This window comes from Parabacteroides bouchesdurhonensis (genome assembly GCF_900186615.1).
Taxonomy (GTDB): Bacteria; Bacteroidota; Bacteroidia; order Bacteroidales; family Tannerellaceae; genus Parabacteroides; species Parabacteroides bouchesdurhonensis.
In genome coordinates, this window is the sequence record NZ_LT896588.1 from 196,425 (window position 1) to 280,726 (window position 84,302).

Consider the following 84,302-nt stretch of genomic DNA (forward strand, 5'->3'; position numbering starts at 1 on the left):
CGGCATACGATATAAACTACCTTATAAGGAAATTAAACTTATCTATATTCTTTAACGCAATACCAGTTCCTCTCGCTACAGCATGCAACGGATCATCAGCCACATGGAACTCAATCCCCATCTTATCACGAAGACGTTTATCTATACCACGCAACAAAGCACCGCCGCCAGCCAGATACACGCCATTTTTCACAATGTCGGCATACAATTCCGGAGGAGTCTGTTCCAGCGCGCTCAGCACGGCTGCTTCAATCTTTGAGATCGACTTATCCAGACAGTGGGCTATCTCCTGATAAGATACAGGCACCTTCATAGGGAGCGCCGTCATCTGGTTAGGGCCACAAACTTCAAAATCATCCGGCGCATCGTCTAAAATGCTTAAAGCCGAACCTACATTTATTTTGATACGTTCAGCCATACGTTCACTGATACGGATATTATGTTGGCGACGCATATATTCAACAATATCATTCGTAAGGTCGTCTCCTGCCATTTTGATTGACTTGTTGGATACAATACCACCCAGCGATATAACGGCAATTTCAGTAGTACCGCCGCCTATATCAACAATCATATTGCCCTCGGGAGCCAAAACATCCATACCTACACCTATAGCAGCAGCCATAGGCTCGAACAGCATATATACTTCACGTCCACCCGCATGTTCGGCAGAGTCACGTACGGCACGGATTTCAACCTCCGTACTTCCGGACGGAATACCAATCACCATACGAAGCGATGGAGTAAACCAGCGTTTACGTCCGCTAGCCATCTTTATCAGTCCGCGCAACATTTGTTCGGCAGCATAAAAGTCTGCAATAACACCTTCACGGAGAGGACGGGTTGTACGAATATTCGGATTCGTTTTTTCATACATCTCACGAGCCTGTCTACCTACCGCCAGTACCTTCTCCGAACGAGCGTCGAGGGCGATAACCGAAGGTTCATCTACAACCATCTTGTCATTACAGGTAATGATGGTATTTGCAGTACCCAGGTCTATTGCTAATTCTTGTGTAAAAGAGAATAATCCCATTTTTAATAACGTGTCAATTTACAATACGTCAATTTGCCAATAAAAGAGCCATCCCAGGCACATCTGCATACCGGCGTATTGAATAATTATTAATGTTTAAAGTGACGAACCCCTGTCTTCACCATAGATAAACCATGCTGATCGCAGTATTCTACAGAGAGTTTATCGTTAATAGAACCACCCGGCTGTATTACAGCTGTAATACCGGCCTGATCTGCGATCTCTACACAATCGGGGAACGGAAAGAAAGCATCGGATGCCATAACAGCCCCGCTTAAATCGAAGTTAAACGATTTAGCTTTCTCTATAGCTTGTTTCAAAGAATCCACACGTGAAGTCTGGCCAATACCGCTTGCACAAAGTTGCTTGTTCTTAACCAACGTAATAGCATTAGACTTGCTATTCTTTACAATCTTATTAGCAAACAGCAAATCCTCTATTTCGGATGTCGCAGGTTTCTTTGCTGTCATTGCTTCAAGATCGGATTCTTTTTGAATGCTTAAATCTTTTTCCTGCATCAAAACGCCATTCAACAATGAACGGAACTGCACCGGACAAGTTTTGCATTCTTTACGTATCAGGATAATACGGTTTTTCTTTTGCTTCAAAACTTCCAAAGCATCCGCATCATAAGCCGGAGCTATGATTACTTCAAAGAATATCTTATTGATTTCTTCGGCAGCTTCTTTATTTATTGTCGTATTTGTAATCAAGATTCCTCCAAATGCAGAAACCGGGTCACCGGCCAAAGCATCCTTCCAGGCTTCTACTACATTTCCACGGGAAGCAATACCACAAGCATTATTATGCTTTAAGATGGCAAATGTCAATTCGTCAAACTCGTCTATCAAATTGACGGCAGCATCTATATCCAACAAATTGTTGTATGAAATTTCCTTACCGTGCAATTGTTCAAACATGTCATTAAATTTACCAAAGAACTTGGCAGCCTGGTGAGGATTTTCGCCGTAACGCAAGTGCATAGGCGAATCTACTCCGGCACGGAAGTAAGAGCCTTCGCGGGCATCGAAGTAATTAAAGATAGCAGAATCATAACCGGAAGAAACGGCAAATGCTTCTTTAGCGAACCATTTACGGTCATCTATCGTTGTTTCCGCTCCTTTTTCATTCAGTAAATTCATCAATGGTTGGTATTGAGCTTTAGAAGCGACAATAACCACATCCTTGAAGTTTTTTGCGGCAGCGCGTATCAATGAGATACCGCCTATATCTATCTTTTCAATAATAGCCTGTTCTTCTGCACCGGAAGCGACCGTTTCTTCAAACGGATAAAGGTCTACAATAACCAAATCTATTTCCGGTATTTCATATTCGGCAATCTGATTCTTATCGCCGTCATTATCTCTGCGAGTAAGGATTCCACCAAACACTTTCGGGTGAAGCGTCTTTACACGTCCGCCCAAAATAGAAGGATACCCTGTTAAATCTTCAACAGCATCACAAGGAATACCCAATGATTCAATAAAAGCCTGTGTTCCTCCTGTTGATACAAAGCTCACGCCTTCATTATGGAGTTTCTTTAATATTTCATCCAGTCCCTCTTTATGATACACCGAGACCAAAGCACGTTTAATTCGTTTCGTTGCAGCCATCTTTGTTTCGTTTACTTTAATGTTTTAGAGCACAAAAGTAGACATTTATTCTGATATATATAAGTCTATTTATAAGAAAAAGATATTGGATATTATCAAAAACAACAGAAAGTAGCATCCTGTCGCTACAATTAACAACGAGCCCCTTCAATAAAAGCCTTTAATTGACTAAAACTCAGATAAAACAACACATGTGCGTATCTATTCCAAGCACCCGTAAATTAAGTCAAACCTCCCTATCTGTTATTTCTTTCCTCAGGACTATTTAGGCACGAGATCCCGTCATTTTATTCTTTTGACCTGGCTCGAAATTAATTTTGACCTAGGTCGTAATTGATTTTGACCAGGCTAAAAATTGATTTTGTCCTGGCTCAAAAGAATAAAATGACGGGAACTTTTTGTTAGATTATGCTGTATTAAACTATAAATTGCGGGATGTCTTTATTTAAATCATTCCTTTTGGCAAAGAAAAGATTAAGCAATATTTTTCGTATCTTTGCAAGTTCTATCGCAATTTAATAGGTATATAAGATATGATTACAGTAAACAATCTGGACGTACAGTTTGGAAAACGCATCTTGTTTCAGGATGTCAATATGAAATTTACACCGGGCAACTGCTACGGTATAATCGGGGCAAATGGAGCCGGAAAGTCTACTTTCCTGCGCGTTATCAGCAAACAGCTAGACCCTACGCGCGGCAGTGTTTCACTCGGACCGGGCGAACGTTTGTCCGTTTTAAGCCAGGACCACTTTGCTTTTGATGAATATACGGTAATGGACACCGTACTGATGGGACACACTACGCTGTGGGAAGTAATGAGTGAAAAGAACGCTCTATATGAAAAACCGGATTTCAGTGATGCCGACGGCATACGCGTATCGGAACTGGAAGAAAAGTTTGCCGAAATGGAAGGATGGAATGCCGAAAGTGATGCGGCCAGCTTGTTGAGTGGTTTAGGAATCAGCGAAGAATTCCATTATAATATGATGAAGGATTTAAGCGGTAAGCAAAAAGTTCGTGTTTTGCTGGCACGCGCGCTATTCGGACAGCCCGATAACCTGCTGCTGGATGAGCCTACCAACGACCTGGACCTTGAAACCGTATCCTGGTTGGAGAACTATTTATCCAACTTTGAACATACGGTATTGGTTGTAAGCCACGACCGTCACTTCCTCGATTCCGTATGTACACACACTGTAGATATAGACTTCGGCAAGCTACAGATGTTTGCCGGCAACTATAGTTTCTGGTACGAATCAAGTCAATTGGCACTTCGTCAGCAACAAAACCAAAACAAGAAAGCGGAAGAAAAGAAGAAAGAACTGGAAGAATTTATCCGCCGGTTCAGTGCCAATGTAGCCAAGTCTAAACAGACAACAAGCCGTAAGAAGATGTTGGAAAAACTGAATATCGAAGAAATCAAACCGTCTTCACGCCGCTATCCGGGTATTCTTTTCACCCCGAACCGTGAACCCGGCAATCAGATATTGGAAGTAAAAGGACTGACAAAGAAGATAGATGGCAAAGTATTATTCCAGGACTTGAATTTCAATGTAGAGAAAGAAGACAAGATCGTCTTTATCAGTCATGACCCGCGTGCTATGACCGCCTTGTTCCAAATCATCAACGGAGAAGAAAAAGCCGACGCCGGTACTTATCAATGGGGACAAACCATTACAACAACATATCTTCCTCTGGATAATGCTGTGTACTTCAATACGGATTATAATCTGATCGAATGGTTAAGCCAGTTCTCTCCGGACACAAACGAGGTGTTCCTGAAAGGGTTTCTCGGACGTATGTTATTTTCAGGAGAAGAACTGCTGAAAAAGGTCAATGTATTATCGGGAGGTGAAAAAATGCGTTGCATGATTTCGCGTATGATGCTAACAGATGCAAACTGTTTGATACTGGATACGCCTACCAATCATTTGGATTTGGAATCTATCCAAGCATTCAATAATACATTACAGACATTTAAGGGAAATGTTTTATTCTCCAGCCATGACCATGAATTTATACAGACTGTGGCAAACCGTATCATTGAATTAACTCCTAACGGTATTATCGACAGAATGATGGAGTATGATGATTATATTACAGATCCTGCGATTGCCGAGCTGAGAGAAAAACTATATAAATGAAACAGAGAGTATTATTTATCGTAGCCATATTTATTGCATGGCTTCCGGTATTTATGATACAAAAGCCATTATTCATGGCTTATCATCATCAGTTAGCAAGCAGTTGCTTGCTAACTGATTACCTGCAGGTAATACTTCACGGGTTAAAACTGGACTGTACCATATCCGGATACCTCACAGCAATACCGCTACTTCTTACACTAGGCTCTATATGGCTTCCGGGAATATGGCTACGGAAATTACTATCCGGTTACTTCTTCATAATGGCAATTCTTATAGCCGCTATTTTCTCTATAGACGTTGCTTTATATGGTTTCTGGGGATTCCGGTTAGACGCCACTGTTTTATTTTATCTCCAATCGCCTAAAGATGCGATGGCTAGCGTACCTGTCGGGCTATTTATCCTGCAATTTATTTTCTTCCTTGTCTATACATATATTATATACCGGTTTTTCAGAAAATGTATCCTTGCATGGACTCCGGAGACGATGGTACGTAAAAGGATAACCGGAACTGTCATATTCCTGTTGATGGGCGGTATTCTCTTTATCCCGATACGGGGAGGTGTTACTACTTCCACGGCAAACGTGGGAATGGTATATTTCAGCCGGAATCAGTTTCTGAATCATTCGGCTATCAACCCATGCTTTAGTTTGCTGGCGTCTTTATCCAAACAACAAGACTTTGCCACGCAGTTTGATTTTTTCCCCGAAGACCGCAGGGCTGAATTAATGAAGTCCCTCTATCCTTCGCAAGGTGTAGTACAAACCTCCGATTCTACTTGTACGGAAAAGACTAAATTACTGACAACAAACCGTCCGAATATTCTTATTATCCTGATGGAGAGTTTCTCAGCGAACGTTGTAGGAACTGTCGGCGGAGAGAAAGACGTCACTACCAACATCGACAGATTGAGCAAAGAGGGTATCTTATTTACTAATATGTATGCCAACTCTTTCCGCACTGATCGTGGAATAGTTTCGGTATTAAATGGCTATCTGGCACAGCCTACCACATCTATCATGAAGTATCCGGCAAAGAGCCAGACGCTCCCTTCTATAGCCAAAAGCCTCAATAAAGAAAATTACACAGCAGATATGCTATACGGAGGAGATATAAACTTCACCAATATGCAGAGTTATTTTTTCAGTTCAGGATATAACAAAATCACGGCAGACCGCGATTTTCCGTTATCCAGCCGACTAAGTAAATGGGGAACAAACGATGATATTACATTCAGCTGGCTATATGACAATATAAAAGGAAGGGACACCGAAAAGCCTTGGTTGACAACGTTCCTCACCTTGAGCAGTCACGAGCCTTTTGAAGTACCTTTCCATCATTTGGATCATCCATATCTCAACTCGGTGGCTTTTACGGATAGCTGCCTTGGCAGTTTCATTGACAAGATGAAACAATTACCTGCCTGGAAGAACACGCTGGTTGTATTGGTTGCCGACCATGGATTCCGTTATCCGGAAGACTTAAAAGACTTTGAACCTCGTCGTTTCCATATACCAATGCTTTGGTTAGGAGGTGCAATAAAAGAGCCTATGGTTATAGATAAATATGCCAATCAAACAGACTTTGCAGCAACATTGCTTAGTCAATTGGATTTACCGCACGAAGAATTTACATTCAGCAAAGATTTATTCAATCCCGATTATCCGGCTTACGCGTTCTATACATTTACCAATGGTTTTGGGTTTATAGATAACACCGGATATTCTGTTTATGATAATGAAAGCAACAAAGTACTAATGGAATCGTCCGCCGACAGCAATAGCGAAACCCGGCTAAATAAAGGGAAAGCTTTATTGCAAACGCTTTACGATGACTTAGGAAGCAGATAACAAAAAAGCCGGCTCATACGAACCGGCTTTTTCTCTTCTATAATCTGATTTCTTTACACAATCCGGGTCTTTTACTTTGCATAGCTTACAGCACGTGTTTCACGTATTACTGTAATCTTAACTTGTCCTGGATATGTCATTTCATCTTGAATCTTCTTTGCTATTTCCGTAGACAGATTTTCTGTATCCTTATCGTCTATCTTATCTGCTCCTACAATTACACGAAGCTCTCTACCTGCCTGAATGGCATAGGTCTTAACAACTCCCGGATATGACAAAGCCAATTGTTCCAAGTCATTCAAACGCTTGATATACGCTTCCACGATCTCACGGCGAGCACCCGGACGGGCTCCTGAAATAGCATCACAAACCTGAACAATCGGAGCCAAAAGTGTTTGCATTTCCACTTCATCGTGGTGAGCACCAACGGCATTGCAGATATCTGGCTTTTCCTTATACTTTTCGCATAACTTCATACCCAATATTGCGTGTGGCAATTCCGGTTCATCATCGGGCACTTTGCCTATATCGTGTAACAAACCTGCACGTTTCGCTTTCTTAGGATTCAACCCTAACTCAGAAGCCATCACTGCGCATAAGTTAGCTGTTTCACGAGCATGCTGCAACAAGTTCTGACCATAAGAAGAACGATATTTCATTTTACCGATCATACGGATCAATTCGGGATGCAAACCATGTACACCTAAATCAATTACGGTACGTTTACCGGTTTCAACAACTTCGTCTTCCACTTGTTTTTTCACCTTCGTTACGACTTCTTCTATACGAGCCGGATGGATACGTCCGTCTTGTACCAACTGATGCAAAGCCAAACGGGCAATCTCACGACGAACCGGATCAAATCCTGAAAGGACAATGGCTTCCGGCGTATCATCAACTATAATTTCAATACCGGTAGCAGCTTCCAACGCACGAATATTACGACCTTCACGACCAATAATACGTCCTTTAATTTCATCAGATTCGATATGGAATACAGTAATGGAGTTTTCTATTGCCGTTTCTGTTGCTACTCGTTGGATGGATTGAATAACGATCTTCTTGGCTTCCTTATTCGCTGTCATCTTGGCTTCTTCCACGATTTCATTGATATAGGAAGTAGCCTCCGATTTTGCTTCATCTTTTAAAGACTCAATCAAGCGTTCTTTAGCTTCATCGGCAGATAATCCGGAAAGAGCTTCCAGATGCTCGACTTCTTTCTGGTGAAGTTTCTCCAAGTCTTGTTTTTTCTTCTCTACAATTTCCAGTTGGGAAGCCAGGTTTTCCTTTACTACCTCTACTTCGGAGTTCTTACGTTGAAGTTCTTCCTGACGTTGGTTTATTGTCAGTTCTTTTTGTTTCAACTTGGTTTCTATCGATTGGATTTTAGCGTTCCGTTGAGAAACCTGCTTTTCCAGATCGGCCTTTAAGTGCAAGAACTTTTCCTTTACTTCCAACAATTTATTCTTCTTGATTACCTCGGCCTCCTTTTCAGCCTCATGAAGTATAGAATCATACCTCGACTTCAAAAGGAAACGCATACTTAACCACGTTAGCAATCCTCCTACCAGGAAGGTTACTATTGATATGATTATATACTCTCCCATTTAACTAATAAATTTTGATTCATATTTATATATATAAAAAAAGCACTACAAATACACGGCATTACCGTGTAAAGCAGTGCGGAAAACAATTCTTTACAATATGATATACAATTTATTCTTCCTTCAGATACTCTTCCAGTTCATCTGTAAGTTGCTGTATCTTTTCCGTAAAAGGACTTGTATCATTTTTATCTTTCAACTGTAAATTCTGGAGAGCCAGATGTACAGCTGCCATGGCTAACAAATCTTTCATATCCCTTCCAAAGCGCGATTGATAAAGAGCTACCACTTCACGAACCCTAAGTTCGGCCTTCCGATATATTTCTTCATCTCTACGTTCTATGGTAAGCGGATAACTCTTACCTGCTATATTTAAATGTATACCTAATGGGTCATTCATCGCGTCTATTCATTTAATAGTGCAATGCATTTGTCTACTTCCCGCACTAATCTCGATAACCGCAAACGTGCGCCTTTCGCTTCTTCTTCATTTATGGAAACTACACGTGCCGTAAGCATGTTATCACATTTGGCATTTAGTTCGTCAATCTTCTTTTTTGCTTGCTGCAGGTCAACATCTTTTGTATCCAATGCTGTTGTAAGTTCGTCAATTTTATGCTTCTGTTTCTCACACAATGCTATCAAATCACGAACTCTAACTTCAAATACAGCTAACAATCTTTTATGATCTTCGGTCATTTCACACCAAATTCTAGACAAAAGTAAACTATAGAATTGAATTAAACAACAGTCAATACAATTATTTTAACAGAAAACGTACAAACACACAAAAGGCCGTCCAATTAAAATCGAACAGCCCCTCTTAGATCTTTAATTTATCTCGCTATTATACTAACGAAACAAAAACTTCACCTTCAATTTCATCAAAGGCTAATTTGCCTTCTTTAGCTAACCAACCAAAAGCTGCGTAGATATCCTTCTCAGCTTTGATCTTTGTTGCTTTCTTTACTGCCTTAACACTCATTTTGCCTTCCTCGTTCAAGACATTCCATACTAGGCCGGCGTTTGTACCAATCAATTCAATCATTTCTTTTGATTTCTTTTTTGTTATCGGGGGCAAATGTATAGATTAATCGATTAAAACAAAAAGAAAAAGATGTTTTTTAGCATAGAAATAGCCAATTTTATGCTTTATAAACATAATTAACATGCCTATAACACTATTTTTGTTCTATCAAATGAAGAAACAAGCTCTACATCTATGTTTTCAGCTGAAACATATCTCTTTAATAAATCAACAGCATAAGAACCGGCCTCCAGCAAACCCTCTTTTCCCGAATATCCATTTATAATCATTAACAGACATCTTGTATCTATTCCTATCTTAGTACGTTCTTCATCACTGGTAGGAGTTCCGATACCACCTATTTCATCACGGTAAACAGGAAGCCCTGCTATATTCAATTCTCCACGTCCTATTCCATGATATAATTCACCTTCGTATCCTACTCCCAAAGTCAGATTACCCTGAATTTTATCTGCATCAAAACCGCCGATAGAATAGCCACTCTTAATAGACACCAGATTAATTAAATCAACCAATGTGTCTACTTTATACAAGCCTAAGCCGCGTAAAATACGTCTACGCAAGGCTTCTGAAGAAGGACGGTAACGATTCGGATCTTTCCCTAATCGTTTATATGCTTGACGGGTAGCTTTAACAGGTTGCCACTTATTAATATCTTCCAATTTACAGGTAGAAACTATAAGTTCTTCCATGCTATTTATTTCTTCCCATAACGAAGGATCAGACTCTGTATTTTTCACATGACATGCAATGACCAACACCTGTAAATCAGGACAGACAGAAGAGACTTCCTTTGAAATTGAAACGTGAATCATATACTATTTTCATTATACCATTTGTCTTTTATCATTATACCGGACAGTATCCGTCCGCTTTTAATACCTAGGCGACGAGCCGAGAAGAACTCATCGCAATACATATATGTACAAATACCGGAGATTTCAATTTGTGATACCGGCACACCGGATTTTACCAATTGTAGACGATTCTCTTCCCATAAATCAATATGCGCTTTTCCTGTTTCAGGATTTCGGAATGAAATGTGTTCCATATCCGCTCCAGACACCCGAAAAGCGTCGACCACTTCATCTCCAACTTCAAAAGCGTCTCCCGATATTGAAGGAGCAATACCGGCAAACAAGTATGAAGGATCACAACCATACTTATCCACCATAACAGAAAGTGTCTTCGCCACAATTTGCTGAACTGTTCCACGCCAACCTGCATGTACAGCTGCCACCACTTTCTTATCCGCCGCGTAAAGAAGTACAGGAACACAGTCGGCCGTAGATACAGCAACACAAAGTCCAGCTACATTCGTAATTAAAGCATCCGTACCATATATATAAGCTTTCCGGCCCTCATCAGACAGTGATAAAAAAGAATGGTCCAACTCTGCTATTTCACATCCGTGTACCTGATAGGGAGCATATATACATTCGGAAGAAATTCCAATTCCTTTCGAAAGGATTTTTCGATTCTCTCGAACGGAATCAATATCGTCCCCGGAATATTCACCCGGATTCATAGAAGCATAATTACCTTTGCTTACTCCTCCATGACGAGTTGTTATAAAATGAGAAGTGTTGCAGAATCCGCTTAATCCGGAAAACTGCAACACTTTCAATTTATCACTTTTCAGTATCCTCATTTTCGTCCCAATCATATTCCTCATATTCTTCATCCGGATCATCGTCATCTTCCGGGATAACAAAATCGTCATCATCGTCATCCAAAGGTATTGTACTCACATCTATATTTTTATGTACAATACGTTCCACTTCATGGAAATTCTCTTTATTCAGTTCTTTCCACAGAATATCTTTCAGTTCAGTAATACCCATACCCGTGACAGAAGAGATAAAGACAGACGGAACACCTTCGGGCAGTTCTGCAGAAAGAGCTTCCATCAATTCGTCATCCAACATATCACTTTTTGTAATAGCTAATACACGACGCTTATCCAATAACTCTGGATTATATTGAACCAGTTCATTATGAAGAATATCGTATTCCTTCTTTATATCATCGCTATCAGCAGGAATCATGAACAAAAGCAAAGAATTACGTTCAATATGACGAAGGAAACGAAGTCCGAGCCCTTTCCCCTCACTGGCTCCTTCTATAATTCCGGGAATATCAGCCATCACAAACGAACGGTTATCACGATAACTAACAATTCCCAAATTCGGCTCCAATGTTGTAAACGGATAATTGGCAATCTTTGGCTTAGCTGCAGATACAACAGATAATAAGGTGGATTTACCTGCATTCGGGAAACCGACTAATCCGACATCAGCCAATAACTTCAATTGAAGTATAACCATACGTTCCTGGGCTGGTTCTCCGGGTTGTGCATACCGGGGAGCTTGATTAGTCGCAGTCTTAAAATGACAGTTACCTTGTCCGCCGCGTCCACCCTTCAAAAGCATCACTTCTTGTCCGTCTTCTGTTACATCACAGATAAACTCTCCGGTTTCAGCATCATACACAACCGTTCCACATGGGACTTCGATTGTACGGTCTTCCCCATCTTTACCATAACTACGTTTAGCACCGCCGCTTTCGCCATTCGTTGCCATAATATGACGTTCATATTTCAGGTGGAGGAGAGTCCAATAATTCCGGTTACCACGGAGATACACATGGCCACCTCTCCCTCCATCACCTCCGTCGGGACCTCCTTTAGGAATATATTTTTCACGACGAAAATGAGAAGATCCCCTCCCGCCTTTTCCTGAGCGGCAATAGATCTTTACATAATCTACAAAGTTCGATTCAGCCATAGAATATAATTATTTAATGTGCCAATACGTCAATTAATGTATCATTATTGGATATTGGCACATCTATTAATTTACAAATTATTAACCGCATCTTTAATGCGTCCGAAGATTTCTTCGATTGTACCCATGCCTTGGATGGCAACATGCTTTCCTTCACCTATATAATAATCAGCTAAAGGAGCTGTTTGTTTATGATAAACATCCAATCTTGACTTGATAGTCTCCAAATTATCGTCTGAACGACCTGAGACTTTACCACGTTCCAAAAGACGTTTAATTAATTCCTCTTCATCAACCTGCAAGTTCAACAGAATAGACACATCCGTTCCTCGTTTGTTCAACATCTCTTTTAATGCTTTCGCTTGTGGAATAGTACGAGGGAAACCGTCAAAAATAACACCTTTTGAGGCCTTCTTGCTATCTAGTACTTTCGCAAGCATGTCAACGATCAATTCATCAGGAACTAATTGTCCTTTTTCGATATAACCCTTGGCAATCTTACCCAATTCTGTTTCATTCTTCATTTCCGAACGCAACACATCACCGGTTGAAATATGATCCAAACCATATTCCTTAATAATCATTTCGCTCTGTGTTCCCTTCCCAGAACCGGGAGCACCAAAAATAACAATGTTCAACATAATCTTGTTCCTTTAAATATATAATTTCTAATACTTTTAATATATCACCTTATATATATCACGAAAAGCACGGCCGGCTTCATCATAATCCAAACCGTGCCCCACTATAAAATCATTAGGAATCTGCAGACCTACATAATCAGGCTTCAAGTCGCACTTCAACGCGGCCGGCTTAAAAAGCATCGTAGCCAGTTTCACACTGGAAGCACCTTGTTCACGTAGTTTATTCATAACGAACTGCATAGTATAGCCTGTGTCGATAATATCTTCCAGAAGAATTAACGGACGATCCTTAATATCCACACGTATCGGCATAATTTCATTTACCATTCCAGTGGTAGAAGTTCCGCGATAGGAAGAATAACGGGCAAAAGTAAGTTCATACGGACCATCTAGAAAACTCATAAGCTCCGATACAAACATGAATGCACCATTCAATATACCGACAAACAGAGGATCTGTGCCTTTTACATCAGCCTCTATTTGATTTGCCATCCGACGAATAGCATCCCTTATATCATTCTCAGGGATAAATAATTCAAATTCTTTGTCTTTTAGACGAATCTTCTTCATATTATCAATTTGAATTTACGAGGGAACAAAGTTATAACTTTTTCGGGGATGCACAAAAAAGAGTAGCAACATAGGAAAGTTTATTATACTTTTGTAAGCATAATAATTACCTGAGATTACATAATAATTATGATTAAAATTTTTACAACCGACAAAGTAAAGGAGCTCGATCAGTATACCATTTTAAATGAACCTGTCAGTTCTATTGATTTGGTAGAACGTGCCGCAACGGTATTTCTTCATGTATTTTGCCGTCGGTATTCCAAACAAACACGTATTATTATATTTGCAGGCCAAGGCAACAATGGAGCTGATGCCCTAGCCATCGCCCGCCTGCTAACAGATGAATCGTACAAAGTAGAGACCTTTCTATTCAATCCTACCGGAGTATTATCTCCTGATTGTGAGATTAACAGACAACGTCTGCGAAACATGGAGCATATTGAATTCACCGAAGTGGTAGCAGATTTTGACCCTCCTACTCTAAACGAACGGGACATTGTAATTGATGGTTTATTCGGTTCCGGCCTGAACCGTCCGCTTACAGGAGGTTTCGCCATGATGGTAAACTACATCAACCAGTCTGATGCAACAATAGTATCCATAGATATACCTTCCGGATTATTTGGCGAAGATAATCGTAAAAACAATCCGGATGCAATCATTAAAGCAGATTTCACGTTCACGTTCGGTTTTCCTAAATTAGCCTTCTTCTTTCCGGAAAACGCTCAATACGTTGGAGAATGGAAAGTTCTGGATATTGGCCTTCATCCGGAAATTATAGAAGAAACGCCCGCTCCATTCATGCAGATAACAGAAGACGACATTGCACAAGTATTTACGCCACGAGAACGTTTTGCCCACAAAGGGAATTACGGACACGCTCTTCTTATAGCCGGAAGCAAAGGCAAAATGGGAGCGGCATTACTGTCCGCCAAAGCTTGTTTACGTAGCGGAGCCGGATTACTGACAGCACATATTCCTCAACGTGGAGAAAATATTTTCCAAACAGCATTTCCGGAAGCAATGTTAAGCTTTGACCCCAATGCAGACCACTTCTCTACCGTACCGGAAACCAGTACATATTCAGCTATTGGAATAGGTCCGGGATTAGGTCAGCACATGGAATCGGGAGCAGCTTTAGAACGTCTATTACAAGCGACTGAAAAGCCGATGGTCTTAGACGCAGATGCCATAAACCTGCTTGCATCCAACAACACATTATTGGAACGAATCCCAGCCCGTAGCATCCTTACTCCGCATCCTAAAGAATTTGACAGGCTAGCGGGAGAAAGCAGTTGTACATATGAACGTTTGCAAAAAGCAAAAGCCTATGCAGCGGAACACAAACTATGTATCATATTAAAAGGAGCTTATACGGCAACTTGTACACCGGAAGGAAACATATACTTCAACAACTGTGGTAATCCGGGTATGGCAACAGCCGGAAGTGGAGACGTGTTAACAGGCGTTATCCTTGGTTTGTTAGCACAAGGATATGAACCTGAAACAGCTGCTGTTGCCGGAGTATTCTTACACGGCACTGCCGGTGACCTGGCTGCAGCTTATCGTTCTGAAGAAAGCATGATAGCCGGAGATATTACCGAGATGTTGGGTAAGGCTTTTAAACAATTAAAATAACACATAATAAATAATTTATGTTACGTCCAAAAGAGGTCGTTAGTAGATGGGTAGATGCCTTCAATAATGCCGATGTGCAATCATTAATCGCACTATACCATGACGACGCTATAAATCATCAGGTTGCAAACTCGCCGGTTACAGGTATTAAGGCAATCGAAGAAATGTTTACAAAAGAGTTCGCTGTAGCCGAAATGGTCACTATTGTTGAAAATATATTTGAGGATGGACAATGGGCTATTTTGGAATGGAGAGATCCGTTAGGACTACGGGGATGCGGTTTTTTCCATGTAGTGAATGGCAAAATATTATACCAAAGAGGATATTGGGACAAACTTTCTTTTCTAAAACAACATAATCTGCCACTCGAATAGAACAAGGCTAAAGAAATCAAATATTCATTTTAGTTTTTATCCAACATCATCCCGGTGATTTGTACAAATCATCGGGATGTTTTTATAAAATGATCGAGATGTTTTGTAAAAAGCGTCATTATAATAAGCAAGAACCTCTTTTGCACTTGTTCACACCGAAAATATTTCCTAGTTTTGTGCAATCATTCATCCACTTAATTTGGTGTAGAACATGAAGAATCTTATCATTATAGCAAGTTTACTACTGACCGCTCCGATTATGGCACAGACAAAAGTAGTAAAGAAAAATGCTGTCAAGGCTAATAATTTCGGTATTACTTATTCGCTTCCTAAGACCTCTTTAGTTATAGATGCAGAAGTAACCAAAGTAACCTGTAAATCAGGCCATTATTACAAATATGCTGAAAAATATCTGGGAGTAAAAGACGCTGTCACAGAAGATAAAGTGTATTACGAATTGGGTAAAATCAGTCTAATTAACAAAGGACTGCCTGATGCTGATAACACTTACGTTGTAGAATTCAAACCGGGAACCGTAGCTCCATACGCTTATCTGACGGAAGAAGGCTTACTTTGTTCCATCAATGCGGAATACACGCCGGAAGAATCGGAACTAGAGGTAATAAAGAAAAAGAAACCAGTCTCCGACAAAGTAGAAGACGCTTCTGTCTTCTCGGAAGAACTTCTAATGGCCGGATCTACAGCAAAACAAGCCGAAGTGGCCGCCAAACAAATCTATCGCATCCGCGAAAGCCGTATGAATATCCTAACGGGCGAAGCAGACAATCTTCCACCGGATGGAGAAGCCATGAAGCTGGTTATTCAGCAATTGGAAGCACAAGAAAAAGCGCTAACCAACCTGTTCACAGGCATACTGACTAAAGAAACAGAACATTACGAAGTAAACATTATCCCCAATGATGACTTAGAGAAAGAGGTTCTCTTCCGTTTTTCCAATCAATTAGGTATTGTAGATGCCGACGATCTGGGAGGTGTACCTGTATATATGAACTTAAAGGCTATCGAACGTGCTCCTGCACTGGACCCTAAGGAAGCGGAAAAGAAAGAAAAAGCATTAAAAGGTATCGTTTATAATATACCGGGTAAAGCAAGTATCGAAATTCTTATGAACAATAAATCATTATATAAAGGAGAAGCGCAAATCGCACAGTTCGGAAGCCGCGAAGGCTTGGCGCCTGTGATGTTTGAAGACAAAAAAGCTCCTGTTAAGGTATTCTTCTATCCGGAAACCGGTGCCATTAAACAGATCATTCAATAATTTATAAACCTAATAGTATCTAAAACACATGTTACAAGGACAACCTAAAGGATTATTTGCCCTGGCATTAGCTAATACCGGCGAACGCTTCGGCTACTACACCATGCTTGCGATCTTTACACTGTTTTTGCAAGCTAAATTTGGCTATACGGCAGCTGAGACGTCAACTATCTTCGCCAGCTTCCTGGCATTCGTCTACTTTACCCCGCTGATCGGAGGTATGCTAGCCGATAAATTCGGTTACGGAAAGATGGTTACCAGCGGTATTATCGTTATGTTTTTCGGTTATTTGCTGCTTGCTATCCCAACCAGTGCCGAAGCAGGAAAAGTAATGATGTTTGGTTCATTAGCACTGATTGCCTGCGGAACAGGCCTCTTTAAAGGAAACCTGCAAGTAATGGTAGGAAATCTTTACGATGCCCCCGAATACAAAAGCAAACGCGATCAGGCTTTCAGTCTTTTCTATATGGCGATCAATATCGGAGCAATGTATGCCCCGACAGCAGCAACCAAGATGACAGACTGGATGCTTGCCAAATATAACTTCTTCTATGAGTCACAGATTCCGTCTTTGGCACATCAATTCCTGAATAATACAATTTCGGCGGAGAACAAAGATGTACTTGCCGGACTTCAGGCAGCACAACACTACACAGGAGATATGGCTTCTTTCTGTAACGCATATATCGAAAGATTATCCGAAGCATATAACTACGGATTCGGCGTTGCCTGCATCTCATTGATTATCTCTATGGCTATTTATATGGCCTTCCGCTCTACGTTCAAACGTGCAGACGTAAACACAAAGCAAGCTCAGGCAGCCGCAACCTCCGATACACATCAGGAAGAATTATCGCCTGCTGAAACAAAACAACGCATAATTGCTCTGTTGTTAGTATTTGCCGTAGTATTGTTCTTCTGGATGGCTTTCCATCAGAACGGTTTAACAATGACATTCTTCGCACGCGACTATACAGCTAATCAGGCTACCGGTTTGGATCGTCTGGGATTCGATGTATTAAACCTTACCTTCCTGGTTGTAGCTATTTATGGTGCATTCTCCATTTTCCAGTCAAAAAAGAAACTTATCTCTATCATCGTAACGGTAGTTGCATTAGTAGCTTTAGGCATCAATTATATGTCTATGCCCGAAACAATGACAATCCTGCCTCAACAATTCCAACAATTCAATCCGTTCTTCGTTGTTGCCTTAACGCCGGTATCGTTGGCGATCTTCGGCTATCTGGCCAATAAAAAGAAAGAACCTTCCGCTCCGCGTAAGATCGGTACAGGTATGTTGATTGCCGCTTGCGGTTTCTTAATTCTGGCAATCGGTTCTATGGGCTTGCCTACGCCGGACGCTTTAGCCGCCGACAGCAAATTACAGGTATTGGTTTCTCCTAACTGGTTGATCTCAACTTATCTGGTTCTTACATTTGCTGAATTACTGCTATCTCCGATGGGTATTTCATTCGTATCTAAAGTAGCGCCACCTAAATACAAAGGAGCTATGATGGGCGGATGGTTCGTTGCAACAGCCATAGGAAACTATATGGTAGCCATTATCGGTTATTTGTGGGGTGGCATGCAATTGTGGATGGTATGGAGCGTATTGATCGTTCTGTGCTTACTGTCCGCATTGTTCATGTTCTCTATCATGAAGAAACTGGAGAAAGTAGCTAAATAAAGACCAGCATGAATCTGTCGACTGTCCACTATCAACAACCAACGTCTCTCCGCTTCAAAAGGTGGAGCAGGAAAAGATATGCGGCATTCGTCAGCATACAGCGGGCAGTTACGATAGGACAGTTATCGGCTAATGTATCGGAACGGTTCCAAACGAAGCAAACCTCTTTGCATTCGGGTGCTAACCTTTCCGAAAACAGTTGCAGGGAAGAAGAAGTAAGCATTGGTAGCCTAAACGAATCAGTCACAGACGAAATTCCGGGACTTTCATTGGCTACTATAAACAGCTTGCTGTCAATAGAAATACAGTCTGCCTATACAGCGTCAGATTCATGCAATAATAAAGAAAACATTCATAATTCCGAAGAAGCGGAAGGTAGCCGGCATAACACCGGTTTCCTTCCGCTTTTTTATGCTTATAAACGAACAAACATATGACAATCGAATCATTAAAGCAACAAGTACTGGACGGTCACTTAGTAAACGAGCCGGAAGCGCTTTTCCTTGCCGCAGCCGACAAAGAGGCGTTATACGAAGCCGCCCATCAAATCACCCGTCACTTTATGGGTAACAAGTTCGACACTTGTTCCATTATCAATGCCAAGAGCGGGAATTGCAGCGAAGACTGTAAATGGTGCGCCCAGTCCGGACACTACAAAACCCAAGTAACCCTTTACCCCTTGCTTCCGGCCGAAGAATGTATCCGCCATGCCGTTTACAACCGCCGGCAGGGAATCAAACGCTTTGCCCTCGTTACCAGCGGCAAACGGGTCAGCGACAAAGAGATGGAAAAGATCACCGATACCATACGCCGTATCAAGCGGCAAAGCGATATCAAGTGCTGCGCGTCAATGGGACTTCTCACCCGTGAACAATTGCAAAAGTTATACGACAGTGGCGTAGAGAACTACCATTGTAACATAGAGACAGCCCCCTCCTATTTCCACCGGCTATGTACCACGCATACAACAGACCAAAAGATGGAAACGATACGCACCGCACGTGAAATAGGATTCCGTATCTGCTCCGGTGGCATCATCGGTATGGGCGAGACAATAGAACAACGCATCGAAATGGCTCTCTTCCTGCAAAAGGAAGGCATCCTTTCTATCCCGCTTAATATGCTCCAACCAATACCCGGCACGCCATTAGGGGAAACGTCCGGGTTGAGCGAAGAAGAGTTTCTTACCACCATTGCCCTTTTCCGCTTCATCAATCCGAACGCCTACCTCCGTTTCTCCGGAGGACGGGCGCTATTAAGTGAAGCCACTCAGCGAAAAGCGCTTCGTATCGGCATCAACTCTGCCATCATAGGCGATTTACTTACTACCATCGGGAGCAAGGTGGAAGAAGACAAAGTACTCTTCACTTCCGAAGGCTATTCATTAACAGATAATACAGACTGGGCACAATGACAACAGAAGAACTACTCCGTTACGACCGCGACCATGTTTGGCATCCCTATACCTCTACAATAGATCCAATCCCCGTCTATCCCGTTGCAAAAGCGGAAGGCGTCACTATCACGCTTGTCGACGGCAGGCAGCTGATAGACGGCATGTCATCCTGGTGGGCAGCCGTACATGGTTACAACCACCCCGTATTAAATGCCGCTGCCGAAGCACAGCTACAGAAGATGAGCCACATCATGTTCGGCGGCTTTACCCACGAACCGGCTGTTGAGCTGGCCTCCAAACTACTGCCGCTGCTGCCGCCTTCGATGGATAAGCTGTTCTTTGCCGACAGCGGATCGGTAGCCGTAGAAGTAGCCATGAAGATGGCTATCCAATACTGGCAATCGCAGGGGAAGACAGCAAAGCACAAATTCGCCACTATCCGTAGCGGTTACCATGGCGACACGTGGCACGCCATGTCGGTATGCGACCCCGTTACCGGCATGCACGGTCTCTTTGCCGGTAGCCTGCCTGCGCAATACTTCCTTCCGCAGCCCTCCGTCCGTTTCGGCGAAGAGTGGGACGAAGAAGCTATGTATCCACTGAAAGACCTGTTGGAGAAGCACGCCGGCGAAATGGCTGCCCTCATCCTCGAACCTGTCGTGCAAGGTGCAGGAGGCATGTACTTCTACTCGCCCACCTTTCTGGTGCGTGCCCGGGAATTGTGTAATATATATAATGTATTACTGATCTTCGACGAGATAGCCACCGGATTTGGCCGTACCGGTAAACTCTTCGCCTGGGAACATGCCGGTGTGGAACCGGATATTATGTGCATTGGCAAAGCGCTGACCGGAGGTTACCTCACCCTCTCCGCTACCGCAACAACGCAACCCATAGCCGACACGATTTGTTCGGGCGAAGCAGAATGCTTTATGCATGGCCCTACCTTTATGGCTAATCCGCTGGCCTGCGCTATTGCCTCCGCGTCTGTAGACCTGTTGTTGCAGAGCGGCTGGCAAGAACGGGTTAAAGCAATAGAGACGCTGTTGCGTGAAGAACTTGCCCCTGCCGCCCGGTTGCCCGGAGTGCTCGAGGTCCGGGTATTGGGGGCTATTGGTGTAATAGAGATGAAAGAGCCGGTTAACATGGCTGTCCTCCAAAAGCGTTTTGTGGAAGAGGGCGTCTGGATTCGTCCCTTCGGACGGTTGGTGTATATCATGCCGCCTTTCATCATTCATCCCGATGAATTGAGGAGGCTCACCACTGGAGTGATCAAAGTTCTACTACTTTTCTCTTGACAGAAAAGTAGCCAAAAGGTCAAGATCGTTCTACTACTTTTGGCTTGACCCAAAAGTAGCCAAAAAGTCAAGGCTGCTGCCTGCTCGCTGCTCCGGGCCTTTCGTTCGCTGAACCGTCCGAACTCGCTGCGCTCAAACAGCGGACGCTTCGGACGCTCTCTGCAGGCACTACGCTTGACGCTCACCGGCAGAGGCCGTCCTGGAGAAAGCTCCGCTTTCTATGGGGATGGCCGATACCGCCTCCTTTATGCTGACTTTTCCTCTGTCTTGGCGGGATTGGCTTGGCAACGCGAGGATGGGTTTCAAGAGGTGTCATTGCGGGCTTGACCCGCAACCTCATACTAATTACAGGAATGCTGCTTAGGATGAGATGGCGGATCAAGTCCGCCAGGACAGGGAGAAGAGGCCGGCTGGCTTTGCGGGCTGGGCTCATACAACAAGGCAAGCTGCAGGAGGACTTTAACACACCCCCTACCCCCTCTCAAGAGAGGAGATTAGTTACCATCGGTCACCCTTTCGAGGATTATCAACGGAATCTCTTTTCCGGATTTAGCAATGGGAGTACCTTTTCAGGGGTTTAGTGTCCGAAGTATCTTTTTGGGGGATTAGCAGCAAGAGTATCTTTTCCCCTCTAGAGAGGGGGAAGGGGGTGTGTTAAAGCCAACTTGCAACTGGCCTTTCCGGAGGAAAAGCTGTCAGTATCGGCCATCCTAAAAGGGAGCAACGCTCCCTCGATAGCGGCCTCAGCGGGCGGGCGTTAAACGGAGGTAAAAGATGCAGCGATAAGAGCGGCGGCTGTCTGAGCGTAGCGAGTTCCGCCGCTCAAGCGAAGTCTCTTGCCGGAGTAGCCCGGACGGTGCAGCCTTGATCTTTTGGTTACTTTTCCATCAAGGGAAAAGTGACATTAATCAGCAATTGCATGCAATTGCAAAACAAATAGTAGATTACGACAAACAATATAAATTACAATGAAAGATTACAATAAACTATTAAACGACTTGAAGGCAAGCGGCGGCCTCCGCCACTTGCCAGAAGTAGCACACCAAAGCATCTACATTGAGAAAGGCGGGCAAACAATGCTCAACCTTTCATCAAACGACTACCTTGGATTAGCCGCCCGCCTCGACCTCCGCAACAACTTCCTCGACCGGTTAAGGGAATCGGGACTGCCGCTATCGTCCACCTCCTCACGTCTGCTGACGGGCAACTACAGTATCTACACCGAACTAGAGCAGGATATGGCAGACCGCTTCGGACGTGAAGCCTGCCTCCTGTTCAACAGCGGTTACCACGCCAACACAGGCATTCTTCCCGCTCTGGCGGACAAGCGCACGCTGATACTGGCCGACAAACTGGTTCACGCCAGCATCATAGACGGCATACTGCTGAGCAACGCTCCCTTCCGGCGCTTCCGCCACAACGACTACGGGCAACTGGAACAGCTATTGGGCAAAGAGGCGGCGGACTACGAGCAGGTAATCATCGCCACCGAAAGCATCTTTAGCATGGATGGCGACGTGGGCGACCTCCGTCGTCTTGTCTCCCTCAAAAAGCAATACCCCAACGTAATGCTTTATGTAGACGAAGCCCATGCCATCGGAGTACGCGGCAACAACGGACTGGGCATTGCCGAAGAACAAGGCTGCATCAAAGAGATAGACCTGCTGGTAGGAACTTTCGGCAAAGCCTTTGCCTCAATGGGCGCCTATCTGCTATGCAGCGATACAATACGCCAATACCTGATAAACACCATGCGCCCGCTGATATTCAGCACCGCCCTGCCGCCTGCGCAGATAGCCTGGACGAAATACCTGTTCGACCTGCTACCCTCCTTCGACAAGGAGCGCGAACAACTGCGCACAACAAGTCGCCTGCTGCGCGAACAGCTGCAAGGGCATGGCGGAGAAATCAGCGACAGCCACATCGTGCCCTACATCATTGGAGAGAACGATGCCTGCATCGCCAAGGCCGAAGAACTACAGCGCAAAGGCTTCTACTGCCTGCCCGTACGTCCGCCCACCGTGCCCCAAGGCACATCACGCATCCGCTTCTCGCTAACGGCGGCAGTGGACGCGGAGGCGATAAACAACCTGTCATCCCTATTAAACAAGTAAACAAGATGAAGATTAAGAAGATCGTAAACAATAGAAACCCGAAGCTGCTGCTCTGCTTTGCCGGCTGGTCGGCTGCGCCCGAAGCCTTCGCCCACCTGGAAGCGGAAGACGACCAGGACGTATGGGTCTGCTACGACTACCGCGACCTGTCGTTCGGCGAAGACCCGGGCGGCTACAAGCAGATAGACCTCGTGGCCTGGTCGCTCGGCGTATGGGTAGCGGCACAGGCGGTAGCCGGCATCCCTCTGCACTCCGCCACAGCCGTGAACGGCACGGAGCTTCCGGTGGACGACACCTTCGGCATTCCGTCCGACATCTTCCTCGGTACGCTCCGGAATGTAACCGATGATGGCATGTCGCGCTTCAACCGGCGGATGTGCGGCAGTCGCGAACTGTTGGAGATGTACCGGCAGTTCCCCGCACGTCCTGTCAACAAATTGCAAGAGGAACTGCAAAGCCTCTACGCCGGCATCACCCAAAGCCGCAGCCCGGAGATGCACTGGACGAAAGCCATCATCTCCACCCGCGATAAGATATTCCCCGTCAATAACCAGCGAAGCTACTGGCAAGGCCGCTGCCCCGCCGGCGAAACAGACGCTCCGCATTATCCGTTTTACCTATGGAAACGATGGAAAGAGATAACCGGTTGATAGAACCGCCACGCATCCGGCAACGCTTTGCCCGCGCCCTGCCCAGTTACGACAATCATGCCATAGCACAACAGCAGATTACGGCAGAAGCCGCCGCGATGCTGCAACGCACCCCGCGGCCTTTCGCCCGCTGCTTGGAAATAGGCTGTGGCAGCGGAGGCTTCACCCGCCTGCTGCAACAGATGCTGCCCGAAGCGGACTGGACGCTGAACGACCTGTGCCCGGAATCGCTCTCCGCCGCCGCTCTGCACTGCCCTCACTCCGCCCACCTCGTAACCGGCGATGCCGAAAGCGCAGAGCTGGGCACAGGTTACGACTTGATAGCCTCCACCTCCGCCTTTCAGTGGTTTCGCCATCCGCAGGGTTTCGCCCGGAAGCTGGCCACGATGCAACCTCCGGGCGGCACGTTGCTATTCACCACCTTCCTGCCCGGCAACTTGCAGGAAGTAAAAGAGATAACCGGAAGAGGCCTCACCTACCCTTCTGCCGGGCAATGGAAAGAATGGCTGGCACACAGTTACCGGATAGAGGTATGCCGCGAAGAAACGATCCGCCTCCTCTTTGGCAATCCGCTCGAAGTGCTTCGTCACCTTAAATACACCGGAGTAACCGCCACCGGCACCGGACAATGGACACGGGGCATGCAGGCCGATTTCATCGACCGTTATAACAAACAGTTTTCAACGGGCGACAACCAGGTAACACTGACCTACCGCCCGCTCTACATACAAGCTATAAGGCGGTAAAAGACGTCTCCGTTTTCGGTAACGCCTTTACCGTGTACACGGTAATGCTCTTACCGTTATAAGGGTAAAAGCTTTACCGAAATCAGCAGAATGTATGCCGTTATAATTCCAGACCCTTTAGAGTTATAACTCCAGACACTCTGCAAGCGTAACTCCAGACACTCTGCAAGCATAACTCCAGACACTCTGGAATTATAACTCTAAAGAATATCCATCAAATTAAAAGATAAACGTATGAAAGGAACCGTATTATTCGTATCAGGCATAGACACCAACGTAGGCAAAACCTATGCCACCGGAATCATAGCCCGCCGGATGGCGGCAGAAGGCAAAAGCGTGATCACCCAGAAGATGACCCAGACGGGAAACGTGGATGTATCCGAAGACATCGAGATGCACCGCCGCCTGCAAGGCATCCCCTTTACCGACGAAGACAAGTCCGGGCTGACCTGCCCCTACATCTTTACCTATCCCTGCTCTCCGCACATGGCCGCCGCGAAAGACGGCCGCGAGATAGACCTCCGGGTCATTACGGAAGCAACCCGCCGGCTGCAGGAGAAGTACGACTACGTGCTGCTTGAAGGCGCCGGCGGACTGATGGTGCCCTGCACTGCCGATTCGCTCACCATAGAATACGTGCGCGACATGGGCTACCCGCTCATCCTCGTCACCTCCGGTAAGCTGGGCAGCATCAACCATACCCTGCTCAGCCTCTACGCCTGCAAACAATACGGGATAAAAGTGCATACCGTAGTGTACAACCTCTATCCCCGTACGGATGAGCTGATAGAGCAAAACACATTGGAGTATCTCCGCCGCTACGTGGCCCGCGAACACCCCGAAACGGAGATCAGGCTGCTGGAAGTTCAGGATTAAATATCCTGCGCTTCCCTTTACAGATGCAAGTGCAGGCCGATGGAGACGGGATATAATTCCGGCCCTTTATTATGCTTAAATGCGCTGACAGGTGAATACCGGGCATAGATTCCGATCCAGTCCAGGCCGGCTTGAAGCATAATGTCCATAGATACCGGACGGAGGTTCATACCGCCGTCCATCTTCTCTTTACGCGTCTTGCCACGGTCGTCTGTATAAACAACTTTGGATGACGACATGGTTTTGACCACTCCTACCACACCGGCGGAGAAGAAATACGACGTCTTATGGTGGCGACGCTTCTGCCACTCCAACAAAAGGGGAATGGTAAGGCTGGTAGTATTCAGCTTGCTGGCCTTATACGTAATGCCTTCGGGGGCGGGCTGCAAGACGGTTACCCCGTCCACTTCCTTGAAATAGTTGTTTGTATCCAACCTGTAACGATTCCAACGCATACCGGCACCGGTTACCACTGCCCAGTTGTAACGTGAGAACGGGAAACTCCACTCCATAAAGTTCAGGTTATATTCCAAAGACTTTCCTCCCCGCAACGATACGCCGTCTACGTCATTGACATGCAGGCTTCCGTCGGCAAAGTTACAGAAGCCCATGCCAAACCCTGCCCAGTGAGCCGAGAAGTCCTTATCCCATGTAGGCACAGGTATATTGAGCGACCGGATGTGTTTGCGACGTTCGTAATTCTGGCCGTCGCGGTAATGGCCTTCAAAAACCATGTCGCTATCGATAGAGTCGCCTTCTTCCGTCAACTCATAGACTTTTACTTTCATGCGGTCGCCATTGTCTTTCACTTCAATCCGTTTGTTTTCTACCACGATAACCGTATCGGTGGCAGCAGGCTGTACGCCTGTAGTTGCTACGGCCGCCAAGGGGAAACAGGTAGCCAGGAATAACAGTACGTTTTTCATATCTGTATCTATTTTATACGTTTACAAATCCTTTTTAGTAAAGAGAAGAGTGATAAGGTCGTCGCTGTCCAGGTCGCCCTCTATATAGACCAGAGTAACTACTCCTTTCTTGTTGACTTTGAAAAGGACAAAGCGGTTGATGTCTTCATCTTTGCCCGGCAGCTGGTAATAAGCGGACACTACCCCACCGTCGTCGGTAACTTCCTTAATCTTGCGAGCCCCTTTCTGATCGGCTTCCAGACAGCTCCTGACAAAGGCCAGCGCCTCATTGTCCTGCTTGATGGTAATGCTCTTGTAACGGGTCATCCCGTATGTCTCGAGCATTTCGTTGGAAAGCTCCACCATCGTCACATTCTTTTTCTTTCCGTACCGGACAAATACGTCTTGTATCTTTAAGTCTTTCTGCATCCCGGCAGCAGAAAGACTATCCGGTTGCAGGCTGAATGCTGTTATTAGCAGCAGCACGAATACATATTTAATCTGTTTCATAAGACAGTGTGTTTTATTCTTCATCATCGCTGAACAAAGAGCCCAGTTCTTTTAATTGATTATCTACTATCTCCTGCGTATCGGGTTCGCTATCCGTTTCCGGAAAGTACTCGTCGGCAGGAGTCGCTACTTCTTGCAAGGCCTCAATAGCCAAAGTACGCACTTTGTGGATATCGGTATAGCAACGTCCGTTTATCACCACATAGTTGTCCGAGCAGAAACAAGGATCAAGCGGGTGAAGCAGCTGCCCTATTCCCAATGCCAGCAGAACACAAGCCGCTATTCCGGATACCAGATATAAAACAGTGCGCCGGGCAATCGAACGATGGACAGGCTTGGCCGGTTTTCCGGCTTGCTTGTCGATCTCTTCCCGAAAGTAAGCAAAGAGAGGCTTATAAACGGACAGGTGTTCGGGCACATCGTCCGAAGCAAAGAAGGCGCGTAGCTGAGATTCCTCAGCCGAGGTTGTCTCGCCTTCAAAATATTTATTCAGTAATTCGTCGATATTCATATTCGTTGTCCGTTTAATTGTAAGTATTGTTCGCGTATCTTTTTTCGTGCCCTGGATAGATTAACACGGATGGCTTCAGGTTGTGTGCCTGTTATTTCGGCAATCTCCGCTACTTCATACCCTTCTACGTCTTTCATCCGGATAATTGTCTGCTGCAACGAAGGCAACCGGTCTATCAAGCGGCGTACACAAGCAACGGCGTCTTGTTGTTCCAGTCGTTCAGCAGGGTTCATAGTTCCGGAATCGAGCGACAGGTTATCCAGTTCCGGCCCTTGCGGCTTCCGCTTCCTTAGCTTATCCAGCGTAAGGTTGCGTACAATCATCATAGCCAGTGCTTCCACGCTATCGTATTCGTCTAGCTTACCGCGGATATTCCATAACTTGAGGAATGCTTCTTGCACAACATCCTCAGCATCGGAAGTGTCTTCCGCCAGCTTCCGCGAAAAGTTAAACATCTTCTCCCGAAGCGGTAGCACGGTTATTTTGAATGTCTCTAATTCCATTTCTATTAATAAGACGACAAAGGAAGGAAAACATAACACGGGTTTGGTTATTTTCCTGTAATATTTTCAGGGAAGGCAGGATACAGGTTAACGTCCGCCTATAGACAATAACTGACCTACAGGCGGATACAGAAAACGGCTACAGCTTATTTTTCCAGATCAAAGCCCAGCATCATACCATCGTATTGCTCAGCAAGTTTATTGATCGTTTGTAAGGTTGCATTGCTTGAAACAGCAGATATGGTAGAGAGGAATTTTAAAAGCTTATCGGCGTCGAAAAGCAAGGTTAGCTGATTACCGGACAATACAACATGAGCCGTCAACGTAGTAATCTTCATTTTCTTGGCTTTGCCTAACGAATAATGTAAAGAAAGTGTTTTGGCATCGGCATCAAACGAATAAGTTCCATTCAGCGAACCTTTCTTTAACGTATTGGTGAATGTTGAATCAGGGTTCAGCGCGTAGTTAAACACGCCTTCTACAATACCAACTTTGGCGCAATATTCTTTCATCTTCTTCTCGGCCTCTGTTGAAGCAAGGCTTGCGGCAACGTTCTTCAATGCGTTATCTCCCTCCAACTGAATTGCAGGATTAACGTAAGTCCACGTACCTTGCAGGTTTTCAACCGTCAACGCTTTTCCTCCGGTAACAGCGGTCACAGCATCTTTTACTGCCGATGATTTCAGAATATCCTTCAACGACTGGGCACTTGCTATCTGAGGCATCAACAAAACGGCAGACAAAGCCGTTACAATCATCCAAACCTTTTTCATTTCGTTAAAAATTTAATGTGTTATATTAGCATTCCGCAAAGATAAGAATATTATCGCTACATTTGTGCCGTTCCTTCCTCAAGGCAAGTTTCAGAACAGGTAAAGTAAAACACGAGAAGATGAAGATCAGAAACCGCGTAACCGCAACCAGCGATATGGACGGTCTGCCTTTAAACAAGCGTTATTGGGCTATCCTTGCTACAGCTCTGGGAGTATCCATGTCCGTTATAGACGGAACAATCGCCAATGTGGCTCTGCCCAGCATAGCGAATGATTTAAGTATATCACCTACTACATCTATCTGGATTGTAAATGCTTATCAATTAGCATTGGTTATATCATTACTATCCTTTTCTTCCCTGGGAGATATTTATGGTTACCGGCGTATATTTATCACAGGGGTCGGAATATTCACGGTTACCTCTTTAGGTTGCGCCCTGTCCGATTCGTTCTGGACACTAACGATAGCACGAGCCTTACAAGGTGTAGGAGCTGCTGCCATAACGAGTGTAAACACAGCCATCTTACGCATTATCTATCCGCGTAAGTTCCTGGGACGGGGAATGGGTATAAATGCTTTAGTTGTAGCTGTGTCCATAGCATCCGGGCCATCGTTGGCTGCCGCAATCCTCTCCATAGGTTCGTGGAACTGGTTATTTGCCATCAACGTACCGATAGGTATTTGTACTTTCATAGTAGCATCGATGTTTCTCCCTGCAAATCCGGTAAAAACAATCAAACGGAAGTTCGACATGATAAGCGCGTTGGCCAATGCGCTTAGTTTCGGACTGTTGATTATAGCTTTGGAAGGAGTTGCGCACAAACAAAATCCTACATTTATAATAATAGAAACCATCGCGTTACTGCTGATAGGTTATTTCTTTGTACGACGTCAGTTAACTCAGGAATATCCGCTCCTACCGGTAGATTTAATGAAAATACCCATCTTCTCTCTTTCCATAGGCAGTTCTATTTGTTCTTTTACAGGACAGATGCTGGCTATGATTTCCCTGCCCTTCTTTATACAGAACACATTAGGGAAAAGCGAAGTAGAAACTGGGTTATTACTTACCCCATGGCCTTTGGCAACCATGTTCATGGCACCGGTAGCCGGCAGGTTGGTAGAACGCATACATGCCGGACTGCTGGGAAGTATAGGAATGGTCCTATTCGCAACCGGACTGTTCCTTTTGGCTATCTTACCGGATAACCCAGCCAATGGAGATATTGTATGGAGAATGATGCTTTGCGGAGCAGGTTTTGGTATTTTCCAGACACCAAACAATAGCACAATCATTTCTTCCGCACCAACCAACCGCAGTGGAGGCGCCAGTGGCATGTTGGGCACGGCACGTCTGGTTGGCCAAACTCTGGGAGCCACCTTAGTTGCCATGATCTTCGGATTGGTACACGACAACAGCACACACTTCTGTCTTCTTCTTGCCGGTGGATTTGCCATTACAGCAGGTATAATAAGCAGTCTGAGACTTTCACAACCGAGGCCTCTTAAGGAATTTAAGTAAAAAAACGACGAATAATGATTCGTACAATATCAGACTCCTAACACGATGTTAGCATCAATATTCAATTTTCGGCTCATTTCTCTGGCGACTTTCAAAGTAGGTTCGCACTTACCCGAAAGATACTCGCTTACCCGTGAAGGACTCACATTCAATAATTCTGAAAGTTTAGTTTGAGTAAGGCTCATTTCATACATCCGAAGTTTAAGAACATCTACCAATGAAGGTGATTCTACAGGAAAATGCTCTTCCTCATAATCGGCCACTAAATCTGAAATCAAATCAAGTTCAAGATAATTCTTATCATCTGCCGGAGTATCATTGCCAACAACCTTCAATAATTCTTCAATTCTTGCGCAAGCTGCTTTGTATTGTTTTTCAGTCTTTATCTTTGCCATATCAATTTACAGTTTGTAAGTGTGTCTCACTAATCCAATATCTTAAACTGAGGAACAATCTATTCTATCATATTCTTTATGTGTACCTATAAAGCGAATAAAAACTTTCTTCGTAGCAAATAAAACGATTGCAACCAATCAACAGAAAAGGGATATGTTTTTACAAACATATCCCTCACCTATAACTATAATTAATCAACTACATAATTAAAGTTTGTTGTCTGAACCAAGTACATTGATAATTTTATGCTTGTACAGTTTTTCCATGTTATCACGAGCCGGGCCCAGATATTTACGTGGGTCGAATTCAGCAGGTTTCTCAGCGAAAGTCTTGCGGATTGCAGCAGTCATAGCCAAACGAGAGTCTGAGTCGATGTTGATCTTGCAAACAGCAGACTTAGCAGCCTTGCGCAATTCTTCTTCAGGAATACCGATAGCAGCCTTCAAAGCACCACCGTATTTGTTGATAGTTTCAACTTCTTCTTCAGGAACAGAAGAAGATCCGTGAAGTACGATAGGGAAGCCCGGAAGTTTTTCCATTACAGCATCCAATACTTCAAATGCCAATGGAGGAGGAACCATCTTACCAGTCTTAGGATCGATATGGCACTGTTCCGGAGTGAATTTATAAGCACCGTGAGAAGTACCGATTGAGATAGCCAAAGAGTCGCAACCTGTGCGAGTAGCGAAATCAATTACTTCTTCAGGGTCTGTATATGTGTGATGGTCAGAAGAAACTTCATCTTCAACACCGGCCAATACACCCAGTTCACCTTCAACTGTTACATCAAACTGATGAGCATAGTCTACCACTTTCTTAGTCAAAGCTACATTTTCTTCATATGGCAAATGAGAACCGTCGATCATTACAGAAGAGAAACCAGAGTCAATACAGCTTTTGCAAGTTTCAAACGTATCACCGTGATCCAAGTGAAGAACGATCTGAGGATTCGGACAACCTAATTCCTTAGCATATTCTACAGCTCCCTGAGCCATGTAACGCAACAAAGTAGCGTTTGCATACTGACGGGCACCTTTAGATACCTGCAGGATAACCGGAGATTTAGTTTCTACAGCAGCTTTAATAATAGCCTGCATCTGTTCCATGTTATTGAAGTTAAAAGCAGGAATAGCATATCCGCCTTTAATAGCCTTTGCAAACATTTCTCGAGTGTTTACAAGACCCAGATCTTTGTAATTTACCATTGTGTATTTGTTATTACGTTAATGATTAAAAATTTCCCACAAAGATAATAACTAAGTTCTAACATTATGCTCTCGAACATATAAAATAACACAATTTCAACCTCTGGAGAAAAAATAACTCAAATTTCTTTGTTTGTTTGACACTTATCCATACCTTTGCAACCCAAATTACCGGTTACCAAACAAGTAAAAGAATATAAATTAAAATAGAAATAAAGCAATGAAAAAAGGTATTCATCCTGAAAACTATCGTCCTGTTGTATTCAAGGACATGTCTAACGACGATGTATTTATTACGCGTTCAACTATCAGCGCAAAGGAAACGATCGAAATTGACGGTGTAGAATATCCATTGGTAAAAGTGGAAATCTCTAATACTTCTCACCCATTTTATACTGGTAAGTCTAAATTGGTTGATACAGCCGGACGTGTTGATAAGTTCATGAGCCGTTACGGTAACCGCAAGAAATAAGGAATACGACCTATTCTAAATTTATAGAAAAAGGTGTTGATTAAAATCAGCACCTTTTTTTGTTGTCTAATATTATTTCCTATTTTTGTGAAGAATTGAATTTATAATACCATGACAAAAACAAAAGAAGAATTATTGGACATCCTGAGCAGATTCCAATTAGATGAGAAAGTAGTTTCCGCAGAACCTTTCGGAAACGGACACATTAACGACACGCTGAAAGTAACAAACGAAAAAGGTGAAACAAAATATGTATTACAACGCATCAACCACCTTATATTCACCAATGTGGAAATGTTGCAGAACAATATACACACCGTTACATCACACATACGTAAAAAACTGGAGGCACGGGACGAAAAGGATATTGATCGCAAAGTATTAACATTTCTCCCTACAAAAGAAGGAAAGCTATATTACTTCGACGGAGACAGCTATTGGCGTGTCTGCCTGTTCATTCCCCGAAGCAAAAGTTTTGAAGAGGTTACTCCGGAATTATCCTATGAAGCAGGTAAAGCATTCGGCGACTTCCAGTCTATGCTGGCAAACCTTCCGGAAGGAGCTATAGGGGAAACCATACCCAACTTTCACAACATGGAGTTCCGTTTGGAACAATTTCATGATGCAGTAAAAACGAATGCGGCCGGGCGTCTGGATGAAGTGAAAGACCTGATCCGGGAGATTGAGAAACGAGCCGATGCCATGTGCATCCAAGAACGATTATACCGCGAAGGCAAGCTCAAGAAACGCACGAACCATTGTGATACGAAAGTAAACAACATCATGTTTGATGAAAGCGGAAAGGTACTTTGTGTTATTGATTTAGATACCGTTATGCCGGGCTTCGTATTATCGGATATAGGCGATTTTATTCGTACCGGAGCCAATACCGGAGCCGAAGACGATGAAAACCTGAATAATGTAAACGTTAATATGGACATCTTCCGGGCTTACACGCGGGGATACATGGAAACGGCAAAAAGTTTTCTTACTCCGCAAGAAATAAAGCTGTTGCCTTATGGCGGACGATTACTTACCTATATGCAGACGGTCAGATTCCTCACGGATTATATAAATGGGGATACTTACTATAAAATACATAGTCCGAAACACAATCTGATACGTACAAAAGCGCAGTTCAAGCTGTTACAGAGCCTGGAAGAGCACGCAAGCGAAATGGATGAGTTTATGAATCAATATCTGAACTAATTGTTCCATTCAGTTTTATCGGCTTGAAACTTTTGTTTCACCGGGATGAAACACTTGTTCCATCAGGATGAAACTTTTGTTCCACCGGCATGAAACAGTTGTTCCATCAGCTTGAAACATTTGTTCCGCCGGCATGAAACAAAACAGAACGAATATAGATCAAGAAACATCTATATTCGCTCTGTACATTAATGGCGATACGCCTTTGTGCTTTTTGAAGAATTTACCGAATGAAGACTGGTCTGAAAAATTCAGCATATCTGCTACCTGTTGCACCGTAAACTCAGGATCACGAAGACAGATTTCCGCCTCGCGCATTAAAGCTTCGGCAATCCATTTATTCACGGTCTTACCACTAAAATCCTTCAATATACGCGACAAATACTCCGGCGTTATACAAAGTTCGCGGGCATAAAAAGCCACCGAATGCTCTTCTTTACAATGTTTATCCAGCAACTGGATGAATAGAAACAACAATGTATCTTTACTTGGCGGATTAATATGGACATGTTCATGAAGAGCCTGATAAATGATATTATTCATCTCCAATAAGAATCCACGCAATTCATTAAAAATAAGATCGCGATGCCAGGCATGTCCCGAACGATCCATATTCCGTTCTATACGATGGATATAACTCTCCAGAAGGTCTGCATCTTCTTCATTCAGCTTCAATACCGGACGGCTACGGCGGGTAGCGATATACGCAGCTGGCATCCGGCGGCTATTCAATATAATCTCTGCAAAAAGATTCTTTTCAATTATCAAATGATATCCTAAAAAATGAGGGGATAAACGCATGTTCTTTATCTGATGCATATCCATAATATCCAGCAATAAATTATCAGACAAATGATACATGAAATCGTCAATTGTAATATCAATCGTTCCCCGGCGAACCAAAAATATAGAAAAAGCATCCAAGCGAACCGAAACCCCTTCTTTGAAACCTGATTTTTGGGTATCATCACTATGCATTTCAACAATAAGTAATTTGTTTTGATAGGATTTGATATCCAAATTAAATTGAAGAAAATCCTCTATGCTAAGCTGCAATACAGACTGTTTCATTCATTCCTTTTTTAATTGATACCAAAGATAAGTGATTTTATCAAACAAAGGTAAATGTGTTCTGATTTGGAACAGCAATATTCAATTTACAACCACCCGGAATCAGAATTATTATCAGACCTTTGCAGAGGTTATTAGTTAAGGCAGTAAAGATCAATAAGTAACATACTTTTCACACAAAAAAAGCAGACCCTATTGGTTTAAATTTTGGAACAATCCTACTGCTATAGATCAATAAAAGTAACAATTAAAAATGAAGAAGAAATTAATTACCAGATGCTTAAATGGCATCTGCATAGGGCTTTTTTGCCTTATTGCAAGCTCTTGTAAAGAGCAACCAGCTATGACGGCAAATAACGAGTACAAAGTATTAAAAGTATCCACAGCAAACAAAACGCTGAGCAGCTCTTATTCAGCAACTATACGCGGACGGCAGGATATAGACATTTATCCGCAGGTATCCGGTTTTATAACCCGCTTATGTGTGGAAGAAGGACAAGCCGTAAAAAAGGGACAATTACTATTTATTATCGATCAAGTTCCTTACCAGGCAGCTTTACAGACTGCAACGGCCAATGTAGAAGCAGCTCAGGCCGCCCTGAACACAGCAAAACTGACGTATGACAGTAAAAAAGAACTTCATGCCCAACACGTAGTTTCCGCATTTGATTTACAGACAGCCGAGAATTCATGGCTAAGTGCAAAAGCACAGCTTGCACAGATGAAAGCTCTTGAGTTAAATGCACGTAACAATTTGTCATATACAGAAGTAAAAAGCCCATCCAATGGAGTTGTGGGTACTCTTCCTTATCGCGTAGGAGCATTGGTAAGTGCCGGTTTGCCAAAACCGTTGACAACTGTTTCCGACAATTCAGATATGTATGTTTATTTCTCCCTGACAGAAAACCAACTGCTCTCCTTAACCCGGCAATACGGATCAAAGGAAAAAGCTCTTGAAAGCATGCCGGAAATAGACTTGCAATTGAATGACAAGTCGCTCTATCCTGTAAAAGGGAAGATTGAAACCATAAGCGGCGTTATCGACCGCAGTACGGGAACTGTAAGCCTGAGAGCTGTCTTTTCAAACAAAGACGGCATGCTCTATAGCGGCAATTCAGGGAATGTCATTCTATCCATTGAAAAGAATGACTGCATTGTCATCCCGCAAACAGCGACATTCGAGATACAAGATAAAGTGTATGTATATAAGGTAGTGGAAGGGAAGGCTTCATCTGCCCTCGTAAACGTATCACGCGTAAACGGGCAGGAATACGTTGTTAACGACGGTCTGCAACCGGGTGATATAATAGTTGCCGAAGGTGTAGGTCTGCTACGGGAAGGAACTTCTATTACAGCAAAACAATAATAAAAAAGGAATATGAAACTAAAAGCCTTTATAGAACGTCCCGTACTGTCTGCGGTCATCTCCATCGTAATCGTATTTATGGGAATCATCGGATTGATGAGTTCGCCGGTAGAACTTTATCCGGACATCGCACCTCCAACCGTAATGGTGAATACCACTTATTTCGGAGCCAGTGCCGAAACGTTACAGAACAGTGTAATAGCTCCATTGGAAGAATCCATAAACGGAGTGGAAAACATGACTTATATGACATCTACGGCAACCAATGCAGGTACTGTCTCTATCATGGTTTACTTCAAACAGGGAACTGATCCTGACATGGCTGCCGTAAACGTGCAGAACCGCGTTTCTAAAGCAACGGGCCGGCTTCCGGCAGAAGTAACACAGGTGGGAGTAACCACCATTAAGCGTCAGACCAGCATGTTGCAGATTTTCTCCATCTATAGTCCTACTGATTCTTATGACGAAGGATTCCTTGCCAATTACCTAAACATCAATTTAAAGCCTGAGATACTCAGAATTTCAGGTGTAGGCGAACTGGTAGTCATGGGAGGAGATTACAGTATGCGCGTATGGATGAAGCCGGACGTGATGGCTCAATACAATCTGATACCTTCGGATGTTACTTCGGTATTGGCAGAACAGAACATAGAATCTTCAACCGGCTCATTCGGAGAAAACTCAAAGGAGACTTATCAATATACGATGAAGTATAAAGGTCGTTTGCTTACTCCTGAAGAATTCGGCGACATCGTTGTAAGATCATCTGACGACGGTGAAGTTTTGAAACTAAAAGACATAGCAGATATTGAGTTAGGTCGTGAAAACTATTCTTATATCGGAGAAACCAGCGGGCACACAGGCGTTTCCTGCCTTGTATTCCAAACAGCCGGTTCTAATGCAACGGAAGTAAACGAACAAATAGATGCTTTCCTCGACGAGGCGCGGAAAGACTTGCCTAAAGGAGTGGAAATTGTACAAATGATGAGTTCCAACGATTTCTTATTCGCTTCCATACACGAGGTTATAAAGACATTGATTGAAGCCATACTTCTGGTAATTTTAATTGTGTATCTGTTTTTACAGGATATCCGCTCTACGGTTATTCCACTGGTCGGCATTATTGTTTCTTTGGTTGGAACATTTGCATTCATGGCAATAGCAGGTTTCAGTATAAACCTCATCACTTTATTTGCTCTCGTATTGGTAATCGGTACGGTAGTAGACGATGCTATTGTTGTAGTCGAGGCAGTGCAGGCCCGGTTTGATGTAGGGTACAAATCCTCCTATATGGCAAGTATGGATGCTATGAATGGAATCAGTGCGGCTATCATTACTTCTTCAATGGTATTTATGGCAGTATTTATTCCAGTATCATTTATGAGCGGAACGTCCGGTACTTTCTATACACAGTTTGGTCTGACCATGGCTGTAGCCGTCGGTATCTCCGCCATTAACGCTTTAACCTTGAGCCCGGCTCTGTGTGCATTAATTTTAAAGCCTTATATAAATGACGACGGTACACAAAAGAATAATTTCGCAGCCCGTTTCCGTAAAGCATTCAATGCCGCATTCGACTCTATATTGGATAAATACAAGAGAGGCGTACTGTTTTTCATTAAGCGCAAATGGCTCACATGGTCGTTGTTAGGCTGTACTATAATAGCACTTATCGTATTGATGAACAGCACAAAAACAGGATTAGTCCCCGATGAAGACCAAGGCGTGGTATTCGTTAATGTAACCACTGCTTCCGGTAATTCCCTTGCTACAACAGGCGATATTATGACACAGATAGAACAACGCATCAAAGATATGCCGCAAATAAAAGAATATACGAAAGTATCCGGTTATGGTTTGATAGCCGGACAAGGCAACTCATTCGGTATGTTTATCTTGAAGTTGAAGCCATGGGATGAACGCCCTCAGAAAGAAGATCATGTACAGGCCGTAATCAACCAGATATATGGACGGACCACCGATATAAAAGACGCTACTATCTTTGCTATGGCTCCGGGTATGATTCCGGGATATGGCACGGGTAATGCTCTGGAGATGTACACACAAGATAAAAAAGGAGGAGATCTTACCGAATTCTATAACATTACCCAGCAATACCTGGGAACTTTGCGTCAACGCCCGGAAATAGCGACTGCATATTCAACTTTCTCTATCAACTACCCGCAATGGCAGGTGGAAGTAGACGCAGCCAAATGTAAACGCGCCGGCATCACTCCCAATTCCGTATTAAGCACGCTTTCCGGATATTATGGAGGGCAATATGCCTCCGACTTCAACCGGTTCACAAAAGTGTATAAAGTCATGATACAAGCATCTCCGGCATATCGTTTAAGTGAGAATTCATTAGATAACACCTTTGTACGTATGTCAAACGGAGAAATGGCACCACTCAGCCAATTCGTTACTTTAACGAAGGTATACGGGGCAGAGTCATTAAGCCGTTTTAATATGTATAATTCCATCGGCATCAATGCAATGCCGGCAAACGGGTATAGTACGGGAGACGCTATTCAGGCGGTAAAAGAAACAGCTCAGATCACGTTACCCAAAGGATATGGATACGATTTTGCTGGAATCACCAGGGAAGAAAACCAACAAAGCAATACGACAATTATCATCTTTGCTATCTGTATCTTGATGGTTTATCTGATTCTTAGCGCTCTATATGAAAGCTTCCTGATACCTTTTGCAGTCATTCTTTCCGTTCCATTCGGATTGATGGGTAGTTTTCTGTTCGCTAAAATGATGGGATTGGAAAATAACATTTACCTGCAAACCGGATTAATTATGCTAATCGGTTTGTTGGCTAAAACGGCTATCCTTCTTACCGAATATGCTACGAAACGGCGTCAGGCCGGTATGAGCCTCACTTCGGCGGCTCTCTCCGCAGCGAAAGTCCGTCTGCGTCCTATCTTGATGACAGCATTGACTATGGTATTCGGTTTGCTGCCGTTAATGATGGCAACCGGCGTAGGAGCTAACGGTAACAGTTCGCTAGGAACCGGTGCGGTAGGCGGTATGATAATTGGAACATTGGCACTATTGTTTATCGTTCCTTCTCTATTTATCGTATTCCAATATTTACAGGAAAAAGTACGCCCTATCCAATTCGAGCCAACACACGACTGGCAGATACAGGAAGAAGTAGTACAAGAATCTACGGAAAGACAAGAATACCTTGACAGCAAAAAGAAAGAAGAATAACATGAAAAGAAATATAATCCTATTCTCCATAGCTGCTTTTTCATTAAGCAGCTGTGGCATATACAAAACATATAAGCCAATTGATTCTGTGCCGGAAAATCTATACAGGACAGAAAACAGCACGGAAAACGATACCGCCAGTATCGCCTCATTGGCTTGGCAAGAACTCTTTACCGATCCTTATTTACAGGAATTGATAGAAGAAGGTTTGGCAAACAACACAGACATGCGTACCGCCCACCTGAAAGTTCAGGAGGCGGAAGCCAGCCTGTTGACTTCGCGCCTTGCTTACCTTCCGGCATTGTCACTGAATCCACAGGGGACTCTGAGTAGTTTTGACGGAAGTAAAACAGCCAAGAGCTACCAGCTTGCAGCTTCTGCCAGCTGGGAAATAGATATTTTCGGTAAACTTACAAATGCCAAACGCAGTGCACAAGCGGCATTAGCGCAAAGTAAATCCTATAGGCAGGCCGTCCGGACACAACTAATTGCCACTATAGCCAATACCTATTACACACTATTACTACTAGACGATCAATTCGCCATTAGTGAACGGACGGCTGCCCTTTGGAAAGAAAACGTGCAAGCTATGCGTGCTCTTATGAAGGCCGGTTTAAGAGACGAGGCTGCCGTATCGCAAGCCGAAGCCAATTGCCTTGCGGTAGAAGCATCCCTCCTTACCTTACGTAAACAAATAAACGAGACAGAAAACAGTCTTTCCACTCTTCTAGGCAAAGTTCCGCAAAAGATTGGCAGAGGAACGCTCAACGGGCAGCAGTTTCCACAACAACTTACAGCCGGACTGCCGGTAAAGCTACTCAACAACCGTCCGGATGTTAAACAGGCCGAAGCAGCATTAGCACAAGCCTTCTATTCCACGAATGAAGCGCGCAGTTATTTTTATCCCAATATCACATTAAGCGGTACGGCAGGGTGGACAAACAACGGAGGAGGAATAATAACCAATCCGGGAGCTTTGCTACTTCAAGCAATAGGTTCACTCACCCAGCCATTATTCAATAAAGGGACAAATATAGCCCGTTTGAAAATAGCAAAAGCACAGCAAGAAGAGGCAGCTTTAGCCTTCCAGCAAAGTCTGTTGAATGCCGGTAGTGAAGTCAACAATGCGTTAACTCAATGGCAGACCGCACGGCAACGTATTGTCTTAGGTGAAAAACAAATAACCTCGCTTGAAACTGCAGTCAGAAGTACACGTTTACTCATGGATCACGGCACAACAACCTATCTGGAAGTGCTAACCGCTCAACAAACATTATTGCAAACTCAACTGACTCAATCATCCGATCGCTTTGACGAAATACAAGGAATTATCAGCCTTTATCAATCGTTGGGAGGAAAGTGAAGTTTTTTTGTAACCGGAAACAGTTTAGCCCCGTCTTATATAAAGATTGGTTCTAATCTGTACTGTGGAACAAAAATTCCGCCGGAATAGAAACGAATTCATAAATTTTTGCTGTAAAGCTCCGGCCTGCGAAGGTCGGAGCTTTTGTTATATCCTAATCAACCGAACAAAATCTTAAATCTTGTCAGCCCGTCCGAACAGGTTCGTAAAGAAAATGTACAATTATGTTTGAGCAACACTTCGCGAATGAAAATAAGACCAATACCTTGTCCGTTAGGTTTCGTAGAAAAGAAAGGACTGAACAGTTTCGCTTCTGTCTCCTTATCTATTCCTTTGCCGGTATCAGCTATTTCAAGGCACACAGGGGAATTGGACGTGCGAATATGGATTTCACCATCTTGTTCTATCGATTCTGCAGCGTTCTTTATGATGTTGACCAGAACTTGTTCAAAAAGGGATGAATCGAGTTCAGCTACCGGAGAGACCTCTGCCAACTCCATGACGAGGCGTATATTACGGTTTTGGCACACCATTTCCATAAAACGTTTACAGGAACCAACTACTCCGTTTAATTCTACCGGCTGCAACTGAGGTTCCGGGATGCGCACCACGTCTGCAAAATTGGTTATAAAGCGACTTAAACTATAGCAACGATCCATAGAGACCTGCAAAACCTCACAAACATCTGCCATATTATCCGCTTCACTGAAAGCCGACTGTAATGTATCTAAAGTGGATGTAATACCGGCCGTGGTATTATTCACCTCATGAGCTATCATACGGATCACCTTTTCATACGCTTTCTTTTCCGCTTTAAACACTTCCTGTGTAAGTGTCTCAATCAAATAAAATGGATGATGGAATCCTCTGTCTACAAATGACGAATGAGTACATTTATAAATATTGGCATCGTTTAACCGGACGGTTTGGGAATCGTATAACGGAATCTGCAATAGCTCGGCAGCCAACGGAGTATCTATTTCCGACAATTGTTTTCCTACTACTTCTGACGCAGCGTAAGCACCGAACATCTTACAAGCAGCAGGATTTGCAGATAACACCTCCCGGTCCAGATTTAATATAACAACTCCCATAGGGGAAGCATTAATCAGCAGATCGAGGAAATGGTTTTGCTCACGAAGATGCAGCCGTTCGTTCTTTAACTGCTCCATCATCTTATTGAAGACATCCACCACACGGTCGGCTTCGGTCTGCCCTACCCGGCTCAACCGCGAGCTGAAATCTTGTTCCTTCAATAACTCCATGCCGTTTCCTATCGTATGCAATGGTTTGATAATGCGACGATAGAAAACAAACATATATATAACCGTCAGGAGTACCAGACCTTCTACAACAAAGAACAAATAGCCGGAATAAAGAAAAAGGACGTAATAGGTGAGTATCGCTAATATTGTCAGCAATAATACGGTAAATCCCCAAAACAATCCCTTTACTCTCATTATGCCATCTTTACTTATTTATCGACAGGAATATCGTATTTCTCTAACCTCCGGTACAAGGCAGCCCGGCTGATGCCTAAAGCTGTTGCCACATGAGAAAGATTACCATTATGTGTTTCCAATGCCCGAAGGATAGTTTGCTTTTCCAGTTCATCCAGAGTAAGACCTTCAAAGGAAGCCGGCATAGGACGCTTCATTTCTCCGGCATTGTGGCATTGCCCTTCAAAGTCGGACACCTCCAACACCTGTTTACCAGACACCAACATAGTACGTTCTACCAGATTTTTGAGTTCACGGATATTACCCGGATATGGCAATCGTTGTAAATAAGCTAAGGCTTCCGATGAGAACTGAACTTTTGCCAAACCGTTTACCTCCGCCTGCTTATCCGCAAAATAACGGGCTAGCAAAGGTATATCTTCCCTGCGTTCGCGCAAAGCCGGCAGATGGATTGTTATCAGGTTTATGCGATAGAAGAGATCTTCCCTGAATGTACGTGCCGCTACCATTTCCTGCAAATTACAATTGGTAGCGCTCACTACACGTACATCTACTTTATGGGGACGGCTGTCGCCCAACACCTCAAATGTCTGATCTTGCAGCACGCGAAGCAGTTTTACCTGACATGACAGTTCAAGGTCTCCTATTTCATCCAGGAAAACAGTACCTTTATTCGCCATTTCAAAGCGTCCTACACGGTCGATATAGGCATCGGTAAAAGCGCCTTTCTTATGCCCGAACATTTCGCTTTCAAACAAACTTTGTGAAAGACCACCCAGGTTGACCTTTACAAACGCTTCCTTTTCACGAGGGCTATTGGCGTGGATCGCTTCGGCAATCAGCTCTTTGCCGGTGCCGCTTTCTCCGGTAATCAACACAGAAGCATTCGTCGGAGCAATGCGGGAAACCGTTCCCAACACGTCCATCAACACAGCACTTTGTCCTATTATCTTATCGAAGTGGAATTTGTTATCGGCATCCGTACGGTTAAGCGGCTCATTCTTTTCGGCCTTCTGTTCGCTCAATTCCAATGCCGTATTAATGGATTTCAAAAGTACAAGGTTATTCCATGGCTTCGTAATAAAGTCGAAAGCTCCGGCTTGCATACCTTGCACAGCCAGAGAGATAGACCCCCAGGCCGTCATCAGTATCACCGGAACATCAGGACGGAAGATCTTTACCTGCCTCAGTAGCTGGATTCCCTCCTCGCCTGTCGTAGTCATGGTAAAATTCATATCCATCATTATAAGCCGGGGCGCAACAGCACGAACCACTTCCAGCGCCTCTTTAGGGCCGGGAACGGCTTCCGTTTCATAACCTGCACGCTTCAATAAAAAAGTGAGTGAAGAACGTACAACGGCGTCATCATCTATAATTAATATCATAAACCCTTCTGTATTTGAAGACAAAGGTAGTTTTTAATTATCAAAAGTATATTATCTCCTGACTATTTCCTCGAAGTCGGCATCCAGATTGTGATTGTTAATAAAGTCGTACAACGTCATGCTGCGGATGTTGTAGAAATAATACCAATAACTATATAATTCTTGAATATGTTTCTGGCGTGCGTTGTCTTTAGAGTTCTGGGCATCATTCAAATCAAGAATATCTATCTTACCGATCATGAAGGTTTCTATCGAAGTCTTATACCGCTTGCCTGCCAACGTATCCACTTCCGCCGCAATCTCAAGCTGGGCAGCCTGGTTATTGAAGTTCTCCACCAGCAGAAACACATTCTGATTGAAGTTCATTTGTTCCTGACGGGTTTTGGATAATACAACTTCACGATTCGATTCGGCTACTTTAACCTTCCCTTTCCGCTTTCCCCAGTCCAGGATTGGAATAGTCAGCCCCACTTCTACAATCTGGTTGTCTTTTAAATGGTTATAGGCAGCCCCCATCGTATGGTCTTTGCCGGTATATCCTACAGAAGCAAAGAGGTTAATGCTGCGGCGGTTTCCTTTGGCGGTTGCTACATCATAATCGGCTTCCAGTTGGCGGCGAAGAATATTCTTTGCCAGCGAGTTGTTTTCCTGAGCCTTTGCCAACACCTCCTGATAATCCATCCGCACACCCGGTACAGTCTCCGGCACTACGGGAACAATCACATCCTGTTCACTCATTCCCAAAAAGGAACGAAGCTGGAACATATTTGCATTGAAGTTAGACTGTGCCTCAGTCAGCAACCCTTTAGCCTGTAACGCGGATTGTTTCAGACGCAACAACTCGCTTTCAGAAATATGCCCTATCTTACGCTTCGCCACAGCAATATCATACAGCTTGTTGGCATTTTCCAGGTTCTGCTGTGCAATGTGCAAGTTCTCCTGAGCAAGTAAGAGGTTGAAGAAGTTGTTGATTGTAGTAAGCGTGACGTTCTCCACACTTTCAATATAAGAGGCTTTCGCTTCCTGATAGCGCACCGGTTCGATACGGCGTTTCCATTTCTGGTCGTTCACTCCAAAGATTGGTTGGGTCAACGTTAAGCCGACAGGTACACTCATATACTCGTTATAAGCTCCCGTCCCCAGCTGACGGGTAAAATCAAGAGATGTATTCAACGCTATTTTACCACCTGTCAATGCTATATTCTGTTCGATAGAAAGCTCTCCCGTCAGTCCCAAAGCATTATCCTGCACATACGTATATGCACCGTCGGACTGCTGGTATTTACTGTATTTCTTATTATATGAAGGTAATGTACCGGCAAACACTACTTCCGGAAGCTGGTCGGCACGATGCGTACGATATTCCCAATAAGCGGTACGCAATTCATTCAAAGCCACGGTAGCATCTACAGACTGCATCTGTGCAATCGTGATGGCCTCCTTTAGTGTAAGCTGTACCCTGTGTGTATTATCTTCCGCCCGCAAGCAGTTTGAGGTAATCAATAAGCAGGCTATAGCAATATAGAACTTCTTCATCCTGTATCTGTTTTTGACACGCACAGGGCAAAAGCCATGCCAAAAACGTACTTTACTGATAATCTGAAATGTATCAAACCCGGCAATGTCCGTTTCCGAACACTCTGTCCGTTTTTGAAATCATCCCCGATGATTTATCTTAGAATAAAGAAACAGTGCTGTTACTTTCCTTTTAACAGAAAAGCAACAGCACCATGTTTATCATTTTATTACCACCTTCCGGGGCTTTCCTATTTCCGTATGCACGATATAAATACCAGCCGGAAGTCCGTCTATCCTGCTTCTGCCTGCCGGAAGCACTCCTTTATAAACAACCCCACCGGAAGCGCCTACCACACAAAGCCGGGAAGTTACAGGAAGATCTATGGAGAATGCCCCCGGTTCAGTTTCTATCCGCATGCCTCCCGGAACATCTTCAATCCCGGTTGGTAAATCATTACGATGAACGCCCGACACGATAATCCGGACATTCCCCCGTACATCCCGCAATACATACCGACCATCCGAAACACGAGGCTCAAGCTCTCTGCCATCGGAAGTAGTCACCACCGGATGCGATTGGTTGTACGCCTCATGCAATACGATATCGAAACTGAAAGAGCTTCCCTCCAATACACTGTACATACTATCTCTTAACACTTTACCGGAACGGACATAGCTCACACCTTCCACCTCCGGCAAACAAATATCATACCAATTGAACACGGGCGGAGACACCGGTTCATTCCCAATTCTGAACACACGCGAGGTGGTAACCGTATTACCCGCAGCATCCGTCACCATAAAGTCCAAAGTATGGCTGCCTGCCACGCCGGTATATTCATAAGAGATCTTTGCATTATCTGCAGTCAGGCCGGTTACGTTCTCCAGCTCTATCAAACCCTCCTTTACTACATACGAAGCGATGCCGGAGAAGCCATCTTCAAGCACAAAAGCAGCCATCTTGCCACTCACAGAAGCTTCACTCACCACCGGTACCGATTTGTCTATACATATATCTATCGTATGGTCGGTTACATTGTCCCGGCGCGTCAGTTTATACTGGTATTCGTACTCACCCTCTTCAGAAATCGTGATAGCAGTACTGCTGCCTGCCGATTTCGTAACTACCCCCACACCCTCAATCGTAAAACCTTTGGGAGCTTCCAGTGTAATGTCCGAGCTATACCAGTTCTTATCGCCTGCAACAGAGGAAGGGGTTTCCTTAATCGTTACGACCAGATCGGAAGCCTTTTTATCAATGCATTCTATTGTGGGAGAAGAAGCATCCAGCGTCAATGTATAATTGCGGGTAAGAAACGATCCGTTGTCTTTCAGTTTCAGACTTCCCATCTTAAATATACCACTGTTCGTATCCCAGCCCAATTTACCGTCAAAGTCGGGCGTTTCGCCGCTTATCGGGTTTTCGCTGCATGTATAAGTGGGGGCGTAATCGGTTTCATCTTTATAAACCACCTGCCCGGCGACCGGCGTAATGGTCAATTCTACCGGCTTAATGGTAAACTCTTTCGTAATATTATTGCCATAAAGCCTGCCGGTAGGTGTTGCAGACACAGTTACCTTTGCCGTACCGGCATGGGTGTTATCTGTGTATTCCAGCGTATAATCTGTACCTTGTGTATAAGAAGAAACAGTTACGGCCGGAGTTAGAGGAGAACCTGTATAACTACCGGCATCGGCTATGTTTAACATCCCGTCCATCAGTTTTGTGCGTGGAGTATTTCCAGCAACAGTTCCACTAATTGTTCCCCCTTCAATACTAACAGTACCATTATTAGTAAACGTTACACCATCAGCAATTGTCAAAGTCTGCCCGTCGTTAACCGTCAACGTAAAGCCGCTCAGAAGAGTAGCATCCGATTTCAGCGTAACGTCATTGCCATACATTCCCCCCGCACCATTTTGGTAGATAATGCCTGTAGGATTGCTTTGAAGCCCTGCTATGTGCGTACCATTACCGCCGGTGACTATGACAAAACCACCGTTAATGATCGTTGTGCTGTTGTTGCCGGTAGCTCCACCGGAACCTATTCCGCACGCATTTCCGGCTACAATCACCGTCCCCCCGTTTATTGTCACCTTGGCATTCTCATAAAACCAACCTCCAATCCCGGCATGATTCGAAGTGGGGCGTTCTACTGTTACCGCTCCGGTACTCTCTGCCGTAATAATCAGTTCTCCATCTTCATCATGGGTATGTATTCCTGATCCATTAGCCGGATGCAACACACTATTCCCTTTCAGGGTGAGATACAATGTACCTTTATCTATGTTTATCGGGTTATCGCAACCTATGTCCAGATCCTGAATGGTGAGATACACAGCATCGTTCTTAGTGGGCAATGAAATCGTAATAAAGTTGGAAGTCCGGTTGTTATTACCTGTAATAGTAATCATGTTGGTACTGGGAGTTTTAATTACCGCCGATTCGGTAGTAATGTCGTGCGTATCTCCGGGAGAGAGTTCTTTTGCCATACTGCTCTGCCCGGCAAGAAACAGAGAAACCATTAGCGCTACACCCTTGCCATAAAAAAAACCTTTCATATAAAGTTAAGTTACTCCATGCAATCCCCCGGACATGGTATAAAAAAAGAAGGACGTGGGGACTGTTGCAATATATCTGTAATGAGGCTCTCGACTGCCCGTATGACTGATATATAAACAACAAACCCACGTCCCCATATCCTGAACATACACAAAGGCACACGTATAAACATACGTATGCAAGCATGGGTATATAACAAGATGGAGTACGTGAGCGTTCAGTTGCCTATTATCCAGTCATACTGAAATTGTCGAGATTTCATTACAGGATAATATCTTTAAACGCTCTTCGTATCTAAATTAAAATAGCCAGGGCAACGCTTCGCCCTGTTATGCGTGCCAAAGGTAAAAAGGTTTTATGAAATAATAAACATGCGCAGCCGTTTATTTCTTTGCAGAGTAAAAGCGAGAAGCTATCTTTGTACCCATCAGGTTGCTTTTCCTTCAAGGGAATATAGTATAATACATAACAATGTACAGAGAATATGAAGAGTAACGGTTTCTCATTCGGCAAGAGGCTGCAAAGCTTCAAATACGCCTTCAACGGCATACGGTTATTGATAACCAAAGAGCATAACGCCTGGATTCATTGCTTCGCCGCCATCTGTGTAATCGCGGCCGGCTTCTGTTTCGGTCTGTCGCAAACGGAGTGGATCGCCGTGTCTATCGCCATCGGAGCGGTGCTGGCGGCAGAAGCCATCAACTCCGCCATCGAAGTCCTGGCCGACCATGTTTCCCCCGAATACAACGAAGCCATCAAACGCACCAAAGACCTTGCCGCCGGCGCAGTCCTGCTCATCGCCATCGCCGCCGCAACGGTAGGGCTCATCATCTTTATTCCGAAGATAACGAGCCTGTTTTAAGATCAAGTATTATCTTTTCTATCACACTAAGTAACTCCGGAATATTCACCTTTACTATGCGGAATATGATTTCTTCATCCACATTAAAATACTGATGCGCTATAATATCCCGCAACCCCATAACACTACGCCAATTGATGGAAGGATAAGCAGAGAACAACTGCTTTTGTGTATATTTGTCAATATTCTTTATAGCCTCTCCTACAGTAACTAACTGCATACAAATACTATCCATACGCATCATACCATCTCCGGAATGCGTAAAGTCCTCGGGACAAGATATACACGCCGACCGTTCAAGTATAACCTTTAAGGAATTATCGACTTGTAGTAACAACAAATAGACTTCTTCTTTACACATAAATTCCATCCCTTTCTATATTACGTTTCAGAAGAGCGTTCATGTTTTCACGCAAACGGATTATGTCGATCTTACAATGCAGCAAGTCCTCTAATTCATATTTAATATCCAGCAGCACAAAGCCGTCCGGTTCTTTCATTTCCACACAAACATCCAAGTCACTGCCTTCCTTATGTTCGCCTCGTGCTACAGAACCGAAAATACCCAGACGGAGAATGCCATATTTGTCCGACACTTTTTCCTTATACTGTCTCAATGTATCAATATAATCTTTTGTTGTTCTCATACTGAATCGTTTATTCGGTTACAAATATATGAATTCCCATGTAATATTACAGCACATTCTCCGTTCTCATTATCATATCAACGTTTACCGGATAATACATGAAGCAATCGATCTTAGGAATATTAATGCTGTTCTTCCTCTCTCTCGGTCTGAACGCTCAGGAGCTGGAAGTAACCGGCAGCCGGAAAGCCGTACGGACATCCGGCGATGTACTGGCATTTGTAACCCCTGTTGCCAGTCTGGCTACAACGCTGGCCATGCAAGATTGGCAAGGATTGAAGCAAGGCGCACTGGCCGGCGTAACCACCATAGGCGTTACCTACGCACTAAAGTACATCGTAAAGAAAGAACGTCCGGACCATAGCGATCGCCACTCTTTCCCCTCCATGCACACCTCGGTATCATTTACGGGAGCGGCCTTTATACAACGCCGTTACGGATGGAAATGGGGCGTACCCGCCTACCTGCTCTCCACCTACGTAGGATGGAGCCGCGTATACAGCAAGAAGCACGACTGGTGGGACGTAACGGCCGGCGCCGCCATCGGCGCAGGCAGTGCCTACCTCTTCACCCGGCCTTTTGCCAAGAAACACAGCCTGACGATCAGTCCTGTTGCCGGCAACGGACACTATGGCGTGTACGCCTCAATGAATTTCTAACACCACGCAGCCCGGACATGTATCACTACAACCCGGGCTGCCTCTATTAATTATTTACAAAAAAACTCTCCATACCTATTCATAGCGTAACGCCTCGGCAGGAGTTAGTCTTGCCGCCTGATGCGCCGGATACCAGATGCCGGCAATGATAATAACCGCCATCGTTACATACGTTATTGCCGCCGTGATGAGAAAACGCGAGACGGACAAATCCATCCGCTTCGTATCCAGCAGGTCGGTAAGCGTGATGTTCAGGGCAATAAGCATGGCCACGGCAAAAGAGACGGTGAGCAGCACAAGCCCTTCGGCTATCAGCAGGCCTTGCAGGCGCGAGGGGGCTGAACCCAGCGCAACACGCAGCCCCATCTCCCCCTTCCGTCCCTGGGTGCGAAACCAGAACGTGCCCAGTATCCCCAGAAAAATGTTGACAAGGAGGAAGAAGGCTATCGCCCCATACTCCCTCACCTCGTTGCTGTTGCCGCGCCCTTTGTTGTAAGAGTCGGCAATGTCCTGTACCGGACGTATATCCATCAGGTAGAGATTGCCTATGCGTAGCTGTTCCTTCATCTGCCGGCGGAAGGTTTGTGCAAAGTCCGCACCATCCTTATCGGCCTCCACGCGGAGACACACCTCCATGCTACCCGGATCATACTGTTCTATAATGTCATCATTCCCGGCATAGAGGAAGACGCTATTGTTCGGCTTATCATATTCCGTCATCCGGTAGAGCGTAGTTACATCCGCCACCTTGACCACCACCGAGTCACCAAAGGGAGAAAGCAGCTCTTTACCCGTAGCCTCCTGACCCGGGAAGAGCTCGGCGGCTACATCGGCACTGAGCAGCACCGACCCCGACTTCCACCCCCGCTTCGCGGTGGCCAGCCCTCCGTCGAGGCTATGGACGCGGAAGACACGGAAGAAGTCTGGCGTCACAAAGCGTACTTGAGCCTGCTTGCTCAGCGTATCGGCCCGCAGCGGCGCCCAACCGTTGCCATGCGAATAGGGCATACCCCACATCGACACGCTCACGCACTCCACACCGGGATAGGTGCGGATACGGTCAAGCGCCGTCATAAAGTCGTCGCCCGGCCGGGCGGGATGCTGCTCGGCCGTAAGGAAGTCGTCGCTCTGCTTGTCCACCAGCTCGAAGTCTACCTGATAAGTATGGCTGATGTCGAAGCCGGTGGGACTGTAAAGGAGCGTAAACGTCGTGAACATGAAGTCCACCACATACCAAAGAACCACCGATATAAGGAGCAGCTCCGCCCCTATCCACGCATTCAGTTTGCGCTGGTTCCATATCATTTTAAAGACATGCTTTATCATCATCGTTCGTTACGTGTTATTGTTGGTTTAAAGACTCGGTGATGTTCTTGCCCGACGTGCGCCACGCCGGAACGCCGGCGCTCAGCAGGTTCATCAGGAGGCAGAACAGGAAGGCGCAGGCAAACACCGCCGGGCTGAACAGCATCTCGGCATTGAGCAGCGTAGCGCCGTTCAGATAGCCTCCCATCTGCGTAGACAGCAGCCAGTCGCGCAGGGCCGCTACGGCAAAATAAGACAACGCCAGCCCTACCACGCCGCCCAGCAGCGTGAGTACCATGTTCTCATACAATATCTGCCTCACCAGCTCCCGGCGGGTAGCGCCAAAAGCCTTGCGTACGCCCAGTTCCTCCATCCGCTTCGTCATCCTCGAAAGCGTCATGCCGGAGAGGTTGATGGCGGGTACAAGCAGCATAATGAGCACAATGATGGCATAGCGCGCCAGCATCCCCTTCACATCCGGCTCAACGTTGATAAGCGGACGCGAAAGCTGTTCCAGACGCGTGTCGGGCTGATTCACCAGATCCCACGAATGCCCGTCGGTAAGGGCGGCATTGAACCCCTTGGCCCGCTGCGCCACCTCCGCCTTGATGGCCGGGAAGTCGTCCGCCGAACGCGCCAGGATGAAGCAGAAGAAAGTGCCGGTGATGCCCCTCCCTTCCTGCTCCGGCTGGTAGTGGTACGTCCCCATCGAGGTGAACGGCACCCACACGGAAGCGTAGGCCGACTCGGCCAGCAGCGACACCGCAGGCACTACGCCGCAGATCGTGTAGTTCACAAAGCTAAGCTGCAGCGGCTTGCCCACCACATCCACCGAGCCATACAGCCGGCGCGCCACCTCTTCGGTAACCACCGCCTTGTGCAGCCCGCTCTCCACATCGGCCTCCGTGTAAGGCTTACCGTCCACGAAGCGGAAGCCGAACACCTTCCAGAAAGCAGCATCCGTACCGCTCACGTCACACTTAAATTCGTTCGTACCGCCCGGCACGGAAGCCAGCCGCGTGATGTAAGGGCAGACGGCCGACACCGCCTCTGCACTCTTCAACGGATAGAGAGCGTCGTGAATCGCCTTATATCCCAAATAAGCAATATCATGCCCGCCAGTCCCGTTCTGGTCCACACCGGCTTTAAGGTAAAGCATCCGGTCGCGGTTCGTCTCCGGCTCATAGTTGGCGTTGCGCACCTCGTACACAATGACTATCACCATAATCATGGCGATGGCAAGCGCCGTACCAAGTATGGAGATCACACTAAGCAGCGGGTTCTCCCCCAGCATACGGACGGCCTGTTTGAAATACTGTTTATACATATCCACTGTACGTTTACGTTATCTACCCCTCCTACGAGCAAAACACGTGCCAAACATTTAACCCCCTCTCTTTCAACCCGCCTTGCCACCCCACCGGTGTCCGTTTACGGACAGTGTACCATTATCGAACACCACGCAGGCAGGCTTGGTTTGTATCGTGCTATTAGCACGATGTCTGTATGCTACTTTTCCATCAAGGGAAAAGTGACAGTACAAGGCTTGCAACGCAAGCCAAAAGAATGGCCAGGACTGCCAAGCCAAAAGTAATAGACTATTCATCATGCAACGCCTCTGCCGGTGCCATCCGTGACGCCTTATCCGCAGGAAGCCAGATGGCAACAAGAATAGCCGCCACCAATAACACAAAGGTGATAACGTTGGTCAGGATGAAACGCAGCAACAGGCGGTCGGGCAGGTAGACCTGGCTGTCCTGACTGCTCTTGCCCAGCGTGTCTATCATGCCGAGGTAGACAAATTGCCCCTCTATCAGCATGGCGGGCACGACGACAACGGCCAGCAGGCAAAGCCCTTCGACGTAAAGCAGCCGGCGTACCGAGGCGTGCGTAGAGCCAAGCGCCATGCGCAGGCCTATCTCTTCACGCCGCTGACGGATGCGGTACCAGAACGTCCCCACTACGCAAAGCATGATGTTGAGCAGGAAGAAGAGCATCAGGGCGACACGGACACGGTAGTTGTTGGTCACCCCGAAAAGCGCCTCGGTTTCCTTCTCGAGGCTCTCCAGCGAGCGGATGCGTTTGAAGTAGAAGTTACCGATGCGCAGCTCCTTCTTCATCTTCTCGGAGAATAGCTGCCGGAAACGGGCGTCGGAGACGGACGAGCTGCTGCGGATCACGATGCTCTTGCGGTCGATGTTGGAGTAGCCGGCACGCTCGGCAACGTAGAAGTTTTTCTGCGGACGCTGGTAGTCGAAGCGCTTCACGTCGCCCACCACGCCTTTCACGACGAAGGACTGTTCGGTATCCATGCCATTGTAAAGGCCCTTGTCAATGGCGGTGTGTTCGCCGGGGAAGAGGCTGTTTTGGGCGGACCGGCTCAGCACGATGGCCTTGGGGTCGGAGAAGTCGAAGTCCGACACCGACACGGGCTTGCCGTCGGGGGTGGTGATGCGGAATACATGGAAGTAGTCGGTACGCGGATCAAAGCAGATGCGCTGCCCTCCGGCAGAGGGGGAGACCGAGTCGGGACTGCTTTTCAGCATCCATCCATAGTAGCTTCCGGCGCCGGGCAAGTCTCCGCGGTTCATGACGGCAAGTTCTTCCACGCCTTCGCAGTTGCGGATACGGTCCAGCACACGGTCGAAGTTGGCCGGCAGGGTAGCCGAGTCGCTTTCGGCCGGCCGGTAAGCGGGCGAAAGTTCCGGTATCTGAGCCACGTCTACCAGCCAGGTGTGGCTTACGTCGCGGCACAACGGGATACTGCGGTTGTATTGAAGGACAAAGAAGTAGTCCGTCATATACCATACGAGGCAGAAGACAAGGAGGAGTTCCATACTGATCCACACGTTCGATCCCCAGCGGTTAAGCAACTGTTTGCATATAATCTTCAACATAGGGCTTCTCTTTATTTAGCATTCAACGAATATATGATCTGACGGCGTGAAGCGCGCCAGGCGGGAATCAGCGCAGAGAGCAGGTTCAGCACGAAGCAGACGGCCAGCGCAATGCCAAAGACGGTATAGTTCATCAGCATGGAGGCAGGGATGACCACCTCGGCATCTTCGTGCACAATCTCTACAAAGGAGATCCCAATCTGCATCACCCAGTCGCGGGTGAGGAAAAGCAGCAGGTAGGAAAAGAGCAACCCCAGCAGTCCGCCCAGCAGGGTGAAGAAGAGGTTCTCGGACAGTATCTGCTTCATCAGCGCGCCCACCGGAGCGCCAAACGCACGGCGTACGCCCATCTCGGCCAGCCGGCGTTCCATGCGCGAATCGGTCATTCCCGAAAGGCTCACCGCCGGAACGAGCAGCAGGATGAGGAACACCAGGGCGTATTGCAGTATGAGCTTGCCGAAGTCGATGTTGTCATCCCAGGTGCGGAGGACGGACTGCCAGTAGTAATCCGGTTGCCCCATCATGCTGAAGGTGTAGTCGGGCAGCGTGTTGCTGTAGCGTTGCACATTGGCTTCGGCCGCCTGCTTCACCTTCTCGATGTCGGCATCGGGAGCTACCAGCACGGAGGCAAAGTAGCTGCCCTGCGCGGAGGTGTCGCCCCAAGTATCTTGCTGGTAAGATTCGCTTACGGTGTAGGGTATCCAAAGCTGTGCATAGCTCCGTGAGGTCAGGAAAGAGGCATCCTGTACCGTGCCGCATACCTTGTACTGGCGGAAGTTGAGCGAGATGTATTGCCCCACTGCATCCTCATCGCCAAACAAGCGGCGCGCCAGGCTTTGGGCTATAACTACAGTGGGGAGCCTCGATAGCTGGTCGGCTTCGGTAAAGGGCTGTCCGCCGGTGAAGCGGAAGGGGAATACTTTCCAGAAGTCCGTATTCACGAACTTGGCTGCTACCGGCAGTTGGGTTTCTTTACCGGCTGGCTGCACATAGAAGTCGCTCCTGTCGTTCAGTTCCAGAGCTATTGCCTCCACCCCTTCCAGAGAGCCGAGGCAGGTCCGGATAATCGATTCGGAGAGGTAGCCGGTAGAGACGTATCCGGGACGGTTGCGTTCCTCCACCCTGCTCCGCTCGGCTATCAGTATGCGGCTGCGGTTGGTTTCGGGATAGATGTCCGCCAGGCGGATGTAGAACACGATGGAAAGCACCATCACCATCGAGATGGAGAGACCTGTGCCGAGAATATAAACGGAACTGAACAGCCGTTCTTGCCGGATCAGATTCCAGGCTTGTTTGAAGTATAGTCTTATCATTGTATCTTTAGTATTGTTACTTTATTAATCATTAATCCTCTTTCTCACTCATAGTGCAACGCCTCCGCCGGCGCCATCCGTGCAGCCCGCTGCGAAGGATACCAGCAAGCGGCTATAATGACAAACGCCAAAGCAAGCCATGACAGCAGGCTCACCACCGCAAAGCGCCAAACAGATACCGGCATTACGTCTGTAGACAGGATTTCCATATAGGCCAGATTACCGCAAACCAGCAGGGCGGGTACGGATGCCAGGAACAGGAGCATCAACCCCTCGCCTATCATCAAGCCACGAATGCCCCGATGGGTAGAGCCTACGGCCATACGCAACCCTAACTCGGCACGGCGACGGTTCACACGAAACCAAAACGTACCGATCACGGCCAGAAAGACGTTTACGAGGAAGAAGCCGGAGATGATGGAAAGTACCTTCTGCCCGCTTGTCCCCAATGAGTTATCCAGGAAAGAGGCGCGTATCTCGGTATAAGGCTTCACTTCCGACACCCAGTAGTTGCCGGCTGTCAAAGATTGCTTCGTTTCCTTCATAAAGCGTTCTGCAAAGCCCTGCGGATTCACTCCCCGGCGGGTTCGGAAACAGATATCCATATAACTCATGCTACGTTCGTCAAGACGAAAGGCTTCTATGAAGCGCTCATCCAGCAATCCAAACAGTTGGATGTTACCATTTGTGGCATACTCGTCATTACGTAGCGGTTCGGATACAGCTACGATAGGATAGCTCTCCGATTCCGATGTATAATAACGCTCGCCTGCCACGTCTGTCCTGCCAAACAATTCCTGTGCCGCAGTAGCCGACACGATTGCCCCTTCCGGCAAACGGCGGACAAGCTCTTCGGCGCTCCCTCCCGAGGCGGGGTGGATATCGAACACCTTAAAGTATTCGGGCGTTACGTTCAGGCACCGTGCAGGCACATGTATCGAATCATGGTAGATATCAATCCCCCAATTGGAGAAAGTATAGGGCAGGGCTACATAAGACATGCAAACCGCTTCCACATCGGGGTGGGCCTTGATGCGGTCTACAATACGATAGAGGTTCTGCCGGGGTTCGTCGCTCCCGTCTTCGTACTTAACAAAGGAAGGGGCGTTAGCCGGACGTATGGAAAGCGTTACCTTATATACGTTTTCCACATCGAAGCCTACCGGACGGTTTGCCAGGATACCACGCATCAGGAAGTAATCGGTAGTAAACCACAGTACAACGAATACCACCAGTAACTCTACCAGCACCCAGATGTTACCGTGCAGGTTTGTCTTTATCAGTTTCAATATATGCAGTATCATAAGTGTATCCTCCGTTGTTAATTGGTTGTATTGGCCAGTGCATCCGTAATATGTATCCGAAGGGCTCGCATGGCGGGTACAATGGACGAGAGCAGGTTGAGCACCAGGCAGATCAGGAAGGCATACCCGAACACCTGCATGTTTACCAGCATCGAGAGCGAGAGGCTCATATCCATGGCTCCTCCGGACATCATCGTTATGAACGATCCCAGCAGTAGGTTGCGCAACAACCAGACCAGCAAGTAAGAGAAAAGCAATCCGGCAATACCTCCGGGTAGCATCAGCAGGAGATTCTCTGTCAATAGCTGCATCAAAAGAACTCCTTTGCATGCACCAAAAGCCCTGCGCACACCCAACTCGGGAATACGGTCGTGCATGTGAGACATATTCAGGCCGGACAGGTTCAATGCCGGGACTAGCAAGAACAGCAGCAGGACAAAGAAAAGTATAAAAGAGGTCTTCTTCCAGTCTTGCATAAATAGCAGATGCAGCATGTTCCGAGTGTACATAAGAGGCTCTTCTCCCTCCAGTTTCCCATCGGCCAGCGTTGTGTTGTATTGCTTTATCTGCTGACGCCATTCTTCAAGAAACCGCTCCATATCGCGCGGACTATGCAGTAATACGCAAACGGTAAACGGCCCGAGAGATGATCTTTGTTCAACAGAAGAAACCTCCGACAGACCGGGAATACTGCTGTATGGTATCCAAACATCGGCATAAACATCTTGTGTGATGGCGGAGACATCGGCTACTACACCGCATACGGAATATTCCACTCCGTTGAGCAGCACGGTTTCATTTATCACATCCGTCTTTCCGAACAATTTACGTGCGGTCTTCTCGTTCACAACGGCACGGGATAGAGAAGAAGACACATCCGCCCCGTCATACGGTTTACCGACCAGGAAACGAAAGCGGTATATCTGCCAGAAACTATCGTTGGTTGCCATCAGGCTTACTTTAGGCGAGACATCTCCCCCCGGTATCTGGAGATAACTATCACCTACAATATATCGCAAGAACATAGGGCCTACCTTTATTGCTATCAGTTCGGGGGTAGTCATCGGCAATATACATTCCTTGATTGTACGCAGGCCATAGCTATGAGAGTTACGGCTCATGTTTCCCTGTACATACGACAAGCTGCTCAAATAACACATCCTGTCCCTGTGTACCTCCGGCGCTATATTGGCCGTACGGATATGATAAACCACAGCCATGACCATCACCATTGAGATAGCCAGCCCTGTACCTATAACATAAACGGTGCTGAAGAAGCGGTTCTGCTTCATCAACTGCCAGGCTTGTTTAATATATTGTTTATACATGGTATTCCCTGTTTATTTGTTACTACCGGGATGAATCTTCCGGCTACTGCACCTGCCGTCCGTCGAAGAAGCGGATGGTGCGTGAGGTTTGTTGCGCCTGCTGTTCGTTGTGGGTTACCATCACGATAGTACGGCCGTCTTCCTTATTCAGTTGGTGAAGCAGCTCCATGACTTCGATACCCATCTTGGAATCCAGGTTACCGGTAGGCTCATCGGCAAGTATTATATAAGGATTACCTACAATGGCACGGGCAATAGCCACACGCTGGCACTGACCTCCGGACAACTGCGTGGGGAAGTGGCGCATACGGTGGCTCAGTCCTACTTTCTCGAGTACGGCCTCGGCGGCCTTACGGCGTTCGGAAGCGGATACTTTGCGATAGAGCAAGGGAAGCTCTACATTGTCCAACACATTCAGGGAATTAATCAGGTGGAAGCTCTGGAACACAAAGCCCAGTTGCTTATTACGGAAGGCAGCCAGTTCCTTGTCGTTCATATTAACCGTGTTCACACCGTTGATCTCCACCATTCCGGATGTAGGAGAATCAAGCAGTCCCATAATATTGAGCAGGGTGGATTTACCGCAGCCGGAAGGTCCCATGATGGAGAGGAACTCGCCTTTCTGAACTTCCAGGTTTACGTTTTCCAATGCAACCGTTTCAATCTCCTTTGTACGGTAAATCTTCTCGAGGTTTGTCAACTTAATCATGATCGTAATGTTTTAATTGTTATGTATTCTTTTTTAGTAGTTGGTAGTTAGTAGTTAGTAGTTGGTAGTTAAAGTAGTTACCACTCGTTAGTAATTAAGAACAGTATGCTATTTCTACTTAACTACTAACTACCAACTACTAACTACTTTACTCATAATGCAGGGCATCTGCCGGAGCCATCCTCACAGCCTGGCGTACCGGAAACCAGATACCAAGTATAATCATTCCTCCCATTAACAGGTAGGTCGCGCCTAAAGTTACCAACACCCTTGCAACCGACAAGGATTGCCGGTAAGTATCAATATAGTCCGTCATCAACAGGTTGACGCCAAACAATAGAACCAAGGGCAAGGTGAATGCCAGCAAACAAAGCCCTTCGGCATACATATACTGTTGCAAAGTAATACGATGAGCGCCTAGCGCCATCCGTAACCCGATCTCACCTCGCCGGTTCTGCATGCGTAGCCAGAAAGTACCGATGATGCCGAAGAAGACGTTGATGAGCATGAAAAGCATAAGCGAAAACTTATTGCTCATATCCCGTTCCTTGCCACTAAGCTGTATATCGCGAAACTCTTGCATGGGGGTGATACCGTATACCATAAGGTTGTCTGCTGTAAGCCGGTCGCCCATACTGTCAAGAAAGAGATTCATATCGTCGCGGCTAAGGCTGCGTTTCATGCGGACGCAAAGTTCCGCATCGCGGGCACCAAAGTAATCCACCATAAAGTTGTATATCTCGCCGTTCAAGCATTGAAAAAAGCAAGGCTCCGGACGTTCGTACTCGTTTGCCCGTATCGAACTGCTTACGGAGGCAATGGTAAAAGTTCCACCTGTATCGGTATAAGACAACTGCCGTCCACGCGCTGTCTGACCGGGAAAGAAAGCATCTGCCATCTCACGGGAAACAACTAAGGCATTGCGGACACCTGATACTTCGTCGTACACAGGCTTCCCATCGGAGTTCTGCACATTAAAGAGGCGGAAATACTCGGGCGTTACGTTACGTATCTGGAAGCTCTGGGCAGAAGACAAGGTAGTGTCGCCACCCAATGGTGTGATGTTTCGCCATGAGTTACTGAATGAATAAGGAGATGAATAGAAGGCAGCACAGACTTCATACACTTCGGGGTTCTGCCTGATCTGTTCTATCAGGCGGGTGAGCTTCTCCGGCTCGGAAAGGCCCGGAAGGGTGTCGGTACGCGCCTCTTCAGTCAGCTTAAAGCGCCACACATTAGTTATATCGTAGCCCAACGGTGAGCGGTAAGTAACCATATCCACATAAAAAGTATCTATCATAACCCAAAGGAAGCCGGCCACGATAAGTAATTCGGCAAATATCCAGCCGTTACTGCGACGCTGGTTCCATATTATCTTTAATATATGCTTGATCATTGTTATCTGTTATTTATGTAAATCAGTTGTTTTCATATCCTTCCTCACTTATTCTCATCTTTTAGCGACTCTACAATCTGCCCCCTCGACATGTGCCAGGCCGGCAAACCTGAACTTAGCAGATTGATCAACAGTGTAAAGAACAGCGCCGCCACAAACAGGTAGGGCTGGAAGATCATGCCAAACGTAATAACCGTATCTCCCGATAGCAAGAACGACCTGCCAAAATAGAGCAAAGCTACGGAAAGTAGGATACCGGCCAGACCGCCGATGAGAGTAATCACTAAATTCTCGCTCACCATCTGTGTGAAAAGTCGCCCTCCGGTAGCTCCAAACGCCATGCGAAGTCCCATCTCCGAACGCCGTTTCTGTATGGACGACTGCACAATACCAGTCAGATTCAGCGTAGGAACAAGCAGGAGGAAGAGCAGTACCAATCCGGTTGTTCTCAGGTATTCCATCCATCCGATACGGTTCTCGCTATAATTGCCACCATTACCCAGCGTCCGCTCGAGCGTTGTTAACGGTTTGCCTATAGAGAGAATATAATCAGCCTTGCTATCGTTATAGCGGGCGGTGAGTTTCTGTATTTCGTCTCCTATTGTATCGAAGTCCAAAGTACTACGCGCAAGGATCACGGCCGAGAAAGAGCCGCAGATACCGTCACAGTTTCTCGATTCGGTGTATGCACTGTTACAGGTATAAGGAAGCCACACGTCGGCAAACGTATCAGTCACAGCCTTAGTAGGGCGTGCCACCACACCAGCCACGCGACATTCCATTAAATTGTTCAGCAACAGTTCGTGCCCTACCGCGTCAGTGGTATTAAAAAGTCGCCAGGCCAGGTAATCAGAGATAACAACGTTGGGAAGGCCGGAATTGAAGTCTGCTTCCGTAAACGGTTGTCCATGCAGGAAACGGAAGTCGAACACCTTCCAAAAGGCCGGATCGGTATAGATCACCTGATATTCGTCGAACAGGCGTTTGCCGGGCAATGAAACTACCAGATTGTCATATGCTTTCATGCTTACCGCCTCAACGCTGGTTAACGGATAAAAGCATTCGCGCGCTACCTGAACAGAAAGGCCGGTGTTGTTGTTATCGTTTCCTTGTTTTGACCTGGCATTGATGCCCTGAACATAGAGCATGCGTGAACGGTTAGAGACCGGGCTGTATTCGGCCTGCCGTATCTGGAATTGAAGCACCACCACAAGAATCATGGCAACCGAGAGCGTAGTCCCCAAGATAGAGATCACGCTGGTAAGGCGGTTTTCCCTCAGTGTTTGAAGGGCTTGTTTGATATATTGCTTTATCATCTTATTTCAATTTAAGCTTATTCTTTTCTTTATACGAGCTTATGTCCGAAACAACTACCTCGTCGCCAGGTTCGAGACCGCTCACCACTTCCACATATTCAAAATTGCTATCGCCCAATTGTACTTTACGCTTTATCAATTGATCGCCTTTTACCACAAAGAGTTCATATTCACCTCTACCCACATAGTAAGAAGCGTTGGCAATACGCATCACGTCTTCCTTTACGGCATTCATCACATAGACATCCGTCTTCAAGCCGGAACGCAGACGCTTATGATTATCTTCCTGCAACTGGACAGTAAAGGAGATCACTCCGTTTTTAGATAATGGAGTAACATCACTTACTGTTCCTTCCAGTTTCTCACTACCTATCTTAACAACCGCTTTACTGCCTGCCGCAATACGGTCGCCATAGGTATCCGCAATCTCGCCTTCTATCTTGAAATGCGAGAGATCGGACACTATCGCCACTTTAGTGCCTTGTCCCACCTGTGCACCGACTTCATTATTTACATAGGTCAGGATAGCCTTGCGGGGTGAGCGGATGCGAGCATCTTCCAACGTACGTTTAGTCTCTGCCAAACCTTTACGGAATATATTCAGTTCCAGTTCTTTCACTTTCAGATCGGCTTCGGCAAGAGCTTGTTCGTTCTTGTATTTCTGTTCATCTTCCTTTAATTGAAGCTGACTCACATTATAATCCAGTTCTGTTTGACGAACCTTATCAGTAGTGCCTGCGCCAAGACTGTCGAGGTAGCGTTCGTTACGAAGTTCCACTTCTTTACGGTTCAGCGTCATGCGGGATACTTTCAGTTTCATCTCCATTTCGGAGAGCTTGTTGCGGTTGGTCACCCGAAGCTGTTCCAACTGCAAGCGCTTCATTTGTTCTTCATCCAATAGTTTATTATAATCCGTCTCAGCGCTTTGTAAATCCAATTTAAGGATAGGTGTGCCAACATCAACGGAATCTCCACCCTTTTTGTAGATTTCTATGATACGGGAATTGATAGGAGAATTTATAATCTCTTCAAAAGCAGGAACTACTTTACCGGAAGCACTGACGGATACTTCTATCAAGCCTTTATCAACTGTGGATATACTCAGGTCTTTCCGGCTCAGGCTGGTCTGCATAAAAGCAATGATACCGCCTATCACCACACATGCAACAACCACACCTCCTATCAGTTTTACCAACTGTTTACGTTGTTCCTTCCGTTGCACCTCTTTTGAAATCTCTCTGTCCATATTTAATAGTACTTTTTATTTTCTGCCACCCAAAGGGCAAACTCCATGCCAAAAACGTAATTGTTTGATTGCGTGATATTAGTGCAATAACCAAGTGTTCAATATCGGACAGTGTGTTCGCTTTCGTGCAAAACTTTTCGCAGTGTACGCTTGTTTAGCATAAGCATTGACGGAGCATAAACACTCCGCTTTTCATTAATCGCTAAAACAATCAAGTATATGAACACAAAATTTACCCTTTTATCTATCTGTACCGGTTTAATCTTGTTTCTTGCCGGTTGTAGCAAAGACAACGACGACAATCACGAAGGCATTATACCGGTTGAAGAAGTAGCCAAAGCATTTAGCCAAAAATATCCGAATGCAAAGAAGATTTCCTTCAATATAGAAGGTAATTACTACGTTGCCGACTTCATGAACGGCACGGCCTCCACATCGGCCTGGTTCACCGACCAGGGCAAGTGGATGATGGAAAAAATAGACATTTCGTATAATCAACTCCCTTCTCCCGTTATTACAGCCCTTAAAGCAAGTACTTATGCAGACTGGAAAGTAGACGAAACGGACCTTATCAACCGCGCCGGCATGGGCATTGTCTATAAAATCGAAGTAGAAAAAGGAGATACGGAAACCGATCTGTATTATTCCCAATACGGCAATCTGATCAAAACCGTAGATGATGCCTCTGACTACAGTGATGCACCTATTGTAATACCGGACGCCGTAACCCAATTAATGAATCTTACATTCGCAGGCGCAGAACTTCTGGATATCCAGCCCAATTCCGAAGGTTACGAATTGAACATACTGGACAACCGAATTTACAAAATAGCCCAGTTGAACAAAGATTACAGATGGCAAAATACAATGTGGCAAATCACTCCACATGAAGTTCCATCCATTATCGCGGAAGCATTCGAGAAATCCGCTTATGCCAACGATAAAGTAAAAGCGATCTTTACATTAATCAATGCCGACGGATCATTCCAACTCTTTGAAGTTATCCACGGAGGACAAGACACCTTTGTTGCTTTCGATGTATTCGGCAACATTGTTAAGTCCTGAACTGCAAAGAAATACAACCGCCTGAAAAAAGCTGCGCAGTTTCCAACCCAAACCTTTGCGGTTCGCCGTTATAAGCTGCGCAGCTTTTTTAATTCAGACGTCTATTATATTTAGTTACATAAAGATGCGTCAATTGTAGCAATCTATTTGCTAATCAATTCGATCTTCGCCCCTTTCACTCCCGAAGCAGAAGCCTCGAAGAAGATGATACCCGGCTGTTCGGTTGTCTGCACAATCGCTGTCAACTGCCCGCTGAACAGTTTCATCTGAGGAGCCTGGAACGACTCGAGGCTCGCGCTGTTGCCATTAGCAGCCGCACGATACGATCCGGCACCACGCACTTCAAATTTAATCTGACGGGTGTCGTCCGGGCAAAGATTCCCTTCTTTATCTACCACTCTGACAGTGATAAATGAGAGGTCTTTACCATCGGCCGCCAGTTGTTTACGGTCGGCAATCAATTCAATATGATGAGGTTTTCCGGCCGTATGCACTTCTTCTTCGGCAACGGCATTCCCCTCTTTATCGTAAGCAACCACTTTCAATGTACCCGGTTCATATTTCGTATCCATCCACATTAACCGGTAACGTTTCTGACGTTCAAAGCCGGCCTTGGCCGCATCGGTATAACTGCTGTCTATACCTACGGATAAATCTTTGGTACGCTTGCCCTGGCTTTTCCCGTTAATAAAGAGTTCGGCAGACGGATAATTGGTGTAAACGAATACAGGAGTAACTTCACCTTCACGTCCCGGCCAGGTCCAGTGAGGCAGGATATGCAATGTACGTTCCGCCTTATTCCAATGGCTGCGATATAAATAATAACGGTCTTTAGGTATACCGGCCAAATCAACAATGCCAAACAGGGAGCTATGGCTTGGCCAATTGGTATAGTAAGGAGTAGGTTCACCCAGATAATCGAAGCCTGTCCATACGAACTCACCTATACAATACGGCAAATCTTCATGCTGAATAAAATCGTCTTCCGGTAAGTTAGACCAACTGCAATGCTCTACATCGTAAGAAGAACTCTGATGATCGTCGTACACAGCCATTGCCTTACGTTCCACAGGGAATTTATAAACGCCGCGAGAGCTTACCGTAGAGGCCGTCTCGCTACCCAACAGGATACCTTGCGGTAGCTTCTTGTAGTTCACCTTATAAAGCTGCGGGCGGTAGTTGAATCCTGCCACATCCATCACAGCGGCAAAGTTATTGTTTACCACCGCATCTGGAGCATCCATTCCTTGCGTAACCGGACGCGTAGGATCTTCACGATGGCAAATATCCTGCAAACGTTTGGCTATCTTGCAATCACCTTCGTTCCACTGGTTAGGCACTTCATTACCGATACACCACATAACAACACTCGGATTGTTACGGTAATGCCGGATCAGGTTCACCAAATCTTTCTCTACCCATTCATCAAAGAAGAGGTTATAACCGTTCTTGCATTTGGCAACATTCCACTCGTCAAAACTTTCGGCCATCAGCATCATCCCCATTTCATCGCAAGCTCTCACCAATTCGGGAGCCGGCATATTGTGGGAGGTACGGATTGCATTGCATCCCATATCTTTTAATATACGTATCTGCCTGCGGACGGCAGCATCATTCACAGCCGCGCCCAGCGGCCCTAAATCGTGATGGTTGCAAACACCTTTGAATACAACTTTCTCTCCATTCAGAAAGAAACCTTTCTCCTGTATGATTTCGATAGAACGCACGCCAAAAGGGGTAGAATAAATATCTTTTAGTGCAGAACCTTCATACAAACGGGTTTCGGCCGTGTACAACGCCGGCATGTCAAACGACCATAATGTAGGTGTTTGAACAATGAACTCCTGGTTAGCTGTGCCATTATTATATGGCAACTGTGCCAACGAAGTGGTCACCTCCGTCAGTTTCTGCTTGTTCGGATTCCAGATGCTCGTCACCAGGTTATAGTTGGAAGGATCAGCCCCTTCGGGCAGTTCCACTTGCGTCTGTACGTTTATTTTGGCAAACTTCTTATTTACTTCCGGTGTAGTTACATACGTGCCCCATACAGGTATATAGGCATCTTCCGTAACAATCACATGTACGTTTCTATACAATCCGGCCCCCGGATACCAGCGGGAAGATTCCGGCAAGTTCTCTAAACGAACGGCCAAGGTATTCTTTTCACCCGGCTTGAGGTACTTGGTAATATCAAAATGAAACGAGTTATACCCGTAAGGCCAGTAACCTGCTTTCTCTCCATTGATATAGACATTGGCATGGCTCATAGCACCGTCAAAAAGGATAAAAGCACGTTTGCCGGAAGCAAACTGAGGCACTTCAAACTGAGTACGGTACCAGCCCACTCCCACAAAAGGAAGTCCGCCGGTACGTCCGGCATGCTCCATGGCTTCTTCCTGCCCGTCTTGCGCAATAGCTACTTCTTGCTTATCGTTCTGAGAGCTAAACGGACCGTAAATCGCCCAGTCGTGAGGGACGGTGACGGATTGCCATTTGGAATCGTTGAAAGAGGGAGTTATAAAATCCGGATTATCTTCACGCGTAAACTTCCAGTTCTTTTCTAACAGGAATTCATTACGAACCTGGGCCGTCAGAGTTGTTATCATACCGCATAATCCTAATATGCCTAAACAGATCTTTTTCATTCTCATTTTTGTGTTTAAGTAGTTCATAGCGCAACAAAAATAACTAAATTTGCATCCAATACAAACTAAATCTATCATTTATAAAGATATGCTGATACAATTAATCTTCGTATTAATAGCAATTATAATAGGAGCCAGACTCGGCGGTATCGGACTTGGCGTGCTGGGAGGAGTAGGGCTTGCTATCCTTACTTTCGCTTTTGGCTTGGAACCAACCTCGCCACCGATAGATGTGATGTTGATGATTGTAGCCGTTATTGCAGCAGCCAGCTGTATGCAGGCTGCCGGAGGACTTGACCTGATGGTGATGTGGGCAGAGAAACTGCTTCGTAAGAATCCGCAACAGATAACGATACTTAGCCCCATTGTTACTTATCTGTTCACTTTTATCGCAGGAACAGGACACGTAGCTTATTCCGTACTTCCGGTAATTGCCGAAGTGGCGACAGATACCAAGATCAGGCCCGAACGTCCGCTGGGCATTGCCGTCATCGCATCCCAACAAGCCATTACGGCAAGTCCTATTTCCGCGGCAACGGTTGCGTTGCTCAGCTTGTTGACAGCGAAAGGTTTCGACGTCTCTTTATTTAACATCTTAATGATTTCTATACCATGTACATTGGCAGGCGTACTGGCAGGCGCATTTTATTCCCTCCGGGTAGGGAAAGAATTAGATGACGATCCTGAATATCAAAGACGCCTGGCTGCCGGAGAGTTCAACAACAAGCACTATGAATTAAAAGACGTCCATAACAAACGTTCCGCACTCATATCGGTTATCCTGTTTATTCTGGCAACTGCCGGTATTATTTTATTCGGTTCTATTGAAAGTTTACGCCCGGTTTTCACCACAAATGGAATAGCACAACCGCTATCTATGTCATATATTATTGAAATATTGATGCTTACAGCCGCCGCTTTAATTCTGATAATCACAAAAACAGATGGTATCAAAGCAGCGCAAGGGTCGGTATTCTCGGCCGGCATGCAGGCAGTAGTTGCCATATTCGGTATTGCCTGGATGGGCGACACTTTTATTGCCGGCAACATGGTAGAATTAAAAACGTCCATAGAAAGTACGGTAACGTCAATGCCCTGGTTATTCGGTCTTGCCCTTTTTCTGATGTCTATATTATTATTCAGCCAGGCGGCTACAGTACGCGCGTTGCTTCCGCTAGGTATCACTCTGGGTATTTCTCCCTATATGCTGATTGCTCTTTTCCCGGCAGTAAACGGATATTTCTTCATACCGAACTATCCTACAGTTGTTGCCGCCATCAACTTCGACCGGACAGGAACAACACACATCGGGAAATACGTATTAAATCATTCTTTTATGATTCCGGGACTGATTGCAACCGGAGTATCGGTGGGATTAGGATTGTTATTAATACAATTATTCTAAATACCCTTCAAACCTTTCAACCTTTCATTATACCGATATTCAACTACAGTTCAGGCTTATATATTAAAACAGCAGACAATCGAAGATGTTAAAAATATCAAACCGTTTTAACAGAGTAGAGGTCTGATTTTAAAAGAGCTGACTTTTGAACTTAAAAGTCCCGTCTTAACACTTCAAAGGTCTGCTCTTTTGAAATGTTAAGACAGGACTTCTTTATGCAAAAGATATATCCTTTTTTCTGCAAAAAAAGGACCTTTCAAAAGCATCCATAAATGATCTTCGATTCATTGCGGGCTAACTCCGCCTGCCTCTTATGACAACAATCTATTTTTAGTTCATCGGGATCATTTTTAGAAATCATCGGGATGTTTTTAGAAAATGATCGGGATGTCTATAATAATTTATCTTCTATCAATTTCTTCAATTCCGGTTTACCCATAACTCCCAAAAGCTGTTCTTTCGGTTTGTCTACAGGACATAGCAAAAGGGTCGGTATTGTCCGGATATTGAAAGCCGTTTCTAATTCTTCCTCCTGGTCTACGTCTACTTTATAGATATATATTTTACCGTCAAACTCTTTAGCCATCTCATCCAACAGTGGGTTCAAACGTTTGCAATATCCGCACCACGGAGCGTGAAAGTCTACCAAACAAGGTTTGTCTCCAATATATTTCCAGTCTTTGGGATCTGCCTCAAAGTTGCCTACTTTAGCAATAAAGTCATCTTTCGTCAAGTTCGTTATTTCCATAATATTCTCCTTTTATTTTGTTGCATAACAAAGATAATACGAAATATGTTATAGTATGACAGAATTAATACATATAAGTTTTATATTTTTGCACCCGGTTTTAACAATAAGGACATGCTCACACTCGATAAAATTTACCAGGCTTCATTTGTATTGAAAACTGTAATAAGACGTACTGATTTAATCAAGGCGCCCAATATCAATCCGGAATGCAACATTTACCTAAAGCCGGAAAACTTACAAATAACCGGTTCTTTCAAAGTTAGAGGAGCTTGTTTCAAGATATCCCAATTAACCGAAGAAGAAAAAGCCAAAGGCGTAGTGGCCTGTTCTGCCGGGAATCATGCGCAAGGCGTTGCACTGGCAGCCAGTTCACAAGGCATCCGTTCGTTAATCTGCTTACCGGACAATGCCCCCATTTCCAAAATAGAAGCAACCAAAAAATATGGTGCAGACGTCTGCCTGGTAAAAGGCGTTTACGACGATGCCTATAAAAAAGCATTGGAGTTGAGAGATGAAGAAGGATATACATTCATTCATCCGTTTGACGACGATGATGTAATTGCCGGACAGGGAACTATTGGTTTGGAGTTATTGGAGCAACTTCCGGAACTCGATGCCGTAATCGTACCTATCGGTGGAGGCGGCTTAATATCCGGCGTTGCTTACGCACTCAAGAAGCTAGCGCCACAGGTTAAAGTATATGGAGTACAGGCAAGCGGAGCACCCAGCATGGTTGATTCTATAAAGCATGGTAAAATCCAACGGCTGGAAAGCGTCCGTACTATAGCCGACGGAATTGCCGTAAAAGAACCGGGACTGCATACTTTTGACCATTGCCAGAAGTACGTAGACGAAATCGTATCTGTTACGGACGATGAAATTTCTACGGCAATCCTTGCTCTCATCGAGCAACAAAAACTAATTGCGGAAGGAGCCGGTGCAGTTGCCGTGGCTGCTGCCATGTTCAACAAAGTGCCAATCAAAGGAAAAAATGTAATTTGCCTGGTTTCGGGAGGTAACATAGATGTAACCATTCTGTCCAGAGTAATAGGACGAGGCTTGCAGAAATCAGGACGTTCATGCAGTATGACCATTGAGCTGGTTGATAAACCCGGACAATTGCAGCATGTCTCTCAGATTATCGCAGATTTAGGGGCAAACGTTGTTTCCGTATATCACGAACGGGTAAGTCATACTACCGACATTAACGGCTGCTATCTCCGTTTAGAAATGGAGACGCGAGACCAGCGTCAGATTAACGAAATCAGACAGGCATTAGCCATTGCCGGATACAAAATCATACCGGGATAAACGGTTCGGGAAAGTTCAGTCTGTTTCTCTTACCGTGATGTGAAAACAGCCTTGTTTACGCTCGTGTTTGATATAACAACGTTTTTCCCGGTGTAAATCACGGAGCACGGAGGCTAAAACCATCTTTAACCGGTCATTGTCTATGTTCAGCGTATCTTTTTCATCCACTTTCGTATAACGTACCCAAGAAACATCAAACGTAGTTCCGTACTGATGGGCAGAATTAACGGAAGAATTGACATTACGTTTCTTTAATTTTTTCACATCGTCCACTGTACGCGTAACACTCGTTACTTTAATCTTATAAATCGAAGCATTCAAGTTAGAAAGAGAATCTTGAAAGTTCTTACCGATATCTTTAAGCAACGAGGCGGCTTGCGGAATCAGATACGGAATGGAATGTTTCAATTCTTCCACTTCATAATATTTATTAGACTTGATTTCTTCCATCTTTTTTGAGGCCTTTTCAGCTTCCTCGCGTGAAGAAACAGGTTGAACACCCAGCTTTTGTGCCTCTGCCAAATGCAAATCATTCAAATCTTTAAAATCACGATTATAGCTTCCGTTGTACCAAATCTTTTTCAATTCCCCACGTTTTTCCTTACAGGAAGAAAATGATGTCGCTACAGAAAGAACTATTAGCAACAACACAGCATTGAGTATATGTTTCATCATGTTTCCTTATTTGCGTGACAAAAGTAAAGAAAAAATGAAAATTACTTTCGCCCAAAACAATTAATAACTAATTTTGTGTTCCTAAAAAAGGTTACTGAATGATTGAACGAATTTATATTCTTGAAAGCGTAGATCCGGTTATTTTCTACGGAGTTAACAACGCAAACATGCAGCTTATTAAAACGCTGTTTCCTAAATTACGCATTGTTGCCCGTGGAAATGTGATGAAAGTAATAGGCGATGAAGACGAATCCGAACTTTTTCTCAAGAAAATTCGTGAAGTAGAAAAATACTGTGAAGAATTTAATTCACTCAACGAAGAGGTTATTCTGGATATTATCAAGGGAAAAGCTCCAACCGTTGTAAAGCAAGAAAACCTGATTATACACGGCATGAACGGTAAAGCTATCGTTGCCCGTACCGATAACCAGCAAAAACTGGTAAAGGCATTTGAAGAAAACGATCTCGTTTTCGCCACAGGGCCGGCAGGTTCGGGCAAGACATTTGTAGCCATTGCATTAGCCGTAAAAGCTTTAAAAAATAAACAAGTACGTAAGATCATATTAAGTCGCCCCGCCGTCGAGGCCGGAGAAAAATTAGGATTTCTTCCGGGCGAAATGAAAGACAAACTCGACCCGTATTTGCAGCCTTTATATGATGCGCTACAAGACATGATACCCGGAGCTAAACTCAAAGAATACATGGAAAACAACGTCATACAAATAGCTCCACTCGCTTTTATGCGCGGACGTACCTTGAACGACGCTGTCATTATTCTGGATGAAGCCCAAAATACGACAACTCATCAAATCAAAATGTTCCTCACACGTCTGGGCATGAATGCCAAGATGATTGTAACGGGTGACATCACCCAGATAGATTTACCTTCTACAGCAACCTCAGGGCTTGTTCAGGCGATGCAGATTCTGAATAAAGTAAATGGTATCGGCAAAATAGAGTTCAACAAGAAAGACATTGTCCGCCATAAACTGGTACAGCGTATCGTTGAAGCCTATGACAAATTTGACGACAAGAAGAAAAAAGAGGCGAGAGAAAACAGGGAACAAAAAGAAAGGAAAGAAGAAAGAACAATAGACAATAAACTTAAATAACACAGTTATGAAGAAGGCTTTAGTCAGAACAGATTTCAATTTTCAAGGACAAAAGAGCGTATATCATGGTAAAGTACGCGACGTGTATAACATTAACGACGAAGTTCTGGTAATGGTTGCGACAGACCGTATTTCAGCATTCGACGTTGTTTTACCGGAAGGCATTCCTTACAAAGGACAAATGCTGAACCAGATTGCCGCCAAGTTCCTCGACGCAACAGCCGACATCTGTCCGAACTGGAAACTTGCTACACCGGACCCAATGGTAACAGTTGGTGTACAATGCAAAGGTTTTCCTGTTGAGATGATTGTACGTGGTTATCTTTGCGGTAGTGCATGGCGTGCTTACAAAAGCGGTGTTCGTGAAATCTGTGGTGTGAAAATACCGGACGGAATGCGTGAGAACCAACGTTTCCCCGAACCAATTATTACCCCTACAACTAAAGCTGAAATAGGCGAGCATGACGCCGACATTTCCAAAGAGGAAATATTAGCTCAAGGTTTGGCTACTCCGGAAGAATATGAGGTATTGGAAAAATATACAATGGCGTTATTTAAACGTGGCACTGAAATTGCCGCACAACGCGGTTTGATACTTGTAGATACTAAATATGAATTCGGCAAGCACAATGGAACTATTTATCTGATGGATGAAATCCACACTCCGGATTCTTCACGCTACTTCTACTCTGAAGGTTATGAAGAACGCTTTGAGAAGGGAGAAGCCCAAAAACAACTTTCTAAAGAATTCGTTCGCGAATGGTTAATGGATAACGGATTCCAAGGCAAGGCCGGACAGAAAGTTCCGGAAATGACACCTGCTATTGTAGAAGGTATCAGCGACCGCTATATAGAACTTTACGAACATATCACAGGTGAAAAGTTTGTGAAAGGCGATACAGACAATTTAGCGAACCGCATAGAAAAGAACGTAACCGAATATTTGAAGAATAAATAAGAAATATGGCAAAGTACGGTTCAGAGCAGATTCTTCCTTATAACAATGAAGAACATAAAGGCATGCAAGTCAGGCGCATGTTCGATAACATCGCCGGAAAATACGACCTATTGAACCATACGCTTTCGTTTGGAATAGATAAATGGTGGCGCAGGAAAGGCATTGCTTTTCTGCGCCCTTTTTCTCCGCAAACTATACTTGACATTGCTACCGGCACGGGCGATCTGGCTATTTCCATGTACCGGAGTCTGAATGCTGAACGTATAATCGGAGCTGATATATCGGAAGGAATGATGGAAGTAGGACGCCGTAAAGTATCCGATGCCGGTTATTCGGAGCATATTTCATTCGAGCAGCAAGACTGTATGGCGCTTAGTTATCCGGATAATTCGTTCGACGCGGTAACTGCTGCCTTCGGAGTGCGCAATTTCGAAAATATAGAGAAAGGTATTGCGGAAATGTACCGCGTACTAAAACCAAGCGGACATATTATGATTCTGGAATTGTCTACTCCCGGACATTTCCTTATGAAGCAGCTCTATAATATCTATTCAAAGACTGTGATTCCTAATATCGGCAGATTATTTTCCAAAGAAAAAGCAGCATATAGTTATCTGCCGGAATCAATAAAAGTCGTTCCTCAAGGTAAGGTTATGGCAGAATTACTCAGCCGTCAAGGTTTTTCCGAAACGCGTGTTAGAACCTTCACATTTGGAATTTGTTCATTATACACTGGGATAAAAGAATAAACAAACATTTGAACAGACTATGCAAAAATATGGATTATTAGGATTCCCTTTGGGACACTCATTTTCTAAAACATACTTCAATCAGAAATTTGAGGCGGAAAAGATCGATGCCAAATACATCAATTTTGAAATCCCGAGCATCAAGGATTTAAAAAATGTATTGAAAGAAAATCCGGAACTGAACGGGTTAAATGTTACCATTCCATACAAGGAGCAGATTATTCCTTATCTGGATGACTTGGACGAGGACGCACGCCTGATCGGTGCTGTAAACGTCGTTAAATTTACAAAAGGCCTTTTTGGCAAAATCAAACTGAAAGGATACAATTCGGATATCATTGGATTCAAGCAGTCTATCGAGCCTCTACTTAACGAAAGTCACCGTAAAGCGTTGATATTAGGTACGGGAGGCGCTTCTAAAGCCGTATTTCAGGGATTAAAGCAACTAGGCGTTGGGGCTACTTTGGTTTCACGTACACCAAAAGAATTCTGTATCACCTACGATGAGATTACTCCGAAAACAATGGAACAATATACGGTCATTGTTAATACTACTCCACTCGGGATGTTTCCCAATATAAACACTTGTCCGAATATTCCTTACGACATGCTTACGCCCGATCATTTATTATATGATTTACTTTATAACCCGGACGAAACTCTTTTCATGAAGAAAGGTAAAGAAAAAGGTGCTGTAGTTAAGAATGGATTAGAAATGCTTTTATTACAAGCATTTGCCGGATGGGAAATTTGGCAGAAGTGATATTCATTCATTGCGCGGGCAAACTCCAGGTTAAAATAAAATCGGGAGTAACAAGATAACCCAATTGAAATGAAGTTCTTTCCTGAGTCCGAGTTTCCTGAACAGTAAAAACACCGGATTCGGAATACGGGAAAGGCTTTACATGTAAATGCTGACAGAAATCCACATTATCCTGCCCTATCATCTTAAACAAGGTTTCTTTAGCACACCAATATATTAAGAGATGATTCGTTTCGTGTGCAGTATCGATATTTATCTCTTCCTCAGGATTCATAAAACGACTTCGTATCTTTCTAACACGATCCGACTTATATTCTATATCAATCCCTGCCGCCGGCGATTCCTGTAACAAAACCACTGCATAATTATTCGTATGGGAGATACTGATATGTAAAGGAATATCCGGCAAGAAGGGCGCTCCATCAGGATAATATTCTACGCGAACCTCCTGCCCTAACAATTCTTTTAATAATACACGGCTGGCCAGCCATTCTTTCCGACGGTGTTCTGTTTTTATAGTATGCAGAAAAGGCTGATAATCTATGACATTATCAAGCATTGACAATAGTTCATCAGAGCTTTCGCTCATCAGCCATATTCCACGTAAAGGATTACTATATTTCTGTAACAACGGCATTACTTCTTCCAGCTAAATGATTGGATAAGCTCTATAATATCTTCCCTAAGATATTGGGTAACCGGAGCTAATGAATCGGCATTCGGTTTACAATCATAATACAAAGCTCCCCGGAAAAAGTTGGATACACTATCTGTCAACATAAACTGTATAGGTGAAGCAGAACCTTCATCCAGTAAAAAGAGAGAGCCATATACATGTTCTTCCGGATTACTGTATGCCTTCTCCTGAATAAAGTCAGGATTTTTGGTCTGCCGGGAAACCAATTCTCGTGATTCGTTTTCTATTTGATGTAACGAAAGCGGAGTAACAGGGAAATAACTACAATATATTTTTGCTCCCAACGACGGATAAGAAAGATTAATCCAACCGGCTGTTTTATTATCCACCGGAGGAAGTTCTACTGTTGATAACTGAGATACATTAAATGTATAAGGCAAATTGTCCAAAGGTAATTTTTGATAATGAGCAGATGCCGGTTCTATACGAAAATAGCCACGAGGTTTAGGTGTATATTCTGTGCAAGAACAACACCAGAATATCAAAACAACAATACATATAGGAACCTGTTTTTTCATAAATACTACTTATCGGCAGTTTCCTCCTCCTTTGAAACACGATTGAATTTCACTTTCAATATACGACGATTATCCACTTCCAATATCTGGAAACGGTAATTATTATATTCTATTATCTCACGCCTGTGTGGAAAATCACCTTTTATCTCAAGAAGAAGACCGGCTAGAGTTTCTACTTCTTCGGTCAGCTTTCCAAATTCATTTGGATCGGCATCTATAACGCGGAAGAAATCTGTCAGCAATATTTTAGCCTCGAAAATCAAACTTCCGTCGGCAAGCCTAATAAATTGCTGTTCGTCTTCGTCATATTCATCGGATATTTCACCTACAATTTCTTCCAGAATATCTTCCATCGTTACAATACCGGAAGTTCCTCCGAATTCGTCTACCACAATCGCCATGTGTATTTTATTTGTACGGAACTCTTCCAATAAATCATCTATCTTTTTCGTTTCAGGTACAAAATAGGCAGAACGAATCAAACTTTGCCAACGAAAAGTATCCGGTTTTTCCAAATAAGGGAGCAGGTCTTTTATATATAAAATACCTTTAATATTGTCTTCTGTTCCTGCATAAACAGGGATACGGGAGTAACCCGATCTTACAATAAAATCTACAACCTCACGGAAATTAATTTTAATATCTACATCCTCCATATCCAAACGAGGTGTCATAATTTCGTTGGCCGTTTTATTATAAAACTTGATAATTTCAGCAAGCATTTCCTTTTCTTCCGGAATTTCGGTAGAAGTTAATTCCAATGCTTTTGAAAGTTCATCTACAGACAAATCGTATTTCTTTTTCGCGAGGGCTTTATTGATTACGGAAGTGGATGTGACTAATATTTTCGAAACCGGACGGCAAAAACGTTCCAAACCACTTAATATCGGGGCGGCAAAACGAACAAAATGCAAAGAATTCTTCTGAGCATAAATTTTAGGCATAATTTCGCCGAAAAGTAAAAGCAGGAAAGTTAAAACAATTGTCTCAAGAACAAAACCCAATAAAGGAGCAGCCGAAAAGTTTATCCATGAATTGATGCCGTATGTACAAAGCATTACGACCGCTACATTCACAAAATTATTAGCTATCAAAATAGCAGCAAGAAGATATTCCGAACGTGTAAGAAGGCGTTGGATAATTGAATCAGAAGCAAATTTCTCTTCCCTGATATCATTTATATCTCCCGGAGAAAGAGAAAAAAATGCAACTTCTGATGCAGACACAAAGCCAGAAGCAAACAGCAACAGGATAGCAAGACTAAATGCTATTACAGGGCCTGCTGTCAGCGCCTGCATTGTTACATGGCTAAATAAGCCCGAATAATAATCTGAGTCCAAGGAAAACCGTATTAGTTAAACAATATCAGAACGGGAGATCATCTGCGTCACTGGTTTCAGTAAAAGCATCAGACGAAGGTGTCGCCGGCTGCTGATAAGTCGTTGCAGCTGAAGATTGAGTTGATTGTCCGGCTACTGGTGTGCCTGCATTTGCATTCTGCTGAGTTCCGTCTGCCGGACGAGTACCTGTACTATAGAATTCTATACGATCCGCATGTATCTCGGTTACATAACGTTTCACACCGGTTTGATCGTCATAAGTACGAGTACGAATCTTTCCTTCCAAGTAAAGACCTGAGCCTTTTTTTACCCATTTCTCTACAAAAGGAACCAAATCCCGTCGAACAACAATATTATGCCATTCTGTACGCTCCGGTACAACAGTTCCATTTGCCAACGTATATCCTCTTTCAGAGGTAGCCAATGGAAAATTAGCAACAGCAGCTCCGCTGTCAAAATAACGCACGTCGGGATCTTTACCCACATTGCCAATTAATATAACTTTATTCAACGACATAATTTCAAATTCTTAATTATCATACAAAGAAACATAAATTCAATCATTCTTACAAGTTTCGACCTAATTTCTCTAAATAAATATGTATCAAACGAGGAACAGCATACTTTTCAATCTCTTCACATGATAGAATTGAAAAATTTCTCAAAGCATCCGTTTCACGTTCTATCTCTATTTTATAGAAAGTTGCATAAATAATCTGATGAGACAACACATGTTTTACATCTTCCATCCCGATAGAAATATCCAGTTTGCCGGCGTCATTAAACAAACGACGAAAGCCTTTGGTTTGCTGCAACTCCGTAAAATCCATTGCACGTTCTGTTTCAATCAAAGGAAATTCATATAATCCGGTCCATATATCTTTTTCTTCACGACGATGCAACCATGTTTTTCCCTTACATGTAACATATAGATAATAAAAAAAGCGGTTACGCGTCTTTGTCTTTCCTTGTTTTACCGGAAGTAATTCGATTTTATTTGTGGCATTTGCTACACATTTATGTATAAGAGGACATTTCAAACAGTCAGGATTTTGAGGAACACATTGTAACGCACCAAACTCCATTATAGCTTGGTTATGTAAGCCGGCTTGCGATTTATCCATTATCAAACCGGCCAAATGGGAAAATTGCTTTTTTCCATCTGTTGTGTCTATTGGAACATTCATACCGTATAACCGAGAAAGCACACGAAAAACATTTCCATCCACTACCGGAAAAGGTTTGTTCCAAGAAAAAGATGCGATAGCTGCTGCTGTATATTCCCCGATTCCCTTCAAAGACAAAATATCTTGATAGGCATCAGGGAACGTTCCCCCAAAACGATTCATTATATCTTGAGCAGCCATTCTCAAATTTCGGGCACGACTATAATAACCTAATCCCTGCCAATATTTTAGTACTTCGTCCTCACTTGCAGCAGCCAGAGAAGCAACATCCGGAAAACGTCCGATGAAACGGTTAAAATAGTCCAATCCTTGTATTACGCGAGTCTGTTGAAGGATAACCTCTGATATCCAGATAGCATAAGGATTATTCGTATTCCTCCAAGGCAGATTCCTTTTATTTTCATTATACCATTCAATTAAAATATGACTTAGCTCCAAATCGCTCTCACTCTGCAACATAACAATGCATTTTAGGCTTCAACAACAAACATAACTATTTGATTAATGCAAACATACACAGATATAACGGATTCTAAGGAATCTTTTTTATTAAAAATTGAGCGTCATTTCTTTTTACACTTAAATAAAAAGCTATATATTTGCATTCCAAAAAATTAATAGGTCCAAATCAATTAATTAATTTATAGACATGACTAAAGCAGATATTGTTAGCGAGATTTCAAAAAGTACCGGCATTGACAAATCCACGGTATTGGCAAGCGTTGAATCTTTTATGGACATTGTAAAAGATTCTTTAGCACAAGGTGAAAACGTTTACCTGAGAGGATTCGGAAGTTTCGTGATTAAAAAAAGAGCTCAAAAGACAGCCCGTAATATTTCAAAGAATACTACGATCATTATTCCGGAGCACAACATCCCGTCATTCAAACCGGCTAAAACTTTCTTGAACGAAGTTAAGTAATTAGTAATTATACGTTTAATTTAAATTTAAAAAACGATGCCTAGCGGAAAAAAAAGAAAAAGACATAAAATGTCTACGCACAAGCGCAAAAAGAGACTAAAGAAGAATAGACATAAAAAGAAATAAGTCTATTTATAAAACTCTAAAGAACAAACTTAATAAGAGACCTTTTAAGTTTGTTCTTTGCGTATTTTAAGGTCTGATAAAAACCCCTCTTTATAGTGATTAGTGAATTAGTAGTTGATGTACAGCCCAAAGAGGTATCTATCGCCGTACTGGAAGACAAGAACCTTGTAGAACTCCAAAAGGAGGCTCGCAACGTGTCTTTTGCCGTCGGAGATATTTATCTTGGTAAAGTAAAAAAACTGATGCCGGGGCTCAACGCTGCATTCATTGATGTAGGTTATAAAAAGGATGCATTTCTTCATTATTTGGATTTAGGCCCAAATTTCAATACTCAACAAAAGTTCCTCAAACAGGCGTTAAGCGATCCGAAAAAAGTTCCTCCTATCTCTAAATTGCAAATTTTGCCGGAAATAGATAAGGACGGAAGCATAAGCGACGTTCTGAAAGTAGGACAAGAAGTATTAGTTCAAATAGCAAAAGAACCTATTTCGACAAAAGGTCCACGATTAACTTCCGAGCTTTCCTTTGCCGGAAGATATATCGTATTAATTCCATTTGCCGATAAAGTTTCAGTCTCCACTAAAATTAAATCAAGTGAGGAAAGAGCACGTCTACGCCAGTTGATTCAAAGCATTAAGCCGAAAAATTTCAGTGTTATTGTTCGGACATCTTCTGAAGGCAAACGCGTAGCCGAACTCGATCACGAGCTAAAGACATTAGTAAAACGGTGGGAAGATAATATAACGAAAGTATCTAAAGTAAAGGTGCCAGCCATTATTTACGAAGAAACAGCACGTGCTGTTGCACTCTTAAGAGATATATTCAATCCTTCCTTCCAGAATATCCATGTAAACGACTCGGAGGTATATCACAACATACGAGATTATGTTAGCCTGATAGCACCGGGAAGAGAAAGCATTGTACAGTTGTATACCGGAGAACTTCCTATCTTCGATAATTTTGCAATAACCAAACAGATTAAATCGTTGTTTGGACGTACAGTAACTTATAAAAGTGGAGCCTACCTTATTATCGAACATACCGAAGCCATGCATGTAGTAGATGTCAATAGCGGTAACCGCTCTAAAGGCAGCGATGCCCAGGAAAAGACGGCTATTGACGTAAATATTGCAGCAGCCGACGAAATTGCCCGCCAGCTTCGTTTGCGTGATATGGGCGGTATTATCGTAGTAGACTTTATCGACATGGCAGAAGCTGCCAACCGACAAAAGCTATTTGAACATATGTCAAAAGCAATGGCAACCGACCGAGCCAAACATAATATATTACCATTGAGTAAGTTTGGCTTAATGCAAATTACACGTCAAAGAGTACGTCCGGCGATGGACGTAGATACGTCGGAAACTTGCCCTGCTTGTTTTGGAACAGGTATTGCAAAACCATCCATCCTGTTTACTGACAGTTTGGAAGGTAAAATTGACTGTTTAGTAAATAAACATCATTTGAAGAAATTCACCCTACACGTACATCCTTACGTTGCAGCGTATGTGAATAAGGGACTTTACCCTTTAAGCTGGAAATGGAAATTTAAATATACCAGAGGCTTAAAGGTAATCCCGAATCAAAGTCTGGCTTTTCTTGAATACAGATTCTATGATGAAGACAAGAACGAGCTGGATATGAAAGAAGAAAAAGAGATTAAATAAATCTTACTGACAAAAGTTCCGAGCGAAATGAATCGCCCGGAACTTTTTTTATTCTCCCCGCATTCCAATAAAAATCCATTCGGAAGAAATCTAAATTTCATTCGAGAGAAAATATAATTTCTCCCGAATGTACAAAATATCCGCAATAAAAGCATCCAGGGCCCACTCCTGCCAATCTGTCATACAATCTAAAAAGGAAGAGTTTCTATCGTGGTCAAACAACTTTGGCACGAGGTTTGTTGATTAATCAATGAATCGCTCGGAAGGCGATGAAAAACGCAGAATAATAATAATTAAAATATTTACAATCATGGGAAAGATTATTGGAATCGATTTAGGAACAACCAACTCTTGCGTTGCTGTATTGGAAGGTAACGAACCGGTTGTTATTGCAAACAGCGAAGGTAAAAGAACAACTCCTTCAATTGTTGCATTTGTAGAAGGCGGAGAACGTAAGGTAGGTGATCCTGCTAAACGTCAGGCTATTACCAACCCTGAAAAGACTATATTTTCTATCAAACGTTTCATGGGTGAAACTTATGACCAAGTACAGAAAGAGATCTCACGTGTCCCTTACAAAGTAGTACGTGGTGATAATAACACTCCTCGCGTTGATATTGAAGGTCGTTTATATACTCCGCAAGAAATATCTGCTATGATTCTTCAAAAAATGAAGAAAACAGCAGAAGACTATTTGGGACAGGAAGTAACAGAAGCTGTTATTACCGTTCCTGCTTACTTTAGCGATGCTCAACGTCAAGCAACAAAAGAAGCCGGCGAAATTGCAGGTTTGAACGTTCGTCGTATTGTTAACGAACCAACTGCCGCATCTTTGGCTTATGGCCTTGACAAGACAAATAAAGATATGAAAATTGCCGTATTCGACTTGGGTGGTGGTACATTCGATATCTCTATCCTGGAATTAGGAGACGGTGTATTTGAAGTAAAATCTACTAATGGTGATACTCATCTAGGTGGTGACGACTTCGACCATGTAATTATAGATTGGTTAGCAGAAGAATTTGAACGTGAAGAAGGTGTTGATTTACGTAAAGACCCGATGGCCTTACAGCGCTTAAAAGAGGCTGCAGAGAAAGCAAAAATCGAATTGTCAAGTACAACAAGTACCGAAATCAACCTGCCGTATATTATGCCGGTAAACGGTATACCAAAGCACTTGGTTAAGACTCTGACTCGTGCTAAATTTGAGCAATTGGCTGACGGATTGATCCAAGCTTGTATAAACCCTTGTCGTCAGGCTTTATCTGACGCAGGTTTAAGTACTTCAGACATTGATGAAGTAATCTTAGTAGGTGGATCTACACGTATCCCGGCTGTACAGGCTGTTGTTGAAAAATTCTTCGGTAAAGCTCCTTCAAAAGGTGTTAACCCGGATGAAGTGGTAGCTGTTGGTGCTGCAATTCAAGGTGGTGTATTAACTGGTGAAGTAAAAGATGTATTGTTGCTGGATGTTACTCCTCTATCTCTTGGTATCGAAACAATGGGTGGTGTAATGACCAAATTGATTGAAGCCAATACAACTATTCCTACAAAGAAATCTGAAACATTTACAACAGCTGTAGATAATCAGCCTTCTGTAGAAATTCATGTATTGCAGGGTGAACGTTCTTTGGCTAAAGATAATAAATCAATCGGACGTTTCCACTTGGATGGAATACCTGCCGCCCAACGTGGTGTACCTCAAATTGAAGTTACATTCGACATTGATGCAAACGGTATCTTGAACGTTTCAGCTAAAGATAAAGGTACAGGTAAAACACAAAGTATCCGCATCGAAGCTTCCAGCGGTTTAAGTGATGATGAAGTAAAACGTATGAAGGAAGAAGCTGCTGCTAATGCCGAAGCTGATAAGAAGGAAAAAGAACGTATCGATAAGCTGAACCAGGCAGATAGCTTGATCTTCCAGACAGAAAAACAACTGAAAGATCTAGGAGATAAACTTCCTGCCGACAAAAAAGCACCTATCGAAGCTGCTTTAAATAAGCTTAAAGAAGCTCACAAAGCTCAGGATATTGCAGGCATTGATACAGCGATGGCTGAATTGAACAGTGTATTTCAAGCTGCAAGCCAGGAAATGTATAACGCTCAGGGAGGTGCTCAACAACCGGGTGCAGACTTCGGAGGACAGCAAGCTGGCGGCAATGCAGGCAATGATAATGGTGGCAATAAAGATGGCAACGTTACAGATGTTGATTTTGAGGAAGTGAAATAAACATTAACTCCACATAAGATAAGTAAAAGGATGTGTCTAATTAGATAGGCACATCCTTTTTATTTAATTATCTACAGCTGAATACCTGCCTTTTATGTAATTCTTTAAAATATGAAATGCAGGTGAAGCCATTGAACCGTGATCATAACCTCCGAGTTCATAGATATAAGTTTCTTTATGTCCTACAACTTTCATCATGCGCCAGAAATAGGCATTTTCCTCATAACGACCAAGCATTTCCATGTTACGATCGCCTGAGACAATAATTAAAGGAGGTGCGTCAGGACGTACATAATATAAAGGAGCAAATTCATCTATACTTGGTTGAGTATCTTTCATCCCTTTAGATTGTCGATATGCAAAATGACTAATTGCATGTCCGCTAAAAGGTAATAAAGCAGCTATCGAATCAGCATTAATACCATAAACTTGCAACCATTTCTTATCTAACCCGATCATATTTGTGAGATAGCCTCCTGCAGAATGTCCGGATACAAATATTTTTCTACGATTTCCACCATATTTCTCAATTTCCCGGAAAGTCCAGGCTACAGCAGCGGCTGCATCATTTATACAATCCGAAAGAGTTGCTTTTGACAATAAACGATAATTCACGGCAACAACAGCTAAACCACAATTCTTCAATTCCTCAGGAATAAATTTATTACCACTGGATAGTCCACCTCCATGAAACCAAACAACTGTTGAATAATCCTTTTGATTTTGGGGATAATAAACATCCAGTTTGCAACGTTCCATTGCATAAGTATCTTCCGATTCAGTATAAGAAATATTTTCAATAATCTGATAATCCAAATTCTGTGCCGTAAGAATACTACAAACAAATAAACAGAATAGAAATAAACTAGTTTTCTTCATGATATTAAATAACAAATTGATATAGATTATAAAGATAGAGTTTTTAAACCAAAAAAGGAACCAACCTTTCGATTGATTCCTTAAAAACGGCGGCTACCTACTCTTCCACTTTTACGCAGTACCATCGGCGTGACGAGGCTTAACTTCTCTGTTCGGTATGGGAAGAGGTGGATCCCTCGTGCTATAACCACCTTAATATCTTTTATTTCTTAAACACTCTGGACTATCAATAAAGTCTTTTCAGTAAAACTCCTTTCCTACAAAACTATCATCCCACTTTCCCTTCTGAAAGTCTCGGGCGATTAGTACTACTCGGCTCACACATTACTGCACTTACACCTGTAGCCTATCTACGTCGTAGTCTACAACGACCCTTCAGGGATATCTCATCTTGAGGCTGGCTTCGTACTTAGATGCTTTCAGCACTTATCCAATCCAGACTTAGATACCCGGCAGTGCACCTGGCGGTACAACCGGTAAACCAGTGGTCTGTCCAACACGGTCCTCTCGTACTAGTGTCAGAACCCCTCAAATATCCTGCGCCCACGATAGATAGAGACCGAACTGTCTCACGACGTTCTGAACCCAGCTCGCGTGCCACTTTAATGGGCGAACAGCCCAACCCTTGGGACCTTCTCCAGCCCCAGGATGTGACGAGCCGACATCGAGGTGCCAAACCATTCCGTCGATATGAGCTCTTGGGAATGATCAGCCTGTTATCCCCGGAGTACCTTTTATCCTTTGAGCGATGGCCCTTCCATACGGAACCACCGGATCACTATGCTCTAGTTTCCTACCTGATCGACTTGTCGGTCTCTCAGTCAAGCACCCTTATGCCATTACACTCTACGACCGGTTACCAATCGGTCTGAGGGTACCTTTAGAAGCCTCCGTTACACTTTTGGAGGCGACCACCCCAGTCAAACTACCCACCATACAGTGTCCCCACTCCTGCGGGTTAGAACTCAAACAATAGAAGGGCCGTATTTCAACG

The 84,302-nt window shown here is 44.4% G+C and carries 75 protein-coding genes, 1 rRNA gene, 1 pseudogene and 3 other annotated features; of the genes and pseudogenes, 31 read left to right on the forward strand and 46 right to left on the reverse strand.

The window, feature by feature from the left end; translation table 11 throughout:
* Positions 1-16: 16 nt before the first annotated feature.
* Together C1721_RS00875 and purH are read right to left on the reverse strand one after the other, a co-directional pair.
* Positions 17-1,036: a rod shape-determining protein gene (locus tag C1721_RS00875; RefSeq protein WP_102406291.1), complete on the reverse strand. Its 1,020-nt coding sequence runs from the start codon at positions 1,034-1,036 to the stop codon at positions 17-19.
* Positions 1,037-1,125: 89 nt separating this feature from the next.
* A complete protein-coding gene (purH, locus tag C1721_RS00880) occupies positions 1,126-2,649 on the reverse strand; it encodes a bifunctional phosphoribosylaminoimidazolecarboxamide formyltransferase/IMP cyclohydrolase (protein ID WP_102406293.1) in 1,524 nt (507 codons plus the stop codon).
* A 533-nt stretch (positions 2,650-3,182) separates the two neighbouring features.
* Between purH and C1721_RS00885 the strand changes: the two genes are divergently transcribed.
* Entirely contained in the window at positions 3,183-4,796 is a 1,614-nt protein-coding gene (locus C1721_RS00885) for an ABC-F family ATP-binding cassette domain-containing protein (protein WP_102406295.1), read from the forward strand.
* A complete protein-coding gene (locus C1721_RS00890) occupies positions 4,793-6,649 on the forward strand; it encodes an LTA synthase family protein (RefSeq protein WP_102406297.1) in 1,857 nt (618 codons plus the stop codon). The genes C1721_RS00885 and C1721_RS00890 overlap by 4 nt, the downstream gene beginning before the upstream one ends.
* A gap of 71 nt (positions 6,650-6,720) precedes the next feature.
* Here C1721_RS00890 and rny read toward each other — a convergent pair whose 3' ends face one another.
* The 9 genes from rny to C1721_RS00935 form a co-directional block, all read right to left on the reverse strand.
* Positions 6,721-8,256, reverse strand: a complete 1,536-nt coding sequence (gene rny / locus C1721_RS00895) for a ribonuclease Y (RefSeq protein WP_102406300.1) — start codon at positions 8,254-8,256, stop codon at positions 6,721-6,723.
* Between the two features lie 112 nt (positions 8,257-8,368).
* Positions 8,369-8,656 carry a cell division protein ZapA gene (locus tag C1721_RS00900; RefSeq protein ID WP_102406302.1) on the reverse strand — a complete coding sequence of 96 codons (288 nt, stop codon included), beginning with the start codon at positions 8,654-8,656 and terminating at the stop codon, positions 8,369-8,371.
* A 5-nt stretch (positions 8,657-8,661) separates the two neighbouring features.
* Complete coding sequence (locus tag C1721_RS00905) at positions 8,662-8,955, reverse strand: hypothetical protein (RefSeq protein WP_102406304.1); 294 nt, start codon at positions 8,953-8,955, stop codon at positions 8,662-8,664.
* A gap of 148 nt (positions 8,956-9,103) precedes the next feature.
* Positions 9,104-9,304: a winged helix-turn-helix domain-containing protein gene (locus tag C1721_RS00910; RefSeq protein ID WP_102406306.1), complete on the reverse strand. Its 201-nt coding sequence runs from the start codon at positions 9,302-9,304 to the stop codon at positions 9,104-9,106.
* A 125-nt stretch (positions 9,305-9,429) separates the two neighbouring features.
* A complete protein-coding gene (locus C1721_RS00915; RefSeq protein WP_102406309.1) occupies positions 9,430-10,119 on the reverse strand; it encodes a B3/B4 domain-containing protein in 690 nt (229 codons plus the stop codon).
* A complete protein-coding gene (gene pgeF, locus C1721_RS00920) occupies positions 10,116-10,988 on the reverse strand; it encodes a peptidoglycan editing factor PgeF (protein WP_102406311.1) in 873 nt (290 codons plus the stop codon). The genes C1721_RS00915 and pgeF overlap by 4 nt, the downstream gene beginning before the upstream one ends.
* Positions 10,936-12,090: a GTPase ObgE gene (obgE, locus tag C1721_RS00925; protein ID WP_102406313.1), complete on the reverse strand. Its 1,155-nt coding sequence runs from the start codon at positions 12,088-12,090 to the stop codon at positions 10,936-10,938. The genes pgeF and obgE overlap by 53 nt, the downstream gene beginning before the upstream one ends.
* A gap of 71 nt (positions 12,091-12,161) precedes the next feature.
* Complete coding sequence (locus C1721_RS00930; RefSeq protein ID WP_102406315.1) at positions 12,162-12,731, reverse strand: adenylate kinase; 570 nt, start codon at positions 12,729-12,731, stop codon at positions 12,162-12,164.
* 36 nt (positions 12,732-12,767) lie between these two features.
* Positions 12,768-13,304: a phosphoribosyltransferase gene (locus tag C1721_RS00935; RefSeq protein ID WP_102406317.1), complete on the reverse strand. Its 537-nt coding sequence runs from the start codon at positions 13,302-13,304 to the stop codon at positions 12,768-12,770.
* Between the two features lie 129 nt (positions 13,305-13,433).
* Between C1721_RS00935 and C1721_RS00940 the strand changes: the two genes are divergently transcribed.
* From C1721_RS00940 to bioD, 11 genes are all read left to right on the forward strand, one after another.
* Positions 13,434-14,945: an NAD(P)H-hydrate dehydratase gene (locus tag C1721_RS00940; protein WP_102406319.1), complete on the forward strand. Its 1,512-nt coding sequence runs from the start codon at positions 13,434-13,436 to the stop codon at positions 14,943-14,945.
* Positions 14,946-14,962: 17 nt separating this feature from the next.
* A complete protein-coding gene (locus C1721_RS00945) occupies positions 14,963-15,319 on the forward strand; it encodes a nuclear transport factor 2 family protein (RefSeq protein WP_102406321.1) in 357 nt (118 codons plus the stop codon).
* A 211-nt stretch (positions 15,320-15,530) separates the two neighbouring features.
* Positions 15,531-16,598, forward strand: a complete 1,068-nt coding sequence (locus tag C1721_RS00950) for a DUF4831 family protein (protein WP_102406323.1) — start codon at positions 15,531-15,533, stop codon at positions 16,596-16,598.
* A gap of 28 nt (positions 16,599-16,626) precedes the next feature.
* Complete coding sequence (locus C1721_RS00955; protein WP_102406325.1) at positions 16,627-18,285, forward strand: peptide MFS transporter; 1,659 nt, start codon at positions 16,627-16,629, stop codon at positions 18,283-18,285.
* A gap of 8 nt (positions 18,286-18,293) precedes the next feature.
* Entirely contained in the window at positions 18,294-18,722 is a 429-nt protein-coding gene (locus C1721_RS00960; protein ID WP_102406328.1) for a hypothetical protein, read from the forward strand.
* Positions 18,719-19,699 (forward strand): biotin synthase BioB, encoded by a 981-nt coding sequence (gene bioB / locus C1721_RS00965; RefSeq protein WP_102406330.1) that lies wholly within the window; start codon positions 18,719-18,721, stop codon positions 19,697-19,699. Before C1721_RS00960 ends, bioB begins: the two co-directional genes overlap by 4 nt.
* Positions 19,696-20,979 carry an adenosylmethionine--8-amino-7-oxononanoate transaminase gene (bioA, locus tag C1721_RS00970; RefSeq protein WP_102406332.1) on the forward strand — a complete coding sequence of 428 codons (1,284 nt, stop codon included), beginning with the start codon at positions 19,696-19,698 and terminating at the stop codon, positions 20,977-20,979. Before bioB ends, bioA begins: the two co-directional genes overlap by 4 nt.
* 968 nt (positions 20,980-21,947) lie before the next feature.
* Positions 21,948-23,093: an 8-amino-7-oxononanoate synthase gene (locus tag C1721_RS00980; RefSeq protein WP_102406336.1), complete on the forward strand. Its 1,146-nt coding sequence runs from the start codon at positions 21,948-21,950 to the stop codon at positions 23,091-23,093.
* 5 nt (positions 23,094-23,098) lie between these two features.
* The gene (locus C1721_RS00985) at positions 23,099-23,743 is read left to right on the forward strand and encodes a DUF452 family protein (RefSeq protein WP_102409174.1); all 645 of its coding nucleotides are present in this window, start codon (positions 23,099-23,101) and stop codon (positions 23,741-23,743) included.
* Positions 23,713-24,489, forward strand: a complete 777-nt coding sequence (bioC, locus tag C1721_RS00990) for a malonyl-ACP O-methyltransferase BioC (protein ID WP_234347243.1) — start codon at positions 23,713-23,715, stop codon at positions 24,487-24,489. The genes C1721_RS00985 and bioC overlap by 31 nt, the downstream gene beginning before the upstream one ends.
* A 234-nt stretch (positions 24,490-24,723) precedes the next feature.
* Entirely contained in the window at positions 24,724-25,365 is a 642-nt protein-coding gene (bioD, locus tag C1721_RS00995) for a dethiobiotin synthase (RefSeq protein ID WP_102406338.1), read from the forward strand.
* A 17-nt stretch (positions 25,366-25,382) separates the two neighbouring features.
* On the opposite strand, the gene C1721_RS01000 is transcribed toward bioD, so the two are convergent.
* The 5 genes from C1721_RS01000 to C1721_RS01020 all read right to left on the reverse strand — a co-directional run bounded on the left by C1721_RS01000 (position 25,383) and on the right by C1721_RS01020 (position 28,567).
* Entirely contained in the window at positions 25,383-26,291 is a 909-nt protein-coding gene (locus tag C1721_RS01000; protein ID WP_102406340.1) for an outer membrane beta-barrel protein, read from the reverse strand.
* Positions 26,292-26,312: 21 nt separating this feature from the next.
* Positions 26,313-26,780 carry a DUF6108 family protein gene (locus tag C1721_RS01005; protein WP_102409175.1) on the reverse strand — a complete coding sequence of 156 codons (468 nt, stop codon included), beginning with the start codon at positions 26,778-26,780 and terminating at the stop codon, positions 26,313-26,315.
* Between the two features lie 13 nt (positions 26,781-26,793).
* Positions 26,794-27,291 (reverse strand): hypothetical protein, encoded by a 498-nt coding sequence (locus tag C1721_RS01010; RefSeq protein ID WP_102406342.1) that lies wholly within the window; start codon positions 27,289-27,291, stop codon positions 26,794-26,796.
* Positions 27,288-27,794, reverse strand: coding sequence for an RNA polymerase sigma factor (locus tag C1721_RS01015; RefSeq protein ID WP_102406344.1), 507 nt, complete (start codon positions 27,792-27,794; stop codon positions 27,288-27,290). Before C1721_RS01015 ends, C1721_RS01010 begins: the two co-directional genes overlap by 4 nt.
* A 146-nt stretch (positions 27,795-27,940) precedes the next feature.
* Complete coding sequence (locus C1721_RS01020) at positions 27,941-28,567, reverse strand: DUF4923 family protein (protein ID WP_102406346.1); 627 nt, start codon at positions 28,565-28,567, stop codon at positions 27,941-27,943.
* Positions 28,568-28,686: 119 nt separating this feature from the next.
* Between C1721_RS01020 and C1721_RS01025 the strand changes: the two genes are divergently transcribed.
* Positions 28,687-30,090, forward strand: a complete 1,404-nt coding sequence (locus C1721_RS01025; RefSeq protein WP_102409176.1) for an MFS transporter — start codon at positions 28,687-28,689, stop codon at positions 30,088-30,090.
* A 29-nt stretch (positions 30,091-30,119) separates the two neighbouring features.
* On the opposite strand, the gene C1721_RS01030 is transcribed toward C1721_RS01025, so the two are convergent.
* The 3 genes and pseudogenes from C1721_RS01030 to C1721_RS01040 form a co-directional block, all read right to left on the reverse strand.
* The gene (locus tag C1721_RS01030; RefSeq protein WP_102406348.1) at positions 30,120-30,485 is read right to left on the reverse strand and encodes a helix-turn-helix domain-containing protein; all 366 of its coding nucleotides are present in this window, start codon (positions 30,483-30,485) and stop codon (positions 30,120-30,122) included.
* A 42-nt stretch (positions 30,486-30,527) separates the two neighbouring features.
* A pseudogene (locus C1721_RS01035) lies at positions 30,528-30,623 on the reverse strand (type II toxin-antitoxin system HigB family toxin); the annotation flags it as partial.
* Between the two features lie 69 nt (positions 30,624-30,692).
* Positions 30,693-31,691: a class II fructose-bisphosphate aldolase gene (locus tag C1721_RS01040; RefSeq protein ID WP_102406352.1), complete on the reverse strand. Its 999-nt coding sequence runs from the start codon at positions 31,689-31,691 to the stop codon at positions 30,693-30,695.
* A 220-nt stretch (positions 31,692-31,911) separates the two neighbouring features.
* On the opposite strand from C1721_RS01040, the gene C1721_RS01045 reads away from it, so the two are divergent.
* Positions 31,912-32,163, forward strand: coding sequence for a type B 50S ribosomal protein L31 (locus C1721_RS01045; RefSeq protein WP_102406354.1), 252 nt, complete (start codon positions 31,912-31,914; stop codon positions 32,161-32,163).
* Positions 32,164-32,274: 111 nt separating this feature from the next.
* Positions 32,275-33,372, forward strand: coding sequence for a phosphotransferase enzyme family protein (locus tag C1721_RS01050; protein ID WP_102406356.1), 1,098 nt, complete (start codon positions 32,275-32,277; stop codon positions 33,370-33,372).
* 159 nt (positions 33,373-33,531) lie between these two features.
* On the opposite strand, the gene C1721_RS01055 is transcribed toward C1721_RS01050, so the two are convergent.
* Positions 33,532-34,443, reverse strand: coding sequence for a helix-turn-helix domain-containing protein (locus C1721_RS01055; RefSeq protein ID WP_234347244.1), 912 nt, complete (start codon positions 34,441-34,443; stop codon positions 33,532-33,534).
* Between the two features lie 253 nt (positions 34,444-34,696).
* Between C1721_RS01055 and C1721_RS01060 the strand changes: the two genes are divergently transcribed.
* The 3 genes from C1721_RS01060 to C1721_RS01070 are packed head-to-tail and all read left to right on the forward strand — an operon-like array spanning position 34,697 to position 40,397.
* Positions 34,697-35,809, forward strand: coding sequence for an efflux RND transporter periplasmic adaptor subunit (locus C1721_RS01060; protein WP_102406358.1), 1,113 nt, complete (start codon positions 34,697-34,699; stop codon positions 35,807-35,809).
* Between the two features lie 12 nt (positions 35,810-35,821).
* Positions 35,822-39,034 (forward strand): efflux RND transporter permease subunit, encoded by a 3,213-nt coding sequence (locus C1721_RS01065; RefSeq protein WP_102406360.1) that lies wholly within the window; start codon positions 35,822-35,824, stop codon positions 39,032-39,034.
* Between the two features lies 1 nt (position 39,035).
* Positions 39,036-40,397 (forward strand): TolC family protein, encoded by a 1,362-nt coding sequence (locus C1721_RS01070; RefSeq protein WP_102406362.1) that lies wholly within the window; start codon positions 39,036-39,038, stop codon positions 40,395-40,397.
* A 158-nt stretch (positions 40,398-40,555) separates the two neighbouring features.
* On the opposite strand, the gene C1721_RS01075 is transcribed toward C1721_RS01070, so the two are convergent.
* From C1721_RS01075 to C1721_RS01090, 4 genes are all read right to left on the reverse strand, one after another.
* Positions 40,556-41,857 (reverse strand): sensor histidine kinase, encoded by a 1,302-nt coding sequence (locus C1721_RS01075; protein WP_102406364.1) that lies wholly within the window; start codon positions 41,855-41,857, stop codon positions 40,556-40,558.
* 14 nt (positions 41,858-41,871) lie between these two features.
* Positions 41,872-43,242 carry a sigma-54-dependent transcriptional regulator gene (locus C1721_RS01080; RefSeq protein WP_102406366.1) on the reverse strand — a complete coding sequence of 457 codons (1,371 nt, stop codon included), beginning with the start codon at positions 43,240-43,242 and terminating at the stop codon, positions 41,872-41,874.
* A gap of 51 nt (positions 43,243-43,293) precedes the next feature.
* Positions 43,294-44,778, reverse strand: coding sequence for a TolC family protein (locus tag C1721_RS01085; RefSeq protein WP_102406368.1), 1,485 nt, complete (start codon positions 44,776-44,778; stop codon positions 43,294-43,296).
* A gap of 201 nt (positions 44,779-44,979) precedes the next feature.
* The gene (locus C1721_RS01090) at positions 44,980-47,322 is read right to left on the reverse strand and encodes an autotransporter outer membrane beta-barrel domain-containing protein (protein WP_102406370.1); all 2,343 of its coding nucleotides are present in this window, start codon (positions 47,320-47,322) and stop codon (positions 44,980-44,982) included.
* A gap of 485 nt (positions 47,323-47,807) precedes the next feature.
* Between C1721_RS01090 and C1721_RS01095 the strand changes: the two genes are divergently transcribed.
* Positions 47,808-48,185, forward strand: a complete 378-nt coding sequence (locus tag C1721_RS01095) for a diacylglycerol kinase family protein (protein ID WP_102406372.1) — start codon at positions 47,808-47,810, stop codon at positions 48,183-48,185.
* On the opposite strand, the gene C1721_RS01100 is transcribed toward C1721_RS01095, so the two are convergent.
* Entirely contained in the window at positions 48,157-48,546 is a 390-nt protein-coding gene (locus C1721_RS01100; protein ID WP_102409177.1) for a HepT-like ribonuclease domain-containing protein, read from the reverse strand. The genes C1721_RS01095 and C1721_RS01100 overlap by 29 nt on opposite strands.
* Entirely contained in the window at positions 48,539-48,832 is a 294-nt protein-coding gene (locus C1721_RS01105; protein ID WP_102406377.1) for a nucleotidyltransferase family protein, read from the reverse strand. Before C1721_RS01105 ends, C1721_RS01100 begins: the two co-directional genes overlap by 8 nt.
* 98 nt (positions 48,833-48,930) lie before the next feature.
* On the opposite strand from C1721_RS01105, the gene C1721_RS01110 reads away from it, so the two are divergent.
* On the forward strand, positions 48,931-49,491 hold the full coding sequence (locus C1721_RS01110) for a phosphatase PAP2 family protein (RefSeq protein ID WP_102406379.1): 561 nt from the start codon (positions 48,931-48,933) through the stop codon (positions 49,489-49,491).
* 75 nt (positions 49,492-49,566) lie between these two features.
* Here the strand turns inward: C1721_RS01110 and C1721_RS01115 are convergent, their stop codons facing one another.
* The 10 genes from C1721_RS01115 to C1721_RS01160 form a co-directional block, all read right to left on the reverse strand.
* Positions 49,567-50,820 carry an ABC transporter permease gene (locus C1721_RS01115; RefSeq protein ID WP_102406381.1) on the reverse strand — a complete coding sequence of 418 codons (1,254 nt, stop codon included), beginning with the start codon at positions 50,818-50,820 and terminating at the stop codon, positions 49,567-49,569.
* A gap of 13 nt (positions 50,821-50,833) precedes the next feature.
* Positions 50,834-52,123 carry an ABC transporter permease gene (locus tag C1721_RS01120; RefSeq protein WP_102409178.1) on the reverse strand — a complete coding sequence of 430 codons (1,290 nt, stop codon included), beginning with the start codon at positions 52,121-52,123 and terminating at the stop codon, positions 50,834-50,836.
* Positions 52,124-52,394: 271 nt separating this feature from the next.
* Complete coding sequence (locus tag C1721_RS01125) at positions 52,395-53,693, reverse strand: ABC transporter permease (protein WP_102406384.1); 1,299 nt, start codon at positions 53,691-53,693, stop codon at positions 52,395-52,397.
* Between the two features lie 11 nt (positions 53,694-53,704).
* Positions 53,705-55,006 carry an ABC transporter permease gene (locus C1721_RS01130; RefSeq protein ID WP_102406386.1) on the reverse strand — a complete coding sequence of 434 codons (1,302 nt, stop codon included), beginning with the start codon at positions 55,004-55,006 and terminating at the stop codon, positions 53,705-53,707.
* A 44-nt stretch (positions 55,007-55,050) separates the two neighbouring features.
* Positions 55,051-56,310: an FtsX-like permease family protein gene (locus tag C1721_RS01135; RefSeq protein WP_102406388.1), complete on the reverse strand. Its 1,260-nt coding sequence runs from the start codon at positions 56,308-56,310 to the stop codon at positions 55,051-55,053.
* Between the two features lie 17 nt (positions 56,311-56,327).
* On the reverse strand, positions 56,328-57,638 hold the full coding sequence (locus C1721_RS01140) for an ABC transporter permease (protein WP_102406390.1): 1,311 nt from the start codon (positions 57,636-57,638) through the stop codon (positions 56,328-56,330).
* 43 nt (positions 57,639-57,681) lie between these two features.
* Complete coding sequence (locus tag C1721_RS01145) at positions 57,682-58,347, reverse strand: ABC transporter ATP-binding protein (protein WP_102406392.1); 666 nt, start codon at positions 58,345-58,347, stop codon at positions 57,682-57,684.
* 148 nt (positions 58,348-58,495) lie between these two features.
* On the reverse strand, positions 58,496-59,743 hold the full coding sequence (locus tag C1721_RS01150; protein ID WP_102406394.1) for an ABC transporter permease: 1,248 nt from the start codon (positions 59,741-59,743) through the stop codon (positions 58,496-58,498).
* Positions 59,744-59,787: 44 nt separating this feature from the next.
* A complete protein-coding gene (locus C1721_RS01155; protein WP_102406396.1) occupies positions 59,788-61,059 on the reverse strand; it encodes an ABC transporter permease in 1,272 nt (423 codons plus the stop codon).
* Position 61,060: 1 nt separating this feature from the next.
* Entirely contained in the window at positions 61,061-62,305 is a 1,245-nt protein-coding gene (locus tag C1721_RS01160) for an efflux RND transporter periplasmic adaptor subunit (RefSeq protein ID WP_102406398.1), read from the reverse strand.
* Positions 62,306-62,524: 219 nt separating this feature from the next.
* Between C1721_RS01160 and C1721_RS01165 the strand changes: the two genes are divergently transcribed.
* A complete protein-coding gene (locus C1721_RS01165) occupies positions 62,525-63,370 on the forward strand; it encodes a PepSY-like domain-containing protein (protein WP_102406400.1) in 846 nt (281 codons plus the stop codon).
* Between the two features lie 143 nt (positions 63,371-63,513).
* Here the strand turns inward: C1721_RS01165 and galB are convergent, their stop codons facing one another.
* Positions 63,514-66,021 carry a beta-galactosidase GalB gene (gene galB, locus C1721_RS01170; RefSeq protein WP_420872712.1) on the reverse strand — a complete coding sequence of 836 codons (2,508 nt, stop codon included), beginning with the start codon at positions 66,019-66,021 and terminating at the stop codon, positions 63,514-63,516.
* Between the two features lie 82 nt (positions 66,022-66,103).
* On the opposite strand from galB, the gene C1721_RS01175 reads away from it, so the two are divergent.
* Entirely contained in the window at positions 66,104-67,420 is a 1,317-nt protein-coding gene (locus tag C1721_RS01175) for an anaerobic C4-dicarboxylate transporter family protein (RefSeq protein WP_102406404.1), read from the forward strand.
* Between the two features lie 391 nt (positions 67,421-67,811).
* Here the strand turns inward: C1721_RS01175 and C1721_RS01180 are convergent, their stop codons facing one another.
* The gene (locus C1721_RS01180; RefSeq protein ID WP_102406406.1) at positions 67,812-68,168 is read right to left on the reverse strand and encodes a thioredoxin family protein; all 357 of its coding nucleotides are present in this window, start codon (positions 68,166-68,168) and stop codon (positions 67,812-67,814) included.
* Between the two features lie 114 nt (positions 68,169-68,282).
* On the opposite strand from C1721_RS01180, the gene ilvA reads away from it, so the two are divergent.
* A complete protein-coding gene (ilvA, locus tag C1721_RS01185; protein WP_102406408.1) occupies positions 68,283-69,482 on the forward strand; it encodes a threonine ammonia-lyase in 1,200 nt (399 codons plus the stop codon).
* Positions 69,483-69,497: 15 nt separating this feature from the next.
* On the opposite strand, the gene C1721_RS01190 is transcribed toward ilvA, so the two are convergent.
* On the reverse strand, positions 69,498-70,157 hold the full coding sequence (locus C1721_RS01190) for a DUF5715 family protein (RefSeq protein WP_420872713.1): 660 nt from the start codon (positions 70,155-70,157) through the stop codon (positions 69,498-69,500).
* A 98-nt stretch (positions 70,158-70,255) separates the two neighbouring features.
* Here C1721_RS01190 and C1721_RS01195 point away from each other — a divergent pair, with 98 nt between their 5' ends.
* The 4 genes from C1721_RS01195 to C1721_RS01210 are packed head-to-tail and all read left to right on the forward strand — an operon-like array spanning position 70,256 to position 73,739.
* On the forward strand, positions 70,256-71,269 hold the full coding sequence (locus C1721_RS01195) for a PhoH family protein (RefSeq protein ID WP_102406410.1): 1,014 nt from the start codon (positions 70,256-70,258) through the stop codon (positions 71,267-71,269).
* A gap of 7 nt (positions 71,270-71,276) precedes the next feature.
* Positions 71,277-72,227: a phosphoribosylaminoimidazolesuccinocarboxamide synthase gene (locus C1721_RS01200; protein WP_102406412.1), complete on the forward strand. Its 951-nt coding sequence runs from the start codon at positions 71,277-71,279 to the stop codon at positions 72,225-72,227.
* A gap of 5 nt (positions 72,228-72,232) precedes the next feature.
* Complete coding sequence (ubiE, locus tag C1721_RS01205) at positions 72,233-72,976, forward strand: bifunctional demethylmenaquinone methyltransferase/2-methoxy-6-polyprenyl-1,4-benzoquinol methylase UbiE (RefSeq protein ID WP_102406414.1); 744 nt, start codon at positions 72,233-72,235, stop codon at positions 72,974-72,976.
* Positions 72,977-72,995: 19 nt separating this feature from the next.
* Entirely contained in the window at positions 72,996-73,739 is a 744-nt protein-coding gene (locus tag C1721_RS01210) for a shikimate dehydrogenase family protein (RefSeq protein WP_102406415.1), read from the forward strand.
* 7 nt (positions 73,740-73,746) lie between these two features.
* Here the strand turns inward: C1721_RS01210 and C1721_RS01215 are convergent, their stop codons facing one another.
* From C1721_RS01215 to mutY, 5 genes are read right to left on the reverse strand one after another with little or no spacing between them, the layout of a single operon-like run.
* On the reverse strand, positions 73,747-74,376 hold the full coding sequence (locus tag C1721_RS01215; protein ID WP_102406417.1) for a 4'-phosphopantetheinyl transferase family protein: 630 nt from the start codon (positions 74,374-74,376) through the stop codon (positions 73,747-73,749).
* Entirely contained in the window at positions 74,376-74,954 is a 579-nt protein-coding gene (gldD, locus tag C1721_RS01220) for a gliding motility lipoprotein GldD (RefSeq protein ID WP_102406419.1), read from the reverse strand. Before gldD ends, C1721_RS01215 begins: the two co-directional genes overlap by 1 nt.
* Positions 74,955-74,959: 5 nt before the next feature.
* Entirely contained in the window at positions 74,960-76,294 is a 1,335-nt protein-coding gene (gene gldE / locus C1721_RS01225) for a gliding motility-associated protein GldE (protein ID WP_102406421.1), read from the reverse strand.
* Positions 76,295-76,319: 25 nt separating this feature from the next.
* Complete coding sequence (gene ssb / locus C1721_RS01230; protein WP_102406423.1) at positions 76,320-76,811, reverse strand: single-stranded DNA-binding protein; 492 nt, start codon at positions 76,809-76,811, stop codon at positions 76,320-76,322.
* A gap of 49 nt (positions 76,812-76,860) precedes the next feature.
* Entirely contained in the window at positions 76,861-77,940 is a 1,080-nt protein-coding gene (mutY, locus tag C1721_RS01235; RefSeq protein ID WP_102406425.1) for an A/G-specific adenine glycosylase, read from the reverse strand.
* A gap of 190 nt (positions 77,941-78,130) precedes the next feature.
* Here mutY and C1721_RS01240 point away from each other — a divergent pair, with 190 nt between their 5' ends.
* From C1721_RS01240 to dnaK, 3 genes are all read left to right on the forward strand, one after another.
* Positions 78,131-78,403: an HU family DNA-binding protein gene (locus C1721_RS01240; RefSeq protein WP_099463311.1), complete on the forward strand. Its 273-nt coding sequence runs from the start codon at positions 78,131-78,133 to the stop codon at positions 78,401-78,403.
* 221 nt (positions 78,404-78,624) lie between these two features.
* Positions 78,625-80,196 carry an Rne/Rng family ribonuclease gene (locus C1721_RS01245; RefSeq protein ID WP_102406427.1) on the forward strand — a complete coding sequence of 524 codons (1,572 nt, stop codon included), beginning with the start codon at positions 78,625-78,627 and terminating at the stop codon, positions 80,194-80,196.
* A gap of 310 nt (positions 80,197-80,506) precedes the next feature.
* Positions 80,507-82,429, forward strand: coding sequence for a molecular chaperone DnaK (gene dnaK / locus C1721_RS01250; protein ID WP_102409180.1), 1,923 nt, complete (start codon positions 80,507-80,509; stop codon positions 82,427-82,429).
* A 63-nt stretch (positions 82,430-82,492) separates the two neighbouring features.
* On the opposite strand, the gene C1721_RS01255 is transcribed toward dnaK, so the two are convergent.
* Together C1721_RS01255 and rrf are read right to left on the reverse strand one after the other, a co-directional pair.
* On the reverse strand, positions 82,493-83,308 hold the full coding sequence (locus tag C1721_RS01255; RefSeq protein WP_102406429.1) for an alpha/beta hydrolase: 816 nt from the start codon (positions 83,306-83,308) through the stop codon (positions 82,493-82,495).
* Between the two features lie 84 nt (positions 83,309-83,392).
* Positions 83,393-83,503: ribosomal RNA gene (gene rrf, locus C1721_RS01260) — 5S ribosomal RNA — on the reverse strand.
* 99 nt (positions 83,504-83,602) lie between these two features.
* Positions 83,603-83,850 (reverse strand) — a sequence feature (23S ribosomal RNA rRNA prediction is too short).
* A 19-nt stretch (positions 83,851-83,869) separates the two neighbouring features.
* Positions 83,870-84,029: a sequence feature (23S ribosomal RNA rRNA prediction is too short), on the reverse strand.
* Between the two features lie 19 nt (positions 84,030-84,048).
* Positions 84,049-84,217, reverse strand: a sequence feature (23S ribosomal RNA rRNA prediction is too short).
* Positions 84,218-84,302 lie beyond the last annotated feature (85 nt).

Bases quoted from the DNA above. Each gene is read 5' to 3' on its own strand.
- purH (WP_102406293.1), bottom strand. From the start codon at position 2,649: ATGGCTGCAACGAAACGAATTAAACGTGCTTTGGTCTCGGTGTATCAT.
- C1721_RS01060 (WP_102406358.1), top strand. From the start codon at position 34,697: ATGAAGAAGAAATTAATTACCAGATGCTTAAATGGCATCTGCATAGGG.
- C1721_RS00930 (WP_102406315.1), bottom strand. From the start codon at position 12,731: ATGTTGAACATTGTTATTTTTGGTGCTCCCGGTTCTGGGAAGGGAACA.
- pgeF (WP_102406311.1), bottom strand. From the start codon at position 10,988: ATGAAGAATATGAGGAATATGATTGGGACGAAAATGAGGATACTGAAA.
- C1721_RS01255 (WP_102406429.1), bottom strand. From the start codon at position 83,308: ATGAAGAAAACTAGTTTATTTCTATTCTGTTTATTTGTTTGTAGTATT.
- rny (WP_102406300.1), bottom strand. From the start codon at position 8,256: ATGGGAGAGTATATAATCATATCAATAGTAACCTTCCTGGTAGGAGGA.
- C1721_RS01110 (WP_102406379.1), top strand. From the start codon at position 48,931: ATGAAGCAATCGATCTTAGGAATATTAATGCTGTTCTTCCTCTCTCTC.
- C1721_RS01055 (WP_234347244.1), bottom strand. From the start codon at position 34,443: ATGAAACAGTCTGTATTGCAGCTTAGCATAGAGGATTTTCTTCAATTT.
- C1721_RS01125 (WP_102406384.1), bottom strand. From the start codon at position 53,693: ATGTTGAAGATTATATGCAAACAGTTGCTTAACCGCTGGGGATCGAAC.
- C1721_RS01090 (WP_102406370.1), bottom strand. From the start codon at position 47,322: ATGAAAGGTTTTTTTTATGGCAAGGGTGTAGCGCTAATGGTTTCTCTG.
- C1721_RS01040 (WP_102406352.1), bottom strand. From the start codon at position 31,691: ATGGTAAATTACAAAGATCTGGGTCTTGTAAACACTCGAGAAATGTTT.
- C1721_RS01070 (WP_102406362.1), top strand. From the start codon at position 39,036: ATGAAAAGAAATATAATCCTATTCTCCATAGCTGCTTTTTCATTAAGC.
- C1721_RS01140 (WP_102406390.1), bottom strand. From the start codon at position 57,638: ATGTATAAACAATATATTAAACAAGCCTGGCAGTTGATGAAGCAGAAC.
- C1721_RS01175 (WP_102406404.1), top strand. From the start codon at position 66,104: ATGCTGATACAATTAATCTTCGTATTAATAGCAATTATAATAGGAGCC.
- C1721_RS01155 (WP_102406396.1), bottom strand. From the start codon at position 61,059: ATGATAAAGCAATATATCAAACAAGCCCTTCAAACACTGAGGGAAAAC.
- C1721_RS00900 (WP_102406302.1), bottom strand. From the start codon at position 8,656: ATGAATGACCCATTAGGTATACATTTAAATATAGCAGGTAAGAGTTAT.
- C1721_RS01180 (WP_102406406.1), bottom strand. From the start codon at position 68,168: ATGGAAATAACGAACTTGACGAAAGATGACTTTATTGCTAAAGTAGGC.
- ssb (WP_102406423.1), bottom strand. From the start codon at position 76,811: ATGTCGTTGAATAAAGTTATATTAATTGGCAATGTGGGTAAAGATCCC.
- C1721_RS01190 (WP_420872713.1), bottom strand. From the start codon at position 70,157: ATGATGAAACATATACTCAATGCTGTGTTGTTGCTAATAGTTCTTTCT.
- C1721_RS01095 (WP_102406372.1), top strand. From the start codon at position 47,808: ATGAAGAGTAACGGTTTCTCATTCGGCAAGAGGCTGCAAAGCTTCAAA.
- C1721_RS00960 (WP_102406328.1), top strand. From the start codon at position 18,294: ATGAATCTGTCGACTGTCCACTATCAACAACCAACGTCTCTCCGCTTC.
- C1721_RS00945 (WP_102406321.1), top strand. From the start codon at position 14,963: ATGTTACGTCCAAAAGAGGTCGTTAGTAGATGGGTAGATGCCTTCAAT.
- C1721_RS01080 (WP_102406366.1), bottom strand. From the start codon at position 43,242: ATGATATTAATTATAGATGATGACGCCGTTGTACGTTCTTCACTCACT.
- C1721_RS01000 (WP_102406340.1), bottom strand. From the start codon at position 26,291: ATGAAAAACGTACTGTTATTCCTGGCTACCTGTTTCCCCTTGGCGGCC.
- C1721_RS01130 (WP_102406386.1), bottom strand. From the start codon at position 55,006: ATGATAAGACTATACTTCAAACAAGCCTGGAATCTGATCCGGCAAGAA.
- C1721_RS01005 (WP_102409175.1), bottom strand. From the start codon at position 26,780: ATGAAACAGATTAAATATGTATTCGTGCTGCTGCTAATAACAGCATTC.
- C1721_RS01015 (WP_102406344.1), bottom strand. From the start codon at position 27,794: ATGGAATTAGAGACATTCAAAATAACCGTGCTACCGCTTCGGGAGAAG.
- C1721_RS00885 (WP_102406295.1), top strand. From the start codon at position 3,183: ATGATTACAGTAAACAATCTGGACGTACAGTTTGGAAAACGCATCTTG.
- C1721_RS00940 (WP_102406319.1), top strand. From the start codon at position 13,434: ATGATTAAAATTTTTACAACCGACAAAGTAAAGGAGCTCGATCAGTAT.
- C1721_RS01135 (WP_102406388.1), bottom strand. From the start codon at position 56,310: ATGATACTGCATATATTGAAACTGATAAAGACAAACCTGCACGGTAAC.
- C1721_RS01240 (WP_099463311.1), top strand. From the start codon at position 78,131: ATGACTAAAGCAGATATTGTTAGCGAGATTTCAAAAAGTACCGGCATT.
- C1721_RS01120 (WP_102409178.1), bottom strand. From the start codon at position 52,123: ATGTATAAACAGTATTTCAAACAGGCCGTCCGTATGCTGGGGGAGAAC.
- C1721_RS01210 (WP_102406415.1), top strand. From the start codon at position 72,996: ATGCAAAAATATGGATTATTAGGATTCCCTTTGGGACACTCATTTTCT.
- C1721_RS01200 (WP_102406412.1), top strand. From the start codon at position 71,277: ATGAAGAAGGCTTTAGTCAGAACAGATTTCAATTTTCAAGGACAAAAG.
- C1721_RS01075 (WP_102406364.1), bottom strand. From the start codon at position 41,857: ATGAGAGTAAAGGGATTGTTTTGGGGATTTACCGTATTATTGCTGACA.
- bioD (WP_102406338.1), top strand. From the start codon at position 24,724: ATGAAAGGAACCGTATTATTCGTATCAGGCATAGACACCAACGTAGGC.
- bioC (WP_234347243.1), top strand. From the start codon at position 23,713: ATGGAAACGATGGAAAGAGATAACCGGTTGATAGAACCGCCACGCATC.
- C1721_RS00875 (WP_102406291.1), bottom strand. From the start codon at position 1,036: ATGGGATTATTCTCTTTTACACAAGAATTAGCAATAGACCTGGGTACT.
- C1721_RS00910 (WP_102406306.1), bottom strand. From the start codon at position 9,304: ATGATTGAATTGATTGGTACAAACGCCGGCCTAGTATGGAATGTCTTG.
- C1721_RS01215 (WP_102406417.1), bottom strand. From the start codon at position 74,376: ATGCCGTTGTTACAGAAATATAGTAATCCTTTACGTGGAATATGGCTG.
- galB (WP_420872712.1), bottom strand. From the start codon at position 66,021: ATGAGAATGAAAAAGATCTGTTTAGGCATATTAGGATTATGCGGTATG.
- C1721_RS01045 (WP_102406354.1), top strand. From the start codon at position 31,912: ATGAAAAAAGGTATTCATCCTGAAAACTATCGTCCTGTTGTATTCAAG.
- bioA (WP_102406332.1), top strand. From the start codon at position 19,696: ATGACAACAGAAGAACTACTCCGTTACGACCGCGACCATGTTTGGCAT.
- C1721_RS01195 (WP_102406410.1), top strand. From the start codon at position 70,256: ATGATTGAACGAATTTATATTCTTGAAAGCGTAGATCCGGTTATTTTC.
- dnaK (WP_102409180.1), top strand. From the start codon at position 80,507: ATGGGAAAGATTATTGGAATCGATTTAGGAACAACCAACTCTTGCGTT.
- C1721_RS01065 (WP_102406360.1), top strand. From the start codon at position 35,822: ATGAAACTAAAAGCCTTTATAGAACGTCCCGTACTGTCTGCGGTCATC.
- C1721_RS00890 (WP_102406297.1), top strand. From the start codon at position 4,793: ATGAAACAGAGAGTATTATTTATCGTAGCCATATTTATTGCATGGCTT.
- C1721_RS01115 (WP_102406381.1), bottom strand. From the start codon at position 50,820: ATGATGATAAAGCATGTCTTTAAAATGATATGGAACCAGCGCAAACTG.
- C1721_RS00905 (WP_102406304.1), bottom strand. From the start codon at position 8,955: ATGACCGAAGATCATAAAAGATTGTTAGCTGTATTTGAAGTTAGAGTT.
- C1721_RS00935 (WP_102406317.1), bottom strand. From the start codon at position 13,304: ATGAAGAAGATTCGTCTAAAAGACAAAGAATTTGAATTATTTATCCCT.
- C1721_RS00950 (WP_102406323.1), top strand. From the start codon at position 15,531: ATGAAGAATCTTATCATTATAGCAAGTTTACTACTGACCGCTCCGATT.
- obgE (WP_102406313.1), bottom strand. From the start codon at position 12,090: ATGGCTGAATCGAACTTTGTAGATTATGTAAAGATCTATTGCCGCTCA.
- ubiE (WP_102406414.1), top strand. From the start codon at position 72,233: ATGGCAAAGTACGGTTCAGAGCAGATTCTTCCTTATAACAATGAAGAA.
- C1721_RS01100 (WP_102409177.1), bottom strand. From the start codon at position 48,546: ATGTGTAAAGAAGAAGTCTATTTGTTGTTACTACAAGTCGATAATTCC.
- mutY (WP_102406425.1), bottom strand. From the start codon at position 77,940: ATGTTGCAGAGTGAGAGCGATTTGGAGCTAAGTCATATTTTAATTGAA.
- bioB (WP_102406330.1), top strand. From the start codon at position 18,719: ATGACAATCGAATCATTAAAGCAACAAGTACTGGACGGTCACTTAGTA.
- C1721_RS01105 (WP_102406377.1), bottom strand. From the start codon at position 48,832: ATGAGAACAACAAAAGATTATATTGATACATTGAGACAGTATAAGGAA.
- C1721_RS00915 (WP_102406309.1), bottom strand. From the start codon at position 10,119: ATGATTCACGTTTCAATTTCAAAGGAAGTCTCTTCTGTCTGTCCTGAT.
- C1721_RS01030 (WP_102406348.1), bottom strand. From the start codon at position 30,485: ATGGCAAAGATAAAGACTGAAAAACAATACAAAGCAGCTTGCGCAAGA.
- C1721_RS01050 (WP_102406356.1), top strand. From the start codon at position 32,275: ATGACAAAAACAAAAGAAGAATTATTGGACATCCTGAGCAGATTCCAA.
- C1721_RS00955 (WP_102406325.1), top strand. From the start codon at position 16,627: ATGTTACAAGGACAACCTAAAGGATTATTTGCCCTGGCATTAGCTAAT.
- gldD (WP_102406419.1), bottom strand. From the start codon at position 74,954: ATGAAAAAACAGGTTCCTATATGTATTGTTGTTTTGATATTCTGGTGT.
- C1721_RS00985 (WP_102409174.1), top strand. From the start codon at position 23,099: ATGAAGATTAAGAAGATCGTAAACAATAGAAACCCGAAGCTGCTGCTC.
- C1721_RS01025 (WP_102409176.1), top strand. From the start codon at position 28,687: ATGAAGATCAGAAACCGCGTAACCGCAACCAGCGATATGGACGGTCTG.
- C1721_RS01165 (WP_102406400.1), top strand. From the start codon at position 62,525: ATGAACACAAAATTTACCCTTTTATCTATCTGTACCGGTTTAATCTTG.
- C1721_RS01150 (WP_102406394.1), bottom strand. From the start codon at position 59,743: ATGATCAAGCATATATTAAAGATAATATGGAACCAGCGTCGCAGTAAC.
- ilvA (WP_102406408.1), top strand. From the start codon at position 68,283: ATGCTCACACTCGATAAAATTTACCAGGCTTCATTTGTATTGAAAACT.
- C1721_RS01020 (WP_102406346.1), bottom strand. From the start codon at position 28,567: ATGAAAAAGGTTTGGATGATTGTAACGGCTTTGTCTGCCGTTTTGTTG.
- C1721_RS01085 (WP_102406368.1), bottom strand. From the start codon at position 44,778: ATGAAGAAGTTCTATATTGCTATAGCCTGCTTATTGATTACCTCAAAC.
- C1721_RS01160 (WP_102406398.1), bottom strand. From the start codon at position 62,305: ATGGACAGAGAGATTTCAAAAGAGGTGCAACGGAAGGAACAACGTAAA.
- C1721_RS01010 (WP_102406342.1), bottom strand. From the start codon at position 27,291: ATGAATATCGACGAATTACTGAATAAATATTTTGAAGGCGAGACAACC.
- C1721_RS00980 (WP_102406336.1), top strand. From the start codon at position 21,948: ATGAAAGATTACAATAAACTATTAAACGACTTGAAGGCAAGCGGCGGC.
- C1721_RS01145 (WP_102406392.1), bottom strand. From the start codon at position 58,347: ATGATTAAGTTGACAAACCTCGAGAAGATTTACCGTACAAAGGAGATT.